82 protein-coding genes, 11 tRNA genes, 19 pseudogenes and 2 riboswitches are annotated in these 88,579 nt (G+C 36.9%); of the genes and pseudogenes, 26 read left to right on the top strand and 86 right to left on the bottom strand.

The features are described from left to right. Positions 1-9: 9 nt before the first annotated feature. From JCM21714_RS09870 to JCM21714_RS09815, 12 genes are all read right to left on the bottom strand, one after another. Positions 10-86: transfer RNA gene (locus tag JCM21714_RS09870), tRNA-Ile, on the bottom strand. A 14-nt stretch (positions 87-100) separates the two neighbouring features. Further along, a tRNA-Gly gene (locus JCM21714_RS09865) sits at positions 101-174 on the bottom strand. 25 nt (positions 175-199) lie between these two features. Beyond that, a tRNA-Pro gene (locus JCM21714_RS09860) sits at positions 200-279 on the bottom strand. A 4-nt stretch (positions 280-283) separates the two neighbouring features. Next, positions 284-360: transfer RNA gene (locus JCM21714_RS09855), tRNA-Arg, on the bottom strand. Positions 361-432: 72 nt separating this feature from the next. After that, positions 433-516, bottom strand: a tRNA-Leu gene (locus JCM21714_RS09850). A gap of 19 nt (positions 517-535) precedes the next feature. Further along, positions 536-611 (bottom strand) — tRNA-Lys (locus JCM21714_RS09845). 160 nt (positions 612-771) lie between these two features. Then, positions 772-846: transfer RNA gene (locus tag JCM21714_RS09840), tRNA-Gln, on the bottom strand. A 5-nt stretch (positions 847-851) separates the two neighbouring features. Further along, positions 852-928, bottom strand: a tRNA-Asp gene (locus tag JCM21714_RS09835). A gap of 16 nt (positions 929-944) precedes the next feature. Then, positions 945-1,016, bottom strand: a tRNA-Glu gene (locus tag JCM21714_RS09830). 15 nt (positions 1,017-1,031) lie between these two features. Then, positions 1,032-1,125: transfer RNA gene (locus JCM21714_RS09825), tRNA-Ser, on the bottom strand. Position 1,126: 1 nt separating this feature from the next. Beyond that, positions 1,127-1,201, bottom strand: a tRNA-Asn gene (locus JCM21714_RS09820). A gap of 152 nt (positions 1,202-1,353) precedes the next feature. Further along, positions 1,354-1,845 carry a SprT family protein gene (locus JCM21714_RS09815; RefSeq protein ID WP_035723866.1) on the bottom strand — a complete coding sequence of 164 codons (492 nt, stop codon included), beginning with the start codon at positions 1,843-1,845 and terminating at the stop codon, positions 1,354-1,356. 68 nt (positions 1,846-1,913) lie between these two features. Between JCM21714_RS09815 and cmpA the strand changes: the two genes are divergently transcribed. Continuing rightward, a complete protein-coding gene (cmpA, locus tag JCM21714_RS19820) occupies positions 1,914-2,036 on the top strand; it encodes a cortex morphogenetic protein CmpA (RefSeq protein WP_148295005.1) in 123 nt (40 codons plus the stop codon). Positions 2,037-2,070: 34 nt separating this feature from the next. On the opposite strand, the gene JCM21714_RS09810 is transcribed toward cmpA, so the two are convergent. The 17 genes and pseudogenes from JCM21714_RS09810 to acpS form a co-directional block, all read right to left on the bottom strand. Next, a complete protein-coding gene (locus JCM21714_RS09810) occupies positions 2,071-4,239 on the bottom strand; it encodes a Tex family protein (protein WP_035723864.1) in 2,169 nt (722 codons plus the stop codon). 396 nt (positions 4,240-4,635) lie between these two features. Next, positions 4,636-5,148 (bottom strand): PP2C family serine/threonine-protein phosphatase, encoded by a 513-nt coding sequence (locus tag JCM21714_RS09805; RefSeq protein WP_369403539.1) that lies wholly within the window; start codon positions 5,146-5,148, stop codon positions 4,636-4,638. Further along, entirely contained in the window at positions 5,148-5,939 is a 792-nt protein-coding gene (gene sigB, locus JCM21714_RS09800; protein WP_035723856.1) for an RNA polymerase sigma factor SigB, read from the bottom strand. Before sigB ends, JCM21714_RS09805 begins: the two co-directional genes overlap by 1 nt. Then, positions 5,911-6,387 (bottom strand): anti-sigma B factor RsbW, encoded by a 477-nt coding sequence (gene rsbW, locus JCM21714_RS09795; RefSeq protein WP_035723854.1) that lies wholly within the window; start codon positions 6,385-6,387, stop codon positions 5,911-5,913. The genes sigB and rsbW overlap by 29 nt, the downstream gene beginning before the upstream one ends. Position 6,388: 1 nt before the next feature. Further along, positions 6,389-6,574, bottom strand: coding sequence for an STAS domain-containing protein (locus tag JCM21714_RS24730; RefSeq protein ID WP_439644454.1), 186 nt, complete (start codon positions 6,572-6,574; stop codon positions 6,389-6,391). Beyond that, positions 6,553-6,720 (bottom strand): STAS domain-containing protein, encoded by a 168-nt coding sequence (locus JCM21714_RS24725; protein ID WP_439644453.1) that lies wholly within the window; start codon positions 6,718-6,720, stop codon positions 6,553-6,555. The genes JCM21714_RS24730 and JCM21714_RS24725 overlap by 22 nt, the downstream gene beginning before the upstream one ends. Positions 6,721-6,851: 131 nt before the next feature. Continuing rightward, positions 6,852-7,860, bottom strand: a pseudogene (locus JCM21714_RS09785) (PP2C family protein-serine/threonine phosphatase). 104 nt (positions 7,861-7,964) lie between these two features. Then, positions 7,965-8,375, bottom strand: coding sequence for an anti-sigma regulatory factor (locus tag JCM21714_RS09780; protein WP_035723851.1), 411 nt, complete (start codon positions 8,373-8,375; stop codon positions 7,965-7,967). A gap of 2 nt (positions 8,376-8,377) precedes the next feature. Continuing rightward, positions 8,378-8,736, bottom strand: a pseudogene (locus JCM21714_RS09775) (STAS domain-containing protein). 14 nt (positions 8,737-8,750) lie between these two features. Further along, positions 8,751-9,616, bottom strand: a pseudogene (gene rsbRA / locus JCM21714_RS09770) (RsbT co-antagonist protein RsbRA). Positions 9,617-9,786: 170 nt separating this feature from the next. Then, positions 9,787-10,141, bottom strand: a pseudogene (locus JCM21714_RS09765) (type II toxin-antitoxin system PemK/MazF family toxin). Between the two features lie 3 nt (positions 10,142-10,144). Then, positions 10,145-10,429 (bottom strand): CopG family ribbon-helix-helix protein, encoded by a 285-nt coding sequence (locus tag JCM21714_RS09760; RefSeq protein ID WP_035723849.1) that lies wholly within the window; start codon positions 10,427-10,429, stop codon positions 10,145-10,147. Between the two features lie 162 nt (positions 10,430-10,591). Continuing rightward, positions 10,592-11,728 (bottom strand): alanine racemase, encoded by a 1,137-nt coding sequence (alr, locus tag JCM21714_RS09755; RefSeq protein WP_035723846.1) that lies wholly within the window; start codon positions 11,726-11,728, stop codon positions 10,592-10,594. A 416-nt stretch (positions 11,729-12,144) separates the two neighbouring features. After that, positions 12,145-13,167, bottom strand: a complete 1,023-nt coding sequence (locus tag JCM21714_RS09750; RefSeq protein WP_035723844.1) for a LolA family protein — start codon at positions 13,165-13,167, stop codon at positions 12,145-12,147. 157 nt (positions 13,168-13,324) lie between these two features. Then, on the bottom strand, positions 13,325-14,140 hold the full coding sequence (locus JCM21714_RS21375; RefSeq protein WP_235182751.1) for an NAD(P)H-hydrate dehydratase: 816 nt from the start codon (positions 14,138-14,140) through the stop codon (positions 13,325-13,327). Next, positions 14,118-14,741: an NAD(P)H-hydrate epimerase gene (locus tag JCM21714_RS21370; protein WP_235182750.1), complete on the bottom strand. Its 624-nt coding sequence runs from the start codon at positions 14,739-14,741 to the stop codon at positions 14,118-14,120. The genes JCM21714_RS21375 and JCM21714_RS21370 overlap by 23 nt, the downstream gene beginning before the upstream one ends. A gap of 48 nt (positions 14,742-14,789) precedes the next feature. Next, on the bottom strand, positions 14,790-15,155 hold the full coding sequence (acpS, locus tag JCM21714_RS09740) for a holo-ACP synthase (protein ID WP_035723841.1): 366 nt from the start codon (positions 15,153-15,155) through the stop codon (positions 14,790-14,792). Positions 15,156-15,381: 226 nt separating this feature from the next. On the opposite strand from acpS, the gene JCM21714_RS09735 reads away from it, so the two are divergent. Then, complete coding sequence (locus JCM21714_RS09735) at positions 15,382-16,152, top strand: rhomboid family intramembrane serine protease (protein ID WP_035723839.1); 771 nt, start codon at positions 15,382-15,384, stop codon at positions 16,150-16,152. Positions 16,153-16,224: 72 nt separating this feature from the next. After that, a complete protein-coding gene (locus JCM21714_RS09730) occupies positions 16,225-16,668 on the top strand; it encodes a hypothetical protein (RefSeq protein ID WP_035723837.1) in 444 nt (147 codons plus the stop codon). Positions 16,669-16,744: 76 nt separating this feature from the next. Here JCM21714_RS09730 and cshA read toward each other — a convergent pair whose 3' ends face one another. Beyond that, on the bottom strand, positions 16,745-18,211 hold the full coding sequence (gene cshA / locus JCM21714_RS09725; protein WP_035723835.1) for a degradosome RNA helicase CshA: 1,467 nt from the start codon (positions 18,209-18,211) through the stop codon (positions 16,745-16,747). A gap of 404 nt (positions 18,212-18,615) precedes the next feature. Between cshA and JCM21714_RS09720 the strand changes: the two are divergent. After that, positions 18,616-19,522: pseudogene (locus tag JCM21714_RS09720) on the top strand (DMT family transporter). Between the two features lie 12 nt (positions 19,523-19,534). Here JCM21714_RS09720 and JCM21714_RS09715 read toward each other — a convergent pair. From JCM21714_RS09715 to JCM21714_RS09685, 7 genes are all read right to left on the bottom strand, one after another. Next, positions 19,535-20,254, bottom strand: a complete 720-nt coding sequence (locus JCM21714_RS09715) for an alpha/beta hydrolase (RefSeq protein ID WP_035723834.1) — start codon at positions 20,252-20,254, stop codon at positions 19,535-19,537. A gap of 120 nt (positions 20,255-20,374) precedes the next feature. Then, complete coding sequence (locus JCM21714_RS09710; protein ID WP_035723833.1) at positions 20,375-20,716, bottom strand: YppG family protein; 342 nt, start codon at positions 20,714-20,716, stop codon at positions 20,375-20,377. Positions 20,717-20,777: 61 nt separating this feature from the next. After that, on the bottom strand, positions 20,778-21,017 hold the full coding sequence (locus tag JCM21714_RS09705) for a glutaredoxin domain-containing protein (protein WP_035723829.1): 240 nt from the start codon (positions 21,015-21,017) through the stop codon (positions 20,778-20,780). Between the two features lie 69 nt (positions 21,018-21,086). Beyond that, the gene (locus JCM21714_RS09700) at positions 21,087-21,563 is read right to left on the bottom strand and encodes a MarR family winged helix-turn-helix transcriptional regulator (protein WP_035723828.1); all 477 of its coding nucleotides are present in this window, start codon (positions 21,561-21,563) and stop codon (positions 21,087-21,089) included. A 53-nt stretch (positions 21,564-21,616) separates the two neighbouring features. After that, positions 21,617-23,041, bottom strand: a complete 1,425-nt coding sequence (locus tag JCM21714_RS09695) for a hypothetical protein (protein ID WP_035723826.1) — start codon at positions 23,039-23,041, stop codon at positions 21,617-21,619. A 141-nt stretch (positions 23,042-23,182) separates the two neighbouring features. Next, positions 23,183-23,722 carry an ATP-binding cassette domain-containing protein gene (locus tag JCM21714_RS09690; RefSeq protein ID WP_235182749.1) on the bottom strand — a complete coding sequence of 180 codons (540 nt, stop codon included), beginning with the start codon at positions 23,720-23,722 and terminating at the stop codon, positions 23,183-23,185. 84 nt (positions 23,723-23,806) lie between these two features. Continuing rightward, a complete protein-coding gene (locus JCM21714_RS09685) occupies positions 23,807-24,940 on the bottom strand; it encodes a hypothetical protein (RefSeq protein WP_235182748.1) in 1,134 nt (377 codons plus the stop codon). A gap of 275 nt (positions 24,941-25,215) precedes the next feature. On the opposite strand from JCM21714_RS09685, the pseudogene JCM21714_RS09680 reads away from it, so the two are divergent. Continuing rightward, positions 25,216-25,949, top strand: a pseudogene (locus JCM21714_RS09680) (YqcI/YcgG family protein). A 34-nt stretch (positions 25,950-25,983) separates the two neighbouring features. On the opposite strand, the gene JCM21714_RS09675 reads toward JCM21714_RS09680, so the two are convergent. The 8 genes and pseudogenes from JCM21714_RS09675 to JCM21714_RS09650 form a co-directional block, all read right to left on the bottom strand. Next, positions 25,984-26,304, bottom strand: coding sequence for a thioredoxin family protein (locus tag JCM21714_RS09675; protein WP_035723825.1), 321 nt, complete (start codon positions 26,302-26,304; stop codon positions 25,984-25,986). A 77-nt stretch (positions 26,305-26,381) separates the two neighbouring features. Further along, positions 26,382-27,194 carry a DUF368 domain-containing protein gene (locus tag JCM21714_RS09670; RefSeq protein WP_035723823.1) on the bottom strand — a complete coding sequence of 271 codons (813 nt, stop codon included), beginning with the start codon at positions 27,192-27,194 and terminating at the stop codon, positions 26,382-26,384. Between the two features lie 12 nt (positions 27,195-27,206). Then, entirely contained in the window at positions 27,207-27,995 is a 789-nt protein-coding gene (locus JCM21714_RS09665; protein WP_268748336.1) for a CapA family protein, read from the bottom strand. Between the two features lie 25 nt (positions 27,996-28,020). Beyond that, a complete protein-coding gene (locus JCM21714_RS22990) occupies positions 28,021-28,320 on the bottom strand; it encodes a CapA family protein (RefSeq protein ID WP_268748335.1) in 300 nt (99 codons plus the stop codon). 187 nt (positions 28,321-28,507) lie between these two features. Beyond that, a pseudogene (gene typA / locus JCM21714_RS09660) lies at positions 28,508-30,335 on the bottom strand (translational GTPase TypA). A 78-nt stretch (positions 30,336-30,413) separates the two neighbouring features. Beyond that, positions 30,414-31,169, bottom strand: a complete 756-nt coding sequence (locus JCM21714_RS24030; RefSeq protein WP_369403538.1) for a sensor histidine kinase — start codon at positions 31,167-31,169, stop codon at positions 30,414-30,416. After that, positions 31,157-31,774: a hypothetical protein gene (locus JCM21714_RS24025; RefSeq protein WP_369403537.1), complete on the bottom strand. Its 618-nt coding sequence runs from the start codon at positions 31,772-31,774 to the stop codon at positions 31,157-31,159. The genes JCM21714_RS24030 and JCM21714_RS24025 overlap by 13 nt, the downstream gene beginning before the upstream one ends. After that, positions 31,771-32,473: pseudogene (locus JCM21714_RS09650) on the bottom strand (response regulator transcription factor). Before JCM21714_RS09650 ends, JCM21714_RS24025 begins: the two are co-directional and overlap by 4 nt. A 195-nt stretch (positions 32,474-32,668) precedes the next feature. Between JCM21714_RS09650 and JCM21714_RS21365 the strand changes: the two are divergent. From JCM21714_RS21365 to trhO, 4 genes and pseudogenes are all read left to right on the top strand, one after another. Further along, entirely contained in the window at positions 32,669-33,088 is a 420-nt protein-coding gene (locus JCM21714_RS21365) for a hypothetical protein (RefSeq protein WP_052000505.1), read from the top strand. Continuing rightward, complete coding sequence (locus tag JCM21714_RS09645; protein ID WP_235182747.1) at positions 33,046-33,876, top strand: S1C family serine protease; 831 nt, start codon at positions 33,046-33,048, stop codon at positions 33,874-33,876. Before JCM21714_RS21365 ends, JCM21714_RS09645 begins: the two co-directional genes overlap by 43 nt. Positions 33,877-34,017: 141 nt before the next feature. Next, entirely contained in the window at positions 34,018-34,893 is an 876-nt protein-coding gene (locus JCM21714_RS09640; protein ID WP_035723821.1) for an NAD(P)-dependent oxidoreductase, read from the top strand. Positions 34,894-35,016: 123 nt separating this feature from the next. Then, positions 35,017-35,995, top strand: a pseudogene (trhO, locus tag JCM21714_RS09635) (oxygen-dependent tRNA uridine(34) hydroxylase TrhO). 628 nt (positions 35,996-36,623) lie between these two features. Here trhO and JCM21714_RS09630 read toward each other — a convergent pair. Continuing rightward, positions 36,624-37,085, bottom strand: coding sequence for a class I SAM-dependent methyltransferase (locus JCM21714_RS09630; protein ID WP_084040673.1), 462 nt, complete (start codon positions 37,083-37,085; stop codon positions 36,624-36,626). A gap of 87 nt (positions 37,086-37,172) precedes the next feature. Here JCM21714_RS09630 and JCM21714_RS09625 point away from each other — a divergent pair, with 87 nt between their 5' ends. From JCM21714_RS09625 to JCM21714_RS09615, 3 genes are all read left to right on the top strand, one after another. Next, a complete protein-coding gene (locus JCM21714_RS09625) occupies positions 37,173-37,391 on the top strand; it encodes a hypothetical protein (RefSeq protein WP_035723819.1) in 219 nt (72 codons plus the stop codon). A gap of 196 nt (positions 37,392-37,587) precedes the next feature. Next, positions 37,588-38,283, top strand: coding sequence for a hypothetical protein (locus JCM21714_RS20540; protein ID WP_200868449.1), 696 nt, complete (start codon positions 37,588-37,590; stop codon positions 38,281-38,283). Between the two features lie 14 nt (positions 38,284-38,297). Beyond that, entirely contained in the window at positions 38,298-38,495 is a 198-nt protein-coding gene (locus JCM21714_RS09615) for a hypothetical protein (RefSeq protein WP_035723817.1), read from the top strand. Positions 38,496-38,675: 180 nt separating this feature from the next. Here JCM21714_RS09615 and JCM21714_RS19815 read toward each other — a convergent pair whose 3' ends face one another. The 5 genes and pseudogenes from JCM21714_RS19815 to JCM21714_RS09600 all read right to left on the bottom strand — a co-directional run bounded on the left by JCM21714_RS19815 (position 38,676) and on the right by JCM21714_RS09600 (position 41,966). After that, a complete protein-coding gene (locus tag JCM21714_RS19815) occupies positions 38,676-38,819 on the bottom strand; it encodes a hypothetical protein (protein ID WP_235182745.1) in 144 nt (47 codons plus the stop codon). Between the two features lie 16 nt (positions 38,820-38,835). Beyond that, complete coding sequence (locus JCM21714_RS09610; RefSeq protein ID WP_369403536.1) at positions 38,836-39,549, bottom strand: NAD(P)/FAD-dependent oxidoreductase; 714 nt, start codon at positions 39,547-39,549, stop codon at positions 38,836-38,838. Between the two features lie 14 nt (positions 39,550-39,563). Next, positions 39,564-39,761 carry a hypothetical protein gene (locus JCM21714_RS24020; protein ID WP_369403535.1) on the bottom strand — a complete coding sequence of 66 codons (198 nt, stop codon included), beginning with the start codon at positions 39,759-39,761 and terminating at the stop codon, positions 39,564-39,566. 30 nt (positions 39,762-39,791) lie between these two features. Then, positions 39,792-40,198: pseudogene (locus JCM21714_RS09605) on the bottom strand (RrF2 family transcriptional regulator). 280 nt (positions 40,199-40,478) lie between these two features. Next, positions 40,479-41,966, bottom strand: a complete 1,488-nt coding sequence (locus JCM21714_RS09600; RefSeq protein ID WP_035723816.1) for a flavin monoamine oxidase family protein — start codon at positions 41,964-41,966, stop codon at positions 40,479-40,481. A gap of 397 nt (positions 41,967-42,363) precedes the next feature. Here JCM21714_RS09600 and JCM21714_RS09595 point away from each other — a divergent pair, with 397 nt between their 5' ends. After that, the gene (locus tag JCM21714_RS09595) at positions 42,364-42,843 is read left to right on the top strand and encodes a glutathione peroxidase (RefSeq protein ID WP_035723814.1); all 480 of its coding nucleotides are present in this window, start codon (positions 42,364-42,366) and stop codon (positions 42,841-42,843) included. Positions 42,844-42,957: 114 nt separating this feature from the next. Here the strand turns inward: JCM21714_RS09595 and ribH are convergent, their stop codons facing one another. The 4 genes and pseudogenes from ribH to ribD form a co-directional block, all read right to left on the bottom strand. Continuing rightward, positions 42,958-43,428, bottom strand: coding sequence for a 6,7-dimethyl-8-ribityllumazine synthase (ribH, locus tag JCM21714_RS09590; RefSeq protein ID WP_035723812.1), 471 nt, complete (start codon positions 43,426-43,428; stop codon positions 42,958-42,960). Between the two features lie 14 nt (positions 43,429-43,442). Continuing rightward, on the bottom strand, positions 43,443-44,648 hold the full coding sequence (locus JCM21714_RS09585; protein ID WP_035723806.1) for a bifunctional 3,4-dihydroxy-2-butanone-4-phosphate synthase/GTP cyclohydrolase II: 1,206 nt from the start codon (positions 44,646-44,648) through the stop codon (positions 43,443-43,445). Positions 44,649-44,661: 13 nt separating this feature from the next. After that, the gene (gene ribE / locus JCM21714_RS09580) at positions 44,662-45,297 is read right to left on the bottom strand and encodes a riboflavin synthase (RefSeq protein ID WP_035723800.1); all 636 of its coding nucleotides are present in this window, start codon (positions 45,295-45,297) and stop codon (positions 44,662-44,664) included. Next, a pseudogene (gene ribD / locus JCM21714_RS09575) lies at positions 45,297-46,383 on the bottom strand (bifunctional diaminohydroxyphosphoribosylaminopyrimidine deaminase/5-amino-6-(5-phosphoribosylamino)uracil reductase RibD). Before ribD ends, ribE begins: the two are co-directional and overlap by 1 nt. Before the next feature lie 165 nt (positions 46,384-46,548). Continuing rightward, positions 46,549-46,701: riboswitch (FMN riboswitch) on the bottom strand. A gap of 127 nt (positions 46,702-46,828) precedes the next feature. Here ribD and JCM21714_RS09570 point away from each other — a divergent pair. Next, the gene (locus JCM21714_RS09570; RefSeq protein ID WP_052000503.1) at positions 46,829-47,611 is read left to right on the top strand and encodes a nuclease-related domain-containing protein; all 783 of its coding nucleotides are present in this window, start codon (positions 46,829-46,831) and stop codon (positions 47,609-47,611) included. A 306-nt stretch (positions 47,612-47,917) separates the two neighbouring features. Here JCM21714_RS09570 and murB read toward each other — a convergent pair. The 6 genes and pseudogenes from murB to JCM21714_RS09540 form a co-directional block, all read right to left on the bottom strand. Continuing rightward, positions 47,918-48,855 (bottom strand): annotated as a pseudogene (gene murB, locus JCM21714_RS09565) (UDP-N-acetylmuramate dehydrogenase). A gap of 121 nt (positions 48,856-48,976) precedes the next feature. Continuing rightward, positions 48,977-49,912, bottom strand: a complete 936-nt coding sequence (gene argF, locus JCM21714_RS09560) for an ornithine carbamoyltransferase (protein ID WP_035723798.1) — start codon at positions 49,910-49,912, stop codon at positions 48,977-48,979. Then, positions 49,909-53,151 (bottom strand): annotated as a pseudogene (gene carB, locus JCM21714_RS09555) (carbamoyl-phosphate synthase (glutamine-hydrolyzing) large subunit). Before carB ends, argF begins: the two are co-directional and overlap by 4 nt. Further along, on the bottom strand, positions 53,144-54,244 hold the full coding sequence (locus JCM21714_RS09550) for a carbamoyl phosphate synthase small subunit (RefSeq protein ID WP_035723796.1): 1,101 nt from the start codon (positions 54,242-54,244) through the stop codon (positions 53,144-53,146). Before JCM21714_RS09550 ends, carB begins: the two are co-directional and overlap by 8 nt. 191 nt (positions 54,245-54,435) lie before the next feature. Then, positions 54,436-55,860, bottom strand: a pseudogene (argH, locus tag JCM21714_RS09545) (argininosuccinate lyase). Beyond that, positions 55,857-57,123, bottom strand: a pseudogene (locus JCM21714_RS09540) (argininosuccinate synthase). The pseudogenes argH and JCM21714_RS09540 overlap by 4 nt, the downstream one beginning before the upstream one ends. Before the next feature lie 301 nt (positions 57,124-57,424). Between JCM21714_RS09540 and JCM21714_RS09535 the strand changes: the two are divergent. Then, positions 57,425-58,363: a DUF4349 domain-containing protein gene (locus JCM21714_RS09535; RefSeq protein WP_052000502.1), complete on the top strand. Its 939-nt coding sequence runs from the start codon at positions 57,425-57,427 to the stop codon at positions 58,361-58,363. A gap of 85 nt (positions 58,364-58,448) precedes the next feature. On the opposite strand, the gene JCM21714_RS09530 is transcribed toward JCM21714_RS09535, so the two are convergent. The 10 genes and pseudogenes from JCM21714_RS09530 to lepB form a co-directional block, all read right to left on the bottom strand. Beyond that, complete coding sequence (locus tag JCM21714_RS09530; protein WP_035723793.1) at positions 58,449-58,889, bottom strand: DUF4064 domain-containing protein; 441 nt, start codon at positions 58,887-58,889, stop codon at positions 58,449-58,451. A 22-nt stretch (positions 58,890-58,911) separates the two neighbouring features. Next, complete coding sequence (locus tag JCM21714_RS09525) at positions 58,912-59,793, bottom strand: ABC transporter permease (protein WP_369403534.1); 882 nt, start codon at positions 59,791-59,793, stop codon at positions 58,912-58,914. A gap of 61 nt (positions 59,794-59,854) precedes the next feature. Further along, positions 59,855-60,775: an ABC transporter ATP-binding protein gene (locus JCM21714_RS09520; RefSeq protein ID WP_035723787.1), complete on the bottom strand. Its 921-nt coding sequence runs from the start codon at positions 60,773-60,775 to the stop codon at positions 59,855-59,857. Between the two features lie 300 nt (positions 60,776-61,075). Beyond that, positions 61,076-61,876, bottom strand: a complete 801-nt coding sequence (gene thiD, locus JCM21714_RS09515) for a bifunctional hydroxymethylpyrimidine kinase/phosphomethylpyrimidine kinase (RefSeq protein ID WP_439644455.1) — start codon at positions 61,874-61,876, stop codon at positions 61,076-61,078. Positions 61,877-61,883: 7 nt separating this feature from the next. Further along, positions 61,884-62,360, bottom strand: a complete 477-nt coding sequence (locus JCM21714_RS09510; RefSeq protein ID WP_035723784.1) for a DUF456 domain-containing protein — start codon at positions 62,358-62,360, stop codon at positions 61,884-61,886. 65 nt (positions 62,361-62,425) lie between these two features. Further along, entirely contained in the window at positions 62,426-62,950 is a 525-nt protein-coding gene (locus JCM21714_RS09505; protein ID WP_035723772.1) for a type 1 glutamine amidotransferase domain-containing protein, read from the bottom strand. 68 nt (positions 62,951-63,018) lie between these two features. Continuing rightward, on the bottom strand, positions 63,019-63,666 hold the full coding sequence (thiE, locus tag JCM21714_RS09500; protein WP_035723770.1) for a thiamine phosphate synthase: 648 nt from the start codon (positions 63,664-63,666) through the stop codon (positions 63,019-63,021). Positions 63,667-63,670: 4 nt separating this feature from the next. Further along, positions 63,671-64,457 (bottom strand): annotated as a pseudogene (gene thiM / locus JCM21714_RS09495) (hydroxyethylthiazole kinase). Next, a complete protein-coding gene (gene thiD, locus JCM21714_RS09490; protein WP_035723769.1) occupies positions 64,454-65,281 on the bottom strand; it encodes a bifunctional hydroxymethylpyrimidine kinase/phosphomethylpyrimidine kinase in 828 nt (275 codons plus the stop codon). The pseudogene thiM and the gene thiD (JCM21714_RS09490) overlap by 4 nt, the downstream one beginning before the upstream one ends. A 336-nt stretch (positions 65,282-65,617) precedes the next feature. Beyond that, positions 65,618-65,726: riboswitch (TPP riboswitch) on the bottom strand. Between the two features lie 48 nt (positions 65,727-65,774). Beyond that, on the bottom strand, positions 65,775-66,326 hold the full coding sequence (gene lepB, locus JCM21714_RS09485) for a signal peptidase I (protein WP_035723766.1): 552 nt from the start codon (positions 66,324-66,326) through the stop codon (positions 65,775-65,777). A gap of 149 nt (positions 66,327-66,475) precedes the next feature. On the opposite strand from lepB, the gene JCM21714_RS09480 reads away from it, so the two are divergent. Continuing rightward, positions 66,476-67,648: a CynX/NimT family MFS transporter gene (locus tag JCM21714_RS09480; RefSeq protein WP_035723764.1), complete on the top strand. Its 1,173-nt coding sequence runs from the start codon at positions 66,476-66,478 to the stop codon at positions 67,646-67,648. Positions 67,649-68,355: 707 nt separating this feature from the next. Here JCM21714_RS09480 and JCM21714_RS09475 read toward each other — a convergent pair. Further along, positions 68,356-68,778 (bottom strand): organic hydroperoxide resistance protein, encoded by a 423-nt coding sequence (locus tag JCM21714_RS09475; RefSeq protein WP_035723762.1) that lies wholly within the window; start codon positions 68,776-68,778, stop codon positions 68,356-68,358. A 193-nt stretch (positions 68,779-68,971) separates the two neighbouring features. Between JCM21714_RS09475 and JCM21714_RS09470 the strand changes: the two genes are divergently transcribed. Beyond that, positions 68,972-70,141: an iron-containing alcohol dehydrogenase gene (locus tag JCM21714_RS09470; RefSeq protein ID WP_035723756.1), complete on the top strand. Its 1,170-nt coding sequence runs from the start codon at positions 68,972-68,974 to the stop codon at positions 70,139-70,141. Positions 70,142-70,175: 34 nt separating this feature from the next. On the opposite strand, the gene ytzI is transcribed toward JCM21714_RS09470, so the two are convergent. The 4 genes from ytzI to JCM21714_RS09460 all read right to left on the bottom strand — a co-directional run bounded on the left by ytzI (position 70,176) and on the right by JCM21714_RS09460 (position 71,976). Then, positions 70,176-70,331, bottom strand: a complete 156-nt coding sequence (ytzI, locus tag JCM21714_RS19225; RefSeq protein WP_084040669.1) for a YtzI protein — start codon at positions 70,329-70,331, stop codon at positions 70,176-70,178. 348 nt (positions 70,332-70,679) lie between these two features. After that, positions 70,680-70,859 carry a DUF1360 domain-containing protein gene (locus JCM21714_RS24015; RefSeq protein ID WP_369403533.1) on the bottom strand — a complete coding sequence of 60 codons (180 nt, stop codon included), beginning with the start codon at positions 70,857-70,859 and terminating at the stop codon, positions 70,680-70,682. An 8-nt stretch (positions 70,860-70,867) separates the two neighbouring features. Beyond that, positions 70,868-71,041 (bottom strand): DUF1360 domain-containing protein, encoded by a 174-nt coding sequence (locus JCM21714_RS24010; RefSeq protein WP_369403532.1) that lies wholly within the window; start codon positions 71,039-71,041, stop codon positions 70,868-70,870. 158 nt (positions 71,042-71,199) lie between these two features. Next, the gene (locus tag JCM21714_RS09460; protein WP_035723749.1) at positions 71,200-71,976 is read right to left on the bottom strand and encodes an ABC transporter ATP-binding protein; all 777 of its coding nucleotides are present in this window, start codon (positions 71,974-71,976) and stop codon (positions 71,200-71,202) included. A gap of 402 nt (positions 71,977-72,378) precedes the next feature. Here JCM21714_RS09460 and JCM21714_RS09455 point away from each other — a divergent pair, with 402 nt between their 5' ends. The 5 genes from JCM21714_RS09455 to JCM21714_RS09435 all read left to right on the top strand — a co-directional run bounded on the left by JCM21714_RS09455 (position 72,379) and on the right by JCM21714_RS09435 (position 77,052). Continuing rightward, the gene (locus JCM21714_RS09455) at positions 72,379-73,854 is read left to right on the top strand and encodes a catalase (RefSeq protein WP_035723747.1); all 1,476 of its coding nucleotides are present in this window, start codon (positions 72,379-72,381) and stop codon (positions 73,852-73,854) included. 319 nt (positions 73,855-74,173) lie between these two features. Next, positions 74,174-74,689, top strand: a complete 516-nt coding sequence (ectA, locus tag JCM21714_RS09450; protein WP_052000501.1) for a diaminobutyrate acetyltransferase — start codon at positions 74,174-74,176, stop codon at positions 74,687-74,689. A gap of 81 nt (positions 74,690-74,770) precedes the next feature. Next, complete coding sequence (gene ectB / locus JCM21714_RS09445) at positions 74,771-76,039, top strand: diaminobutyrate--2-oxoglutarate transaminase (protein ID WP_035723745.1); 1,269 nt, start codon at positions 74,771-74,773, stop codon at positions 76,037-76,039. 51 nt (positions 76,040-76,090) lie between these two features. Continuing rightward, complete coding sequence (locus tag JCM21714_RS09440; RefSeq protein WP_035723743.1) at positions 76,091-76,477, top strand: ectoine synthase; 387 nt, start codon at positions 76,091-76,093, stop codon at positions 76,475-76,477. 140 nt (positions 76,478-76,617) lie between these two features. Continuing rightward, a complete protein-coding gene (locus tag JCM21714_RS09435) occupies positions 76,618-77,052 on the top strand; it encodes a YueI family protein (protein ID WP_035723740.1) in 435 nt (144 codons plus the stop codon). Positions 77,053-77,125: 73 nt separating this feature from the next. Here the strand turns inward: JCM21714_RS09435 and JCM21714_RS09430 are convergent, their stop codons facing one another. The 5 genes and pseudogenes from JCM21714_RS09430 to JCM21714_RS09415 form a co-directional block, all read right to left on the bottom strand. Further along, the gene (locus tag JCM21714_RS09430; protein ID WP_369403531.1) at positions 77,126-78,124 is read right to left on the bottom strand and encodes an aminotransferase-like domain-containing protein; all 999 of its coding nucleotides are present in this window, start codon (positions 78,122-78,124) and stop codon (positions 77,126-77,128) included. After that, complete coding sequence (locus JCM21714_RS24005) at positions 78,099-78,314, bottom strand: hypothetical protein (protein ID WP_369403530.1); 216 nt, start codon at positions 78,312-78,314, stop codon at positions 78,099-78,101. The genes JCM21714_RS09430 and JCM21714_RS24005 overlap by 26 nt, the downstream gene beginning before the upstream one ends. Positions 78,315-78,383: 69 nt before the next feature. Then, a pseudogene (locus JCM21714_RS09425) lies at positions 78,384-79,177 on the bottom strand (ABC transporter ATP-binding protein). A gap of 2 nt (positions 79,178-79,179) precedes the next feature. After that, positions 79,180-80,160: an ABC transporter permease gene (locus JCM21714_RS09420; RefSeq protein WP_035723868.1), complete on the bottom strand. Its 981-nt coding sequence runs from the start codon at positions 80,158-80,160 to the stop codon at positions 79,180-79,182. Positions 80,161-80,268: 108 nt separating this feature from the next. After that, positions 80,269-81,339 carry an ABC transporter substrate-binding protein gene (locus tag JCM21714_RS09415; RefSeq protein ID WP_035723737.1) on the bottom strand — a complete coding sequence of 357 codons (1,071 nt, stop codon included), beginning with the start codon at positions 81,337-81,339 and terminating at the stop codon, positions 80,269-80,271. A 191-nt stretch (positions 81,340-81,530) separates the two neighbouring features. On the opposite strand from JCM21714_RS09415, the gene JCM21714_RS22985 reads away from it, so the two are divergent. Both JCM21714_RS22985 and JCM21714_RS09410 read left to right on the top strand, forming a co-directional pair. After that, positions 81,531-81,698 (top strand): FAD-dependent oxidoreductase, encoded by a 168-nt coding sequence (locus tag JCM21714_RS22985; protein ID WP_084040667.1) that lies wholly within the window; start codon positions 81,531-81,533, stop codon positions 81,696-81,698. Continuing rightward, entirely contained in the window at positions 81,634-82,638 is a 1,005-nt protein-coding gene (locus JCM21714_RS09410) for an NAD(P)/FAD-dependent oxidoreductase (RefSeq protein WP_268748334.1), read from the top strand. Before JCM21714_RS22985 ends, JCM21714_RS09410 begins: the two co-directional genes overlap by 65 nt. A 258-nt stretch (positions 82,639-82,896) precedes the next feature. Here JCM21714_RS09410 and ilvD read toward each other — a convergent pair. After that, positions 82,897-84,595: pseudogene (gene ilvD, locus JCM21714_RS09405) on the bottom strand (dihydroxy-acid dehydratase). A gap of 176 nt (positions 84,596-84,771) precedes the next feature. Here ilvD and JCM21714_RS09400 point away from each other — a divergent pair. Beyond that, positions 84,772-85,305, top strand: a pseudogene (locus tag JCM21714_RS09400) (M15 family metallopeptidase). Between the two features lie 9 nt (positions 85,306-85,314). Here JCM21714_RS09400 and JCM21714_RS21360 read toward each other — a convergent pair. From JCM21714_RS21360 to JCM21714_RS24000, 4 genes are read right to left on the bottom strand one after another with little or no spacing between them, the layout of a single operon-like run. Next, entirely contained in the window at positions 85,315-85,536 is a 222-nt protein-coding gene (locus JCM21714_RS21360) for a hypothetical protein (RefSeq protein ID WP_235182744.1), read from the bottom strand. Beyond that, entirely contained in the window at positions 85,497-86,321 is an 825-nt protein-coding gene (locus JCM21714_RS09395; RefSeq protein WP_235182743.1) for an NAD(P)/FAD-dependent oxidoreductase, read from the bottom strand. The genes JCM21714_RS21360 and JCM21714_RS09395 overlap by 40 nt, the downstream gene beginning before the upstream one ends. A gap of 2 nt (positions 86,322-86,323) precedes the next feature. Continuing rightward, positions 86,324-87,052 (bottom strand): alpha-hydroxy-acid oxidizing protein, encoded by a 729-nt coding sequence (locus tag JCM21714_RS09390; RefSeq protein ID WP_369403529.1) that lies wholly within the window; start codon positions 87,050-87,052, stop codon positions 86,324-86,326. Continuing rightward, entirely contained in the window at positions 87,052-87,351 is a 300-nt protein-coding gene (locus tag JCM21714_RS24000; protein ID WP_369403528.1) for an alpha-hydroxy-acid oxidizing protein, read from the bottom strand. The genes JCM21714_RS09390 and JCM21714_RS24000 overlap by 1 nt, the downstream gene beginning before the upstream one ends. A gap of 155 nt (positions 87,352-87,506) precedes the next feature. Here JCM21714_RS24000 and JCM21714_RS09385 point away from each other — a divergent pair, with 155 nt between their 5' ends. Next, the gene (locus JCM21714_RS09385; protein WP_035723734.1) at positions 87,507-88,415 is read left to right on the top strand and encodes a MerR family transcriptional regulator; all 909 of its coding nucleotides are present in this window, start codon (positions 87,507-87,509) and stop codon (positions 88,413-88,415) included. Positions 88,416-88,579 lie beyond the last annotated feature (164 nt).

The following is an 88,579-nucleotide window of genomic DNA, read 5'->3' as shown; positions in this document are numbered from 1 at the left end:
GTTTATAAATGGTGGGCCTGAGTGGACTCGAACCACCGACCTCACGCTTATCAGGCGTGCGCTCTAACCAGCTGAGCTACAGGCCCATTCATATTAATTATGGAGCGGGTGAAGGGAATCGAACCCTCGACATCAGCTTGGAAGGCTGAGGTTTTACCACTAAACTACACCCGCAATATATAAAATGTGAATGATTGGCTGGTCGGGAAGACAGGATTCGAACCTGCGACCCCCCCTTGGTCCCAAACCAAGTGCTCTACCAAGCTGAGCTACTTCCCGGTCATGGTGCGCCCGAGAGGACTTGAACCTCTAACCTTTTGATTCGTAGTCAAACACTCTATCCAATTGAGCTACGGGCGCTTTATTAAAGCGACATATATTAATATAACATATTCTGTTTCAAAAAGTCAATAGTTTTCTTTGTTCTTTTGATGCGGTCGAGAGGACTCGAACCTCCACGGGATTATCTCCCACTAGGCCCTCAACCTAGCGCGTCTGCCATTCCGCCACGACCGCTCCGTGTCGAAAAGATGAATGGTGAGCCATGCAGGATTCGAACCTGCGACCCTCTGATTAAAAGTCAGATGCTCTACCAACTGAGCTAATAGCTCTTATTACATAATATATTTTGACATTAACTTTTCTCATAACAAACCCTTTTAAGAAATATTCATAAATGGAACTATTCTTAACTTGTGAAGTATCGATCAAACAGTAAGAATAATATATTTATCTTTTAGACAAATATTGTGTCATTATTAGTCAAAAAAATGGCTGGGCTAGCTGGATTCGAACCAGCGCATGACGGTACCAAAAACCGTTGCCTTACCGCTTGGCTATAGCCCAATAAATGGCGGTCCGGACGGGACTCGAACCCGCGACCTCCTGCGTGACAGGCAGGCATTCTAACCAACTGAACTACCGGACCTATTAAATTTTATGGATGACCCGTACGGGATTCGAACCCGTGATACCGCCGTGAAAGGGCGATGTCTTAACCGCTTGACCAACGGGCCATACTGAAAGATAAATGGCGGAGAAGGAGGGATTTGAACCCTCGCGCCGCTTACACGACCTACACCCTTAGCAGGGGGGGCGCCTCTTCAGCCACTTGAGTACTTCTCCATGGCTCCACAGGTAGGATTCGAACCTACGACCGATCGGTTAACAGCCGATTGCTCTACCACTGAGCTACTGTGGAATAATAAAAACTTTTTGTTGACGACCTAGAATATAATACATCATTTAATCTTCTATGTCAATAGCTTTTTTATACGTTTAATTTTAGTTAATAAAAAATTTGTGAACGCCCATCAAAGTAGCGCCTGTATAATTTACCATACTATGACGAAATTAGTCAATAGAATTATAAGAATTATTTAGAGTGGAACGGACTAATGTTAACATACCTTTACATTTACCACAACGATATCTCTTCATATTAATACGCCTTTTCCTTTCATATAAGTGACCACAATTTTTACATTTATAAAGATGTTTAAGGTCATTTTCCATAGATGGCAAAGGGGGGGTACAGTGTCTTGGAGAGTTAGTCATTTTTAATAATTGTTTAAAATCAGCATCTCGATGTTGATACCCTTTTCCCTCAATGTGCAGATGATAATGACAAAGCTCGTGTTTAATAATACCCACAAATTCTTCATAACCTAGTTCTCCAAAATACTTAGGATTTAGTTCAATCACTCTTTTGGCCGGTATATACCGGCCGCCGGTAGTCCTTAGCCGCGGATTAAATTGTACTTTATCATTAAATTCCTTATTAAAAAATTGAGAGGAAAGTTCATTCGTTAATGCTTCTAAATCCCTTTGACACATCGGTAACATCATTTCACACCTATCTCATAAGATTCATAAACTACTATTATAACATTCTAAAAAAGGGGGGAGTAAACATGCCCACTTGGTTAAAAAGGCAATTGACTGGTGCTTTCCTTTGTAAGAATAAGTATCAAATTCAATTATTAAATCAATGTTGGTTTTTTTATTGCAAATCTGAAAATTATGAAGAAGAGTAAAGGGATACATGCAGCACCCCTTCACTTTATATTTTTATGTTTGAATCATAGTTAAAGCGATTCTCTGCTTCTGTTGATCAACTTGATCAACCCATACTGTGATAACATCTCCGACAGAAACGATATCCATCGGATGTTTAACGAACTGGTTAGACAATTTAGAGATATGAACTAATCCATCTTGTTTTACACCTATATCAACAAAGACACCAAAATCGACGACATTTCTAACCGTTCCCTGTAATTCCATGCCATTCTTAAGGTCTTCCATCGAGAGTACATTTTTCTTTAATAATGGTTTAGGCAAATCATCACGCGGATCCCGATTTGGACTAATTAATGAGTTTAAAATATCCTCCAATGTCGGTAAACCAATACCTAGTTTATCCACTAGAACTTTCTTATCTAACTGCTGTAACTGCTCTTTTAATGGAAGAGTACCTAATTCTTTAACATCTGCACTTACTTCTGTTAATACGTGTTTTGCAGCATTATAGGATTCTGGATGAATCGGCGTTTGATCCAGCGGTTCCTGACCACCTATGACACGTAAAAAACCAATACTTTGTTCATATGTTTTATTTCCTAACCTTGGTATATCCTTTAATTGTTTGCGACTGCTGAATTTACCATTTTCATTACGGTATTTCACAATATTATTCGCGACTGTTTTGTTTAGTCCTGAAACATACTGTAATAACGATGAAGAAGCGGTATTCACGTTTACTCCAACTTGGTTAACGGCTGTTTCAACGACAAAGGATAGTGATTCTGATAATCTTTTTTGACTAACATCATGTTGGTATTGGCCTACACCGATCGCTTTCGGCTCTATTTTCACTAGTTCTGCTAACGGATCTTGGATACGTCTCGCTATCGATACCGCACTTCTTTCCTCTACTTGAAAATCAGGAAATTCCTCACGGGCTAATTTAGATGCAGAGTACACACTTGCACCAGCTTCATTCACTATAATATAGGCCATGTCCAATTTTTGTTTATCGATCAGGTCTGCTATAAACTGTTCTGTTTCTCGCGATGCGGTTCCGTTACCAATAGCGATTAATTCAACTGGGTAATCTTGCAAAAATTTCAATACTTTCTTTTCTGCACCTGCTGTATCATGTTTTGGAGCAGTTGGATACATCACATCGATTGCTTTTACTTTCCCTGTATCATCAACTACTGCTAATTTACATCCCGTACGAAAAGCAGGATCAACACCTAACACATACTTCCCTTTTAAAGGCGGTTGTAATAATAAGCTTTTTAGGTTTTTGGAGAAAATATCGATAGCTTGTTCTTCTGCCTTTTCTGTTAACGAGGTTCTAATTTCCCGTTCGACAGAAGGCTGTATCAGGCGTTGATAACTATCTGAAATAATCTCTGAGATAAATTCCTTGATTTCTTCGGTGCTTTTTTGATTGATCGCTTGTTTGTTAAGATACTCGATTATAGAATCTTCTGGAGCTTCCATAGAAACTTTGAGTATTTCTTCTTTCTCACCACGATTTATTGCCAGTATCCGGTGAGACACAATTTTACTAACTGCTTCATTATAGTCATAGTACATTTCATATATTTTCTTTTCATCTATATCTGTTTTCTTCCCTTTAGAAAGGACCATTCCTTTCTGATAAGTAAGTTTACGGATTTGTTCGCGGAATTTTGGGTCATCTGCTATCCATTCTGCAATAATATCCTGCGCTCCCATAAGCACATCTTCTATTGTATGTAATTCATTTTCTTCGGATAAGTAGTTACGAGCTTCTTCTTCTAACTTAAGATTTTGCTGTTTGAAAATTTGTTCAGCTAAAGGCTCTAATCCTTTTTCTTTAGCTACTGTTGCTCTTGTGCGACGCTTTTGTTTATAAGGTCGATACAAATCTTCAACCTTTTGTAATTGAGTAGCTTTTTCAATGTTTTGTTGCAATTCTGCTGTCAGCTTATCTTGCTCATCAATTAATCTGATTACTTCTTTCTTACGATCTTCTAATGTATTGACATAATTCCACGCATCCTGAATGTCCTTAATCTGTACTTCGTCTAATGAACCTGTCATCTCTTTACGGTAGCGGGCGATAAACGGAACGGTATTCCCTTCTTCAAAAAGATGAATCACACTTTTTACTGCTTTCTGATTAATCTTAGTTCTATCTGCAACAATATTTATTAGCTGTAAATAGTCTTCATTATTTGCCAATGTATTTCCTCCTTCATACGAATCCTTCTCTATTTTAACAAAAAAGAGGTTAAATAAGAAATCCTTAGATGATTGCAATATTAACCTGCCCACAACTACTTAAAGCGTCAACACAAACTGTAAATTAATTTGAACGTTCTTCATAAAGAATTATGATGAATGGTTTACCATCGCTGCGGAAAGCGAAGTAAATGGACGGAGCTTTTGTCACAATTATCAAGCTTTCAAAATAAACAGTTACTTCTCAGTTTAAATATAATACGAATAAATGATTCTATTCAAAAAAGGAATCTCTTTGTTATGAAAGAGATTCCTTTTTGTATTTCATTGCTATTAAAGTTGTATCATCATCCAATTTATTATGATACAACTTGGCAAAGGTATCTGTAATATGGGTTACATCTTTATGAAGAAAATAGGAGTTTGATATTTCTCTTTCATCAACCCATCTGAAAACATCACAAAAATCATATCATCCTCTAATTTATCTGAAACCACTTTAAACGGGCGTTCATATCCGCTTAAAAAACCAACTTGTGGGATATTTCTTCTTTTCACCGAATCAGAAGATATTGTCATTAAACCGATATTACCTATGGATGAATAGAAATATTGTTTTGTATCGAGATCCATTTGTAGAATACCTAAAACAACGCCACGTTTACCAACTAATTTCTTGTTACTCTTTTTCATCATAGTTGACACTGTTTCATTCCTATTATCCTGGATTACATCCATTACAATTTGTGATGATTCTTTTGCATGTTCACCACTACCAAGCCCATCCGCCAATGCACATATAAAAGTGTTATCTGCCTCATGATAAAAATAACTATCTCCACAAAAAAAGTTTCCCTTTTTGGACTTTTGAAAAATAGATATATCTATTTTTCTTTGATTTTCACTCATTAGCGAATAGCCTCCGTATTCTCTGTTAGTAGTGCTTCCCGGAGTTTTTTAAGTGCGTGTCTTTGTATTCGTGATACATGCATTTGTGATATACCTAATACATCACCAGTTTCCTTCTGACTCTTGTTCTCAAAATAGGTGTAATGTATAATTTGCTGTTCCCGTTCATTTAATATTGGCATGATTTTTTCCAGTAAAAGTTGTAGATCCACGTCTTCATAACCAGATTCTTTATTACCTATTAAATCAAGTATAGATACTTCGCTGCCATCTGAGTCGGCTTCAATCTTTCGATCTACTGATAATGCATTATAGCTTTGGCTCATTTCCATTGTCTCTAAGATTTCTTCTTCCGATACTTCAAGATAGTCAGCAATATCTTTAATGGTTGGTGAATTTTGCATTTCATTTGTTAAAATTTCAGTGGCTTTTTTTATTTTTGGACCTAATTCTTTAATTCTTCTTGGTACATGGACACTCCATGTTTTATCCCTGATAAAGCGTTTAATTTCACCAATTATTGTCGGAATTGCAAAAGATTCAAAGGATTTACCTATTTCCGGATCATATCGTCTAATTGCTGCTAATAAGCCTAACATTCCAACTTGTTCTAAATCTTCATAAATCATATCATTTTTTGAATATTTACGAGCTAACGATTTTACCAGTTTATGATAAGTTAATACAAGTTTCTCCTGTGTTACCTGATCCTTAGGATTTTCCTGGAACTCTTTAATCCATTGATAAACATCATCATTGCGCTCATTGTGTGGTCGAGATCTTGTCGTCATTAATATCCACCTCATTTTCATGAAGGTACTTGGTCATGAGCACAATTACACCGTAGTCATTTTTTATTTCTACCTTGTCCATTAATGCCTCAATCAAGAAAAGACCAAAGCCTCCTTCGCGTAAGTCTTCAATTGATTTATCATTTTTATATGGACCGATGTTATTTCTTACCTCTTTTAAATCAAAACTTTCACCGCGGTCAGCTACCATAACCTCTAATCGATCCTGATAAAGGCAAAAACCAACTGTTACTTCTCCTGATTCATCCTTCTGATAAGCATGTTCCGCGGCATTAGATATTGCTTCCGATATTGCGACTTTCAAATCCTCAATATCTTCATAATTAAAACCCATTCGATTTGCTATGCCGGAAGCGGTTAATCTAACCACTCCAACATATTCTGCTTTTGCCGGTATTTTTATTTCAATAAAGTCAAAGTGTTCCATCTTATTTCCCACCTTGTACAGTTGATTCAATATTCATAATGCTATTTAATCCTGTAATCTCAAAAAGACGTTGTACACGACTTTGTAATCCTTCTAAGCGCATTTCACTATGATACTCTTTCGTCGATTTTAACGCTGCTATGAATACTCCCAGTCCCGTACTATCTAAATAATTGACCTGTTCCAAATTAACAATAACCGTTTCCCCCCTTCACGTTCAGTTAATGGCAAAAGGGCTTCCTTTAACTTGGGAGCTGTATATGCATCAATTTCTCCAGCTAAATTTAAGTTTTGGATAGGTCGATTATCATTCCACTCTATCGTCAGATTCATAATTGTTCACTCCTAATCATTTTTGAAATGTGATTTCATCTATATTATCTAACGTTATGTTTAATCTTAGTCTGTATAAAGTTTGTGCTATGGTTACCGTCATCTATACCCAGTATCCAATAGTAATAAACTTACTTTTTCATGAAGATTAATGTGAAGTCATCTCTTAGATGAAAGCCTTGCAGACGTTCAAAATGACGATATACAAGTTCAACTGCCTCTTGTGCAGGTAAATGCATATATTTGCGGATAACATCCAATATTTCATTGGTTTCAATAAATTGATCATTTACTCGACATTCGGTAACACCATCAGTTAATAAAATTACCATGTCACCAATTTTCATCTCAATATCACATTGTTCATATATAGCAGAGTTCGACACACCAAGTAATAAGCCGTTCGTTTTTATCTCGTGAAATTTATCGTTCTCTGCACTGTAATAGAATCCAGGCTCATGTCCTGCTGACGAAAATTGAAATAAGCCTGTACTCGGATGAAACAGACCATAGAACATGGTAATAAACATACTGGAATGCACATTCCGCTCCACAACTCGATTTAAGTTCTCCAATATGATACTCGGTGTTTGTAATGCATCAGGAAAACTATCTAATGAATATTTAATCATCGACATTGCTAACGCTGCAGGAATTCCCTTTCCAATCACATCAGCAATAGCGATACCAATATTACCTGATGGATCTGTAACAAAATGATAGTAATCCCCCCCGTTCATTTTGGTTGCTGGTACACTTATTGCCCCCTATATCCAATTCTTTAATTTCAGGCTTTGTAGTAGATAATAACGTCTGTTGCATATTAGCAGCCACTAAAATCTCTGATTCTAACTCTCCTTGTTTAGCTCTGAGAGTTTGAAACTCCTGATATGCTAATCCATAAGATATCATTGTTTCTAACAAAAAATTCATCGACACAGATATTTCTTTTGATAAATCAGGAAAGATTTGCTGTAATGCTTGAATATGAACATTTATAATTTCTTCTGGTGAAATATTATGCTGCATGGATAGCTTACTAAATTGTTCTGCTTGATATAGAGATTTTTCATCTTCAGAAACAATATATTTTTCTAATAAGTCTCGATAATTGTTAACATCAAATTTAAAGGATTCCACCCATAGGTCCTCCCAACTGCGACAGCTATGATTTCTTTTTGATTATATATGCCAACTATGATTTAGGAGTATAATGAAAATTTAATCATTAAAATATTACTTAATCATAAGGACGAACGCACCCATTTAATTGTGACGATAGTCGTTCCTTTACCTGGTTCTGTGATAAGGTCAAAATAATCCATTAATCTTTTCACACCTGGCAAACCAGCACCAAGTCCACCAGAAGTAGAGTAACCATCTTCCATTACTTTACTAACATCCGTTATTCCAGGGCCTTGATCAGAAGCAATAATTTTTAAACCTTTTCTATTCATATTCTCCTCTATTTCAAATGACACTTCGCCTTTCTCCGCATACAAATATATGTTACGTGCTAATTCTGATATCGCTGTAGCAATCCTTGCCTGATCAACTGTACCAAAACCTAATTCCTTTGCCAGTTCACGCCCCATTTGTCTGGCTCCCACGATATCCCATTCTTTTTTAATTTTTACACACGATTTTGTCTGCATGCTCACTCCTCCAGTTCCTGGCGAAGTTTAATAAGTCCTTGTTCCAAATCTAATGCTGTCGGAACATTTTGCATATGAATACCTAAATCTATTAGAGTAATCGCGACTGCAGCTGAATACCAGTTAATACTACTTTTGCCCCCCCCATTAAATCTGACATAGAAACAACCTCACCTAGTACTTTAGCAATAAAGGAATCAATAATTTCAACAGAGGTTAAATCAATAACAACTCCTGTTGCGCCACTTTTATGTATATTACTAAGTAAGTCTTCCTGAAAATCAATAGCGGATTGATCATCAAGATCGACTTGAATAGATACCAATAAATAGTTGTATAGTTTTAATATTGGTATTCTCATATAAGAGCCCCTCCTTATTTTAATGAATCTAGAATTTTGGTAATGTCTTCTTCTCTCGATGTATTTAAGTCCACTATTTCACGATTAGTCAAAGATAAAGCTGTTTTAAAACCTTTACGCAATGAACTTTTTGTTGGAAAATTACTTAAATCAATACCTAAATTAACAATGGTCTGAGCAATTTCCGGACGAATTCCCACCAGGATACAAGTTGCACCTATCAAGCGCACAGCTTCAGCGGCTTGAATGATATGATGAGCTACCATTGTATCAACGATAGGTACACCGGTAATATCAATCAGTATGACTTGAGAGTTATGTTTCATAGCTCCTTCTAGCAAATTTTCCATGATTAGCTTGGCGCGTTCCGTATCAATGGTTCCAATCAGTGGCATCACAGTAATATTATCCATGACCGGAATTAAAGGTGCAGAGAGCTCCTGCAATGCCAAGCGCTGTAAGGATACCGTATGCTCCCAACTCCCAGAATATTGATTAACGAGTTGGTTGATAATCGGTTCTACCCATCTTCGACTATTTTTAATATGCGAGAAAACTCATTTGTATCTACTTTATCAGACTGATTTAAAATAAATTCAATCGTTACTCTCCTGAAGGTTTGTAAACCATCTGTTATATAACTTAATGGCCAACCTAAATTAATCAGTCTTTCTGCAAAGTCATCCATTTCCACGGTATCACCTCGATGATTGATACTGGAAAAGATAACATTAATAAACTCTTGATTGGTGGAATGGTACAAGCTTTCTGATATATTAGACGTATAGTCTGATTTTCTTTTCTCAGTTATTTCATCTAACCAGTTTTTTGAAATAATATCACTATTTTCTACTACAATTTTTCTTAATACTTCAGGCATCTTTTCTACCTCCGAAAGATATTATATTTTCTTTTAATTACTATTTTACAATAAAAATACCTTTTTATCGATTATTATACCTTTACACACTTAATACGACAATTTTCTTGTCTAATTAGTAAAAAAACATCCTCGCTTTTATAAGCAAGGATGTTTGGAAGATAAAACATTTAGAAATCAATTAACCCCAAACTAATTTCTAATCCTTTATCTATCCGTTCCATCATGTTACTGTCTAGTTGTGTTATTTTATCCGTTAACCTTTGTTTATCAATCGTACGAATTTGTTCCAACAAAATAACAGAATTGCGTTCAAACCCGTATTTTTCTGCATTGATTTCGACATGTGTCGGTAATTTTGCCTTTTGGATTTGGGCTGTAATAGCAGCTACAATAACAGTTGGACTGAAGCGGTTTCCAATATCATTTTGCAAAACTAATACAGGACGCACACCGCCCTGTTCTGACCCCCACCACTGGGGGGGAAAGATCGGCGAAATATACGTCGCCTCTTTTAACAATCAAGACCTACACCCCCCCACTCACTAGGCGCTCTAGGGTGTTTTCAGCCTCCTCTTCCGCTCGGAAAGCTTCAGAAGCAATATTTAAATTGATTTTAGCCATTTCCATGTAGCCTCGTTGCATTGATTCTTGAATATGACGCTTCTTCGTTTCACGCAAATATGTTTTTGTCGCCTGGCAAATAAAATCACTTAAATTGCTATCTTCACTTTTCATCAAGCCATCCACCTCATTCAGTAGGTTCTTAGGTAACCGCACCGCAACTTCTTGTAAGTCTTCAGACAAAACCATACACCTCCAACAACATTGACAAGCCTATTTATAAAAATCTAACTTAATCATACCATTCTCAAAGAGGCATTGCAAAGGGGGGGTTTTTGATAATTCATCATATTTTTCAACATTATATCTTTAATTATTTCCAGTTATTAGTTATTTTATTAATAAAAACGACTATTGATCGTTACTTGATTGATAAATTCGGGGTACACGATTGCTAATCATACAGGCAATTTCATAATTTATAGTATTTAAATAATCTGCCCATTCATCCATTTCGACACTTTCTGTATGTTGACTCCCAATCAACGTGACGATATCTCCTGTTTTTGCTGGTTTTGTTAATCGTACCATAAATTGATCCATGCAAATTCGTCCAATGATTTCACAACGTTCTCCGTTCACGATAACTTTTGCACCTTGCAACCCTCTGCGAATTCCATCTGCATAGCCTAATGGCACGGTTCCTATCCACTCTTCACTTTCTGTAACATATGTGGCCCCATAACTAATTGGAGTACCTTCTTTTACCTGCTTAACATGAATAAGTCGACTATACAAGGAAAGTGCTGGTTTAAGTTTTATTGGCCTTTCTCTTTTTACTACAGCAGAAGGGTAAAGCCCATACATACTAATTCCAAAACGAACAAAGTCATACATTTTTTCAGGAAAACGCATGCTTGCTGCACTGTTTCCAGTATGAATCATCACTTTATGAAGGTTCCATTCGTTTTGAAACGTCTTCCATAGACGTTCAAAATGAAGAAGCTGATTGTCAAAATGAGTACTGTTTGCTTCATCTGCTGTAGCAAAATGAGTAAAAATAGCTTCTAAATAAAAATTTTCGTCTTTTAATATAGGGATTATTTCAAGTAATTCTGCTTCTGTTCGAATACCAATCCGTCCCATACCTGTATCCCATTTCATATGCACCTTCACTGGCTTTGTTAACTTTAATTCGCGGACTTGCTCAAGCCATTCTTTTTGATAACAAGTCACAGTTATATCAAACTCAACTGCCACTTGAACATCTTCTGGCCTAATCCAACCCATTACAAGAATCGGAGCTTTTAAACCTGCTTGCCTTAAACTAATAGCTTCATCCAGCACAGCAACTGCAAGTCTTGTAGCCCCCCCTCCTTGTAAGGCTGCTTTTGCGACTTCAACATCGCCGTGTCCATAAGCGTTTGCTTTTACTACTGCATATATTTCCGTGTGGTTATTTAGTTTATCCTTTAATTGTTGTATATTATATATAATATGATCTAAGTTCACTTCTACCCAGGAATCACGATAAAATTTATTATTCATGTTGCTATTCCTCATTTCTTCCATTCCTATCTAATCACGCCCTCCATTATAAACCATAATAACGAAATTGCCTATAGTACAAAAATACACATTCCTTCAGAAATGACACAAACTGCGACCTAGTGAAAACTTTTATGGATGGTTATTCTTAAAGAATATTGATGAGTTTATAACCAACGCTGCGGAAAAACACTCCCTTTCCTAGGGGTGCGGCTACAGCTAACTCAGAAAAGCGATCTTTGCTTTTCTGAGTTAGCTGAGGCCATGCCCGCTGAAAGCGAAGTATATGGACGGAGCTTTTGTAAACTCTTATCGTACTTTCAAAGTAAAGCAGTACTTCGCAGTTTAGTTATACTGTGCTATTACTGTTTTTATATGCAAAAAAGCAGACTTCTTAATAAAGTCTGCTTCTGCGGTTATTTCATTGCCTCATCCATTGACATTGATTGTGCTACTTCTTGCATTTCCTCTTTCGTTAATTGGTCACTTGCCAAATAGTAATTAACACCTTGATAGTGCCATTCAAGTGATTTACTTGTCTGGGCACCTATGGTAAATCCTAAATCAACCGGTTCACCATTTACCATTTCAGGGGAGGCTGTACTTGTCGGATAGATACCCATTGTTTCCTGAATAATTGCAAAATTCTTATTTCCCTCATATGACAATAACACTCGTTTTCCATTCTCTATTTCCATTTGATTTTCCTCTACTAGTTCCGCTCCCAGAAGTTCAGATGGATACAAAACGGTTAACTGCGTTGGTAAATCTTCCTGTGCCATGACTGGTACTCCGAAAATACTGCTTGTCATATTAATTTCCATATCAAAGGTATTTTCAGGTAACTCCGGATCTAACTCAAAGTTAGAGTATTCTACTTCAACCAATGAATTCTTATCATGATCTAATACTTTTACTAATACAGGTGCATATGTCTTTTTGTCAAAATAAATAGTCTGATACGGAAGATTACTATTGCTTTCATAACTTGTTTTAGTTTCAAATACGAAATAGTTCTCAGTTGTGGTAAAAGTTGCTTCACTATCGTCCGCTATGTCCTTAATTAGGGATTGAAATAAATACGGCTGGCTGTTATTACTTGGCCACTCACTTTGGAATTTAAAGCTTTTATTTAAAGCAGGTGTTAACACAAAAACACCTTCTTCATTTCGCAATATTATTTGACTGCTCTCTTCATCTTTTTCGTTCTTCAACAAGACGCGATAATAGTCTTTTTTCTTATGGGCTACCTCAATCCGGTACACTTGCTTTTCCTTTCCCGTTTTCAATGTCATCATTGCTTGTGACTGATATGCACTCATATTCTCTGCCATGCTTTCTAACTTTTCAACCACGTCTTCTTTTGACTTCTCCCCCCCACAAGCTGATAAAACGAAAAGCAATACAATACCGATTAAAATGCTTGTATATTTTTTCATCGCGATATCTCTCCTTTGTCTCATCTGACTGGACAAAGGGAACACGATCACCCGTTAAGACAATATACGAAATACTTGCGATAGACCTTCGATCACATCAGTAGCTAATAAATCGTGTTCGGTATGTTGTTCTTGAGAAATCAGCAAATCTGCCGCCTTACCGTGTAAGTAGCATCCGTTCGCTAGCCCCCTCCAGGATATTTTGATGTTGCATAATCATTGTTAGTAGAATACCTGATAACACATCACCTGTTCCACCTTTTGCAAGCCCTGGGTTTCCTTGATTGCTCACAATTTGATCTCCATTAGGTGCTGTTATGATTGTGTTTTTCCCTTTCAGAACCACATATACTTGGTGCTTAGTCGCAAATTGCCTGGAAATTTTAAAGGGCGCTTGTTTAATAGCAGAAACCGGTAAGTCCGTCAGCATTGCCATTTCACCATAATGTGGTGTAATGATAATGGCAGCTTTTCTTTCCGTTTTTTTAGTTAACAATGACTTCAGGTGATATAGTCCATCAGCATCCAGCAGTAGCGGCTTGTCTACATTCTCGATAATAGATGAAACCAATGCAGACTTACTTCTTCCCATTCCCATACCTACTGCGATTGCATCATGTTGTTGTATTGCTTCCAGATCATTCTTTGTAAGTTGATCGGTTAAATTCGGTAATACATGGTAGGTGGCTTCCACACATCCATTTGCAATAATTGGAATGTTTTCTTTTAAAGTGGCAGCTGTTATCAATCCAGCTCCCGAGCGTAATGCAGCTCTCACTGACAAAAGCACCGATCCAGGCATTGTAGGTTGCGCACCGATTATAACGCCTCTTCCATTGGAGCCTTTATGAGCATAAATATCTCTTTGTGGAAAAGATTCCTTTACATTCTGTTTACGCCAGATCCTTTTCGACATTATATCTGAATAGGCAAGCGCTGGAATCCCTATTTTAATTACTTCCCAATCCCCCATAATATTTACTAGTAGGTTCACAGAATGCAGATACCTTTGGCGCTTCAATGATAAAAGTTCGGTTTGCTTTGACAGCTATATCTACATCTTCATCATCATTAGCAGGTAAACCACTTGGAATATCTACTGCAATTCGAATGATATCTAATTGATTGATAACAGCTATCATATTTCGAATTGGCTCACGAATACGGCCTGATACTCCAATCCCAAGAATTGCGTCCACAACAATATCAAACGCTCTTAGTCTTTTCTGCAATTGACTTGCTTCCGTCACATGCTCTATCACACCTGATCGATTTATCCATAATTGCTTATGATAAGCTGAATCTCCCTTAATTTTCTCATCGGTTACTAACTGAAAAAGAGATACGTCAAAGCCAGTATCTACCAAATATCTTGCGATGACAAAACCATCTCCACCATTATTACCTCCACCGATAACTATAGCTATTTTCTGATCAATGGCATAATCTTCTTTAATGTGATGCGCTACTTGTGATCCGGCATTCTCCATCAGTAATTTTCCTGCCATTCCCCCCCCTTCTTCTATCGCAAAACGGTCTATTTCGTACATTTCTTTCGCGGTTACGATGTACATCTTGTTCCCTCCTACCCGCATTAAAATAGTATGAGACAACCTCTCTTATTATGCAGATTCACTTTCAATTATTACCTGAGCAATTGCATATTGTTCACTGTGAGAGATTGAAATAAAGCATTTCTCATTGTTTAACACATTAGTTTTTAGTATAGGGGCACCTGTCTGGTTATTTGTAATTTCAATATCTGCAAAACGCAATTTTCCTATTCCAGTACCCCACGCTTTTGAAAATGCTTCTTTAGCTGCAAACCTTCCTGCCAGATATTCAATTTTTCTTTTTTTCGTTGCTAATTTAAAGTAGGTACTTTTCTCTGTTTTCGTTAAAATACGATCTATAAATTTTGGATGCCGTTCTAAAATCATTCGTATTCTGTTTAATTCTACTATATCAATACCTATACCCTGAATCATAACCATCAACTCCAATTAAATGTCAGTATAGCTTAAAATGGTCTAATTTAAAAACAGAGACTTACTTTTACTGTAACTATTGATTTGTCTTATGCTAAAATAAAGGAAGACATATCAGGAGGTTGCAATCCGTTGTTTCCACTTAACTTCCTTGAAATATTAAGTGCGGATCGAATGGATTGTTAGCGCTGTGATAAAGGAAATATTAATTTAAAGGGAGAATGTTATGTTTATACGGACTGAAAGCTTTAAGGGTTTTCTCCATTTTTATCCGCTAGTCTCCATTATTATTGCGGTTCAAATTGGCATCTGGCTGCTAACGGCCTTTGTACCAGTTATAGGAGATTGGGTTTATTATTATGGATTAGGATCGAATTACCTGATAGACCAAGGCGAATACTGGCGTCTGATTACACCTATTTTTCTTCATAGCGGAGTGGGTCATATCGCGTTCAATTCTTTTGCATTGGTAATATTTGCACCCGCATTAGAACAAATGCTAGGAAAATTAAGATTTTTACTTGTTTACTTTTTTGCTGGAATTGCAGCCAATATTTTAACTTATGTAGTGGAACCTAGTCCAACCTATGTTCATGTCGGAGCTTCCGGTGCCATCTTTGGACTGTTTGGCTTATATCTGTTTATGGTGTTTTTTGAAAAAAGGTTAATTGATCCACAAAATGCTAAATTAATTCTCATTATTTCAGTGATTAGTCTGGTGATGACATTCCTACGCGACAATATTAATATCGCGGGGGGGCACATATTTGGATTTATTGGGGGGGGATTTGCTCTAGGACCAGTCTTGTTAAAAAACGTGGAACCCTTCTCACCACGGAAGTATATACGTCGACGAAAAGTAGTAGATGATGATATTGGATTTGATCCAAATCGCTGGAACAAAAAAAGATATCGTTATAAACCTTATCTTAAACCAATAGTTGTTGGAGCACTTATTATTTTAGTCTTACTTGGTTTAATATCCAGCTTTTTATAGAAAGTATATCGTGCATGTCAAACCGGAAATGGCTCCGGCTAATACTTTAAAACTTAAGGGGGGGAGGATCAAATGTTAGCACTATGGTTATGCACTATCGCAGCAGTCGTTGCTGGACTCGGCATTTTATTCGCATTTAAAAGATTAATGAGAGGACTATCGTACCGGATCAAACGAAGTGAATTTCATTATAAAGGCTTGCAGAAAGATCAAATCCGCTTCTTTATCCAAGTGGCATTAATAGAAGCTATCCCAATCTTTTTGCTTATTTTAGGTTTTACCTTTATGGGCTCAGAAGATCTGTCCATTGTTAGTCTGATTGTTCCTGTTTTAATTATCTTAGCTGTGATTATATATAGTTTCATTCAAATTCAGCAAGTTAAATCAGAAGTGACGGAAGAAGCTACAAAGCTTAATCCACAGGAGCAAAGCTATGTGAGATCATTGTCACTTATTGGATATATGACAACTTTAGGTATACCCATCCTGGCACTTGTAGCGATATTTCTTATTTAATTAGTTTTTAATAGATTAATTCAACAAAAAAGGACACTCGACCACACTAGGCGAGCATCCTTTTTTTCTATGTTATTTATCTGTTCCCTTTATTGGTACGGTTGTTTTGAAATTTACGGTTACGACCACCACTTTGTTGTTGTTTACCCTTACGGCCATATCCACTACGTTTATCATTTCTAAAATTACTATTGTTCCCTTTATTTCCACCTTTTTTCACGCTAACTGGTTGTACGGAAGAAAGCGTTACAGGTGTCAATCTTCTTTCTTTTGTTAACATTTTTAATGCAGCTGAAACAATCGTTACGGAATCATATTCGTCCAATAACTCGCTAGCTGTCTCACGATAATCCTGTAATTCTTTCTTTTCAATTATTTTAATCAATTTATCAACTGTCAGCTGCTGTTGTCCACGTTTTGCCTCATCGTAACTTGGAGCAGTCAAACGTTTTATTTTACTATTTGTTACTTTTTCAATTAAATGTAAATGCGCTATTTCTCTAGGTGTAATAAAGGAAATAGCTTCACCCGTTTTTCCAGCGCGGCCTGTACGACCAATACGGTGTACATAGCTCTCAGGATCCTGAGGAATATCAAAGTTATACACATGTGTAACACCTGAAATATCCAACCCACGTGCTGCAACATCTGTCGCTACTAAAATTTCGATACGTCCAGATTTAAACTGACTCAATACAGAACTACGTTTACCTTGTGTTAGATCACCATGAATACCTTCAGCGCGGAATCCTCGAGCTTGTAAACCATCTGTAAGTTCATCGACACGTTTTTTAGTTCGACCAAAAATAATTGCTAATTCTGGTACATGAATGTCCATTAAATTTGTTAGTGTATCAAATTTTTGCTTTTCATGTACTTCTACAAAGAATTGATCGATATTTGATACGGTCATTTCTTTTGACTTCACTTTTACTTCTTCTGGGTTTTTCATAAGTGTTGCTGCAATATTACGGATTTCTTTTGGCATTGTAGCAGAGAAAAGTAATGTTTGACGATCCTCTGGAATAGCCTTTAAGATATCACGAATATCATCAATAAAGCCCATGTTTAACATTTCATCTGCTTCATCCAATACTGCCGTGTGGACATTATCAACACGTATAGTACGACGACGTAAATGATCCAGTAGACGTCCTGGTGTAGCTACGACAATATGTGGACCATCCTTCAATGCTTTGATTTGGCGTTCCATGTGTTGTCCACCATAAACAGGAAGCGTACGAAGACCTTTGAATTTTGCTATTTTATGGATTTCCTCTGAAACCTGAATCGCTAATTCTCTTGTAGGTGCTACGATAAGTCCTTGAATTTTACGTTCCTGCGGGTTGATTTTTTCGATCATTGGAATACCAAACGCAGCTGTTTTTCCTGTACCTGTTTGTGCTTGTCCAATAACGTCTTTTCCTTCAAGACCTAACGGAATCGTTTGTGCTTGAATTGGTGTTGCTTCTTCAAACCCCCCCATTTTTTCTATTGCTTTCATAATTGGCTCTGAAATACCTAACTCATTAAAATTTGTCACTATTAACTTCTACTCCTTTTTGCTTTATAAATCTCATCTATTATCATTTTTTCGTCGTTATTTTAAGTGTATCCCAGTTTTAATATTTACATAAATAAATTATGCATTAAAGATAGGATAAGTTATCTGTGTAATTTGTCGTTATCGTAAGAAATCTTGCTCAGTCAACTATGATACATACGAATAACAATGAAAAAAGCCTTCCTCCACAGACGGAAGAGGCTTATAAATGACCACTCAATGGATTATTACATCATAACACACTCTTCGATAATATTCTATAAAATATTTCATATCATTTCAAATATTTTATTTTGATTCCTAATAGTTTTTATTATGAATTAGTGGAATAATTGTTATACTAAGAAAAACAACTAATCTAAAATCGTGATGTAGGTGATGTCGTGAATAAACAAATCATTCCGTATTTGGCTATAGTCATAGGAGTACTTTCTGTATCAACGACTGCTGTTCTTGTTAAACTGGCTGATGATGTTCCATCAGCTGTAATCGCAAATTACCGTTTATTATTTGCCAGTCTTATATTACTGCCATATGTCTGGTTTAAAAAAAGAGAAGAATTTAAAAAACTTGCAGCTAGAGATTGGCTTTTCACTATCCTGGCTGGCGTTAGTTTGGCCTTACATTTTATTGTGTGGTTTGAATCTTTTCAATATACATCTGTTGCTAGTTCTGTAGTAATCGTTACACTACAACCGATTTTTGCTTTCATTGGTACCTATTTCTTTTTTCAGGAAAGGTTTTCTGCTGGTACTGTTATCAGTATGTTAATTGCCATTTTCGGGAGTATAATTATCGCATGGGGAGATTTTCAGCTTGCCAACGAAGCACTGTATGGTGATTCCCTCGCCTTCATTGGTGCTATCTTTATTACGTTTTATTTTTTACTGGGGGCAAGGGGTGCGAACGAAAATATCTGTGATGAGTTATACCTTTATTGCTTATGGCATTGGCGGGATTTTGATTATCATATATAACGTAGTAATGGCAAATCCTCTAACAGGCTATCAACCAAATGAGTGGATGCTATTCGCTGCATTAGCAATTATTCCTACCATCTTAGGTCTTAACCTTTTGAATTGGGCGTTGAAATGGGTGAGTACTTCCTTGATATCTATGAGTATTCTTTTTGAACCGATTGGAGCTTCTATTTTAGCTTATTTCATTCTGGGAGAGTGGATCACGTGGTCTCAATGGCTTGGAGGAATGATTGTTATCTTTGGTTTAGTACTCTTCGTTGCCAGTACCAGAAGAAACAGAAAGATGAAGATCACCATCGATCATAGTTAACTCATATAGCCATCAATGGTTCGTGAGCTTCTTGTTCTCTTTCTTTAAAAACTGATACACCGCTTCGACTACCAGGTCTTTATCTTCGCCGAGGCAAATTAAATGCCTGGAATCATGAAAATAGATAATTTCAGCATCAGCAGGAATTTCTTTATCTAGATAGTGAGCTGATTTATATGGAACAATCCCATCTTGAATACCTTGTGCGATAAAGACTGGACAATGAATTCGTTTTAGATATGGTTTAGTAAATCTCATGCACTTCAGAAATTCTATCGTTGATTTTACTGGCACTGCTCCATATTTGCTAATATAATGGGAAAATAAGGGATCGTTTTTCAACTTTTTCCTAACTGCCTTTTGGGAGAAATCTACTAGTGTTACACCGATTTGCGGAATACTGATGTATTTTCGGGATGTCGACAACAATACCAAGCCTTTCACACTATATTTCGCCGCTAAGTATGCTGTAATCATTCCACCCATAGAAAAACCAACCAAGTAAATGGTTGTATGTTGTGTTGCTAATTTTAAATATACTTCTTCTGCTTTATTAATCCAATCTTTATAGGTTACATCTGCCAGGTTTAAGTCTTTGCCTTCCCCTAGCCCGTGTCCAGGCAAACTTGGGATTTCCACATGCCAATCCGTTTTTTCCTTTAAATATATTGCCAGAGGCTCTACTTCATATGGTCCACCTGTAAAACCATGGATAAGCAGACATGCAGTCACAGCTATTACCTCCTAAATAATTTTTCCTATGTATTCTCCTATTTCCGTTTTCATTTATTTCTACACCTATTTTTAAAAAAAATAGAAATCCTTGTCTCATTCGACAAGGATTTAAGACTATTATTTTTGAAAAGTCTTTAATATACTTCCTACATTTTTGAATAGTGGCGAGACTTGCTGATACGTATTGGCTAATTGATTAACGGTTTGAAAGACCTTATCCAGATCCATTTCACCATTTTTATCTTTAAAATAATGAAGCATCGGATTATTTTGTTTCGTAAAGTAAGATGGTTGTGATGTTGAAAAACCCTCATAAGGATTTGGCAGCAATGGCTTCTGATAGTATTGAAAAGGTGTTATTGGCATTGTTGACATATATGTCGGTGGTTGGTATGAATTAATTTTTGGCTGGTAATAAGGATTAGGGTTACCCATGTAACCATTATATCTATAATCCATGTCCTCTCCCTCCCTGAAGTCTACTTTGCTATTAGCCTATGCAAAAAGGGTCAAATCGTTCTTATGCCTTTATCAGTTCAGTAATTTTATTCTGTTGGAATCCAAGAATTTGGTGATTTTTATCGATAATTATCGCTGGTGTTATGTAGATTTCCTGTTGATGCAGCTCATATAAATATTCTTTATGTTGAGAAATATTTTTAATCGAAAAATCAATATTTCGCTGTGTTAAGTAGTCTATAGCCTCGTTACTCTCATTACAATTATTACTAATATAAATATCTATCTGTTGTTTTTCCATGGGCTCTCCTCCTGACCTTTGTTAATCTATAGTAGTATATACCCATTAAAAACAACACTTAAACATTAATTACAACTCATTGTTAGCAAACTCGTCTGCATACCTGCCTAACTGTTTCAACAATTGAATCGCTTCTCTCTTTTCTGTTTCATTTAATCCAGCCGTAATTGCCTCTATTTGTTTCCAATGCTCAGGAAAAATATCATATAGTAATTTTTGACCTTGTTCTGTAAGCAAAGCATAGGTAATTCTTCGATCCTCTGGACAAGGTTTTCGTTTTACTAAGTCTTTTTTTTCTAATTTATCTACTACATATGTAATACTGCCACTTGCTAATAATATTTTATCGCCAATTTTTTGTAATGGTTGTTCTCCCTGATGGTATAATAGCTCCATTACCGCAAAATCTGTTGTGTTTAAACCGTGACTTCTGATATCTTTAGCCACTTGATCAGAAACAGCACGATAGGCTTTAGATAGCACAACAAATAATTTTAAGGAAGGGTCTTGCTTTTTGCTTAAATAGTGATCCTTTGCTTGTTCCATCCCTTACACCCTCTCTTTCACTTTTTTATATAACTCGTATTATAGGCAAACAATTAATCTGAGTCAATTGATGATGGAAAATACTGTATTTTAATTAGGTGCACGATTATAACAAAAACAAATATAAGAACAACTGGATAATACAGACTAGTTGCTATTGCACTATAAATTAGAATAACCATTATTTCATCTAAAAAATATGGTTTGAACCATTTCTGATTAAGTTGCTGCATACGCTTTTCTAACTTTAATTCTAATAGTGAATAAAGGGAAATACAGATAAAAGTCAATTGAGTTATTAACAGTCCATTTACCGTATTCACCGTGATTATCGCAATAGTAATTACAATAACAAGTACAATACTTGCTCCATTTAATATTGATTTAAACGCCTTATTTATTGTCTGCATATTCCAGGGAAGACTATGAAACAATTTATCTTTAAAGATCAAACCAAAATAACTATTCATCATCTGCACAAACATAAAAATAGATAAAGCTGCACCAATACCCTGCAATAATAAGGATCCTCGCGAACTTAATATGAACATACAAGCTACAATTGCAAACAAGGTGATGTATAGACCTTGTAAATTGCTCCCGATACTGCGGAACCATAATTTACGCAAAACAATTATCGGATTTTGATAGGGATATGGTAAGGGTTTCTTTTTGGACTTAAAAAGCGACTGAAGAAAATAATTTTTCCGCTGATTTTCAACTTGATCCATTCTACTCATTTGTTGAATAAAGAACATATTCCATACTTTTTGATCACTTTTTTCGACTACTTTCATCCAATTTGTATGTGCTAATTTTCTTGGCCACATCCATATATGAAGACAAGCTAACAATAGTATGACAGCGTAAACAAACAAGGAAGAATCATCTATCCATATAAAGGCTATTCTCAAAATTCCCAATACAATAATTCCAATTAGATATATGCCTAATTTTTTAAACCCATCAATCTGGTAAAAATACCATTGTGGCAAAAGCGTTAATATCGAAACAAGGGTTATCGTTCCGTACCATTGTAATAAAAAGTCAGCCGTTATCGGCGTAATGAGCAAAAGAAGAAGAAAAATAACAAAAATACCGATAAAGCGTTTTTGTATCCCTTTCCCAAACTGATATAACCATATTTTACGTACATCATATGGGAGCGATGTTAGCTTCCACTCAGCACTGGTAATAAGTACGCCAGGAGATTGAAAGGATTGGAAAAGCATGCCGACTACTAATCCTATAATAACTAATGGTAAAAATGGTTGCACAAGATCTTGATATGTAATAAGTACAGTTTCCATTGATTTTAATACATCATAAGCAATGAACAGTAACATAAAGAGAAAGAATCCTGTATAAATAGTGATTGTCCAGTCAAATGCAACACCAAATGCCAGTTTATATAATCGCTGTTTCTTAATCATTCGATTCTTCTTTAAAAATTTTAAAATTGACATAGTATCTTTCATTTGAGAGTTCTCCTCGTTAAAGATTGGAACTCTGCGATTGCGCCCTTCTCTTCTACTTTTCCTTTATGAAGCATAATATAGGAATCTGCCATCTCCTCCATTCTTTCAAGTTGATGAGAAGTTAAAAGAATACTCGTTCCATTATTCCGCTTCTATTAAAAGTTCCTGTAAATCTTGAGAAGCATGTACATCCAATCCCATAAATGGCTCATCAATTAGCAAAAGCGATACATCTGGTAAGAAGGCACAAATCGTTTGCACTTTTTGTCGCATTCCTTTTGATAGTGCTTCCGGATATTCATTCATTTTATCCGCTATTTCAAACTGCTCTGAGAGTTGTTTAGTGCGCTCTGTAAATGTATCCTCGTCAATCTGATAGCTTTGCCCATAGAGTTGAAAATGCTGCATCGTGGTTAACTCCGGTAATAAAAAAGGTTCCTCTGGTATGTATGATAGTTGCTTTTTAAAATTTACAAATGATTGCTCTTGATTAATTTTGTTTAAAATAATGGAACCTTCCTTTTTATTCTGCCAGCCCATTATTGTCTTCATAACAGTAGATTTCCCTGCACCATTATGACCAATAAGACCTACAATACTCCCATCAGGTACAAGAAAATCCACATTCTCTAAAATGGTGTCTCTTCCGATTTCTACCGTTAACTGGTGAACCTCTAACATGACATCTTCTCCTTCCCCCCCTTTTCTATTATACGAAAAATGTCATGAGATGGTTTCACTTGCTCTATGTTTCTGCTTTAAATTTTACACTTGTGCTTCTTTCTCTTCTGCTGCCTCTTGTTTTCTATCAGCAGCTTCCTTCTTCTTCTCTGCTGCTTCTTTTTTCTCTTGAGTGGCTTCCTTCTTTTCTTCCTGTGCTTCTCTCACAAGTTCGTAACGCTGACGTTGACGATAACCATACGTACCAGATAAAACTACTTCTTCATTTTCTAAACTAGAACCTAGTGCCCCCCCAATAAACGTGGAGACACTTGTAGCCATCCATGCTAATTGAAAGTAGCTACTGTATCCAATCGGTTTATTTATTTGTGATTCTAACATATCCATTGGTATGAGGAGAAAAACAGCGGCTATAAAAAAAACAAATAATATAAAATAGTAAAGTACCACGGTGGTTAGTAAGGTAAGTATAGTGGTACCATTATATAATTTGCGCAAATAATTACTGTACCTATTATCGCGCTTTTCCCATAAACTATGAGACATAATTATCCAAAACACCAACAAGCTGATAGCAATAACAGATACGAGCACCATTCGCATCGCTTCATAACTATGACTTAACTTCCATAAAGTCGGGAAAACAAGCGCATAAACACCTGTAGTAAATGCAACAATTAATATTTTGATAAAGGAAGGAAACAAAAGCCATGGCCGGTTTGCTCTTACCATACCCGTTATCATGCGGATACCACCCCGCAAACGCGATTTCACGGTATACCGAACTCCAAAGTTTGAATCCTTTTCATCTGAAATGTCTTTTAGAATAGGTGATAATTGATTAAACTTAAGCTTTCTCATAAAATGGTGATTCTTATCACTACTCATCAAATCTTCATTTTTAGATTTTTCAACATTCATCTCTTGCACAAGAAGCAAAATAGACTCTTTAATTCGTTTAATTAGCGGAAAGGCCCCCAGTCCAGGTAAACTTATTAAGGACACTCTTTTTTCCTCATTTGCTTCTGCAACAATTAAACTATGGTTTTTAAATAACGGCAGATCTGTTAAACAAACCGCAAAATCCCATTCTTTTTCTTCCTTTTTCTCATATAAGGCTTCCATGACTTCCTTTGAATTTTCGGTAATACCTGTTAAAGGGTGACCAAAGTATTCAATATCCCACTGATAATTACTATCTATATATTTATTTAGCAAGTAAGGGAGTGTCTTTATTAGACTCTTCCCGATTTTTTAAGTATACCACGGCGGTGTCACCACCCCCCCTAAAATGTAAGTATTTTCTTTCATGCTTTCTGTGTTCCTCCTTTATTAGCCAATTTCTTAAAATTTTTAATTTTATTTAACTCTCAGGGAAGAATATAAATTTAGTTAGAAATTAATGTTTCTCTTGTTTCATTTTCGAGAATATAGTAACTATAATATCACTAATAGTGACTACTTAAACTTTTTAACTAAAAAGGAGATTTTTTATGTACGAAGCTAGTCAATCACAATTATTAACAAAAAACTCGATGGAAAACACTTCCCATCTTCCATCATGGTTATATCAAGAATATAAGACGTTCGAAGAGATCGTAACAAATCCCACCTTCCCATGTTTTTTTGGAATGACAGGACAACGAAAAGGAGAATTACGTTATACGTATCTTGCACAAGATGATTGGCGTCACCTACCAAAAACAGTAGAAAGTTTTTTGCAATTATTAGAGAGGACCGATGCTAAAAGGCACGGACTATTTATTTTTGTTGAACCTGAAAAAAGGAGAGGTCGATTGAATATTATCGGGACTATTTTTGGAGAGTATTGCAATACCTTCATTCTCAGGACGCTACTCCTTGGCCAGAAAATGCTCCAAAAGACCCTGAACACTACTTATGGGACTTTCATTTTGGTGGCGAACCTATCTTTGCCTTTGGTAATGCACCCGCGTACAAACAGCGCAAAACAAGGAATTTAGGTCATAGCCTCATCATTGGTTTTCAACCACGGAAAATTTTTAGGGGATTAGAAGGAACAGAGAAAGGCGGAATTATGTCAAGAGAGAAAGTAAGAGCACGTGTAGAAAAATGGGATCACTTACCAAAGCACCCTGACATCAGTCACTTTGGTGATCCTACTCATAATGAGTGGAAACAGTTTTTTATTGGAGATGATAGTAAACCGATCAAAGGAACCTGTCCTTTTCATCATAAAGGTAAATAAAAACATAAAAAAGAGACAGTGGAAATCCTGTCTCTTAACCAAGCTCTTGTTGAAGAAATTCCTCAATATCGCCCGGAGTTTTTGTATAGGCACTGTGTCGATGTGCGATTTTTTCACCATTTTGAAAAATAAGTAAACTCGGAATACCCATCACATCATATTGCTCTGCTAATCCCTGTACTTCATCACTATTTATTTGATACCAATTATAGTTCTGATATTTCTCCAAAACATCACCGATAAACATATCCATTCGTTTACAATCTGGACACCAGTCGGCATAAAACTTGATAATTACTGGATCTTTAGAAGCGATAATTTCATTAAATTGCTCTATTGTATTAATTGCTTCCATCTCTAATAACTCCTTTATATCAAATTATTCTTTGCATCAAAATTAGCATGAACCTAAGCTTCACGCAACTATTCTGTTTAGCGGTATTCAACTCTACCTAACAAATATGCAAAAAGTAATCCTCCTGCAAAGCTAATTACACATACTACTGTTCCACTTATATTAGTAGGAAAACCGGGAAAAATAACAAAGACAGAGCCAATCACCATTCCTATTACTACTGCATATGTAGCAGTAGGAAAAGTCTCTAAAAAATAATGAATTACCTTACTCATTATTAAGATACCTAAGAAGATTCCAATTCCGACTATTAAAATAATCATAATATCCAAATTTTTTATTGCACTAATAATGGTAGTATATGATCCTATAACATATAACAAAAAGGAACCGCTAATACCCGGCAAAATCATCGCAGAACTCGCAATAAAACCCGAACCAAACAACCAAAGATACGTGCTCATTGTAAAATCTATTACAGGCTCAGGCTCACCAGTTTGAAAAAAGATCATAGATCCCACCAGACAAATTCCTAGAAAGGTCATAAAAATATGTTTTGGTTTAAACGTTCTTTTTGCTTCTGATTTTTGAAGAAGAAAAGGAAGTACACCAATGATTAATCCTAAAAAGGCAAATTGTGTTTGCTTTGGATAATGTTCAAATAACCACTCAATTACACCTGCTAATAAGAAAATTGCAGTCAAAATCCCTATACCTAGCGGAATTAAAAACATTAAATGTTTCTTATATTCTTTACTAAAAAAACCATTGATAGCTTCAATTAAGCGGTCATATATTCCTAACACAACTGCAATTGTACCACCACTTACACCGGGAACTACATCACTTGCTCCCATTAACAATCCACGATAAATATTACGCCATTCCATTTCACATTCTCCTTATTCGATAAACTCTAAATCTTCTATATTTTGAGATAAGTGCTGCCTGATCTCTTCAAGATAACTAGATCGATTTGGTAATTGTTGAGTGTCTATTTCTTTTAGAGGAACTACCGCAACATTCTTCAATGATTCACCAGATCTTTCAAATGAGACAAATGTAGGTAAAAAGTCTGGAGAGTGCACCGTGATTTTTGTTTTATCTTTGCTCTCTTTAGAAATTTTAAATTCAAATATTCCACCTGTCCGTTGATATAATTCATATTGGCCTGATACGAAATTCCCTAATGAATAAGCAACCAATGTTTGATTGCCGTTTTTCCCTTCCACCCATTCAATGGGCTGCAGTACATGTGGATGATGCCCTATAATCACATCGACACCAAGATCTGCCGAATATTGCACCAGCTCCTTTTGTTGTTGGTTAGGCAGAGGCTGATATTCTTCTCCAAAATGGTAGCTGACAATTATAGCATCCGCCATGTCTTGCGCTTTAGCCACATCCGCCTTAATTTGAGTGCGATTAATCAAATTAACTAAATATTCTTTTCCAGGAGGAATGGTCATTCCATTTGTTCCATATGTATAACTGAGAAAAGCTATGGATATTCCCTCATCAGTATTGATCACTCTTATCCTCTTTTTATCTTCCTCACTTTTAAAGCTACCAGTGTAATCCATTCCTATTTTTTCATAATGATTAATCGCGTTACGGATAGCTTGTTCACCTCGATCTAACGTATGGTTATTTGCCATCGTTACAAGATCTACCCCCCCTAATTCTTTCAAATCATCGCCTAATTCAAATGGGCTGTTAAATTGAGGATAGTGGATAAACCAATTTTTTCTCCCCCCCCATTATCGTTTCCTGATTTGCCATCGTAATCGTTGGGCTTTTTAAATATTGAGATATTGGCTCAAGCATTGGGATAAAGTTATAACGCTCGCCATTCCATGCATCATTATATACCGTGGAATGAATCAGCAAATCTCCAACAGCAGCAATAGTAACCTCCTGTTTCAACGATGCTATAAATTCGCCTTCTGTTTCCTTGATAGCCGTTTCGTTTTTATTAATAGAATGATTTTGTGCTTGATATTGATCTGAATTCATACATCCTGTCAACAAAGATATGATTAGTAGTAGCCAAAAGATGTAATTTCGCATGGTATACCTGACTCCTCTCGAAAAGCTTCTTTTATTCTACCATAATTTTTTATGCTTCCTGTAAAATAATGCAATTAATTATGACAATAACATAAGAAAACCAGTGAGAGGCTTCTCACTGGTTTTCTATTCGTTATACAGTTGATCTTTTTGCCGCTTTTTCACGTTCATTTTTGTTTAAAATTTTCTTGCGAAGACGAACATTTTCTGGCGTTACTTCACAATACTCATCATCATCTAAATACTGAATCGCTTCTTCTAATGTCAAACTGCGCGTTTTACGAATTGTTGCTGTTTGATCTTTATTTGCGGAACGAACATTTGTTAAATGCTTCTCTTTAGTAATATTTACAGTTATATCATTTTCACGATTATGTTCGCCAACGATCATCCCGGCATAGACTTCTGTACCTGGTTCAACAAAGATAACACCACGATCTTCCAGGTTCATTATACCGTAAGTCGATGCTTTTCCATTTTCCAATGAAACCAATACACCTTCTCGACGTTCACCAACATGACCTTTAATAAATGGTGCATATTCGTCAAATGAATGATTTATAATTCCATATCCACGTGTTTGTGTCATAAATTCTGTTGCATAACCAATTAAACCCCGAGATGGTACTTTGAATTCCATACGAACCTGTCCAGTCCCATGGTTAACCATATCAATCATTTCGCCTTTACGTGCTCCTAATGACTCCATAACCGGTCCAGTGTATTCTTCTGGAACATCAATTTGTACACGTTCAATTGGTTCACATTTGACACCATCGATTTCTTTAATAATTACTTTTGGTTTAGATAGTTGAAGTTCGTAACCTTCACGGCGCATGTTTTCTACTAAAATAGACAAATGCAGTTCCCCGCGTCCGGATACAATCCAAGCGTCTGGAGATTCAGTTGGGTCCACACGCAAACTTACATCTGTCTCTAATTGTGACAATAATCGTTCTTCAATCTTACGTGAGGTAATATACTTACCCTCTCTACCAGCAAAAGGGCTATTATTGACGACGAAGGTCATTTGTAATGTAGGTTCGTCTATACGTAAAATAGGTAATGCTTCTTGATGTTCAGTAGGGCAAACCGTTTCACCTACGTTAATATCTTCCATACCAGCAATCGCAATAATATCTCCTGATTTAGCTTCTTGGACCTCAATTCGCTTAAGGCCAATGAAACCAAATAATTTACTAACGCGGAAGTTTTTAACCTTCCCATCTGTCTTAATAAGGGAAACTTGTTGGCCTACTTTAATCGCTCCACGAAATACACGGCCAACTCCGATACGTCCCAAATAATCGTTATAGTCCAACATCGTAACCTGGAATTGTAATGGTTCATCGGCATTATCTAGTGGTGCTGGAATTTTTTCTAGGATGGTTTCAAAAATTGGTTCCATGGTATCCTTCTGTTCTTCACCAGGAAACTTGACGTTCCATTTAGTGCTGAAGCATAAACAACAGGAAATTCTAATTGATCATCATCTGCACCCAACTCAATAAATAAATCTAGAACTTCATCGATAACCTCTTCAGGTCGGGCACTTGGGCGGTCAATTTTGTTTATTACAACAACAGGTTGCAATCTTTGTTCGAGTGCTTTCTTTAATACAAATCGTGTTTGAGGCATGCAGCTTCATAGGCATCAACGACAAGTAATACACCGTCTACCATCCTCATAATTCGTTCTACCTCACCACCAAAATCAGCATGGCCAGGAGTATCTAATATATTTATATGTGTGTCTTTATAATCAATGGCAGTGTTTTTGGCTAAAATGGTGATTCCACGTTCCTTCTCAATATCATTGGAATCCATTGCACGTTCTGCTACTTGTTCATTTTCGCGAAATGTTCCTGAATAATAGAGTAACTGGTCAACTAACGTAGTTTTACCATGATCAACATGGGCAATTATCGCAATATTGCGAAGGTCTTCTCTTAATTGCGTCATTTCATTCTCTCCTCTTAGTGATGCGTTCATTGTTTAACAACTTATCTAGTATATCATATTACTAATTAAATGTTATCATTAATCGGTATTTTTTTCATGTTTGGTGAATAATATGCTAAATTTTGCACCTTTATTTATGGTATTTTCTGCTTTTATTATACCTCCTGAGCGTTCAACAATCGCTCTGGCAATCGCCAGTCCAAGTCCTGTTTCCCCCCCACTTTTCCCTTTCACAAAACGGTGAAATAATTTTTGTATCACATCTTCGTCGATGCCATTCCCATCATCTACTACCTCTATTCGCAGTTGATTATTTTCCGTTCGAACTGAAATTTCTACGCGCTGATGGGCATGACGGATCGCATTCGTTACAATATTCATGACTGCCTGCAGCATCTTCCCCCCCTCGTCAAATGACAAGATGTGATTCGTTATTTTCGTTAAGATAATTTCTTTATTCTGATCATTGGCAATCGGTATCGCCCGTTCCATTACTTTTTCGATAAATTGCTCTACGTTTACTTTTTTCACGTGATAAATATCTGCCTCACTATCCAGCTTCGCTAATAAGATAATTTCATTAATAATTTTTTTGAGCCGATTGATTTCTGCGACCATAACATTCAGCCCACGTTCTGCATCTTCTCCTTCAAAAATTCCATCTTTTATTCCTTCTGCATATCCCTGAATCGTCATGAGAGGCGTTTTTAATTCATGACTAGCGTTTTGAAAAAAGTGATGCTGAGATTGAATAAAATTGTTTAATTCATTTGCCATTTCCACAACACTCTGTTCAACTTCTTTTATCTCTCCAGTTGCTTTTATTTCTTCCATTTCATCAAATTGACGCTTTTCAATTTTTTCAATTGATGACGTAATTTCGTTAATGGCGTCACTAGTTTCATCGTTAAATAATGGCTTAATAAAACGGCTACCACTATCCCAATGATAAAGATTAAAAAGAGCCGATTAATTAAACTTTTCTGTACCTCTTGCAGATCATCCAAAGGTGTTAACAATACTAATTGCTGGGTGGCACTCGGAGAATAGAACGGAATAATCGAAACTACATATTGATCCTCTTTTCCTTGCCACAAAGGTTGTTCTGGATTATTAAGATCATAATCTGCTATCCATCCTTCTATTTTCTTCATATTTGGAATAGACGAAAATATGATTCTTTTACTACCTTCATCATAAGCAAACACCTGCAAATTATATTGTTCTAACATTTGTAATAATCGTTGGACATTTGTCGTATTGTTTAAATCCTCAGATAAAATAAAATTAACGATCAATTCGCCTTTGTCCTCTAACTGACGTTGTTCATCTTTAATTAACATTTGCAGCATCTGAGAATAGATGATAATGCCTGCAACCGTCATAATAATCACTAATAAAGTGGTAAAAGCAAGCGTTAATTGATATTGCAGCTTCATGCCCGTTCCCCCCCGTCATACTCTAATCGATAACCATATCCCCCCCATACTGTTTCGATCGGCAGTCTATCCATCTTTTTTCTTAAACGTTTGACAAGGTCATCCACCGCACGATCACTTCCGAAGTAATCATCCCCCCCATACTAATGTTAGTAATTCTTCCCTGGAAAAGGCCCGATTAGGTTGCCTTGCGAAAATCTCCAACATATCAAATTCCTTTGAGGTAACCTCTATTTCTTGTTGATTCCAATGTACAATGCGAGCTCCCTTATCTATTTCAAGTTTGCCCAAATGTATCAGATGGGAGGCCGTATTATTTTGAATTGGCTGCAATTCAGTACGTTTAAATAAACGCTTTACACGCGCTACTAGCTCTCTTGGACTAAAGGGTTTTGTCAAATAGTCATCACTTCCTAATTCTAAACCTAATATTTTATCTACTTCTTCATCTTTTGCCGAAATAATAATGATAGGTACTTCACTAACTTGACGGATTTTCTTGCATAATTCATATCCATCCATTCCGGGAAGCATGATATCCAGTATCCACATATCAGGTTGGCCAGTTGATGTGAGCTCCCATGCATCTTCTGCTGTTTCTAACAATGTAACATGATACCCCCCCTCTTTTTTAAGATAGGCATTGACAATATCCCGAATATTAGCATCATCTTCTACTATATAAATTTGCTGGTTCACCATATGTTCCACCTTTCCGTAGCTCTCTTTATCATATTTTCGCATATTTAACCGAAAAAATTAAGTAATGCCTCATAAATTCAATACTTTACACATTTTTTCTACAATTCTTCCGTTAATATGCCGCAGATGAGGGGGGGTAGTATCAATAGTGTAGAAATTAATAACAAATTTCCCGAAAGGTTGTGAATAAATATGAACGAAGAATTTAATCGAGAGCAATCAACAAAAACAAATAATGAGAAAAATACTTTCTCCATGTTAATAAGCGGTGTTGCTGGCGGTCTTATTGCAGCATTATTTACAGGAGGGATTTTCTTAACTCAACTGGATGACAGCCAAGACACCGCTTCTCATACACCAGAGGATACGGAGCAAACTACAGAGGAAGAGGTGGTACCAACTACTAACCTCTCCACCAATAATACAAATTCAATTAGTGGAGCAGTAGAAAAAGTGTCTGATGCTGTTGTCGGAATATCCAATGTCCAACAAGTAAGTTTATGGGAAGAAGCTAATGCAGCCGGAACAGGCTCAGGTGTTGTATACAAAAAAGATGGCGAATATGCTATGTGGTCACAAATAATCACGTGGTCGAAGGTGCGCAACAGGTAGAGGTGATTCTAACCAATGGAGAGCATATTGATGCAGAAGTTTTAGGAGCAGATGCTTTAACAGATCTTGCTGTATTGCGAATTCCAAGTGAGCAAATTACTACAGTTGCTGAACTAGGTTCTTCAGAAGAAATAACAGTTGGAGATACAGCAATCGCAATTGGAAATCCACTAGGCACAGAATTTGCAGGATCTGTTACACAAGGTATCATCAGTGGACTTGATCGTGCAGTCGATATCGATCTCAATAGTGATGGACAACCAGATTGGACCACTAACGTGATTCAAACAGACGCAGCTATTAACCCAGGTAACAGTGGTGGAGCGTTGATCAATTCTAAAGGTCAACTTATTGGTATTAACTCTATGAAAATAGCGCAAGCAACTGTAGAAGGAATTGGTTTTGCCATTCCTATTAGTGATGCTGAACCAGTTATTGAACAATTAGAAACAGATGGTGAGGTTGTTCGACCATTTATGGGTATTAGTGCCGTCGACTTATCAACCGTACCGGCTCGTCATGTTCAAGAAACATTGAAATTAGATGAAAGTGTCGAAAACGGTATAGTGGTTGCCAAGGTTCAAGCAAATTCACCTGCTGAAAATGCTGGCTTACAACAATATGACGTGATCACGAAAGTTAATGACACAGCGATTAGCTCCATGTTAGATTTAAAAACGTATCTATATCGAGAAACAAAAATTGGCGATGAGGTTACAGTAACCTTCTACCGCGATGGAAATATTCAGACAGCTACCATGACTTTAGATGAACAGGAAAATTTATAAAGAAAGTTTTTAAATAAATATGTAAAACCTAGGCTTTCGCATAAGCCTAGGTTTTTTTACTTTCCATACTCGATGCAGTGTTACATAGCTAATAGCGGAGTGGCCATTTTTTTGATATAGTAAAAGAAAAGGAGATTTTCAATGACACAAACAATAGGTTTTATCGGAACTGGTGTAATGGGAAAAAGTATGGCAGGTCATTTAATAGATGCTGATTATCAGGTGCATTTATTTACAAGAACAAAAGAAAAGGCCCTTGATCTCATACATCAAGGAGCGATTTGGCAAGATAATGTCGAATCTCTTACAAAAAATGCTGATATTATTATTACAATGGTTGGCTATCCCTCAGATGTGGAAAAGCTTTACCTTGGAGACAACGGCATTATCGATAATGCTAAACCAGGAACTTTTCTTATCGACATGACCACTTCTGATCCAAAATTAGCAGAAAAGATTGCATCTATGGCTGAAGAAAAACAGTTACACAGCATAGATGCGCCAGTTTCAGGTGGAGATATCGGCGCTAAAAATGGCAAATTAGCGATTATGGTTGGTGGAAAACAGCAGGATTTCGATACGATGCTACCTGTTTTTCAGGTGATGGGAGAAAACATCGTGTTACAAGGACCTGCAGGATCTGGCCAGCACACCAAAATGGCAAACCAAATTAATATCGCCTCCACTATGATTGGTGTGTCAGAATCGATTATGTATGCAAAAAAGGCAGGATTAGATCCTGTGCAAGTGTTACAAAGTATTTCTACAGGGGGGGCTGCGGCAAGCTTTTCTCTGTCTAATTTGGCTCCACGTATGATTGAAGGAGATCTTGAACCAGGATTTTATATAAAACACTTTATTAAAGATATGAAAATTGCCTTAACCAATGCGGAAAAAATGGGAATAAAAACACCCGGTTTGGCTTTATCGTTAGAATTATATGAAGAACTAGCGAAAAAAGGATTAGAAGATCGTGGAACACAGGCCCTGATCAAGTGGTTTGAAGGAGATTTGTAATAGTTTCTATTGATTTTCCTATTAAAAGTTTGATACAATATATGCTTGCAAGAGACAATGTTATATATATCCAACCTAAACACGTTTATATCTTGCAAATATGAATGGATAGGTGGTAGGAAAATGGAAAATAAAGAAAAGTACCGAGTATTATTGTATTATAAGTTTGTTACAATTGAAGACCCTGAGACATTTGCCCAGGAGCATTTACAATTCTGCAAGGATTTAGATCTGAAAGGGCGCATTCTTATTGCAGAAGAAGGCATTAACGGTACGGTTTCTGGGACCGTCGAACAAACAAATCAGTACATGGAAGCAATGCGCCATGATCCTAAGTTTGCTGACATGATGTTTAAAATTGATGAAGCAGATGGACATGCATTCAAGAAAATGCACTGTCGTCATCGAACAGAACTAGTCACTCTTCGATTGGGTGAGGAAAATGTTGATCCTCGCGAAAAGAATGCCGACTTCTTAAACCCAAAAGAATTTTATGAAGCAATGAAGGATGAAAATACGATTATTCTGGATACTAGAAATGATTATGAATATGAATTAGGCCATTTCCGTGGTGCTATTAATCCTGATATTGATAATTTCCGTGATCTCCCCCGAGTGGATCGAAAATAACCGTGAACAATTAGAAGGTAAAAAAGTATTAATGTATTGTACTGGCGGAATTCGCTGTGAAAAATTTGGTGGTTGGATGAAAGAAAAAGGCTTCGAGGATGTTGGACAACTGCATGGTGGTATTGTCACCTATGGAAAAGACGATGAAGTACAAGGAGAGCTATGGGATGGTCAGTTATACGTATTTGATGAGCGTATTTCTGTTCCGGTCAACCGTAAAGAACATGTAGTAGTTGGTAGAGACTATTTTGACGGTGAACCTTGTGAACGTTACGTAAATTGTGCCAATCCAGAGTGTAATAAACAAATTCTTTGCTCAGAAGAGAATGAGCATAAATATATGCGCGGATGTACACACGAGTGTCGTATTAGCCCTCGCAATCTATATATACAAGAACATCATCTTACAGAGGAAGATATAAAAGCACGATTAGACCGTATTGAAGCAGAAGACGGTGTCGTGCAAGAATAATGTGAGACTATGATCAGTGGCGATCCTACAGACGGTTAGCATACCGTGATATATATATTGAAAAATCCAAACGATTATTAGGATAGATTTAGAAATCGTTTGGATTTTTATGTGTATTAAAGAGATACTGTGACATAACTCCGATTTGCTGAGTAGTAATTTTGAAATGGTATTACTGTTGAACTATTGCTCCGGCTTGTCCGCTTTCCTTTCCACGGTTTTTTTCTCTCAGCAATTTTTCTTAACTCAAGTTGTTCTTGATTTAACTCAACTTTCATTTTGATTCACCTCTTCAAAAGATTTTGTAAAATTACAAACCACCTCTCAATATTCTTGCGAACAGCTACTTTCTTGCACTTTTCTCCCAGTTAACTAAATATCAGTTTTCACAAAGTCGATTAGCGTGAAATTTAGTGCTGCGGAGTATAGGTCGAATACGACAAAACGATCACCCTAAAAAGTGACTGCCTTAATTAATTGTATTCAATTACCAGTATAGTTGTACGGTGAAGCACTTGCTTTGTTTTGTTCGTATTGCTTGCATAAGCATAAAGCACGCCTTCTGCTCAATTTCAATTATACACTTTGAAGATACTTAATATCTTTAATTGAGCCGAAATATGAACCTTTAATTCGTATTCTGTGCAACGAGCATATATAAAGATTCCACTGGGAAAAATTTCTCCGTTACCTTTAATCCATATTTTGCCATTTCTAGCTCCATTCCTTCCAAAGTAATTCTAGGTCCTTTATCTGAATTTCCTTTTGGCATAAGTTCCAGACAGATTAGATAGCCTTCTTTTTTCAATACATTTCTCATTTGCTGTAACAGTGGTCCTAACGGCCGAATTTCATGTAATACCAGAGAAGCAATGATCATATCGATAGTGCCATCAGGTGAACAAAGTTCCTCCATACTTTCCTGCACCGGGACAATATTCGTAAGCTGTTCCTTCAAGACTTTCTCTTTTATTATTTCCAGCATTGCAGCATCGATATCTAGCGCGTATACTTTGCCTTTGGTCCTCTTCGCCACAGGGATAGAAAAATAACCAGTTCCAGCGCCAAAATCTAATAGTTGTGCATGTATCTAATTTGGATGTGTAATGTAAAGTGATACACTTAAACTAACGGGTTTTTTACTAAATTATTTAAAAAATAAAGAAAGGAGAATTACATGAAAAGCTTTAGTGAAGCCGACATTGAAAAATACTTAAAATATGCTGATAAGAATGTAATCCCACTTGAAGAAGTATTGGGTAATTGTTTTACATGTGGTGAACTTCTTAGTGAAGTAGAGTTGCCTGAAGGTCCAGAAAAGAAAGTTGTTTGCTTAAAAGACCGAGATTATTTTGTAGAAAAGTATGAAGATTTGCAGGAACTTGGAGAAATTTGAGTAACGAAAAAAGAAGTTAAAAGTCGATATAAAAATATCGGCTTTTTTATTGGCTGAAAAATGATACAGCTTTAAAAGTGTCATAACTCAAAGATCTATTACTTATGACTTATTTTAACGTAAAAAGAAGGGAAATTTTATATTTATATAGAATTAATAAAATATAGTAAATATTGAAAAAATAGGAGGTTTTATTATGTCGAAGGCAAAAAAGGTTTTTTTGCCGGTATTAATGATCTTGGGGATTTTCAGTTTCAATTTATCTTCGAGTGTTACTGCGCAAGCTCAAACTCAAGATATTGTTGTTGTTACAGGTGATGAAGCTGAGGAATTTGTCGATGCAACGTTACATGCAGTAGAGGAAGGTGAAGTCGAGAATATCGCTCCTGTCTCTGCTTTTGATTTGGAAAAATCGAGTGTGTATGCCGTTGGTGGTGGAGTAACGGCTGTTACAGTTCCTGTGAATGGGGGGGATTATAGCCTTCCGAGTAACGTAACGGTATTCTTTGATGAGGATAATGCTGCATTGCAGACTAATGAAATGTTAGTGTCCAAGAATGAGGCAGGAAACTTCCAAGTTGAGACGTATGTGGATGGATCGCTTGTTACTTCTGAGGATACTGGGATTGCTTATATGACAGATAAAGAATTGCTTACAGAAGAACCGTCTGAAATTCAACCGATGGGTGTAAAAGCAGTAGCAGCTTGTCTTGGAGTAGTGCTTGGTGTTGGTGGAACGATGGCTACTCTTATTGCGATTGGGTGTGGCGGTTCGTGTGCAGCACCGACACCAGTGACTGCCCCCCCGATATGTGCTGCATGTATTGGTGCATATGCACTTCTTGGTACTGGTGGTATTGCTGGAGCGGTAGCTTGTTTCAATCACCTGTAAGGTAAGGTGATTTGATGAACAAAGTTTTGGCGATCTCAATTTTAGGAATGGGTTTAACTGGTGCCGTTTTAATCATCTCGATTGCTCTGTTGTTTAACTCTCCAATTGGAAATGTGGTGAAGATGGTTACTGCTGCTTCAACAGTAGCTTTTGTTATATTCACCATCTCGGCTTTAGTATTTCGTCGGCGATTAGATAAAAAAAGAGAGTAATATAATTTATTGAATTAATAAAGTCGGTATTAAGGAGTAGACAGGGCGACTACTTATAGCAAAAAATGTAATTTAATGCAGTAAATGTTTTTTTATTTCTTTATGAACTTTAGATTCGATTTTGTCTAAATGTTGTTCGTTAAGAAATGTTAAAGTTGAGGATGAAACCTTTTTTACACTTTAGGTGTCATAACTTAAGATGCTGTCCGTTTCCTTTAAAGGAATCATATTTAGTAGCTGTTCCGGAGAGAATTCTTTTCTTCGTTCTGGACTTTCCAAGTACGATACTTTTCCTTTACTGTGCTTGCCATTCGGGTGATGCATATATATCCTCCCTTTTTTAAGCGTGCTGTTTATCTTGGTTAAATTTCTCTTCTATCAGTGCTGCGTTCACAGAAATGGCAGCCATAGAGCCCTCTCCCGCAGCAGCAATTAATTGGGAAGGACCGGCAATTCGTGTATCTCCGCAAGCAAGTACCCCCCCTTCCGTATTGGTACGTTGCCAGGTGTCGGTTTCTATTCCACCATGCTCGTTTAATGTATATTTAAGTGTAGAATCAAAAGAAGCAGCCTGTTTCCATTCTGCAGTTATAAACCCTCCTTCACGGAGTACTGTTGTACCATCCTCAAGCTGGATTTTATTAAGCATCCCGTCTTCTCCAATGAAAGTGGCGATCTTCTTTTCATTTATATTGATTCCGTAGCCTTTGAGCAATGCTTGTTCTTCCAGCGAAAGTATATTATTTCCATTGGTAAAAATAATTAAATCGTTCGTCCAATTGGATACCATTTTCGCCATATGAAGCGCCCTTTGATCATTTGCAATCACTGCCAGCGCCCGATCTCTTAATTCCCAACCATCACAAAAAGGACAGCTGAACAGGCTCTTGCCATAGAACTCTTTTACCCGTGAGATATCCGGAAGGACTTCCTTAAAGCCAGTTGCGAGAATGACTTTTTTCGCGTTGTATTCTTCCCCCCCATTTTCTGTCTCCACCTGGAAGAAGGTGTTTTCTTTATTAATACGATGTACCCGTTTCTTTTCGCTCCTCACGTCTAGGTACTTGCTTAATTCTTCATGAGCAACCCTTTTAATTCCTGAGGATCAATACCATCTCTTGTGATAAACCCGTGAGATTCTGAAACAACCGCATTTCTAGGTTTGTTGTCATCAAAGAGGATAGTTTTACGTCTTGATCTTCCAAGAACTAATGCAGCATTAAGTCCAGCTCGCCCTCCGCCAATCACAGCGCAGTCGAATATCATTTTATCCACTCCTTTAATTTTACTTTTTTGTTATTTCTGTTTGAATTCTGCCTCTTTAGCAATATCGATCAAAAGCTTTGATTTAAGTTCAGCTTTCATATTTTCCTCTGCCTGTCTCATTACGTTTTCAATCAAACAGCCTTCATGATGAATGGAGCAGTCGAATAAGCTAGTATCTCCTTCAGTCGCATGAATAACATCTAAAAAGGAGATTTCATATTTTTTTCTTGAGATTTTATAACCCCCCCCTTCGCACCAGGCGTCGACTCGATCAAACCTGCTTTCGCAAGTTTGGTTAATATCTTAGAAAGGTAAGTTGGGGAAAGATGCTGCAATTCGGCTAATTCCTGCACCCCCCCCACCGAGCTGTCCCCTGGCTGCAGAATTAAATGGACCATCGTATGCAAAGCGTAGTTTGTTGCGTTCGAATACCTCATACATAACCTCCTTGTTTAAAATTCGATATTAAAGACTCCTAATATCCTTAATATAATTTAGTCTACCATTAGAGGTGAAGGAAGTCAACATAGTGGTTTTATAACTTCGACTAAACTACTTGTTGCTTTAAGTTCATTTTTAATAAAGACATCCAACACTGAAGATCCTTGTCGCGAGGATGGTAATGGGTTTTTATAGATGAAGATAATTTTAAAAGTATACCTGCCAAAATGGTATATTCAATTAATTTATATCCTGGCGTAATACTTTTAATTTAGATTAGGAATCAATGTAAGTTCTAGGTAAGTTATTAACTTCATATGCAGCTCGAATTCCAGATTCAATAGCTTCTTGGATCCATGCATGAGTAGTTGAGGTCTGTTCCCCCCCAGCAAAATGAACTCTTCCTTCTGGTGAGGAAATATGAGGCATTAATTCTGTTACTTGTCCGGGCTTAAACATAGTAAAAGCCCCAGCAGAATATGGATACCTAATCCAACTATGACTCACTCCTCCTTGAAAATCACTATATACTTGATCACCATGGATAATAGCTAAATTTTTTAATACATATTCCAGGCGGTTATCATCCTCCAAGCTATCCCAAGGAATAGCATCATCCTCCCATGTATAACTCCCCAAAATAACACCAGATCCATCTGAACCGAGGTTATGACTTGGATATTGTACGTATTTAATAGGGAGATCTGTTATAGTTTGCCCACCATATAACCCTTGCTTTTCCCAGAACCTATTTTTAAACTGAATTCCCGTCTTTGTAGAACCAGCATAGTTTGTTTCCCGTATAGCCTTCCATTTGTTTTCTGAAAATGAATCACGAGGTTCAATTTCTACAAATTGCAATACAGAGAATGGAATGGTAACAATTGCAAGATCACCAGTAATCTTAGTTGGCTCTAGAATTTTATGAACAGCATGAACCGTTACTTGGTTATCGTGCTGCACAATTTTCTTCACATATTGACCATAATAGATATCATCCTTCAATTGATCTGTAAACGCAATAGGAAGTTTATCATTACCACCTGAGATTTCATAAAACTTAATATCTGGGGTGAATAGGATTAAAAGTTCACGTAATTGCTCTAAAAAAGAAAGCTCCATGAGCCCTTCAAGATTAAGAAGTACTTTTATCATCTCAATTGCACCTGGCGATAACGAAATGCCAAATGGATTATATCTTAAATAATTATCCATAGAATATTTATCGAATTCTTGGATGACCCAAGGCCAGTTTCTTTTTGGATTTTGATCAATAAAATCTGTTAATGGCCTTAGCGCTAATTGAAGTAATTTAACAGCGGTTTTCCCTCCTTCATAAGGGAATACTGGAAAGTTTAAGATATTAGGATTCTGTTCATAAGTTTTTTTACGAAATTTTTTACCTTTAATATAAATAATATCGTTAGGAGAGCTATTAACAAATTCATTTGTTGGAAGTTTGAACTTTCTTATATATTCTAACGTCAACAAATGAGTATGAGGAATACGCATTGCACCAGCCTCAAGATAATGTCCATCCTTTAAATCACCTCTTAATGTATAGACCCGACCTCCCACCCTATCAGTCGCTTCAAGAACGGTTACATCGTGTCCAGCTTCTTTGAGTAGTGATGCTGATACCAGCCCTGCCATACCAGCACCAAGAATAATAATCTTTTTAGGTTCTTTCGTTTTTCCAAGCCCATGTCTGATGATTGAGATCATTTTTTCTTCGGGTATCTGAGGAAATACGTAATTTAACATACTTTTTCTCCTTCACTGAATAGATTGTTAATCAACAAACAATTGATTTATTTCAACCTATTCAGGATGAAGGTAGTACTATGAATAAAAAAACGCAATTAATCGAACAAAAATAATTAAGAAAGTGAGAGAGTTGTATATGTGGAAAAAAATTCTTGGCCAATTTCCATCTAATTTAATTCATCCTAATCAGTATTTCACTCATTGAAATTACACAACAAATGTATGAAGTTGAAAAAATATTTATGTCCCAGTCTCTTTTGATTATTCAAGTTATTTTTGGGTACTTTTAGGTCACTTTTTATAAATTCAATCAGTTACTTTCCATTTCAATTGAGCATATTTTTCTGACTTTTCCTGACTTTATGCTATCCTTTTTAGTAAGGAGGCGATCGGAATGTCACTGTATGATTTAAAGATACAAACACCTAAGGGTGAAGAGAAATCAGTAAATGATTATAAAGCAAAAGCTATGATTATTGTAAACACAGCTAGTAAATGTGGATTTGCTCCTCAATTCGATGGTTTACAAGAGTTATATGAGAAATATAAAGAGGATGGTTTACAAATACTTGGATTTCCAAGTAATCAATTTATGAATCAGGAGCCTGGTTCCAGTGAAGAAGCTGAAGAACATTGTCGAATCAATTATGGTGTAAGCTTTCCTATGTTTGCTAAGACAGAAGTTCGCGGAAAAGATGCTCATCCACTATTTAAGCATCTTACAAAAGAGGCGCCTGGTATTATTTCCGGATCGATTAAATGGAATTTCACTAAATTTCTTATTGATGAAGATGGAAATGTGGTAAAGCGTTACGCTCCTAAGACTGAGCCTAAAGACATTGAAGAGGATATTAAAAAATTACTAGCGAAATAACAAAAGTGGCGAGGGTTGATTTACCCGCCACTTTTTCTAGTTTACCAATCACTTTTAATTGTTGATCCGTCACTTTTTATGAGATAGTTGTCACTTCTCTCGAATTGCCAGTCATTATCCTATATTTTTTAACAGATTAGCCATTTCAATTGCAGAGACTGCTGCATCTGCTCCTTTATTTCCTGCTTTTGTTCCTGCACGTTCAATTGCTTGCTCAATGGTATCTGTTGTCAACACACCAAAGATTACTGGGATTCCAGCATTCATAGAGACACTCGCTACCCCTTTGGAAACTTCACTGCTTACATAATCAAAGTGTGGAGTCGAACCGCGAATAACCGTTCCTAAAGCAACTATGGCATCATATTTGCCCGAGTCCGCCATTTTTTTGGTGATAAGTGGAATCTCAAATGCTCCAGGAACCCACGCTACTTCTACATCATTTTCGGCAACCCCCCCATGGCGACGAAACGCATCTTCTGCACCACTTAATAATTTTCCTGTAATGAATTCATTAAATCTGCCAACTACTATCCCTACTTTTAAACCTGTTCCTACTAAATTTCCTTCATATGTTTTTGTCATATTATTATCTCCCTTTATTTATTTTGATCTACATGTAATAAATGATTTAATTTCTCTACTTTGGTTTGTAAATATTTTTCATTATTTTTGTTGGATGGTATCTCAATTGCTTTTCTACCTACTAATTCTAGGCCATATTCCTCTATACTAGAAAGTTTATGAGGATTATTCGTTAATAAATGAATTTTTCTAACACCTAAATCACGCAAAATCTGAACACTTATTGCATAATCGCGCAGATCTGCTGGAAATCCAAGCTGGTGATTAGCTTCTACCGTATCATAGCCTTCTTCTTGCAACTTATATGCCTTCATTTTATTAATTAAGCCAATGCCTCTACCTTCCTGACGCATATAGACTAGTACTCCGTGTCCTGCCTTTTGTATTTCTTCAAGTGCTTTTTCTAATTGCGGGCCACAATCACAGCGTTGTGAACCGAAAACATCTCCTGTTAAACACTCTGAGTGAACACGAACCAGTGTTGGTTGATCGGGTGTCAATTCCCCTTTATATAAGGCTACATGCTCTTGCCCGGTATATTTTTCTGTGTAGGCAACTAATTTAAAGTCACCATAAGAAGTTGGTAATTCAACTTCAGTTTCTTTTATAATTAACTTATCATAACGTTTACGATATTGAATCAATTCTTGAATCGTGAGCATTGGCATGTTATGTTTTTCAGCTATCTTTTCTAAATCATGCTGACGGGCCATTGTTCCATCTTCATTCATAACTTCACAAATAACTGCGACTGGCTTTGAGTCTGCCAGACGTGCTAAATCGATGGCAGCTTCCGTATGACCTGTTCGTTCTAAAACGCCTGCTGTTTTTGCAATAAGCGGAAAAACATGTCCTGGTCGGTTAAAATCATTAGCCGTCGTTGAGTCATCTACTAGTTTGGTTATCGTTAGAGCTCGCTCTTGCGCGCTAATTCCGGTATGTGTCGAATGATAATCGATGCTAACCGTAAAATTGGTACCATGATCATCTGTGTTACGAGCTACCATCTCACCAAGCTGAAAACGATCCGCGTATTCTTTCGTCATTGGAGCACAAATCAGTCCCCGGCCTTCCTTAGCCATAAAATTAATAATCTCTGGTGTCGTATGCTCTGCTAATGCTATGAAGTCACCTTCATTTTCTCTATCTTCATCATCCACAACAATGATAATTCTTCCGTCTTTAAGTGCTTGTATCGCTTCTTCTACTGAGTGCTTCATCTTTGGCACCTCCTTAAAATCCATACTGCTTCAATTTTTCTTCCGTAAGTTCTTCAGCTGGTTGATCTCTTGTCTGGAGGAGACGCTCCATATATTTTGCAAGCATATCGAATTCAACATTCACTATATCTCCTTGTCTCTTAGCGCCTAGTGTGGTTGCTTTCTGTGTCTCTGGAATTAATGAGATGGTAAACCCTTTATCATCCACACCAAAGACCGTTAAGGAAGTTCCATCTACTGAAATTGATCCTTTAAGAGAAATATACCGCGTATCTGATACCGTGATGTAATAGTATTTCGCATTATCTTCTTGCCATGTTCGTTCAATCGTCCCAACAGCATCAACATGGCCAGAAACAAAATGCCCACCAAATCTCCCATTGGCATGCATTGCTCTTTCCAAATTAACGGAGGATTGGGCCGTTAACTTAGCTAAGGATGAGCTCCGAAATGTTTCAGGTATGACATCAACGGTAAACCAATTTGCATCAAAATTTGTTACCGTCAGACAGACACCATTTACAGAGATACTATCACCAATTGCTACATCCTCTGTCACTTTTTTACCGTTGATTTTTATTTGTAAGGCCTGATTTGTTTGATGAATCGATTCAATCTTTCCTTTTTCTTCAACTATCCCAGTGAACATTAAGAGTCCTCCTTTGGAACGGCTATAATTTTAAGATCTTCGCCAAGTTGTTCAACCTTTACAAAGGTCAGGTTGAAGGCATCCTTCATCCATTGTGGCGAATTGCCACCTACAGCAGATTGTGCATCTTGCCCACCTAATAGTTTTGGCGCAATATACCAGTGGCATTCATCCACTAGCTTCTGTTTTAAAAAGGATTGATGAACCGTTGCGCCTCCTTCAACATATAAGGATTGAATGTTTCTCTCTGCTAATTTCTCCATTACATTGTTAAGGTTGATTTGCTCCGTTGGCATTTGAATAACTGTAATATCAGGATATTGTTGTTTAAAATTAACAGTATCTGCTTTGTTACCGCAAACGATCCATGTGTTAGCGTCATTTTTTAATACGTTAAAATCACCTTTTATCGTTAAGTTAGTATCTAGTATAATCCGAATTGGATTTTTTCCACCCTGGGGGTAATCTTGTTGTCAGGCTGGGATTATCCTGCTCCACGGTATTACGCCCCCCCACCAGGATCGCATCGTGTTTATGACGTTCTTCATGAACATCTTCTCGCGCTTTTTCTGATGTAATCCACTTGCTGTCACCCGTTACAGTTGCTGTTTTTCCATCAAGTGTGGTGGCAGCTTTCAATGTAATAAATGGACGTCTTGTATTCTGGTAATGAAAAAAGGATTGGTTAATCTTCAGAGCTCTCTGTTCTCCAATACCAACTTCCACTTCTATTCCAGCCTCTGTTAAAATCTTAACTCCTTTTCCTGCTACCTTAGGATTCGGATCAAGACAAGCAATATATACCTTTTTTACTTCACTTTTGACAAGTAACTCTGCGCATGGTGGTGTCTTGCCATAATGGGCACAGGGTTCGAGAGTTACATATATATCAGCACCTTTTGCCTTTTGTCCTGCTTGCGCGATGGCGTGGACCTCAGCATGTGGTTCTCCTGCTTTTAAATGGGTACCCACTCCTAGCAGTTGTCCGTCTTTAACGACAACTGCACCAACGGATGGATTGGGACTTGTTTGGCCAATCGTTGCTTCTGCAAGATTTAGAGCAAGCTCCATCCATTCTTCTTTCATCTTCACGTGATCATCACCTTTTATCTTTAAAGTCAGAAAAACCCTAGGTGCATCTACCTAGGGTTGGCGTCTATTAATTCATAGTAAAAAGCTTGGATTTGTAGTGGTAATTATGAAGAGAACACAAAACTAAACTTTTCTCCATAGAAAAGCCCACTACGCTATCCATTCCTTTTCCCATCCAGACTGTTACTGTCGGCTTTGGATTTACACCAAATCCACCTTCACATTTTTCAAAAATGATCCGGGTCACGGACTAAAAAGCAGTTAAGCTTTATCACCGTCGGTCGGGAATTACACCCTGCCCCAAAGGAATATACATCGTTAATTAAAGTATATAGAATTTTTATTAGTTTTGCAAAATATTGATTTTAGAATTCTATGTAGATTTCGTGTCAATATATGTTAAAATATGTATTAATCATAAACCGAGAGGAGTAATGCGATGATTGTAAAGCATTTGGAGAAACCTTATGAATTAACGATATTTGACGCCTTGTATTTAAGAATTCATTTTTCGAGGAAGGAAGAACTTTATCATAATAACTTGAAGCTGGGATATGAAGGGGAATTAAGATTCGAGCAATCTTTAGAGAAAAGTTTAAAAGAATCCTTCTATGTGTTAAGTGACATGCGGTTTGAATTTGGTACAACTTCTTTTCAGCTGGATTCACTCATACTTACAGGAGAAGAAATGATTTTATTAGATATCAAAAATCATCCTGGTGATTACAAATTTTCAGAAAATCGATGGTTTAAGATGCCGAACAAAGAAATTAGCAATCCACTTCTACAACTGAAACGAAATGAAACTTTAATGAGGCAATTAATGGAACATCTGCATCAGCGTCTGACCGTTGAGAGCTATAATGTGTTTAACCATCCGGAGTTCACCCTCTACCAGGCTCCGCTTAGTAAACATTTTATTTTTCCAACACAAATACCACGGTTTATCTCATCCTTAAATGAAAGACAACCTGCACATTCTTCACAATTAAAGTTAGCACACCAACTTATCTCTATAGATATTGGTCCATACCCACAGCCTCAGATTCCTAAATATCAATATACTTTATTAAAAAAAGGATTGAGATGCAAAGAGTGTCACAGTTTATCTATGAAAACAGAAGGGCGAAGAGCTGTTTGTTTAAAATGTCACAATCATGAGCATGTACATGATGCTATCCTAAGAAATATTCATGAATTTCAACAGCTCTTCCCCCGGTGAGAAACTGACTACGAATATGATATATGAATGGTGTGGCAAGGTTTATTCACAAAAGAGCATAAAGCGACTTATGGAAAGGCATTTTATATCAGTCGGTTCACACAAGTGGTTCATTATCTAGACAATAATAATCTTACGGACACTTTACGCAAATAATTATTTTTCTGTCCATAAGAATTAGTCTTATGGACAGATTTTAATTTTTTTAGACTTTTTGTCCATAAGATAAATTCTTATGGACATTTTTTAGCTAATGTTGAATATTTTGTCCGTAACAAGGAATCTTACAGACACTTTTCAGCTAATTCAGCTTTTTTTGTCCGTAACTCCTTCATCTTCTCCGAGAATTCGGACTTCTCGTTCCAGATTTACATTAAATTTGTATTTAACTGTCTTTTGGACCATTTCAATCACTGAAATATAATCGGTGGCAGTGGCCTGATTTTTATTGACGATAAAGCCCGCGTGTTTTGTTGATACTTCTGCTCCGCCTATGCCTTTTCCTTGGAGATCACTGTCTTGGATAAGCTTTCCAGCGAAGTATCCAGGTGGACGTTTAAATACACTGCCGCATGAAGGATATTCCAGCGGTTGTTTTGATTCGCGCTTATAGGTTAGATCATCCATTATCGCTTTAATTTCCTCATGTTTTCCTATTTGCAGGGCAAAAGTTGCTTCAATAACGATATATCCCTTTTTGGCGATATTGCTTGTTCGATACTCTAAATTCAGATCTTCTGCCGCAACGCGCAGTATGTCTCCCTTTGAATCAACCACAAGCGCACTTTCTAAACAATCCTTGACTTCTCCGCCATAAGCACCGGCATTCATATATAAAGCGCCACCTACCGTCCCTGGAATTCCACATGAAAATTCCAGGCCTGTTAAACTTTCTTGAAGGGCAAAGCGAGAAGCATCAATAATTCTGGCACCACTTTCAGCAATCACTTTATTTCCTTCTCTGCGAACATTCAAAAATCGTTTTAAACTTAACACAATCCCACGAATTCCGCCGTCTCTCACGATCACATTCGAGCCATTTCCTAATAGGGTAAAAGGTATGTTTGTTTTATTTGCAAACCGAATCACTTCTTGTACTTCCTCAATATTAGAGGGGGGGTCACGAAAAAGTCGGCTTTACCACCTAGCTTCGTATACGTATGTTTCTTTAAATATTCATCTATAAAAATATGTTCGGGATTTATTAGTTGCTGTAACTCCGCTATCATTTGATTGTTATCCATTTTAAATCAATCCTTTAATTTTAATACCACACAATTAATTCTTATTATAGCAATAACAAAATATGAACTGCAAACACAAAAAAAAGCAAGATCTTAGATAATAAAGATCTAGCTTTAAAAGTTATCCCATAAGTGCTACCATTAATGCCTTTTGTGCGTGCAATCTATTTTCTGCTTCTTCAAATACAACAGACTTTGGTCCATCAATAATTTCCGTTGTAACCTCTTCACCTCTATGTGCAGGCAGGCAATGCATGAAAATAGCATCCTCATGCGCATAAGAAAATAATTCGGTATTTACCTGATACGTTGCAAAAGCTTTTTCACGTTCCTTTTGTTCTTGCTCATACCCCATACTTGCCCATACATCAGAATAAATGATATCAGCATTTTTTACTGCTTCGAATGGATCTTCGGTAACCGTTACTTCAGTATTATTTGCAAAACTGGAAGCCAGTTCCGTAATTTCTGCTTTCGGTTGATAATCTTTTGGTGCTGCAATGGCGATATCTAATCCCATTTTAGCGCAACCAATCATTAAGGAATTTGCCATATTGTTACCATCACCAATATAAGCAAGCTTCAATCCTTCTAATCTGCCTTTCTTCTCTTTAATCGTTTGAAGATCTGCTAAAACCTGACAGGGATGAAAATCATCCGTTAAGCCATTTATGACTGGAACCAATGCATTCTCAGCCAAATCTTCAACATCTTTATGAGAAAATGTGCGGATCATAATACCATCCAGATAACTGGATAAAACTTTTGCAGTATCTGAAATTAGTTCGCCGCGGCCAATTTGAATATCATTGGAACTCAGGAACAAGCCGGTACCACCCAGTTGATAGATACCAGCCTCAAACGAAACACGCGTACGCGTTGATGACTTTTGAAATATCATTCCTAGTGTTTTTCCTTTAAGCGGCTGATAAATTTCACCACTTTTATGTTTGTTTTTAATAGTCGTTGCTAATTCCAGAATATACGCTAGTTCAGCCTGGGAATAATCTGCTAGTGTTAAAAAATCTTTTCCTTTTAAATGTTCTTTAAAACTCAACGTATCGCACGCTCCTTCTTATTCAGATCGGGTTCCCCCTGACGATATTCCTGGATCGATTTTGGAGCTTCTAATGAGACATTGCTAGCTTTTAAGTAGGCAGTCAATGTGTCATTTGATGTAAAATGAATTGTGTCTGATCGCAATGCAGCCTCTCTTAGAGTAACATGCTGATCCTTTTCGCCTGTGCGATGAGTATCCACAATAAATATATATTTATCATCAAGACAATTCTGTTCTGCAGTTGCTATGTCCATTATTTCAGTTACTGTCATTCCTTGTTCTGCTAATAATTCTGCTGTGATTGCATCTGCTTCCACTGATAAATTCAAGGATTGTAACTCTTTCATTAATGTTGGATCAATTTTGGTTAATGATAAGAAAATCGTATCTTTTTTGGTTAATGATTTCAGGGTATCGGCTTTCCAGCCAAATGCTTTCGCCATTGCCTGATCTACAGTAGATCCTAAACCAATAGCTTCACCTGTCGATTTCATTTCAGGTCCAAGGATTGGATCCACACCCGGTAATTTATTAGTAGAAAAAACAGGCATTTTTACGGCATAATACGGAACATCTTCATGTAATCCGAGCTGCCAGTCTTGATCACTTAGTGATTCACCCATTTGTACCCGTGTTGCAAGATCAACCATTGGAACTCCTGTAACCTTACTGGCAATTGGTACTGTACGTGAAGCACGAGGATTAACTTCCAGTACATATAGCGTTTGACGATCTGGACTTAAAACAAATTGAATATTCATAATTCCTTTTACATTTAGTGCTTTAGAAATTTTTTGGGCATATAACTCGATGGTTTGCTTCCATTCACTCGTAAGATTTGGTGCCGGAAAAATAGCAACACTGTCCCCAGAATGTACTCCAGCCTTTTCAACATGTTCAAAAATGCCTGGAATTAATATATCTGATCCATCACAAATCGCATCTATTTCAATTTCATAACCCTCAATATAACGATCAATTAGCAACGGAAAAATACGGTTTCCCTGTGCATTTGCTTGTAAATTTGTTAGATAATCGCTAAGTTGATTTTCATTGTGTAAGATCACCATACCCTGACCACCAATCACATAGGAAGGACGCATTAAAATCGGATAACCAATTTTGTTGGCAACTGTTTTTGCATCTTCCACAGCCATGACAGTATCGCCAGGAATATGGGGTATATTTAACCGTTGTAATAGCTGATAAAATAAGTCTCGATCTTCGACTGCTTCAATCGACTTCAAAGCAGTTCCTGCGATTTTAACACCAGCTTTTTCCAAACCATCTGCTAGATTAATAGCAGTCTGTCCACCAAACTGAACTAGTACTTCTTGTGCTTTTTCTTTTTTAACGACATGCAGTACATCTTCGACAGTTAATGGCTCAAAGTATAAATGATCTGCTGTATTAAAATCTGTACTGACTGTTTCTGGATTATTATTAATCACAACAGCATCAATTCCTTGACCTTGTAAGGATTTAGCTGCATGCACTGAGCAATAATCAAACTCTACCCCCCCTTGCCCGATTCGAATGGACCCGAACCTAATACAACCATTCGCTTATCACCTTCCAAGGCTTCCACCTCATCCCATTCGTTCCAGGAACTATAGAAATATGGAGTCTCGGCAGAAAATTCAGCTGCACATGTATCAACCATTTTATATGAAGGTGCTAACTGCTCTGTATTTATTTTTTCCTGGATAGCGGTTAACTCAACATCTAATAACTTCGCTAAAGTTAGATCGGAAATGCCAAATTGTTTAGCATCTTTTATATCCTTAGCTTGGATCTTGTTCCAATCTTTTGCCTGAATTTCTTTTTCTTTAGTAATCATTGCTGCAAGCTCATATAAAAAGTAATTATTGATTTCAGTAATTTCATGGATCTGTTCTACGGTCATTCCCCCCCTTCTTAAAGCCTCAGCCACCATAAATAGACGTTCATCCGTAGCCTTGTCTAAAGCAATATGTAGCTCTTGATCGGATAATTTTCCTGCTCCAGGTAAATGAAGGGAATCGAGGCCAATTTCTAATGACCGCACCGCTTTATTAATCGCAGCAGGGAAATTACGTGCTAAGGACATCACTTCTCCTGTGGCCTTCATCTGAGTTCCCAGCAGACGATCTGCCTGAGTGAATTTATCAAAAGGCCAGCGCGGAATTTTAACTGCGATATAATCAATAGCAGGCTCAAAACTAGCATAGGTATCACCAGTAATTGGATTGATTACCTCATCCAAATGATAACCTAACGCAACCTTTGCTGCGATTCGAGCGATAGGATAACCTGTGGCTTTTGAAGCCAAAGCACTGGAGCGACTTACTCGTGGATTCACTTCTATTATAATATAATCATCATTTTCAGGATTCAGTGCAAATTGAATGTTACAACCACCAATCACACCCAATTCACGAATAACTTTCACTGACGAAGTTCTTAGCATTTGATATTGACGATCTGTTAGCGTTTGAGATGGTGCTACAACGATACTATCGCCGGTGTGCACCCCGACAGGGTCAAAGTTTTCCATATTACAAACAATAATACAGGTGTCATTGGCATCACGCATTACTTCATATTCAATTTCCTTCCATCCTTTAACGCTTTGTTCAATTAACACTTGACTGATCGGACTGTAATGCAACCCGTTTTTTACAATTTGTCGTAATTGATCTTCATTATCTGCAATACCCCCCGCCTGCACCACCTAAGGTATAGGCAGGTCGAACAATCACGGAATAACCTGCTTGATTAGCAAAATCAACAGCTTCCTCCACAGAAGAAGTAGACAAACTTTCAGCAACCGGTTCGTTAAGATCCTTCATCATCGCCTTAAAAATCTGTCTGTCCTCTCCTTTTTGGATGGTTTCAAGCGGTGTACCCAATAAGGTAACATCATACTTAGCTAAGACACCTGCTTCATCTAATAAAACAGCCATATTCAAACCAGTTTGGCCGCCCAATGTGGGAAGAATACCATCTGGACGTTCCTTTTCAATTATTTTTGTGATCGATTCACATGTAAGTGGCTCTAAATACACTTTATCTGCTATATTTTCATCTGTCATAATTGTCGCTGGGTTATTATTAACTAAAATAACTTCGACACCTTCTTCTTTTAATGCTAAACAAGCTTGTGTCCCAGCGTAATCAAATTCAGCGGCCTGCCCGATCACAATCGGACCGGAGCCGATCACTAATACTTTCTTTATGTCATGTTTCTTAGGCATGTTGTTTCTCTCCCTTAGTAATAAACTGCTGGATAAAATCTACGAATAAATGATGTGTATCAATCGGGCCAGGGTGTGCTTCAGGGTGAAATTGCACTGTCATTAAAGGTAAAGCTTTATGCTTTAATCCCTCTACTGATTTATCGTTAACGTTAATATGTGAAACAAACCAATTCTTCATATTCACAGAGTCATAGTCCACTACATAGCCATGATTTTGCGATGTAATCATCACTTTCCCTGTTTGCAAATCTTTTACCGGATGATTACTTCCCCCCCGATGACCATATGGTAATCGCTTGGTACTGGCACCATGTGCTAACGCGACAAGCTGATGACCTAAACAAATTCCCATCGTTGGGAAGCTTTCAGATATTTGTTTAATATTATCAGATAGATATGCTAATGCTTTTGGATCACCAGGGCCATTTGTTAACATGACACCATCTGGATGTAATGATTGAATCTCAATATAAGATGTATCATACGGAACGACTGTGACATCACAACCTAATTCTAATAAGGAATTGGCAATCGAATGCTTATAACCAAAATCGATCACAACGACATGTGGTACAGGGTAGTTTGCTGGATTCTCAGTTTTATAGAATTCTTTTTTTGTAACAGACACAGTCGAAACTATCTTCGGATTCACTGAAGTATCAACTGGTTTTTCATCAGGATCTATTGTGATTTTCCCATACACTTCTCCGTGTTCACGAATAATACGTGTTAAGGCTCTTGTATCTATATGGGAAAGGGATGGAATGTTATGTTTATCTAACATTTCCACTAAGGTATTGGTTGATTCATAATGTTCGGGATTATGGCTCGGGGTTGATACGATAAAGCCATTTAGAGATGGGTGAATGCTTTCATAATCGATCTCATTCCAACCATAATTTCCAATCAAGGGATAGGTCATGGTAACAATCTGACCTGCATAGGAAGGGTCTGTCATCACTTCCTGATAGCCTGTCATTGCTGTATTAAAAACAAGTTCTCCTTCTGTACTCTTTGGTGTTCCTAACCATTTTCCTTCTAAAACATCCCCCCCAGTATTTAACACGAGATAACCGATCTTTTGTTGCATAAAGGCTCCTCCTCATTTTCGTAATAGCTTGAATTGTCTATTTGAACAAACATCAGTAAAGTAAGTTATTTTCTAATAATTATACTATAATATTTATATTTATGCATTTATTTTTATAATAAAATGATTCATGAGATGGTGCAAGCTAAACCTCTCACTTTGATAAAGGCTTAGCATCCAGCTTCTTATTATTATTTTAATACATTCACTTTCTTTGCATGAATCTCTATCCATGATTTACTTTCACTTAATCTCTTATCTGCTTGCGTCATTTGATCTGCTACGCGATTTCTTGCAGTTCCTCCGACAACATCCCGGGCATTGACAACAGCTCGAGGTGCTAATACATCATAAATGTCTTCCTCAATTAGTTTAGAAAAGTTTCGAAAATCTGCAATACTTAGATCTAACAAATATATATTTTCTTGTATACAGTGTAATACCACCTGACCGACAACGGCATGCGCTTCGCGAAATGGCAAGTCTTTATTTACTAAATAATCTGCTAAGTCAGTTGCGTTGGAAAAGTCTTTCGCAACAGCTTCATACATATTATCTTTTTTACTTCCATCGTTGCAATCATTGGAGCAAAAAGGGCAAGTGCGCCTTTTAGCGTTTCAACCGTATCAAACATGCCTTCCTTATCTTCCTGCATATCTTTGTTATAGGCAATTGGCAAACCCTTCAAAGTTGTAAGCATCCCGATAAGATGTCCGTATACACGGCCTGATTTCCCTCTTACTAATTCGGCCACATCTGGGTTTTTCTTTTGAGGCATCATGCTGCTTCCGGTGCAAAAAGCGTCATCTAATTCCACAAAATTAAACTCTGCACTAGACCATTGTACTAATTCTTCACTCAAACGTGACAAATGCATAATAGAAAGCGATGCATTTGATAAAAATTCTACAACGAAATCGCGATCACTAACCGCATCTAAACTATTTTCAACAACACCGTCAAAATTTAATTTTTCCGCCACATATTCTCGGTCAATCGGGAAAGTCGTACCCGCTAATGCACCTGCACCAAGTGGTGAGCGATTTACCCGTTTAAAACTGTCCTGAATACGTTCAATATCACGCTCAAACATGGATACATATGCCATCATATGATGGGCGAACAACACTGGCTGGGCTCTTTGCAAATGGGTATATCCTGGCAAAATAGTGTCCAAGTTCGACTGCGCCTGCTCTAGAAGTGCTTCTTGCAACTTGGTTAGCAACTCGACTAATGTTACAAGGGAATCGCGCAAATATAACCTCATATCTAATGCTACCTGATCGTTTCTACTTCTGCCAGTGTGTAATTTACCCCCCAACTGCACCAACTTCATCAATCAAAAGTTTCTCCACATTCATATGGATATCTTCATTGACTTCAGTTAATTCTGCTTCGCCAGCTTTTATCTTTTCTGCAACAATTTTTAAGCCTTTCTTAATTTCTTCCGCATCTTTCGCCGGTATAATCTCACATTTTGCAAGCATTTCAACATGGGCTAAGCTACCTTGAATATCATATTGGGCCAATTTTTGATCAAAGCTGATCGATGCTGTATATTCATCGACTAATTCATTTGTTGGTTTTGTAAATCGTCCGCCCCCCCATAGTTTCATTGTTTTACAGATTCCTTCATATCAATTTTTGTTTTTTTCATAATTTTTGCTTTATCTGCATGAACGTTGTTAACCGTTGAATGAACCTTTGTTGGTAATCCCCCCCAAAGCTTAATAAAACCAAGTGCTGCATCATGATCAAATTGATCGCCTTTATTATAAGTAGCAAGGTCTAAATCATAAAGGGAATTTTCTGATTTACGTCCAATCACAAATGCCTGCCCTTTGTAAAGTTTAACCCTAGCAACGCCGTTTACATATTTTTGTGTTTCTGTAATAAATGCTTTTAATGCGTCTGTTAATTGTGTAAACCATAAGCCGTCATAAATTGCCTGCTCTAATTGTTGTTCGACAACTGGCTTAAACTTAGATACTTCTCTTGGAAGTGTAAGAGTTTCAATTTCTCTGTGAGCATTGATTAACGTAATAGCTGCTGGCGCCTCATAAATTTCACGTGATTTAATACCGACCAAACGATTCTCGACATGATCGATTCTTCCCACACCATGCTTACCAGCAATGTGGTTTAATTCCAATATTAGCTCATGCAACGGATATTCTTTACCATCAATAGCGACTGGCTTACCTTGTTTAAATTCTATTTCGATAATTTCCGGTTCGTCCGGGGCATCAATTGGATTAGTCGTTAATTCAAATGCATCTTCTGGAGCCTCTGCCCATGGGTCTTCTAAAATACCACACTCGTTAGCACGTCCCCCCCAGAGATTCTGGTCCACACTATATGGACTATCTAAATCAATTGGAATCGGAATGCCATTCGCTTGTGCATATTTAATTTCTTCATCTCTGGTCATTTTCCATTCACGTACAGGTGCTACAATTTTTAAGTTTGGATTTAACGAGGTAAAGGCTACGTCAAACCGAACTTGATCATTACCTTTACCAGTACAGCCGTGTGCAACCGCGACCGCGCCTTCTTTTTCTGCAATATCGACTAACACTTTTGCAATTAACGGACGGGACAATGCTGAAACTAGCGGATATTTATCTTCATACATGACGTTTGCATGTAACGCAGGTAATACAAAATCTTCAGCAAACAGCTGCTTCGCATCGACTGAATAAGATTTAATTGCACCCACATCAATCGCTTTGTTCTTCACAAATTCTAAATCTTTACCTTCTCCAACATCCAAACCTACCGCAATAACATCATAATTATATTTATCCTGTAACCATTTAATTGCAACAGAGGTATCAAGTCCCCCCAGAATATGCTAGTACTACTTTTTCCTTCTCCATCTAAAAATCTCTCCTTAAGTCTATTTTCTAAAGTGTATTTGTTTTATTTGATTAATTATGTATTATTATGCACTAAAAAGTATATTAATTCAACCATTATACTGAATTTTTTATTTTTTCTTGAGTATTTGTATAAAAAACAAAAATTTTATCATCGATTTTAATCGCTCCTTTCCCCCCCGTAAGTATGCTTAGTACGAATTCACATGCCAATGAATAATTATGAACTATTATTTTATCAGTTTGTTGTAACCTCTTTTGGGTATACACGTCTAATGTAATAAAAAAGGGGGTATTCCATTTGAAAAAAGTATGGTACCTATTACTAATGTTTGTGTTTTTAGTTGCTTGTTCAAGTGACGGAGGCGATGAAAAATCTTCAGACGGTGAGGTTGCCAGAAACGATAGTGGTCAATCTGGTATGAATGTTGAACAACAAGAGATGAACAGCGGGGAAGAAGCAGATATGGCGACTGAGGAAAGCGCTGAAATGGAACAAGCAGACACAACTGAGTCTAGTGAGCAAAAAAGTTTATCAACAGGAGAACAGCGCAAAATTATTTATCATGCAAATTTGTATCTTGAATCAGAAAATTTTGACGAGACGATCGATTTTCTTGAAAATGAAACGAAAAAATATCAAGGTTATGTCGTTTCTTCCAACTACTCCAATCATGAGAAAAATGAACAACGATTCGGTTCCATTACCATAAGAGTTCCTTCTGACAACTTCTATGAATTTATCGCATTGGTGGAAGACGGCAATTTGAAAGTATTAGATAAGTCAGTGAGTGGCGAAGATGTGACAGAGCAATTTGTAGATTTATCCTCTCGTCTAAAGTCAAAAAAAGTCGTGGAAGAGCGGTTGCTTTCTTTTATGGAAGAAGCAGAAAAGACGGAGGATTTACTAAAGATTTCAAATGATCTTGCAGATGTACAGGAAGAAATCGAACAATTAACAGGAAAAATAAATTATTTAGAAAACCAATCCGACTTTGCCACTATAACAATGGAATTAGTCGAAAGAAGAGTCGATATCCCTTCGGTACAGGATGAATCGTTAAATACGTGGGAGAAAACAAAGGATCAATTCTTAACAAGCATTCAAACCATCTTCTCGATCGCATCTGGTCTTTTTATATTTTTAATAGGAAACGCTCCTATTCTTATTTTGGTAACTGTAGTTGCAGTTATCATCTATATCATATTTAAAAGGAAGCTACCAAGGAAAGAATCCTAATAGTAAAAGGAGCTGACTCGAAAGTCAGCTCCTTTTTTATCAGTTATAATCCTCATATTAATATGTGAGGACTTTATACTCTTATCTAATATTGTTCCATACTAATTTCTTGTTTTGGTTTACGTACTAAGCCCATAATTCCAGCAATGATATAGAAAATACCAGCAAAAATACCTGTGCCTAATGTGATAATTGTGGTTAAACCGCCAACCACTAACAAAAGAATACTTGCTGCTTTAGGTTTATTGTTTCCTTTAAACAAAATCATAGCAATAATACCTGCAATAATCGCAACAATGGATGCCACTAATAACATTGTTCCAATAGACCCAGCCCCCCCATTCATAAATGTTTGCATGTTTGCCATTTCTGCATCGCTAAGTGTTTGTGTCTGCTCTTGCTGAAGGAAATCTTGCATAAATGGACTATCTTCATCTAGCATTGTAAATACTCCACCAATCACGGCACCTATTATATATACAAATGCTCCGATAATACTTAATACTACTTCTACGGTTCTTTTCATTTCAATTCTCCTCCTTTGAATCTTAATGACCTGCAATATCCCGTTTCGCAAAGGATAACCAAGAAACCAATATAAAGATGACAAAATAAACGATTAATACAGCAACAGAGAAACCAAGAGTCATACTTTCTATAATCGGACTACCACTTCCAAAATATTGCCCTAAATTAGTATTAGCAAATAAAATATATTTTGTCCACTCGTAATCTGCTAAAAACCCAATAATTGTGTTTCCAGTAAACATTAAAAAGATTGCTAACCCGATCGCCATTGCACTACTTCTGAATAATGTGGAAATCATAAACGCAAAAGTAGCCATCATAATTAAAGTTACCACATTCAATCCGTATTGCGTTAATATTTCGATAAGAATAGAAACTTCTTCTATTCCATCGGATCCCATTTGAACAATATTTGGATTAACGCCATTCACTCCAAAGAAGATGAGTCCAACCAATAAGCTGGTAACAAACAGCGCAATCAACATGGTAAGCGAAAATAATAATACAGAGACAAATTTAGAAAATAGTATTTTTGTTCTCGAAATTGGCCGAATCAGTAATAGTTTAATCGTTCCCCCCCAACGAAACTCATTAGATATAATACCCGCTGCAATGATGATGGTAAACAAACTAATAAGCATCGATAACCCTGCATTTTCTAGAGTGAATTGCCATGTATCATATGGTTGCGGTTTAATATCATTCTCTAAATAATATTCATTTTTAGCAATTTCAGAATCAAATGCCATAAATTCCATTTCCTCTTGTGAATCTTTTAAGTCTTTTGTCTCAGTTGCTAATTGTGTCTGCCAATCATCCCCATACTGTTGTTGATCCACTTCTCCAAAAATAAAGACAATCAGTGCAGCTATAAGAATAATGGCTGCCATTATAATGTACATTGACCAGGTTGCAAATCTTGAATATAACTTTATTTGTTCATTTTTTATTAAAGAAAAAAAGTTAAGCAATCGTATTCTCTCCAATCAATTCAAAGAATTTATCCTCTAAACTACTTCGTTCCAGAGCTACTTCAAATACTGCTATATTCTCTTGAACTAATTGTTTTACAATTAGCGGAATCTGGTCTTTTTCTATTTTAAATGTTACATTGGATTGAACTTCTTTTGCTTCAATATCAAATTGATCTTTTAATAAAGTGATGGCAGCCATTTTATCGTCTACTTCTAGCTTAACGGTAATATGCTGATCATTCTCTTGATTATCCCTCACATCTTCGACAGTTACTAGTTCTCCATTTTTTATAATGCCGATACGATCACACATTAACTCAATTTCTGTTAACAGGTGACTGGAAACAATAACAGAAACATTCTCTTTTTTCGCCAAATTCCTTATATAATGTCTGATTTCGCGAATACCTGCTGGGTCTAAACCATTGGTTGGTTCGTCTAAAATAAGAATAGATGGACTATGTAATAAAGCTTGGGCAATTCCGATTCTTTGCCGCATCCCCCCCAATGAATACCTGCCAACTTTTTCATGAATGGCTTTTTCCAGACCAACTAAGGTTATTACTTCTTTGATTCGATTATCCGTGATGCCTGGAATCATTCGTGCATAATGCTTTAAATTTTTCCAACCTGACATAAATGGATACATTTCAGGATTTTCGACAATCGCTCCCACATGTTGAATGGCTTCTTTAAAATCATCTTTTATACTACTGCCGTTGATTTTAATATCTCCTTTAGTAATATTCATTAATCCTACCATCATTCGTATTGTAGTAGTTTTACCTGCACCGTTTGGACCTAGAAAACCAAAGACTTCTCCAGAACGAATTGAAAAATTTAAGCCTTTAATAATCTCTTTTTGACCAATCGTTTTATGGACGTTCTGTAACTCCATTGCAATATTCATTCCTACACCTCCTCTATATTCTCCACTCATTTATACGTAAACTATGATTATTTGGTTTCAAAATCACTTGATTTTTTTATTTTTTTCATTATGATAGTATACATAACAACATTTGTTATGAAACTTAACAATAATAAGTGAAGAAAATAGAAGCAGTTATCAATCTATTGCTTCCATAGCAGGTTGTTATCTATCTTATTTGTTCTATCTTTTTGAGCAACTGCCTTGGCAGTTGCTCTTTTTTATCTATTAATGTATTCACCCAATCTCACATAAGACACAAACTACAAACTAGTGAGATTATTTTTTTTGTCTTAAGGCTCCGTGTCTTACGGAACCTATTCCTTGTCCGAATGATATGGAATGTTGGATGGCGGCATGTACAAATTGTTTACTTGTTCGAATTGCCGCTTTTATATCCACACCTTTTGCCAGTTCCGCGGTCAGACATGCCGCATAGGTACAGCCAGCTCCACTGGTATGAATCGTGTCTATCATTGGCATTTCAAGAACTTCCAAAATTTCGCCATCATAATAAATATCGATTGCCTGCCCTTTCACCTCTCCACCCTTCAACAATACCGACTGGGGATTTAATAAGTATAATTCTTTAGCAGCCAGCTTTAAATCGTCTAGGTCAGAAACAATCTTTCTATCTAAAAGTTTTTCTGCTTCTAACCGATTTGGAGTAATGATAGTAGCTTGAGGAATCAGCTTTTCCTTAAATACTTCTATCGCATCATCAGATAATAATTGAGAACCCATCTTTCCAATCATAACAGGATCAATTACTTTATATGGCACAGATGTAGATCTTAACAATTCACTTACTTTTTCAATAATCTCTTTGGAAAAGAGCATGCCCGTTTTCAATGCATCAAATCCGACCATTTCCTTTGCAGCGTAAAACTGAGCTTCTATCTCCTCAATTTCTCTCAGAAAAATTCCTTGTTTCGTTTGAGAATTATTTGCTACCGTTGCGGTAATTACACTCATCCCATATACATCACATTCTTGAAATGTTTTAAGATCTGCTTGGATCCCAGCACTGCCTTGTGCTGCTGCACCTGCTATTGTTATTACTCGTTTCAATTCATACACCTCAATCTTAGATTGCAATAAAAAACCATATAATCATAATTAACTGGATGATTATTTTCGCAAAAGTTCCGCTTAAAAATCCAATCAATGAACCAAGCGCTGCTCTAAATGCATCCTTAGGAGCTCTTTTCTGAATTAATTCTGTTAAAACAACCAGTAAAAACGGTACGATAATAATACCAAATGGTGGGATAATGAATGACCCTACAATAACACCAACCGCAGCAAGTCTTTCTCCATTTTTACTGCCACCAAACCTTTTCACAAAATAACTATTGGCAATAATATCTGAAAAAATGAGTATCAAGGTCCATAACACCATGGCTATCCAAAATATCCAGCCAATATTATCTGTCGTTAATAAAAATTGATACAATAAAAATCCAATCCAGATTACTAAGACGGATGGAATAATTGGAAAGACTATTCCTACAAAGGCTAAGACAAAACAAATGACAATTAATATCCACCAAACTATATCCATTCAAAAAACCCCATTCCTATGGTAGAAAAAGATCTTACAGGAGAAAACCTGTAAGATCAACTACCTTATTGTTCTGCTAAAAAATCTGCATATGCCTTCACATATGGAGGTAAATCCGGAGGTCGACGACTTGAAATAATGTGACCATCTGTTACAACAGCTTCATCACTCCATAAACCGCCCGCATTCGTCATATCATCTTTAATTCCAGGTGTGCTAGTTACTTTCTTACCACTTAGAATACCTGCTGATATTAAAACCCAGCCTGCATGACAAATTTGTCCAATTGGCTTTTTCGCCTGATTCATATGTCGTACCATATCTAATACTTCTGGATATCTTCTTAATTTATCAGGTGCCCATCCACCAGGGACCAAAATACCATCATAGTCAGATGGATCAACATCAGTAAATGCATAGTCTGCTTCAGCAGGAACACCATATTTTCCAACGTATTTTTTGCCGGCTTCTTTCGCTACTAAATCTACAGTAGCTCCCTCTTCCCGCAGGCGTAAAACTGGATACCATAATTCTAAATCCTCAAAATCCTCTTCTAACAAAGCAATAACTTTCTTATTTTCAAGACGCAAGCATTTTTCCTCCTTTATGATTTCTTAGTTTCAGTTTATCAAACCAGAGGAATATTATCGAATATTGACTACAGAAAGAAATAATTAGTATGGGACAAAAAGACTTTCGCTGTTTGCTCAGGATTCAATGCATGACTAATGGCAGAAATCACGGAAACGCCATTTGCACCAGACTTCATCAGTTGCATCACATGTCCTAATCGAATACCTCCAATGGCAACTATCGGAATGGAACTCAGTGCTTCCCTAATCTCCAGAAGCCCTTTTTCACCAATTGGTTGTTTTGCATCTTCCTTTGTGTTTGTACTGTAGATTGGCCCTACTCCAATATAATCTGCGCCTTCTGCTTTTGCCTGGAGTGCCTCCTCTTTATTTGTTGCCGAGACACCAATTATCCAATCTGCAGGACAGATCTTTCTAATTTCTAAAATAGACATATCATCTTGACCAACGTGCACACCATCCGCGTCAACTTCTAAAGCTAAGTCCACATCATCATTAATAAGAAAAGGAACGTCATAAAATCTGCATAAATCTCTCATTTGTATGGCCAGTTGTTTTTTAGTCTCCCCCCCCATCAGGGCATTGGTTCCTTTTTCACGAAATTGAAAACAGGTGATACCACCTTTGAGAGCTTGTTCCAATATCTCTAAAGGATCTTGAGTGGCATTATTACTACCGAGAATGAAATAGACTTGTAAGTATTTATTATCCATACGATTAACTCCTAATTATTCTTTGTTTAGCTTGGACAACCGAGCCATCGATCGCATACAGCTGGTCCAAAAATGCCATCTGAAAACTGCCGGGATGCTGTTGTTTGCTAGCTGCGACCTCTGCCGCAACACCGTAATAACTAATCGCATCAGTTAACGCTAAAGCTACATCATCACTGATTGCCAAAAAGGCTGCACAAACGGAGGACAATAGACACCCAGCTCCTGTTACTTTTGTTAATATTGGATGACCATTTGAAATGATAAAAAGATGATCCTTATCTTTTATGAAATCTTGAGCACCAGTAATAGCAAGAGGAATATGCAATTTGGAATAAGCCACTTCTGCTAATGCATGCATATCGACATCATCCGTACCATCAACCCTCTTACTTTCGTCTCTACCCCCCCAGCCAAATTGGCAATTTCTCCAGCGTTTCCTCTGATGCATGTTATATTTACTTGCCCCAAAATTCTTAGTGCTGATTTCGTTCGAAAGCTGGTGGCGCCAACCCCCCCTACCGGATCAAGAACGACAGGAATACCTGATCGATTTGCTGCTTTTCCAGCTAATATCATGGTATCGATCTGTTCCGCTGTTAAGGTTCCGATGTTTAATACCAAGCATCCGCAATCGAAGCCATTTCTTCCACCTCTTCTTGTGCATGTGCCATGACCGGAGATGCACCGACAGCGTATAAACCATTAGCTGTAAAATTCATGACAACTTGATTTGTAATATTATGAATAAGTGGTTGTGATTGACGAACCTTTTCTATTAAATGACTCATTTTATCTCTCCTTCTTGATTAGGTAATCCTTTCAACCTGTATCCCCCCCAATGATTCGTTGGTCCATTTCCTTGTCCAAGTTCTAATGAAAATTTTATTGCATCTGTAATGTAAGCTTTACCGAGCTCAACTGCTTCTTTTATCGATTTTCCTTTTGCTAATTCAGCTGTAATGGCCGCAGAGAAGGTACAACCCGTTCCATGTGTATGTTTGGTATCAAATCTTACATTTTTAAAATAGTAGTAGTCATTTCCGTCATATAAAATATCGACGGCTTCTCCTGGTAAATGGCCACCTTTCACGACTGCTGATTGCGCACCTAAGTCGTCCACGATTACCTTAGCAGCCTTTTTAGCATCTTGCTGATTTTTGATATCAAAACCGACGAGAATTTCAGCTTCCGGTACATTCGGTGTGACAACGGTCGCAAGTGGTATGAGCACGTCACGTATAGCTTTTCTAGATTGATCTTCCATTAAAGAGTCTCCGCTTTTAGCTACCATGACCGGATCAATCACATACGGAATGTTCGTTTTCGCTATTTTAGTCGCTATTAATTGCATCATTTCTACAGTAGCAATCATTCCTGTTTTAATCGCTTGTGGAAATATATCCTCTAATACTGCGTCCATCTGTTTCTCTATGAAGTCAATACTGAGATGTTTGACATCCTGTACACCTAATGTGTTTTGGGCTACAACAGAGGTAATAACGCTCATTCCATAGACCTGTCTTTCTTGAAATGTTTTTAAATCAGCCTGTATGCCTGCACCTCCTGATGGATCTGTACCCGCAATCGTTAATGCCGACTTCACACTACCCATCATCAATCTCCTCCTATTTAAATATGAGTATATGAAACAATGAAACAAAACCAGTAAACTAACTAAACAATTTAACTAAACTGCGAAGTACTGCTTTACTTTGAAAGTACGATAAGTGTTTACAAAAGCTCCGTCCATATACTTCGCTTTCCGCAGCGTTGGTTATAAACTCATCAATATTCTTTAAGAATAACCAACCATAAAAGTTTTCACTAGGTCGCAGTTTGGGTCTATTATGCTTTTTACTGTTGATTGATTACATTTTTTACAGATAAAAAAGCCGTTCCTGGAAAAGGAGCGGCTTTTGATTCAACAAAATGTCGGTGTATTTATTTACACCATCCGGCTCCACTTTCCTACGCTGGTTTTAACCAGTTCAGGTTCAAAGGGATTAAGAACAACCGTCTTATCTCAGCTACTTTTGTAGCACCCCCTAGCGGATTTATATTTCAACTATGTACAATAAAAAACTAAATGTCAAGCTTCTCATGGATCAATTTATAATTCCAATGGAATCAACTGGCCAAATACGCATCTTCACGTCACCGATAACAGCCTCTTCATCTATAAAACCAAACTGACGGCTATCTTTACTGACTCTGCGATTATCACCCAAAACAAACAGCTTCCCTTTAGGCACTTGTTCATATCCAGTGAGGTCTTTCAAGTTGAAATCGTTGGTCAATGTTTCACCATTATCAAGAGCTGATTTCGACTGTTTTAGATAGGCTTCTTCATACAGCTTACCATTAACATACAATCGGTCATCTTTCATCTCAATCGTATCTCCAGGAAAGCCAATTACTCTTTTGACATAATTATCATCAGAATCCGGGGGGGCTTCAAAGGCGATTTCATCAAAACGATCTATATGGCTAATTTTGCTTAATATAATCCGGTCTCCATCCTCTAAATTCGGCATCATTGATTCACCTTTTACTACAGAGGGCGTGATAAGGAATTGGCGACAAATCACAACGATGATTATCGCAACTACTAAGGCTTTCATCCAAGAAAGCAGTTCTTTTACATACTTGTTATCCATACTAGACCTTCTTTCATTCTAAAGACTTTTCTACAAAATAGAAATATGTTATTCTGTTGTAATGCGATGCTGATTTAACCTATCTTTCTTATGTTAGCATATTTTGTATTTGAATTGTTAGTTAAAATATTGAAAAAAAGGTGAAAAAAATGACAGGAAAAAAGTATTCTTCTATTTTGTTTATTCTTGGTATTATAATCTTAGCGTTTAATTTAAGACCAGCTATCACTTCAGTCGGTCCAATCCTCGGCATTATTCGTGAAGATTTAGCGATTAGTAATTGGAGTGTAGGTCTACTGACCAGTTTACCTTTATTGGCCTTCGCTATTATGTCACCCATTGCACCGAGGTTAGCAAATAATACAAGTAATGAAAAGGCAATCCTATATGGTTTGGTTACTCTTTTAATTGGTATTGGAATTCGTTCCACATCACTGATTTTCTTTTTATTTGCTGGCACTGTTCTAATTGGAATCGGCATCGCTATTATTAACGTAATTTTACCTAGTTTAATTAAAAATAACTTCCCGGCTAAAATCGGACTGATGACCGGAGTATACACGACTTCTATGTCTATTTTCGCAGCTACAGCATCAGGGCTTAGTGTTCCTTTAACAAAGGATTTAGATTTAGGCTGGAAATGGTCATTGGCTAGTTGGAGTATATTAGCAATTACTGGAATTATAATTTGGGTATTCGTTATGAACAACGGATCTAAGATGAAAAATCAGGAACTATATGAGCCCAGTACTGTAAAGCTTTTAAAATCGCCAGTTGCTTGGCAGGTTACCATCTTTATGGGGGGGCTTCAATCCTTTTTATTTTATGTGACTATTTCATGGTTAGCAGAAATTCTGATATCAAATGGCTTTTCAACATCCCATGCAGGTTTATATGTAGCTTATCTGCAATTTATAAGTTTGCCGGCGACATTTTTCACACCTGTTCTCGCGGGCAGGTTAACAAATCAGCAGCCTATTGTATTAACTTTTGGTTTATCAGGGATGATTGGGTATACTATTTTATATTTTCAGCCCGGTCTAATCGGAACAATTGTGTCCATAACATTAATTGGTATCATGCTTGGTGCTAGTATCAGTTTAGCGCTAGCTTTACTTGGTTTACGCACCACAAATGGAAGACAAGCAGCAGAATTATCAGGAATGGCACAATCCTTTGGTTATTTGTTAGCATCTCTTGGCCCTATTTTAATCGGGTTTATCTTTGACATGGCGCATGATTGGGACACTTCCATTTTGTCTATTTTATTTGTGACATTTATCATGACATTAGTTGGACTAGGCGCCAGCGAAATAAATTAGTTCTGCCAACTAATGATATTCATTAATTTTTATCAGAACCAAATTTTAAAAATTACATATATCAATGTTAGGCAACATATATTCTGAAAGTGTAGTTATCACAAAATATAATCTGACAGAGAACTTTGCAGATTAAGATGATGGAAGTATAATAGGTTAATGACAAACATAAGGGATAGATGTACTCATGAGGAAAATACTTATTCTATTCATGTTAATGGTGATGGTCATTCCATTGTTCGTTTATACTTATCATGGGAATTCACATAGCTATCCTTCTATTGAGATGGAAAACACTCAGTATATTTCTAACCATCTTGACGAAAAGGAACTTGATTTTTCAGCTGATAGTATCATTTTTAAAGAAAATTACCTTTTGTATAGTTCCTTCTTTTTTGTATTCCTAAGTCTTTTATATTTTATAAGGCTGTTTTGAATATTTTTAAACGCTGTATTTTATCAATCAAATTATCTGATCATCCACTCCTTAAATCCAAATTAAAACATAATTAAAAGGAGTGATTATATGTGGTTTAGATTTTTTGTGATCGGGTTATTTTCGTTTGCTGCATTAAGCGTATGGGTGTATCAGGGAATAGAAGTTTTCCACGCTTTTACTGATTATTTCAAGCATAAATCGTAAAAGGTTCTCGTAATTTAACATCTAAAAAGCACGACATCTTTATTAAAGATGTCGTGCTTTTCATTTATACAGCTTTGGTATTTAGTTCTACCTCAATATTTCCTCGTGTTGCTTTAGAATATGGACAGAAATCGTGTGCTTGTTTCGCTAACTCTTCTGCTTCCTCTTGTGATACACCTTTGATTTCTACATTTAGTACCACACCGATTTTAAAGCCTCCATCACTTTCGTCCTTTATTAAGCTAACTTCCCCCCCAGTGACAGTAGAATCAATTTCTTTTTTTTGCCTTGATGCCATTAAATTTAACGAGCCATCATAGCAAGCAGAATATCCCGCTGCAAAAAGCTGTTCTGGATTAGAGCCTTTCCCGTCACCATCACCTGCTGGGTTTACTAAATTTAAGTCAATTAACCCATCATCCGATTTTACATGACCATCACGGCCACCTTGTGCAGTTGCTTTTGATGTAAATAATATGTTACTCACTCTATCCACTCCTTCGATAAAATTAGAACTTGTTTAAAAGGTTCTATATTAATTATTCTACTATTACTATTCCTTTTCCTTCAATTATTAAACATTAAAATTTAAAATGCAAATCACTTTACACAAGTTAAAAATATTGCCATATTTAAATGGAGATACTTATTGGCTCAATCAAATTCAAGGAGGAAACACCATGCAAAGCTTTATTTTCCATAATCCAACAAGATTGTATTTTGGTCAAGGACAACTGGAACATCTGAAAAATGAACTTTCCAACTACGGAGCAAATATTTTGCTTGTATATGGTGGCGGAAGTATTAAAAGAAACGGATTATACGACCAAGTCATCACGATATTAAACAATGCCAATAAAAACGTATTTGAATTAAGTGGTGTGGAACCTAATCCCAGAGTGACGACAGCACGAAAGGGAATTGAGATATGCAAAAATGAAAAGATTGATTTTATACTTGCAGTTGGCGGTGGCAGTACGATTGACTGTACGAAAGCCATTGCAGCTGGTGCAAGATCTGAAGAGGATATTTGGGATATTGTCACCAAAAAAACCAGCGCTTCTGACGCTTTACCATTTGGAACGCTATTAACACTAGCAGCTACTGGATCTGAAATGAACCCTGGATCTGTCATTACAAATTGGGAAACAAAAGAGAAACACGGTTGGGGGGGAAGTCCCTATACGTTTCCTGTATTCTCTATCTTAGATCCTGTTTTTACAAAGTCTGTACCTCGAGATCAAACAATTTATGGTATGGTAGACATTATGTCACATGCACTTGAGCATTATTTCCATCATGAAAATAATACTTTATTACAAGATAGAATGGTCGAAGGCATATTGCAAACGATGGTTGAAACCGCACCTAAATTATTAGAAGATCTTGAAAATGAAGAGCATCGTGCTACCGTATTATATAATGGAACGATGGCCTTAAACGGGATGGTAAGCATGGGATACCATGGAGATTGGGCAACACATAACTTGGAACATGCCGTATCAGCTGTTCACGATATCCCACATGGTGGAGGCCTGGCAATTCTTTTCCCAAATTGGATGCGCTATGCAATTGATGAGAATGTCGAGCGCTTTAAACAATTAGCCATCCGAGTCTTTGATGTAGATCCTGACGGTAAAACGGATAAAGACATCGGACTGGAAGGTATTGAAAAGCTTCGCGCATTTTGGAATTCCATTGATGCACCTTCACGTTTGGCAGATTATAATATCGATGAAGATACTGTGGAAGAAATGGCAGATAAAACAGTAATAGCTAATGCCGAATTCGGAAACTTTAAAAAACTAAACCGAATCGATGCCATAAAAATTTATACAGCTTCATTATAATAAGAAAAAGGATGCTAATTAGGCATCCTTTTTCTTACTTATCTTGATCTTTTTGATCTTGCTTTTCCTCTTCTTCACCTGGTAATGGATCTATCGTGTGTTTATATCCATATCCTTTATTTAAAGTCAGAATAGATAATGCCAAAACACCTATAACAACTGCAATACATACAATAATGACAATCCACATTTTAAATCCTTCCTTTTTATTAATGTAGGTTTTATTGTACCATAACCAAAGGTGCTCGAATAGTTTGTGCTATTTTGGCATGAACTGTATACATAAGTATCTTAAGCAATTTAAAAGACAACAGAAATTAATTTTTATCGTTTTTCCGCTACTTCCCGAACGAATCTTTTAGCATCACATATTATAAGTTATGAAATAGTTTAAATTTGCTTTGTGAAGGAGTTTGAATAATGGAAAATAATAATGTGAGTATAAAAAATCTAAAAAAGGCTCGAAAAAAGAAAAAATGTAGCTGTAGTAGTTATCAAAGAAAAACTACTGCCGATAAAAATTAAATAAAGTAAGATATCAACACTTCGATAATGGAGCAACTCCTGCCATTGCTAAAATAATAATTATAGGTAGAAATATTGCAGAAAAGAAGTAAAATCCGATAAAGAGAAAGATTGCTGTCCAAATACCCGTACACCAATGACATCTTAATAACTCACCAATCCATCTCCTTAGGCCATTTCCTTTGAATATCACTATTTCCTCTACCGAGCTATCAGATAACCATTTTCTTCCATTTCAAAAAAGGGTGCTCGAATAAAAGCCGTAATTTTATCATAAATAATTAACCTTGTTAACCTAAAAGTAGCAAGTGATAATAAAACAAACGATAACCATGTAATCATTTGGGCACCTTCTCTCTCATTCTCTACTCCCATATTATTAGGAACAATGAAAAAAATGATAAGAAATAGTAAGAAAAGCTATGCCAATTACTTATCTAACAAAAAGATGTTTTATTTTACATTTGATACAAAATGAAAGGCATTATCAGGAATTATCATCTCAAATATTTCCCGATTACTCCTATGCTACGTTATTTCTTCTTTAAAGTCGGTCGTTGTTCAGACCAATCAACTTCTACTGGTAAACCAAAGAATTGTGATAAGTTTTCTGATTCCACCATTTCCTTTGTTAATCCTTGACTAAACACTTGCCCCTTTTTTAAAAGTAATGTTTTTGAGAAAGTTGGCAGGATTTCTTCGACATGATGCGTTACATATATAATAGAAGGTGCATTATTCTCCAGGCTAATTCTCTCAATCGATTCTAACAATTGTTCTCTTGCAATAAAATCTAAACCTGTCGTAGGTTCATCCAAGATTAATAATTCAGGATCATTCATTAACGATCGTCCAATTAATACTCGCTGCTGCTCTCCTTGGGATAAAGTTCGGTATGGGCGATTTGCATATGAGAAACAGTCTAATTCCTTCAACAGCTGCTGTGCCTTCTCACGCATTTGATCTGTTGGTGTTTCATATAATCCAATAGAGGCAAAAGCACCACTTAGAATAACTTGATAAGCGCTATCTATTCCGTAAATTCTTTGTTTCATTGTGGAGGAAACGATACCTATTTGTTGTCTTAATTGCTCTCCTAAGACATCTTTTCCGAATTGCTTATTAATTACCTTCACTTTTCCCTCTGTCGGGAAGTAATAGGCACAAAGCATATGTAATAGTGCTGTTTTCCCTGCTCCATTTAATCCCAATAGTGCCCAATGCTCGCCTTTTTCAATGTGCCAATCTATTCCCTTTAATATCCAGTTACCATCTTTTTTTAAACCTACCTGTTGTAAATCCAATACCATCCATTCTCCACTCCTTATGGATCTAGTATACACACTAGCTTAGGAAATTTCTCATCATTGAATCACTGAAATAGATGTAATATACTGAAGCTTCATTTAATTAAATTTAAAAATTAAATTATTTTAAGTTTTCTATTGAAAATGATTATCATTATCGTTATAATATAATTATCACATACAGTGATGAAACATTCCCTTTACACATATCTTTTGTTACCCCCCCCAATCAACAAAAGTTTCGAGGATGTTTCCCAATCCATTAGAGGTCACACTATTCGTATAGGTGGTCCTCTCTTTTTTTACAATTTCTTAATTAAAATAATTATAAATAAATATTGATTTTTATTAAATTTGTATTATAATAAAGTATGTACTATTTATTAAAGGAGAGGTGCTATATATATGAGTGAAGAAAAAAAATACTTAACAACGGCTTCTGGTATGCCTGTAGGAGATAACCAAAATTCCATTACAGCTGGAAACAGAGGACCAACATTAATTCAAGATGTACATTTATTAGAAAAACTAGCTCACTTTAACCGTGAAAGAGTACCTGAACGAGTGGTTCATGCTAAAGGTGCAGGTGCACATGGATACTTCGAAGTTACAAATGATGTTTCAAAATATACAAAAGCAGACTTCTTATCTGAAGTTGGTAAAAGAACACCAATGTTTATTCGTTTTTCAACAGTTGCAGGGGGGGAATTAGGATCAGCAGATACAGTTCGTGACCCTCGTGGTTTCGCTGTTAAATTCTATACAGATGAGGGTAATTATGATTTAGTTGGAAATAATACGCCTGTCTTCTTTATTCGTGATGCGATTAAATTTCCAGACTTTATTCATACTCAAAAACGTCATCCACAAACACATCTAAAAGACCCTAATATGACTTGGGATTTCTGGTCATTATCACCGGAATCACTTCATCAAATTACTATCTTACACTCAGATCGTGGTATTCCAGCAACGCTTCGTCATCAAAATGGGTATGGAAGCCATACGTTTAAATGGGTAAATAAAGACGGGGGGGAAGCTGTCTTTATTAAATATCACTTCAAAACGGATCAGGGAATTAAAAACTTAGATGTTGACCTTGCAGATAAATTAGCTGGTACAAACCCAGATTATCATACAGAAGATCTATTTAACGCTATTGCAGAAGGAAATTATCCTTCATGGACTTTAAAGGTTCAAATTATGTCTGAAGCAGATGCGAAAAATTATCGTTACGATCCATTTGATGTAACCAAAGTTTGGCCACACTCTGATTACCCACTAGTAGAAGTTGGTAAAATGGTATTGGATCGTAACCCTGAAAATTATTTTGCTGAAGTAGAACAAGCAGCATTCTCTCCTGGACATTTTGTTCCTGGTATTGAAGCATCTCCGGATAAAATGCTTCAAGGTCGTTTGTTTGCATATTCTGATGCTCATCGCTATCGTATTGGAGCTAATCACGAAGCATTGCCAATCAACCGTCCAATAGCACCAGTAAATAACAATCAACGTGACGGTTATATGCGTTTTGATGGTAATGGTGGCAGCCAAATTAACTATGAACCACATAGTGTCGATGGAGCTCCGGTTGAGACTCCTGAAAACAAGCAAACACCATTTGAAGTTTCTGGTTTTGCTGACAGTGTTCCATATGATAACGATGACCATTATTCACAGCCACGTGCACTTTTCCGTGAAGTAATGGATGCAGGTGAACGTGAACGTTTAATCCAGAATTTTGCTGATCATATGAGTGGAGTAACGCAAGCAGGTGTAGTAGAGCGTCAATTGGAAAACTTCTATAAGGTTGATCCAGAGCTAGCAGAGGGTATTGCAGCTAAGCTTGATGTCGAAGTTCCTGCACACTTAAAAAAATAAGGTGAAACCAAAATCCGAACGATGATGATGCGAATTCTATCCGATTAGAATTTCATTATCGTTCGGATTTTTTAATTACATAACAGAAAGATAAAATAAACTGATTTATTTTCAGTAAATTTTGCAAATTTGTAAGTATACGTAACAATATTGAAGGAAATATAAAGTTATTCGACTAGAATTACGCTCATCAAAACATAAGAAGGTTCATACTGTTTAATCACTCTATAAGAGATTTGATAATCTTCCCATATCCCTATATCATATATAACGTACTATTTGCGTAAATAAATGTTGCCAAATAAGAAAGGAGCAAACAGTGATTAATTATAAAAATAATTCTACTCCGTCTAATGAGGTTGTATTTTCACAACCAACTAAACATGATGGGGCAGCCCTGTGGGAATTAGTTGCAAATTCAACATTAGATACAAACTCTTCTTATAAATACATTCTTATGAGTGAGTATTTTAGTGATACTTGTGTCGTTGCAAAACAAGGTAACCAAGTGGTTGGTTTTATTACCGCATTTATCCCTCCAAAAAAACAAGATGCAGTATTTGTTTGGCAAGTAGGTGTTGACGCTTCACAGCGAGGAAAAGGGATTGCATCCAACATGTTGCATCACTTATTGAACAGTGAAGGGTGTCAAAACGTGAAATTTGTCGAAGCAACTATTACACCCTCAAACAAAGCATCACAATCCTTATTCCAGAAATTAGCTCGAGATTTTCAAACAGATATTACTTCCAGCGAGTTTTTTACCAAAGATATTTTCCCAGGTGATGAACATGAAGAAGAGCTAAAGTTTATAGTTGGACCTATTAACAAGTGATTTAACCTAGTTTTATGAACTCTACTCTTGAATATCTTTAAAATCATTTTAATATATAAAAAAACAGGAGGAACAAATTAGATGAGCAAAAATCTTGATATTATTAATAACCACGAATCCGTAGTACGCAGTTATATTCGTAATTTCCCAACTGTTTTTACAAAAGCTAAAGATCATAAAATGTGGAACGAAGACGGCAAAGAATATTTAGATTTCTTTTCAGGTGCTGGTGCACTTAATTATGGCCACAACAATGATCACATGAAACAAAAATTAGTAGATTATATTATGAGTGATGGTATTACCCATTCACTAGATATGGCATCTACTGCCAAAGCAGAGTTTTTACAAAAATTTTATGACGTAATTCTTCACCCACGTAACCTTGACTATAAAGTAATGTTTCCAGGACCAACTGGTACAAACACAGTAGAAAGCGCCTTGAAATTAGCACGTAAAGTGACAGGTCGTACGGATATTATCAGCTTTACTGGGGGCTTCCATGGTATGACCATCGGCGCACTATCTGTAACAGGTAATTCAATGAAACGTCAGGGTGCTGGTATTCCGCTGCAAAACACAGTAACAATGGCATATGATAACTATGTGGATCATGATACACTTGTATATCTTGAAAGATTTCTAGAAGATAAGGGTAGTGGTGTAGCAATTCCGGCAGCCATGATCGTAGAAACAGTACAAGGTGAAGGTGGAATTAACGCAGCTCGATTTGAGTGGTTAAAACAAATTGAAGAAATCTGTCGTCGTTGGGGCATTCTTTTAATTGTTGATGAAGTGCAAGCAGGTATTGGCCGTACTGGAACTTTCTTCAGTTTTGAAGCAGCTGGAATTAAGCCGGATATTATCTGCCTTTCTAAATCATTAAGTGGTTATGGCTTGCCATTAGCAGTAACATTAATTAAACCTGAATTAGATATTTGGAAGCCTGGTGAGCACAATGGTACCTTCCGTGGTAATAACCATGCGTTTGTTACAGCAACAGCTGCACTAGATTTTTGGATGGATTCTTCATTTGAAGAAGAAATTCATGAAAAATCAGAAATTATCTACAGCTTCCTGGAGGATATAGTAGAAAAATATCCTGAAATCAACGGCGAAGTACGTGGCCGCGGATTTATGGTAGGTATTGCTTCCGAAGTAGAAGGTTTTTCATCAAAAGTAACTGCTCGTTGTTTTGAGTTAGGCTTAATTATGGAAACAGCTGGACCTAATGATGAAGTTTTCAAATTATTCCCGGCCTTAAATATTCCAAAAGAGGATCTGCAAAGAGGTCTTGAAATCATTGAAGAAAGTGTTAAAGGATTAGTGAAAGATCCTGTTACTAATTAATTTTAATCAGATTACAATATACAACAGAAAATACAGGAGGACATTTATCTTATGAAAGTAGTTAAACTAGAAGACGTACTAGGAACTGAATTCGATGTTGACGGAGGTAACTGGATAAGCCGCCGACTTATTATGAAAAAAGACGGTATGGGTTACTCCGTTAACGATACTATTATTAAAGCAGGAACTGAAACTCATATCTGGTATCAAAATCACCTTGAATCCGTTTATTGTATTGAAGGTGAAGGTGAAGTTGTTACACTAAGTGATAATAAAGTATGGCCTATAACTAAAGATACGTTATATGCATTAGATAAAAATGATGAACATCTGCTTCGTGCTAAAGAAGATATGAGAATGATTTGTGTATTTAACCCACCACTTTCAGGTAAGGAAGTACATGACGAAAACGGTGTTTATCCTGTAGATGAAGATTAAATATTAGCTAATAGAACATCCACAATTTCTATTGTTGACATAACTAAAATTCTTTTTCAAAAGCTCCCTTTTTCATTGGGGGGGAGTTTTTCTTTTTTGTATATACTATTAGTAAGAATATTTAAATTGAGGTGTTAGAAATGGCGAGTAAAGATGTAGACGATTATTTACAGGAAGGAATTTATGGGAAAAGAGAAATCAATCCCGACGAAAAGAGGAAATTTCTTGGCACCTATCGAGAAAGAGTTATCTTAGTTTTAAGTAAATCAGAGGTGCGCGGTGAGAAAGGGCTGCCAGAAATTGAAAAAGCTATCCTTGAATACCCACAAGCAACATTGCTTATGAATGGTAATATGAATTTCCGCTTTTTTAAACCCTTTCGTGACATAGCAAACAAACACGAGGTTAGTTATACATCTGTAACCAACCGTGAAGCTGAAAGTGATTACGGTATCGTATTAGCTTCCAAGGTAGCTGTAGATAAAGAAGAAATATTCTTACCCGAAGAGAAAGAGCCACATCCTGCTAAAAAGAATGAAAAAAAGCCATGGTGGAAGAAAATATTGGGCGTGTAATGTTAGTTTTATAAAATAACGGTGATGTAACTTATTAAAAGTAACATCACCGTTTACCATTATTTCTACATCGTTAGGCGTGTTGCTTTGTGGCTTCCAAAACCTTCACAAAACGTTTCATACCTTCTTCAATCAGGGAAGGCTCTGAATTAGTAAAGTTCAACCTTAGAGTAGTTTGATCTGGTTCAGATACATAGAAAGGTGCACCAGGAACAAATGCTACGCCTTCCTTCACAGCCTCATTCAATAGCTTCTTCGTATTAATATGATCAGGCAATTTCACCCAGAAAAACATACCACCCTTTGGCACAATATACTCTAGTCCATCAATCTCTACTGAATCGAGTAACCTTTTCATGACAAGCATACGCTCATAATAAGTTTTTCGAATGATTTGAATATGTTCATCGATATCAAAGTCATGTAACAAATGGATTAAAGCGTGCTGACTAATAGAATTGGTGTGCAGATCTGTTGCTTGCTTTGCCTGCGCCATGATTCGAATTATTTGATGTGGTCCGACAATCCAGCCAATTCGCATCGCTGGAACCACTGTTTTTGAGAAGGTACTTGTATATAGAACCAGATCATTATTATCCAGGGATGCAATAGAGGGTGGTGCCGCTTTTTCATCAAATTGTAATTCTCCGTATGGATCATCCTCAAAAATAACTACGTGATATTTATTTGCTAATTCCAACAGTTTCTTGCGTCGTTCTAAAGACCATACCTTTCCTGTTGGATTGGAGTAAGTCGGCACAACGTAAATACACTTTGGCTTTAGTCGTTCTATTTTCTCTTCTAAATCAGTCAATATCATGCCATCATCATCCGATTCAACAGCAACTACGTTCGTTTCATATGATTCAAAAACCTGCAAGGCTGCCAAATATGTCGGGTTTTCCGTTAAAATTACATCACCTTTATTAAACATGACTCGCGAGAAAATATCTATCGCTTGTTGACTTCCGGAAGTAACCAATATATTTTCTGCCAATCTATTTAATCCCTTTTGTTTCATTCGTTCCGCTAATAAGGATCGTAACTCAGCTACCCCCTTCTGTTTCGCCATATTGAAGTGTCTTATTATTTGTGGTGATCGCTTTATGAAAGGCCTTATCAACTGCTTCGACAGGAAACAAACTCTCTTCAGGTAACCCTCCTGCAAAAGAAATGATATTCCCTTGATTAATAATTTTTAAAATATCCCGAACAGCTGATGATTTCATATATTTTACACGTTCTGCAAAACCGTATTTCATTTCCTATCCCTTCTTTCCTGTTGTTAGAAAAGACAGCTGCATTATTCTCAATAAGCAACTGTCTTATCTTTATCCAAGTATTGCCCGATCATTTTCCATTTGAGTTCCCCGGATCCGCTGAAACTCGTGTAATAGCTTTTCAATCGTTAAGCCCTGTTTCTCTTCCCCAGATACTTCGAATATAATCTGACCCTTATCCATCATAATCAGACGATTTCCTAAGTCTAATGCTTGTTGCATATTGTGAGTTACCATTAGAGTCGTCAATTCAAATTGTTCGACAACTTCTCCAGTTAAATTAGTAATGAGTTCAGCCCGCGATGGATCTAATGCTGCCGTATGTTCATCCAACAATAAGATATTCGGTTCAGTAAAAGTTGCCATTAATAAGGACAGAGCTTGACGTTCTCCACCAGATAATAAGCCAACTTTTGCATTTAAACGATCTTCTAAACCTATGTTAAGTGTTGCTAAATGCTCTTTAAACATTTTTTTTCTCTTTTTACTAACCCCAATTTTAAGCGTGCGCTGTTTATTTCGGCATATGCCATCGCTAAATTTTCTTCTATGGTCATGGTTGGAGCTGTGCCTGCCATGGGATCCTGAAAAACACGTCCGATATATTGAGAACGTTTATATTCAGGCAGCATGGTAACATTTTGGTCATTAATCTCTACTGTCCCAACATCGGGCTTTATCGAACCAGAAATCATATTCATTAAAGTTGATTTACCAGCACCATTACTACCGATTACTGTAACAAAATCACCCTTTTTCATATCAAGGCTAACATTCTGCAATGCTCTTTTCTCGTCCAATGTCCCTTCATTAAATGTGATCGAGATACTTTTCATATTAAGCATTGTTAACCCCCCTCTGCTTTAGCAAGCATTGCTCGTTTTTTTCGTTTACTGCTTGCCTCTTTTTGCGTGGCGATAATTTTTGGTGTGACGAGAGCAAGAATTACAATTACAGCTGTAATTAATTTCGCATCACCCGTTTCTAAATATTTAAATTTCAACGCAAACGTCAAAACAATCCGATACACAATCGCGCCACCAATGACAGCCAGTGTTGTCCGGGCAATCGTTTTGGTGCCGAATAATGCTTCTCCGATAATAACAGATGCTAAACCAATTACAATCATCCCTATACCCATGTTGACATCGATAAATCCACCGTGTTGTGCAATTAATGCACCTGATAATGCTACGAGAGCATTAGATATGCCTAAACCAACTATCGTCAAAATAGCCGTATTTGCAGAGAAGCTACGGATCATTTTCTCATTATCACCAGTAGCCCGTAAGGCTAATCCAACTTCTGTTTTCAGAAAATAATCGGTAATGAATTTTACCACTAACGTAATAACGATCATTATGATAAGGACCGCCCATGTTCCAGGCATCCGTTCAATTCCTAAAGTAGCTATTATCCCATTTAAAAAATTATTGATTCCCAATGTTGCCCAAAATCCTTCAATTTGATTAAACATCGTCGGTTCATTAAGTAATGCAATATTTGGCTTATCCATAATGCGAAGATTGATTGAATAAAGGGCAATCATCATTAGAATACCTGATAATAGTGGATTAATCTTTCCTTTCGTATTCAAAATTCCAGTAATCACACCAGCGGCAAAACCAGCTAAAACAGCATAAAATGTTGCTAATACTGGTGGTACTCCATTCACAATAGAGATAGCTGCAACTGCTCCACCAGTAACAAAGCTACCATCCACCGTTAAATCAGGGAAATCTAAAATACGAAATGAAAGATAAACGCCTAACGCCATTAATGCATAAATGATGCCTGATTCCACTGCTCCAAATAAAGAGATAAAAATACTATCTAAACCCATGATAAACTTCCTTTCCTTCTGCACATCAATTCTGAGAAAACCCCCCCGACACCCACCATAATGATAAATGTCGAGGCTTTCCTGAACTATTTATTACTCTTGAGCTGGTTCTAATAATTCTGCATCTTTATCCCAGTCTTCATGCCATTCGACACCCTGTGCCTCTGCAGCTTCCTTATTGATAAATAACTGCATGTTTGGTGGCACTTCTACTGGAATATCTGCTGTTGTTTTTTCTCCTGTTAAAACTTCAACAGCCATTTCACCAGTACGGTAACCGATGGTATGATAATCGATTCCAAATGTAGCAAAACCGCCACGTGCTACTGAATCTGGTTCACCAACAATCATTGGAATATCCTGTTCTTCTGCTATAGCTATTACAGCTTCAAGTGCAGAAACGACTGTATTATCTGTAATGATATAAAATACATCTGCTTCTCCCACTAACGAATTAGTTGCAGATTGTACTTCAGAGGAATTTCCTACTGTTGCCTCAACCGTTGAAAGGCTAGTTCCTTCCACCGCTGCATTTACTGCTTCAATTTGTGCGACTGAGTTTGCTTCACCAGCACTGTAAACCAGCCCGATTGTCGATCCTTCAAAATAAGTATCAATAAATTTAATTGTATTTGCTATAGAATCAGGATGCATATCTAACACACCAGTAATATTGTCTCCTGGTTGATCCATTGCTTCCACCAGTCCAGCTTCGACTGCATCTGTTACAGAAGTGAAAAGGATAGGAATATCACTTGTTGCATTTAAGGCACTTTGTGCACTTGGAGTAGAGTTAGCAAAAATTAAATCAACTCCATCCGCTACAAAGTTATTAGCAATTGTACTTGCATTATTTGGATCATTTTGAGCGGATTGAAAATCATACTCTGCTTCTAGACCCGCATCTGCTATAGCTTGTTTAAAACCCTCAAATGCTGCATCTAGAGATGGATGCTCCACTATTTGAGTCGCACCAATCTGATATACTTCATCTTCCGTTGATGCTTCTTCTTGTTCACTTTCAGTTTCTTCGGCTGTTTCTTCTGTACCCGCGTCACTTGATGAACCATTTGTACCTTCACTTTCCTCACTTGTTCCACATGCTGCTAAAACAAGCATACTGAAGAAGGCCATCACAAATAAGAAAAATATATTTTTCTTCATTCCCCCCCTATTCCCCCCCATTATCTATGTTTTTAAAATTTTCAAACTTTTATGAATAATTATAGCACATCTTGCTTCATTTAGGTATCGATTCTACATAAAATAATACTTTGAAATAATTGGGATTGCTTGCTATTCTCTGACGTCTATTGCAAACTACCATTAGATTATGTGTGAAAAGAGTGAGCTATATGAGTAAAATTATTATCGTTGGTGCAGGGATAGTTGGGGGGGTCTCTGTTGCCTATCAACTATCTAAGTCAAACCATGAAGTATTATTAATTGATGGCAATTTTGACGGCAGAGCAACAAGTGCAGCTGCTGGAATCATCTGCGTGGGTTTCTCAACGTCGAAATAAGGCATGGTATTCCCTGGCGTCAAAAAGCGCAAAGTATTACCCCCCCCAATTAATTCAGGAATTAGAGCAACTTGGCATTAAAGACACAGGTTATAAGCAAGTAGGAACCCTTATTGTAAAAGATGATGAAAAACGATTAAATAACATATTAGAAATAGTCAGAAAAAGAAAAAAAACTGCGCCAGAAATTGGAGACATTCATTGGTTAAACACCACGGAAACACAAGAGAAATTCCCCTTGGTAGCAGATGGCTATTTTTCCTTATATGTGAGCGGTGGAGCGAGAGTACACGGAGAAAAGCTCCGACAAGCCTTATTAACGGCTTGCGGAAAAAATGGAGTAACTTTTCTCACCGGCGAAGCATGTTTTATCGACGATATTATTTCTGTGAATGGAGAGCAAATTCAGGCAGATAAGATCGTACTAACAGCAGGTGCCTGGTTTACAGACCTGGTAAAACCGTTAGGAATTCAAGGGCAGGTAAAACCTCAAAAAGCACAGATTGCCACATTAAAAATCGATGATGAGACTGGAGAATGGCCAGTAATCATGCCACCTGGTTCTCATTACATGGTACCTTTTGAAGAAGGGGGGGTCCTCTCTGTGGGCACCACCCATGAAGATGATGCGGGATTTAATACAGATGTAACACCTGGGGGAATTCATCAAATATTTACGGACACCTTTACCATTGCTCCTTCCCTTGCTCAAAGCAAGCTGTTAAAGGTAGAAGTTGGTTTTCGTCCTGTAGCACCTAACTTTTTGCCGGTATTCGGTGAACTGCCGCACCATCCAGGAATATATACAGCAAATGGACTAGGCTCCTCCGGTCTAACCACTGGTCCTTTTATCGGGAAGGAATTAGCAAAACATATATTAGGAGAACCGCTTGATGTTAATCTTGAGGATTTCCCTGTTTCAAGTATTATTCAATACTAAAAGAATCGTGATGAATTTTTTTCGTTCATAGCTGATATACTTACTTTATTCATGGGAAATGTTGTGCTGTTGGCGGGAATTATTGATTGCTTCACGGGAATTATCCATTTTTCCAGTTAAGAGAGTAACTTTTCCCGTGAAGTGGAAGGGATTTCCCGTCAAGCAATGCTGAATTCTCGTGAAGAAAAGGATTTGGTAACAAACAGTGATTTTACATAAAAAGAGATGCCCCCTTTTAGAAAGGACATCTCTTTTATTTTATTGATCATTGCGATTAATATAATCTGTTACAGCGCCTTGTGAAGCACATGATACATTATGTGCGTATTTCCCTAAAATACCTCGTTTATAAAGTTCTGGAGCCTGCCATTTGGCACGACGTTTTGCTAATTCTTCCTCAGAAACATCCATGGAAAGTTCTTTTTGCTCCGAATCAATTGTAACCATATCGCCTTCTTCTAGAAAAGCAATCGGACCTCCGGATTGTGCTTCTGGTGAAATATGACCTACTACAAGACCATGGGTTCCACCTGAGAAACGACCATCCGTTAATAATGCAACAGATTGACCAAGACCTTTACCAACCAGGATAGCTGAAATGGAAAGCATTTCTGGCATTCCCGGTCCACCCTTAGGTCCTACATAACGAATAACAAGCACATCACCTTCATTGATTTCATTATTCATTACGGCATTGGTTGCTTCATCCTCGTTATTGAAAACTCGAACTGGTCCAGTGTGACGTTTTACTTTCACTCCTGATACCTTCGCAACCGCACCTGTTGGAGAAAGGTTACCTTTCAATATGATCAATGGACCGTCTGCACGGTATGGGTTACTTAATGGATGAATGATATCTTGATCATCAGAAAGAACCGGTGCATCTGCATAATTTTCAGCAAGTGTTTTACCAGTTACGGTCAGACAATCACTATGTAAGAATCCATTATCTAATAAGAGACGCATAACGGCTGGAACCCCCACCAATTTTATGCAGGTCTTCCATTACATATTTACCACTTGGTTTTAAGTCTGCTAAGTGTGGCACTTTTGCCTGGATACGATTAAAGTCATCCACTGTTAAATCCACTTCAGCTGCATTAGCAATTGCTAATAAGTGCAATACCGCATTGGTAGAACCACCTAATGCCATAATAACTGTAATTGCATTTTCAAATGCTTTTTTTGTTAATATATCTTTTGGATAGATATCTTCTTCTAATAAATGATAAACTGCTTCGCCTGCTTTCTTGCAATCTTCCCATTTTTCAGGTGATTCAGCTGGATTAGAAGAACTCCCGGGTAAACTCATACCAAGTGCTTCAACAGCTGTTGCCATTGTATTTGCAGTGTACATACCACCACATGAACCAGCACCTGGACATGCATTACATTCAATACCTCTTAATTCTTCATCGTCAATATCTCCGTTGTTATGTTTGCCAACACCTTCAAAAACAGATACGATATCTAGTTTTTGACCATTTCGGTAACCCGGCGCAATGGTACCACCATATACAAATACTGCTGGTACATCTGAGCGTGCAATCGAGATTAAACAACCTGGAATATTTTTATCACAACCACCAATCGCAACATAGGCATCTAAATTCTCTGCACCTATTACTGTTTCAATAGAATCCGCAATCACATCACGACTTGGAAGTGAATAGCGCATACCTGCAGTTCCCATTGAAATACCATCAGAAACAGTAATCGTATTAAAGATCATTGGCACACCGCCAGCTTCACGTGCCCCCCCTTGTTTTGCTTGAAGCGCTAAATCATCTAAGTGAATATTACATGGTGTAACTTCACTCCATGTGCTTGCGATTCCAATCATCGGTTTTTTGAAATCTTCATCTGTTACCCCCCCTACTGCACGCAACATCGCACGGTTTGGAGCACGTTTTGCATCGTCAAACACATTACTTTTGATACGTAAGTCTTTCCCCATTCCATTTTGCCTCCCAACTATATTTTCCAGCATGACAGCTAGAATTCCTTATATTTATAATTTTCTAAAAATTTGTGATCGAGAAATGCCTCATGTTACTTCTCAATAATGATATAGTATCATATATTTAGCAAATACGGAATGATTCGCATTACAAAATAAAGGGGGGGAAAAGCATGAAATTACGCGCAATTATAATAATTTTGTTACTAGTCTTAGTTAGCTATCTATTTTTTCAATATCAAAAATACAGTAATTGACCAAATCCAACATCCCTGCATCCACTTGTCGAAGATGCTCGTGAACTATTAATTCATCAGGCTAATCAACAAGGAATATCCATTATTATTACAGATGGCTTTCGATCTGTCGATGAACAAAACGCTATCTACAAAAAAGGGCGTGAAACAGACGGAAACATTGTAACCTATGCCAAAGGAGGAGAATCCTATCATAATTATGGCCTTGCAATTGACTTTGCCTTACAGCCTAGTCAAAATAATGTGATATGGGATTTAGAATACGATGGGAATCAAAATGGACAAAGTGATTGGATGGAAGTTGTCGAAATTGCCAAATTACTTGGATTTTCCTGGGGGGGTGGAGACTTTACTCGCTTTAGCGATTATCCCCATTTACAAATGGATTTCGGTTTAAGTATTACCGAATTAAAGTGGGGGGGCAAACGACCAGAAGATGTGACCGATTGATCCTAAAAATTAACGGTAAAGGACTGTACTATATAATTGTTCTGTTACTTTAGGATCAATAAATTTATGAGCTTTGTTGACTGCTGTAATCGCTTCGGTATAACCAGATGCAATTAGGTTGGTTTTCCCTTCATATTGAACGATATCACCGGCAGCAAATATACCTGGCACATTTGTTGCCATGTTACCTTCTACACAATCCTGCCAATCGAAGTCTCTATCCCCCCCCACTGATTTAATGGAGTGGCCTGAAGTTCCAAACCGTGAAAGGTAAGCATCTCTTCTGCTTTCAATCGAAGATTTATTTTATTCTCTGTCGTAATGTTAACAGCCTTTAATTGTTGATCGTCTACATCGAGATCAGTTAATTCGCTGTTGAAATAAACCTGGACATTACTTTCTAGTAATTGCTCTAAATCCGCTTCTTTCACATGGTGAAACTGATTAGAAGAGTTAATAACTATGACGGAAGTTGCTTTATCTTTCAAATATAACGCCCATCCAACACCTGTTTTATTATCGGAAACAATAATTACATTTTTATCCTCATATTTGTCTCGGTCCATAAGATTAGTAGCTACTTGTTTCCTGAATTCTGGAAACGGCAATGACTGCCATTCGTTTGTTCTCTTCGTATGAAAGGTGCCTGATCCTGTTGCAAGCAAGATTGTTTTCGTAAAGTGCTTCGCCCCATTAGCTGCGATTAAAATAAAAAGATCTCCCGATTGTTCGATCGATTCGATCCATTCATTATTTATCATCACTGGTTGATGACGGTTTGCTTGTTCAATCATTTGTTTCACTAAAGTCTCACCAAAAACAGCAGGGAATCCACCAATATCATAGATTAATTTCTCTGGGAAAAACTGCATTACTTTTCCGCCAAATTGAGCTTGGGATTCGATAACTTTTACTTTCATTTTACGCATGGTGCCATAATAAGCAGCAAATAAACCTGTTGTTCCGCCACCTATAATCGTTAGATCAAATATTTCCTGTTCCGCCAATTCAAACACCTCTAGCTTTCAATCAGTCTATCTGTTGTTCGCAAGGCATGAAGATTTTGGGCTCCAATACCGAACATCACCATTCGCAATTCTAACTCACGAACCTGCATCCATTCTATCACATTTTCCTCTGACTGAATGGCTTCTTTTAGAATAGAACGCGCAAAACCTGCATAATCAGCACCAAGCGCTAGCGCCTTAGCTGCATGTAAACCATTACGAATGCCACCACTTGCAATCACTGTCTGGTTTGGAATTGTTGTGGATAGCTCCGTTAAACAAACTGCCGTGGGATTGCCCCAGGTAGCCATTGCCTCTGCCGCTTGTTTTTTTATCTTTTCCTTCGAACGCAGTTTTTCCACCTGGCTCCATGACGTCCCACCAGCACCTGCCACATCAATAAAAGAAGAGCCAATATCTGTCAATGATTTAGCCGTCTGTCCATCAATACCAAAGCCCACTTCTTTCACTCCAACCGGAATCGACAATTCACGAATTAAGCGTTCGATTTTCGACAATAAATCACTAAAATTCGTGTCTCCCCCAGATTGAATAACTTCTTGAATCGTATTCAAATGTAAAACAAGCGCATTGGCATCTGTCCATTCCATTATCTGCTTCACCTGATCTAACGTTACACCATAATTAAGTTGTACAGCACCCAGGTTAGCAATAATAGGTATGTGTGGTGCATAGGGTCTCACTTGAAATGATTTTCGGTACTTTTCGCTTTCCAGCATCACTCGGTAGATCCCAAGGCAAAAATCCAACCTTGTTGCTCTGCGGCAATCGCTAAATTGCGATTAATCGTTTCTGCCATCTCCGCTCCACCTGTCATCGAGCTTATTAAAAAAGGAGCCGATAAAGTCTGTCCAAAAAAGGTAGCAGTGAGATCAATATCATTAAAATCTATTTCCGGAAGTGCATTATGTCTAAAATGATAGCTATCAAACCCATTGGTAATATTCTCACCCAATGCTCCTTCTGTCAGACTAAGTTCTATATGTTCACTTTTACGTTGATGAATCGAGTCTGTCATCTTTGTACACCTCTTTATAGTGATTTATCGATGCTTTTATTATAAATTGTTTGTATAACTATTGCATATGTTTTTGTTTTGATTTACAAATAATATCTTTTTATTGAAATGTTTGTGTGTGATAAACTAGGAAGGCAATCAAGGAGGATACGTGCATGTACGGTATTAAAAAGGTAGCTGAACTGACTGGCATAGGCCCAATTACATTACGCGCATGGGAAAATCGCTATGAGGTGATTAAACCAGAGCGGACAGAGGGTGGTACCAGAATTTATACAGAAGAAAATATTGAAGATTTATTATGGGTCATTAAAGAAAGAGAAGCAAAAAAAATCTCAGTCAAAGAAGCCATGCGACTTTTAAAAGAAAAGAAGCAAAATCTTTTTCCTGATATCGATGCTCTGGATCACGAGCAGTTCCATGAAGATGTAACAATAATTTTTAATGCCTTAAAAGAATATAATACAGACCGTGCTACCACACATATTGATCAACTGTTGCGAAACTTTGACTATGAATTAATATTTCATTATATTTTTGTTCCGATCCTTCATAATGTTGGAAATTATTGGAAACAAGGTACACTGCACGTTGCTCAGGAACACTTTATCAGTCACTATTTGTTACGTATCATAAATGAGTATTTTCATAAAATAAAGCTTGAGAGTCAGACCGCGTCTAAAGTCGTGGCATTATGTCCGCCTGAGGAATTACACAATATAGGATTATTATTATTTTCGTTATTTCTTAAACGTCGCGGATTAAACGTGTTGTTCGTTGGAGAAAATACCCCGAATGACAGTCTGATTCAAATCATAAATGAAAATGAAGCAAAATTAGTCTGTTTATCTATTACAATGACCAAACACGCTGTTCATCTTGAGAATGTGATACATGATATACAGAGGCAATGCCCTCATTCTCCTCACTTTGTTATTGGCGGTAATGCAATAAAGTCGTTACCCTCATCGATTGAGCAGTATAAAATGATAGGTGGACTTAAGGAATGGGCCACATGGTTTAACCATATCACAGAAAAATTAGAGGAGTCGAAAAAGGAATGAAACAGAAACTAATCGATAGACTAACTAACTATGTAACAATTAATACACAATCAGATGAAAATAATCCTGATTGTCCTTCCACACAAGGTCAATGGGAGCTGGTAAATGCTTTGGCAGCTGAACTTAAAGAGATTGGTTTAGCGGATGTCGCCATTGATGATCAT

Origin of the sequence: Gracilibacillus boraciitolerans JCM 21714, assembly GCF_000521485.1 — a bacterium.
Taxonomy (GTDB): Bacteria; Bacillota; Bacilli; order Bacillales; family Amphibacillaceae; genus Gracilibacillus; species Gracilibacillus boraciitolerans.
Note: the sequence above shows the minus strand (reverse complement) of the source record. Positions and strands in the feature narration are given on the sequence as shown.

Coding starts and splice junctions, on each gene's coding strand:
- JCM21714_RS22990 (WP_268748335.1), bottom strand. CDS start 28,320: ATGAATTCAGATCAATATCAAGCACAAAATCATTCTATTAATAAAAAC.
- JCM21714_RS09510 (WP_035723784.1), bottom strand. CDS start 62,360: ATGGATATAGTTTGGTGGATATTAATTGTCATTTGTTTTGTCTTAGCC.
- JCM21714_RS09695 (WP_035723826.1), bottom strand. CDS start 23,041: ATGAAAGATACTATGTCAATTTTAAAATTTTTAAAGAAGAATCGAATG.
- JCM21714_RS24020 (WP_369403535.1), bottom strand. CDS start 39,761: ATGATATTCGACTGCGCTGTGATTGGCGGAGGGCGAGCTGGACTTAAT.
- JCM21714_RS09640 (WP_035723821.1), top strand. CDS start 34,018: ATGACACAAACAATAGGTTTTATCGGAACTGGTGTAATGGGAAAAAGT.
- JCM21714_RS09730 (WP_035723837.1), top strand. CDS start 16,225: ATGTTAGCACTATGGTTATGCACTATCGCAGCAGTCGTTGCTGGACTC.
- sigB (WP_035723856.1), bottom strand. CDS start 5,939: ATGACGACAAGATCTCGACCACACAATGAGCGCAATGATGATGTTTAT.
- JCM21714_RS24005 (WP_369403530.1), bottom strand. CDS start 78,314: ATGAAATACGGTTTTGCAGAACGTGTAAAATATATGAAATCATCAGCT.
- JCM21714_RS22985 (WP_084040667.1), top strand. CDS start 81,531: ATGAGTAAAATTATTATCGTTGGTGCAGGGATAGTTGGGGGGGTCTCT.
- JCM21714_RS09815 (WP_035723866.1), bottom strand. CDS start 1,845: ATGTTACCGATGTGTCAAAGGGATTTAGAAGCATTAACGAATGAACTT.
- JCM21714_RS20540 (WP_200868449.1), top strand. CDS start 37,588: ATGTCGAAGGCAAAAAAGGTTTTTTTGCCGGTATTAATGATCTTGGGG.
- rsbW (WP_035723854.1), bottom strand. CDS start 6,387: ATGGAACACTTTGACTTTATTGAAATAAAAATACCGGCAAAAGCAGAA.
- JCM21714_RS21370 (WP_235182750.1), bottom strand. CDS start 14,741: ATGTACATCGTAACCGCGAAAGAAATGTACGAAATAGACCGTTTTGCG.
- JCM21714_RS09435 (WP_035723740.1), top strand. CDS start 76,618: ATGGCGAGTAAAGATGTAGACGATTATTTACAGGAAGGAATTTATGGG.
- lepB (WP_035723766.1), bottom strand. CDS start 66,326: ATGGATAACAAGTATGTAAAAGAACTGCTTTCTTGGATGAAAGCCTTA.
- JCM21714_RS24010 (WP_369403532.1), bottom strand. CDS start 71,041: ATGGGAGTAGAGAATGAGAGAGAAGGTGCCCAAATGATTACATGGTTA.
- JCM21714_RS21375 (WP_235182751.1), bottom strand. CDS start 14,140: ATGGGGGATTGGGAAGTAATTAAAATAGGGATTCCAGCGCTTGCCTAT.
- alr (WP_035723846.1), bottom strand. CDS start 11,728: ATGAATAATAAATTTTATCGTGATTCCTGGGTAGAAGTGAACTTAGAT.
- thiE (WP_035723770.1), bottom strand. CDS start 63,666: ATGGATAATAAATACTTACAAGTCTATTTCATTCTCGGTAGTAATAAT.
- JCM21714_RS09595 (WP_035723814.1), top strand. CDS start 42,364: ATGTCACTGTATGATTTAAAGATACAAACACCTAAGGGTGAAGAGAAA.
- JCM21714_RS09735 (WP_035723839.1), top strand. CDS start 15,382: ATGTTTATACGGACTGAAAGCTTTAAGGGTTTTCTCCATTTTTATCCG.
- JCM21714_RS09710 (WP_035723833.1), bottom strand. CDS start 20,716: ATGGATTATAGATATAATGGTTACATGGGTAACCCTAATCCTTATTAC.
- JCM21714_RS09570 (WP_052000503.1), top strand. CDS start 46,829: ATGATTGTAAAGCATTTGGAGAAACCTTATGAATTAACGATATTTGAC.
- JCM21714_RS09625 (WP_035723819.1), top strand. CDS start 37,173: ATGAAAAGCTTTAGTGAAGCCGACATTGAAAAATACTTAAAATATGCT.
- JCM21714_RS24000 (WP_369403528.1), bottom strand. CDS start 87,351: ATGACAGACTCGATTCATCAACGTAAAAGTGAACATATAGAACTTAGT.
- thiD (WP_035723769.1), bottom strand. CDS start 65,281: ATGGGTAGTGTGAAGTCGGCATTAACGATTGCGGGTACAGATCCATCA.
- ribE (WP_035723800.1), bottom strand. CDS start 45,297: ATGTTCACTGGGATAGTTGAAGAAAAAGGAAAGATTGAATCGATTCAT.
- JCM21714_RS09470 (WP_035723756.1), top strand. CDS start 68,972: ATGCAAAGCTTTATTTTCCATAATCCAACAAGATTGTATTTTGGTCAA.
- JCM21714_RS09525 (WP_369403534.1), bottom strand. CDS start 59,793: ATGTACATTATAATGGCAGCCATTATTCTTATAGCTGCACTGATTGTC.
- JCM21714_RS24025 (WP_369403537.1), bottom strand. CDS start 31,774: ATGAAGCTGCAATATCAATTAACGCTTGCTTTTACCACTTTATTAGTG.
- JCM21714_RS09415 (WP_035723737.1), bottom strand. CDS start 81,339: ATGAAGAAAAATATATTTTTCTTATTTGTGATGGCCTTCTTCAGTATG.
- JCM21714_RS09705 (WP_035723829.1), bottom strand. CDS start 21,017: ATGGAAAAACAACAGATAGATATTTATATTAGTAATAATTGTAATGAG.
- JCM21714_RS09600 (WP_035723816.1), bottom strand. CDS start 41,966: ATGTTAAATTACGTATTTCCTCAGATACCCGAAGAAAAAATGATCTCA.
- ytzI (WP_084040669.1), bottom strand. CDS start 70,331: ATGTGGATTGTCATTATTGTATGTATTGCAGTTGTTATAGGTGTTTTG.
- JCM21714_RS09390 (WP_369403529.1), bottom strand. CDS start 87,052: ATGCTGGAAAGCGAAAAGTACCGAAAATCATTTCAAGTGAGACCCTAT.
- JCM21714_RS19815 (WP_235182745.1), bottom strand. CDS start 38,819: ATGCATCACCCGAATGGCAAGCACAGTAAAGGAAAAGTATCGTACTTG.
- acpS (WP_035723841.1), bottom strand. CDS start 15,155: ATGATTCAGGGTATAGGTATTGATATAGTAGAATTAAACAGAATACGA.
- JCM21714_RS09520 (WP_035723787.1), bottom strand. CDS start 60,775: ATGAATATTGCAATGGAGTTACAGAACGTCCATAAAACGATTGGTCAA.
- JCM21714_RS09700 (WP_035723828.1), bottom strand. CDS start 21,563: ATGGAACAAGCAAAGGATCACTATTTAAGCAAAAAGCAAGACCCTTCC.
- JCM21714_RS09760 (WP_035723849.1), bottom strand. CDS start 10,429: ATGGTTTTGTCTGAAGACTTACAAGAAGTTGCGGTGCGGTTACCTAAG.
- JCM21714_RS09440 (WP_035723743.1), top strand. CDS start 76,091: ATGAAAGTAGTTAAACTAGAAGACGTACTAGGAACTGAATTCGATGTT.
- JCM21714_RS09670 (WP_035723823.1), bottom strand. CDS start 27,194: ATGGAATGGCGTAATATTTATCGTGGATTGTTAATGGGAGCAAGTGAT.
- JCM21714_RS09780 (WP_035723851.1), bottom strand. CDS start 8,375: ATGCAGACAAAATCGTGTGTAAAAATTAAAAAAGAATGGGATATCGTG.
- JCM21714_RS09805 (WP_369403539.1), bottom strand. CDS start 5,148: ATGAGTGAAAATCAAAGAAAAATAGATATATCTATTTTTCAAAAGTCC.
- JCM21714_RS09585 (WP_035723806.1), bottom strand. CDS start 44,648: ATGAAGCACTCAGTAGAAGAAGCGATACAAGCACTTAAAGACGGAAGA.
- JCM21714_RS09480 (WP_035723764.1), top strand. CDS start 66,476: ATGACAGGAAAAAAGTATTCTTCTATTTTGTTTATTCTTGGTATTATA.
- JCM21714_RS09455 (WP_035723747.1), top strand. CDS start 72,379: ATGAGTGAAGAAAAAAAATACTTAACAACGGCTTCTGGTATGCCTGTA.
- JCM21714_RS09550 (WP_035723796.1), bottom strand. CDS start 54,244: ATGCAACAAAAGATCGGTTATCTCGTGTTAAATACTGGGGGGGATGTT.
- JCM21714_RS09385 (WP_035723734.1), top strand. CDS start 87,507: ATGTACGGTATTAAAAAGGTAGCTGAACTGACTGGCATAGGCCCAATT.
- ribH (WP_035723812.1), bottom strand. CDS start 43,428: ATGACAAAAACATATGAAGGAAATTTAGTAGGAACAGGTTTAAAAGTA.
- JCM21714_RS09460 (WP_035723749.1), bottom strand. CDS start 71,976: ATGGTATTGGATTTACAACAGGTAGGTTTAAAAAAAGATGGTAACTGG.
- JCM21714_RS09430 (WP_369403531.1), bottom strand. CDS start 78,124: ATGGCGAAACAGAAGGGGGTAGCTGAGTTACGATCCTTATTAGCGGAA.
- JCM21714_RS24030 (WP_369403538.1), bottom strand. CDS start 31,169: ATGGAAGAAATAAAAGCAACTGGAGAGATAAAAGAAGTTGAACAGAGT.
- JCM21714_RS09615 (WP_035723817.1), top strand. CDS start 38,298: ATGAACAAAGTTTTGGCGATCTCAATTTTAGGAATGGGTTTAACTGGT.
- JCM21714_RS21365 (WP_052000505.1), top strand. CDS start 32,669: ATGAACGAAGAATTTAATCGAGAGCAATCAACAAAAACAAATAATGAG.
- ectB (WP_035723745.1), top strand. CDS start 74,771: ATGAGCAAAAATCTTGATATTATTAATAACCACGAATCCGTAGTACGC.
- JCM21714_RS09690 (WP_235182749.1), bottom strand. CDS start 23,722: ATGTTAGAGGTTCACCAGTTAACGGTAGAAATCGGAAGAGACACCATT.
- JCM21714_RS09675 (WP_035723825.1), bottom strand. CDS start 26,304: ATGGAAGCAATTAATACAATAGAGCAATTTAATGAAATTATCGCTTCT.
- JCM21714_RS09530 (WP_035723793.1), bottom strand. CDS start 58,889: ATGAAAAGAACCGTAGAAGTAGTATTAAGTATTATCGGAGCATTTGTA.
- JCM21714_RS09750 (WP_035723844.1), bottom strand. CDS start 13,167: ATGAAAAAATATACAAGCATTTTAATCGGTATTGTATTGCTTTTCGTT.
- JCM21714_RS24725 (WP_439644453.1), bottom strand. CDS start 6,720: ATGAATCTGACGATAGAGTGGAATGATAATCGACCTATCCAAAACTTA.
- cmpA (WP_148295005.1), top strand. CDS start 1,914: ATGCCCACTTGGTTAAAAAGGCAATTGACTGGTGCTTTCCTTTGTAAG.